95 protein-coding genes, 1 tRNA gene and 1 pseudogene (1 of these 97 running past the window's edge) are annotated in these 115,343 nt (G+C 41.2%); 52 read left to right on the top strand and 45 right to left on the bottom strand.

Features of this window, described 5'->3' with window-relative positions; translation table 11 throughout:
• Nucleotides 1–762 carry the 5' portion of a coniferyl aldehyde dehydrogenase gene (locus tag PJ15_RS08225; protein ID WP_047429710.1) on the bottom strand. It extends 699 nt beyond the left edge of the window, so 762 of the gene's 1,461 nt are visible here — the first part of the coding sequence; its start codon is at nucleotides 760–762; the stop codon falls past the left edge of the window.
• A gap of 810 nt (nucleotides 763–1,572) precedes the next feature.
• Between PJ15_RS08225 and PJ15_RS08220 the strand changes: the two genes are divergently transcribed.
• From PJ15_RS08220 to PJ15_RS08210, 3 genes and pseudogenes are all read left to right on the top strand, one after another.
• Nucleotides 1,573–2,910, top strand: coding sequence for a CitMHS family transporter (locus PJ15_RS08220; protein WP_047429693.1), 1,338 nt, complete (start codon nucleotides 1,573–1,575; stop codon nucleotides 2,908–2,910).
• Nucleotides 2,911–3,111: 201 nt separating this feature from the next.
• Nucleotides 3,112–3,687: pseudogene (locus PJ15_RS08215) on the top strand (porin); the annotation flags it as partial.
• Between the two features lie 238 nt (nucleotides 3,688–3,925).
• Nucleotides 3,926–4,486, top strand: coding sequence for a phosphatase PAP2 family protein (locus PJ15_RS08210; RefSeq protein ID WP_047429691.1), 561 nt, complete (start codon nucleotides 3,926–3,928; stop codon nucleotides 4,484–4,486).
• A 51-nt stretch (nucleotides 4,487–4,537) separates the two neighbouring features.
• Here PJ15_RS08210 and PJ15_RS08205 read toward each other — a convergent pair whose 3' ends face one another.
• Entirely contained in the window at nucleotides 4,538–5,764 is a 1,227-nt protein-coding gene (locus PJ15_RS08205; RefSeq protein WP_047429689.1) for an HmuY family protein, read from the bottom strand.
• Nucleotides 5,765–5,784: 20 nt separating this feature from the next.
• Nucleotides 5,785–7,842, bottom strand: a complete 2,058-nt coding sequence (locus tag PJ15_RS08200; RefSeq protein WP_155766456.1) for a TonB-dependent receptor plug domain-containing protein — start codon at nucleotides 7,840–7,842, stop codon at nucleotides 5,785–5,787.
• Nucleotides 7,843–7,994: 152 nt separating this feature from the next.
• Here PJ15_RS08200 and PJ15_RS08195 point away from each other — a divergent pair, with 152 nt between their 5' ends.
• Nucleotides 7,995–8,981, top strand: coding sequence for a DUF6607 family protein (locus tag PJ15_RS08195; protein WP_047429681.1), 987 nt, complete (start codon nucleotides 7,995–7,997; stop codon nucleotides 8,979–8,981).
• Nucleotides 8,982–8,989: 8 nt separating this feature from the next.
• Here PJ15_RS08195 and PJ15_RS08190 read toward each other — a convergent pair.
• Both PJ15_RS08190 and PJ15_RS08185 read right to left on the bottom strand, forming a co-directional pair.
• Nucleotides 8,990–9,062, bottom strand: a tRNA-Arg gene (locus PJ15_RS08190).
• 69 nt (nucleotides 9,063–9,131) lie between these two features.
• Nucleotides 9,132–10,490 (bottom strand): amino acid permease, encoded by a 1,359-nt coding sequence (locus PJ15_RS08185; RefSeq protein ID WP_047429678.1) that lies wholly within the window; start codon nucleotides 10,488–10,490, stop codon nucleotides 9,132–9,134.
• Between the two features lie 370 nt (nucleotides 10,491–10,860).
• Between PJ15_RS08185 and prpF the strand changes: the two genes are divergently transcribed.
• From prpF to PJ15_RS08170, 3 genes are all read left to right on the top strand, one after another.
• Nucleotides 10,861–12,048 (top strand): 2-methylaconitate cis-trans isomerase PrpF, encoded by a 1,188-nt coding sequence (gene prpF, locus PJ15_RS08180; RefSeq protein WP_047429675.1) that lies wholly within the window; start codon nucleotides 10,861–10,863, stop codon nucleotides 12,046–12,048.
• 160 nt (nucleotides 12,049–12,208) lie between these two features.
• A complete protein-coding gene (locus PJ15_RS08175) occupies nucleotides 12,209–13,126 on the top strand; it encodes a polyprenyl synthetase family protein (RefSeq protein WP_047429673.1) in 918 nt (305 codons plus the stop codon).
• A 148-nt stretch (nucleotides 13,127–13,274) separates the two neighbouring features.
• Nucleotides 13,275–13,643, top strand: a complete 369-nt coding sequence (locus tag PJ15_RS08170; protein WP_047429663.1) for an MmcQ/YjbR family DNA-binding protein — start codon at nucleotides 13,275–13,277, stop codon at nucleotides 13,641–13,643.
• 50 nt (nucleotides 13,644–13,693) lie between these two features.
• Here the strand turns inward: PJ15_RS08170 and PJ15_RS08165 are convergent, their stop codons facing one another.
• The 4 genes from PJ15_RS08165 to PJ15_RS08150 form a co-directional block, all read right to left on the bottom strand.
• Entirely contained in the window at nucleotides 13,694–14,545 is an 852-nt protein-coding gene (locus tag PJ15_RS08165) for an SPFH domain-containing protein (RefSeq protein WP_047429660.1), read from the bottom strand.
• A gap of 18 nt (nucleotides 14,546–14,563) precedes the next feature.
• Nucleotides 14,564–15,022: an NfeD family protein gene (locus PJ15_RS08160; protein WP_004775269.1), complete on the bottom strand. Its 459-nt coding sequence runs from the start codon at nucleotides 15,020–15,022 to the stop codon at nucleotides 14,564–14,566.
• A 180-nt stretch (nucleotides 15,023–15,202) separates the two neighbouring features.
• On the bottom strand, nucleotides 15,203–16,120 hold the full coding sequence (locus tag PJ15_RS08155; RefSeq protein WP_047429658.1) for a patatin-like phospholipase family protein: 918 nt from the start codon (nucleotides 16,118–16,120) through the stop codon (nucleotides 15,203–15,205).
• Between the two features lie 63 nt (nucleotides 16,121–16,183).
• Nucleotides 16,184–16,810, bottom strand: a complete 627-nt coding sequence (locus tag PJ15_RS08150; protein WP_047429656.1) for a lysophospholipid acyltransferase family protein — start codon at nucleotides 16,808–16,810, stop codon at nucleotides 16,184–16,186.
• A 143-nt stretch (nucleotides 16,811–16,953) separates the two neighbouring features.
• On the opposite strand from PJ15_RS08150, the gene PJ15_RS08145 reads away from it, so the two are divergent.
• From PJ15_RS08145 to PJ15_RS08120, 6 genes are all read left to right on the top strand, one after another.
• A complete protein-coding gene (locus tag PJ15_RS08145; RefSeq protein WP_047429653.1) occupies nucleotides 16,954–18,210 on the top strand; it encodes an MFS transporter in 1,257 nt (418 codons plus the stop codon).
• Nucleotides 18,211–18,283: 73 nt separating this feature from the next.
• Nucleotides 18,284–18,475 (top strand): hypothetical protein, encoded by a 192-nt coding sequence (locus PJ15_RS08140; RefSeq protein WP_047429650.1) that lies wholly within the window; start codon nucleotides 18,284–18,286, stop codon nucleotides 18,473–18,475.
• A gap of 273 nt (nucleotides 18,476–18,748) precedes the next feature.
• Nucleotides 18,749–20,035 (top strand): DcaP family trimeric outer membrane transporter, encoded by a 1,287-nt coding sequence (locus PJ15_RS08135; RefSeq protein WP_047429647.1) that lies wholly within the window; start codon nucleotides 18,749–18,751, stop codon nucleotides 20,033–20,035.
• Nucleotides 20,036–20,223: 188 nt separating this feature from the next.
• Nucleotides 20,224–21,861: a phosphoethanolamine transferase gene (locus tag PJ15_RS08130; protein ID WP_047429642.1), complete on the top strand. Its 1,638-nt coding sequence runs from the start codon at nucleotides 20,224–20,226 to the stop codon at nucleotides 21,859–21,861.
• A gap of 14 nt (nucleotides 21,862–21,875) precedes the next feature.
• Complete coding sequence (locus tag PJ15_RS08125) at nucleotides 21,876–22,553, top strand: DNA-binding response regulator PmrA (RefSeq protein ID WP_047429639.1); 678 nt, start codon at nucleotides 21,876–21,878, stop codon at nucleotides 22,551–22,553.
• A gap of 4 nt (nucleotides 22,554–22,557) precedes the next feature.
• Entirely contained in the window at nucleotides 22,558–23,910 is a 1,353-nt protein-coding gene (locus tag PJ15_RS08120) for an ATP-binding protein (protein ID WP_047429635.1), read from the top strand.
• 18 nt (nucleotides 23,911–23,928) lie between these two features.
• Here PJ15_RS08120 and PJ15_RS08115 read toward each other — a convergent pair whose 3' ends face one another.
• The 11 genes from PJ15_RS08115 to PJ15_RS08065 all read right to left on the bottom strand — a co-directional run bounded on the left by PJ15_RS08115 (nucleotide 23,929) and on the right by PJ15_RS08065 (nucleotide 34,877).
• Nucleotides 23,929–24,744, bottom strand: coding sequence for a serine/threonine protein kinase (locus PJ15_RS08115; RefSeq protein WP_047429634.1), 816 nt, complete (start codon nucleotides 24,742–24,744; stop codon nucleotides 23,929–23,931).
• An 82-nt stretch (nucleotides 24,745–24,826) separates the two neighbouring features.
• Nucleotides 24,827–25,522: a phosphatase PAP2 family protein gene (locus PJ15_RS08110; protein ID WP_047429633.1), complete on the bottom strand. Its 696-nt coding sequence runs from the start codon at nucleotides 25,520–25,522 to the stop codon at nucleotides 24,827–24,829.
• Between the two features lie 226 nt (nucleotides 25,523–25,748).
• Nucleotides 25,749–26,474, bottom strand: a complete 726-nt coding sequence (locus tag PJ15_RS08105) for an amino acid ABC transporter ATP-binding protein (RefSeq protein ID WP_171067072.1) — start codon at nucleotides 26,472–26,474, stop codon at nucleotides 25,749–25,751.
• Between the two features lie 14 nt (nucleotides 26,475–26,488).
• Nucleotides 26,489–27,172 (bottom strand): ABC transporter permease subunit, encoded by a 684-nt coding sequence (locus tag PJ15_RS08100; protein ID WP_004775251.1) that lies wholly within the window; start codon nucleotides 27,170–27,172, stop codon nucleotides 26,489–26,491.
• 1 nt (nucleotide 27,173) lies between these two features.
• Nucleotides 27,174–27,917, bottom strand: a complete 744-nt coding sequence (locus PJ15_RS08095) for an amino acid ABC transporter permease (RefSeq protein ID WP_004775249.1) — start codon at nucleotides 27,915–27,917, stop codon at nucleotides 27,174–27,176.
• Between the two features lie 76 nt (nucleotides 27,918–27,993).
• A complete protein-coding gene (locus PJ15_RS08090) occupies nucleotides 27,994–28,938 on the bottom strand; it encodes a transporter substrate-binding domain-containing protein (RefSeq protein ID WP_004775248.1) in 945 nt (314 codons plus the stop codon).
• A 447-nt stretch (nucleotides 28,939–29,385) separates the two neighbouring features.
• Nucleotides 29,386–30,573, bottom strand: coding sequence for an ammonium transporter (locus tag PJ15_RS08085; protein WP_004775246.1), 1,188 nt, complete (start codon nucleotides 30,571–30,573; stop codon nucleotides 29,386–29,388).
• A 351-nt stretch (nucleotides 30,574–30,924) separates the two neighbouring features.
• The gene (locus PJ15_RS08080; RefSeq protein ID WP_047429631.1) at nucleotides 30,925–32,334 is read right to left on the bottom strand and encodes a short-chain fatty acid transporter; all 1,410 of its coding nucleotides are present in this window, start codon (nucleotides 32,332–32,334) and stop codon (nucleotides 30,925–30,927) included.
• Nucleotides 32,335–32,465: 131 nt separating this feature from the next.
• Nucleotides 32,466–33,107 carry a CoA transferase subunit B gene (locus tag PJ15_RS08075; protein WP_004775243.1) on the bottom strand — a complete coding sequence of 214 codons (642 nt, stop codon included), beginning with the start codon at nucleotides 33,105–33,107 and terminating at the stop codon, nucleotides 32,466–32,468.
• On the bottom strand, nucleotides 33,091–33,813 hold the full coding sequence (locus PJ15_RS08070; protein WP_047429628.1) for a CoA transferase subunit A: 723 nt from the start codon (nucleotides 33,811–33,813) through the stop codon (nucleotides 33,091–33,093). Before PJ15_RS08070 ends, PJ15_RS08075 begins: the two co-directional genes overlap by 17 nt.
• Before the next feature lie 179 nt (nucleotides 33,814–33,992).
• Nucleotides 33,993–34,877, bottom strand: coding sequence for a LysR family transcriptional regulator (locus PJ15_RS08065; RefSeq protein ID WP_004775239.1), 885 nt, complete (start codon nucleotides 34,875–34,877; stop codon nucleotides 33,993–33,995).
• Between the two features lie 499 nt (nucleotides 34,878–35,376).
• On the opposite strand from PJ15_RS08065, the gene PJ15_RS08060 reads away from it, so the two are divergent.
• From PJ15_RS08060 to PJ15_RS08045, 4 genes are all read left to right on the top strand, one after another.
• Nucleotides 35,377–36,801, top strand: coding sequence for a GntP family permease (locus PJ15_RS08060; RefSeq protein WP_047429625.1), 1,425 nt, complete (start codon nucleotides 35,377–35,379; stop codon nucleotides 36,799–36,801).
• Nucleotides 36,802–36,873: 72 nt separating this feature from the next.
• Nucleotides 36,874–37,659 carry a 3-hydroxybutyrate dehydrogenase gene (locus PJ15_RS08055; protein ID WP_047429622.1) on the top strand — a complete coding sequence of 262 codons (786 nt, stop codon included), beginning with the start codon at nucleotides 36,874–36,876 and terminating at the stop codon, nucleotides 37,657–37,659.
• Between the two features lie 128 nt (nucleotides 37,660–37,787).
• Entirely contained in the window at nucleotides 37,788–38,807 is a 1,020-nt protein-coding gene (locus PJ15_RS08050; RefSeq protein WP_047429618.1) for a molecular chaperone DnaJ, read from the top strand.
• A gap of 250 nt (nucleotides 38,808–39,057) precedes the next feature.
• Nucleotides 39,058–41,022: an AAA family ATPase gene (locus PJ15_RS08045; protein ID WP_047429617.1), complete on the top strand. Its 1,965-nt coding sequence runs from the start codon at nucleotides 39,058–39,060 to the stop codon at nucleotides 41,020–41,022.
• 43 nt (nucleotides 41,023–41,065) lie between these two features.
• Here the strand turns inward: PJ15_RS08045 and PJ15_RS08040 are convergent, their stop codons facing one another.
• Complete coding sequence (locus PJ15_RS08040; RefSeq protein WP_004775233.1) at nucleotides 41,066–43,966, bottom strand: valine--tRNA ligase; 2,901 nt, start codon at nucleotides 43,964–43,966, stop codon at nucleotides 41,066–41,068.
• Nucleotides 43,967–44,337: 371 nt separating this feature from the next.
• On the opposite strand from PJ15_RS08040, the gene PJ15_RS08035 reads away from it, so the two are divergent.
• From PJ15_RS08035 to PJ15_RS08010, 6 genes are all read left to right on the top strand, one after another.
• On the top strand, nucleotides 44,338–45,018 hold the full coding sequence (locus PJ15_RS08035) for a hypothetical protein (protein ID WP_047429614.1): 681 nt from the start codon (nucleotides 44,338–44,340) through the stop codon (nucleotides 45,016–45,018).
• Nucleotides 45,019–45,130: 112 nt separating this feature from the next.
• Nucleotides 45,131–45,793: a hypothetical protein gene (locus PJ15_RS08030; RefSeq protein ID WP_004775229.1), complete on the top strand. Its 663-nt coding sequence runs from the start codon at nucleotides 45,131–45,133 to the stop codon at nucleotides 45,791–45,793.
• Nucleotides 45,794–45,806: 13 nt separating this feature from the next.
• Nucleotides 45,807–46,613, top strand: coding sequence for an SDR family NAD(P)-dependent oxidoreductase (locus PJ15_RS08025; protein WP_047429609.1), 807 nt, complete (start codon nucleotides 45,807–45,809; stop codon nucleotides 46,611–46,613).
• A gap of 33 nt (nucleotides 46,614–46,646) precedes the next feature.
• Entirely contained in the window at nucleotides 46,647–46,979 is a 333-nt protein-coding gene (locus PJ15_RS08020) for a hypothetical protein (protein WP_047429607.1), read from the top strand.
• A 56-nt stretch (nucleotides 46,980–47,035) separates the two neighbouring features.
• Nucleotides 47,036–47,743: a diphthine--ammonia ligase gene (locus tag PJ15_RS08015; RefSeq protein WP_047429606.1), complete on the top strand. Its 708-nt coding sequence runs from the start codon at nucleotides 47,036–47,038 to the stop codon at nucleotides 47,741–47,743.
• Nucleotides 47,744–47,978: 235 nt separating this feature from the next.
• Nucleotides 47,979–49,607 carry an OFA family MFS transporter gene (locus PJ15_RS08010; protein ID WP_047429604.1) on the top strand — a complete coding sequence of 543 codons (1,629 nt, stop codon included), beginning with the start codon at nucleotides 47,979–47,981 and terminating at the stop codon, nucleotides 49,605–49,607.
• A 113-nt stretch (nucleotides 49,608–49,720) separates the two neighbouring features.
• Here the strand turns inward: PJ15_RS08010 and PJ15_RS08005 are convergent, their stop codons facing one another.
• The 8 genes from PJ15_RS08005 to sdsA all read right to left on the bottom strand — a co-directional run bounded on the left by PJ15_RS08005 (nucleotide 49,721) and on the right by sdsA (nucleotide 60,702).
• On the bottom strand, nucleotides 49,721–50,155 hold the full coding sequence (locus PJ15_RS08005; RefSeq protein ID WP_047429603.1) for a YbjQ family protein: 435 nt from the start codon (nucleotides 50,153–50,155) through the stop codon (nucleotides 49,721–49,723).
• An 8-nt stretch (nucleotides 50,156–50,163) separates the two neighbouring features.
• Complete coding sequence (locus PJ15_RS08000) at nucleotides 50,164–50,514, bottom strand: YbjQ family protein (RefSeq protein ID WP_004775220.1); 351 nt, start codon at nucleotides 50,512–50,514, stop codon at nucleotides 50,164–50,166.
• 108 nt (nucleotides 50,515–50,622) lie between these two features.
• Nucleotides 50,623–52,083 carry a multidrug efflux RND transporter AdeIJK outer membrane channel subunit AdeK gene (gene adeK, locus PJ15_RS07995; protein ID WP_004775217.1) on the bottom strand — a complete coding sequence of 487 codons (1,461 nt, stop codon included), beginning with the start codon at nucleotides 52,081–52,083 and terminating at the stop codon, nucleotides 50,623–50,625.
• A 5-nt stretch (nucleotides 52,084–52,088) separates the two neighbouring features.
• On the bottom strand, nucleotides 52,089–55,262 hold the full coding sequence (locus PJ15_RS07990) for an efflux RND transporter permease subunit (protein WP_047429600.1): 3,174 nt from the start codon (nucleotides 55,260–55,262) through the stop codon (nucleotides 52,089–52,091).
• Nucleotides 55,263–55,274: 12 nt separating this feature from the next.
• The gene (locus PJ15_RS07985) at nucleotides 55,275–56,528 is read right to left on the bottom strand and encodes an efflux RND transporter periplasmic adaptor subunit (RefSeq protein ID WP_047429598.1); all 1,254 of its coding nucleotides are present in this window, start codon (nucleotides 56,526–56,528) and stop codon (nucleotides 55,275–55,277) included.
• Nucleotides 56,515–57,165, bottom strand: a complete 651-nt coding sequence (locus tag PJ15_RS07980) for a phosphatase PAP2 family protein (RefSeq protein WP_004775212.1) — start codon at nucleotides 57,163–57,165, stop codon at nucleotides 56,515–56,517. The genes PJ15_RS07985 and PJ15_RS07980 overlap by 14 nt, the downstream gene beginning before the upstream one ends.
• Nucleotides 57,166–57,661: 496 nt before the next feature.
• Nucleotides 57,662–59,710 (bottom strand): site-specific recombinase, encoded by a 2,049-nt coding sequence (locus PJ15_RS07975; protein WP_047429596.1) that lies wholly within the window; start codon nucleotides 59,708–59,710, stop codon nucleotides 57,662–57,664.
• A gap of 14 nt (nucleotides 59,711–59,724) precedes the next feature.
• On the bottom strand, nucleotides 59,725–60,702 hold the full coding sequence (sdsA, locus tag PJ15_RS07970) for an All-trans-nonaprenyl-diphosphate synthase (RefSeq protein ID WP_004775209.1): 978 nt from the start codon (nucleotides 60,700–60,702) through the stop codon (nucleotides 59,725–59,727).
• 448 nt (nucleotides 60,703–61,150) lie between these two features.
• Between sdsA and rplU the strand changes: the two genes are divergently transcribed.
• From rplU to PJ15_RS07935, 7 genes are all read left to right on the top strand, one after another.
• Entirely contained in the window at nucleotides 61,151–61,462 is a 312-nt protein-coding gene (rplU, locus tag PJ15_RS07965; RefSeq protein ID WP_004652230.1) for a 50S ribosomal protein L21, read from the top strand.
• 18 nt (nucleotides 61,463–61,480) lie between these two features.
• On the top strand, nucleotides 61,481–61,735 hold the full coding sequence (gene rpmA, locus PJ15_RS07960) for a 50S ribosomal protein L27 (RefSeq protein ID WP_004640422.1): 255 nt from the start codon (nucleotides 61,481–61,483) through the stop codon (nucleotides 61,733–61,735).
• A gap of 278 nt (nucleotides 61,736–62,013) precedes the next feature.
• Nucleotides 62,014–62,718 carry an outer membrane lipoprotein chaperone LolA gene (gene lolA, locus PJ15_RS07955; protein ID WP_004775207.1) on the top strand — a complete coding sequence of 235 codons (705 nt, stop codon included), beginning with the start codon at nucleotides 62,014–62,016 and terminating at the stop codon, nucleotides 62,716–62,718.
• Between the two features lie 123 nt (nucleotides 62,719–62,841).
• Entirely contained in the window at nucleotides 62,842–63,606 is a 765-nt protein-coding gene (locus PJ15_RS07950) for an RsiV family protein (protein ID WP_047429593.1), read from the top strand.
• A 108-nt stretch (nucleotides 63,607–63,714) separates the two neighbouring features.
• The gene (gene serS, locus PJ15_RS07945; RefSeq protein WP_004775204.1) at nucleotides 63,715–64,986 is read left to right on the top strand and encodes a serine--tRNA ligase; all 1,272 of its coding nucleotides are present in this window, start codon (nucleotides 63,715–63,717) and stop codon (nucleotides 64,984–64,986) included.
• A gap of 67 nt (nucleotides 64,987–65,053) precedes the next feature.
• Nucleotides 65,054–66,427 (top strand): siroheme synthase CysG, encoded by a 1,374-nt coding sequence (gene cysG / locus PJ15_RS07940; protein ID WP_047429591.1) that lies wholly within the window; start codon nucleotides 65,054–65,056, stop codon nucleotides 66,425–66,427.
• Between the two features lie 114 nt (nucleotides 66,428–66,541).
• A complete protein-coding gene (locus PJ15_RS07935) occupies nucleotides 66,542–67,012 on the top strand; it encodes a tRNA (cytidine(34)-2'-O)-methyltransferase (protein WP_004669235.1) in 471 nt (156 codons plus the stop codon).
• A 9-nt stretch (nucleotides 67,013–67,021) separates the two neighbouring features.
• Here the strand turns inward: PJ15_RS07935 and PJ15_RS07930 are convergent, their stop codons facing one another.
• Entirely contained in the window at nucleotides 67,022–67,402 is a 381-nt protein-coding gene (locus tag PJ15_RS07930) for a VOC family protein (protein ID WP_047429588.1), read from the bottom strand.
• A gap of 17 nt (nucleotides 67,403–67,419) precedes the next feature.
• Entirely contained in the window at nucleotides 67,420–67,803 is a 384-nt protein-coding gene (locus tag PJ15_RS07925; RefSeq protein ID WP_005259219.1) for a winged helix-turn-helix transcriptional regulator, read from the bottom strand.
• A gap of 117 nt (nucleotides 67,804–67,920) precedes the next feature.
• On the opposite strand from PJ15_RS07925, the gene PJ15_RS07920 reads away from it, so the two are divergent.
• On the top strand, nucleotides 67,921–68,475 hold the full coding sequence (locus PJ15_RS07920) for a flavodoxin family protein (RefSeq protein ID WP_047429585.1): 555 nt from the start codon (nucleotides 67,921–67,923) through the stop codon (nucleotides 68,473–68,475).
• Nucleotides 68,476–68,534: 59 nt separating this feature from the next.
• Here PJ15_RS07920 and PJ15_RS07915 read toward each other — a convergent pair whose 3' ends face one another.
• The 6 genes from PJ15_RS07915 to rpoD form a co-directional block, all read right to left on the bottom strand.
• Nucleotides 68,535–69,932: an APC family permease gene (locus PJ15_RS07915; RefSeq protein ID WP_004775199.1), complete on the bottom strand. Its 1,398-nt coding sequence runs from the start codon at nucleotides 69,930–69,932 to the stop codon at nucleotides 68,535–68,537.
• A gap of 256 nt (nucleotides 69,933–70,188) precedes the next feature.
• Nucleotides 70,189–71,373, bottom strand: a complete 1,185-nt coding sequence (locus PJ15_RS07910; RefSeq protein ID WP_005259214.1) for an iron-containing alcohol dehydrogenase — start codon at nucleotides 71,371–71,373, stop codon at nucleotides 70,189–70,191.
• A gap of 1 nt (nucleotide 71,374) precedes the next feature.
• A complete protein-coding gene (locus PJ15_RS07905) occupies nucleotides 71,375–71,908 on the bottom strand; it encodes a hypothetical protein (protein ID WP_047429569.1) in 534 nt (177 codons plus the stop codon).
• An 81-nt stretch (nucleotides 71,909–71,989) separates the two neighbouring features.
• Nucleotides 71,990–72,643: a lipoyl(octanoyl) transferase LipB gene (gene lipB, locus PJ15_RS07900; RefSeq protein ID WP_047429560.1), complete on the bottom strand. Its 654-nt coding sequence runs from the start codon at nucleotides 72,641–72,643 to the stop codon at nucleotides 71,990–71,992.
• A 148-nt stretch (nucleotides 72,644–72,791) separates the two neighbouring features.
• The gene (locus tag PJ15_RS07895; protein WP_004775193.1) at nucleotides 72,792–73,079 is read right to left on the bottom strand and encodes a YbeD family protein; all 288 of its coding nucleotides are present in this window, start codon (nucleotides 73,077–73,079) and stop codon (nucleotides 72,792–72,794) included.
• A 129-nt stretch (nucleotides 73,080–73,208) separates the two neighbouring features.
• Nucleotides 73,209–75,095 carry an RNA polymerase sigma factor RpoD gene (gene rpoD, locus PJ15_RS07890; RefSeq protein WP_004775191.1) on the bottom strand — a complete coding sequence of 629 codons (1,887 nt, stop codon included), beginning with the start codon at nucleotides 75,093–75,095 and terminating at the stop codon, nucleotides 73,209–73,211.
• 347 nt (nucleotides 75,096–75,442) lie between these two features.
• Here rpoD and PJ15_RS07885 point away from each other — a divergent pair, with 347 nt between their 5' ends.
• Together PJ15_RS07885 and PJ15_RS07880 are read left to right on the top strand one after the other, a co-directional pair.
• Nucleotides 75,443–75,649: a PA3496 family putative envelope integrity protein gene (locus PJ15_RS07885; RefSeq protein WP_004775189.1), complete on the top strand. Its 207-nt coding sequence runs from the start codon at nucleotides 75,443–75,445 to the stop codon at nucleotides 75,647–75,649.
• A gap of 76 nt (nucleotides 75,650–75,725) precedes the next feature.
• A complete protein-coding gene (locus tag PJ15_RS07880; RefSeq protein WP_004775188.1) occupies nucleotides 75,726–76,250 on the top strand; it encodes a YecA family protein in 525 nt (174 codons plus the stop codon).
• A gap of 143 nt (nucleotides 76,251–76,393) precedes the next feature.
• Here PJ15_RS07880 and PJ15_RS07875 read toward each other — a convergent pair whose 3' ends face one another.
• Nucleotides 76,394–76,999 (bottom strand): LysE family translocator, encoded by a 606-nt coding sequence (locus PJ15_RS07875; RefSeq protein WP_047429557.1) that lies wholly within the window; start codon nucleotides 76,997–76,999, stop codon nucleotides 76,394–76,396.
• 102 nt (nucleotides 77,000–77,101) lie between these two features.
• Here PJ15_RS07875 and PJ15_RS07870 point away from each other — a divergent pair, with 102 nt between their 5' ends.
• The gene (locus tag PJ15_RS07870) at nucleotides 77,102–77,980 is read left to right on the top strand and encodes a LysR family transcriptional regulator (protein ID WP_047429554.1); all 879 of its coding nucleotides are present in this window, start codon (nucleotides 77,102–77,104) and stop codon (nucleotides 77,978–77,980) included.
• Nucleotides 77,981–78,020: 40 nt separating this feature from the next.
• Here the strand turns inward: PJ15_RS07870 and PJ15_RS07865 are convergent, their stop codons facing one another.
• Both PJ15_RS07865 and PJ15_RS07860 read right to left on the bottom strand, forming a co-directional pair.
• The gene (locus PJ15_RS07865) at nucleotides 78,021–78,638 is read right to left on the bottom strand and encodes a DedA family protein (RefSeq protein ID WP_047429552.1); all 618 of its coding nucleotides are present in this window, start codon (nucleotides 78,636–78,638) and stop codon (nucleotides 78,021–78,023) included.
• Nucleotides 78,639–78,784: 146 nt separating this feature from the next.
• Entirely contained in the window at nucleotides 78,785–79,717 is a 933-nt protein-coding gene (locus PJ15_RS07860) for a rhodanese-related sulfurtransferase (protein WP_004775180.1), read from the bottom strand.
• Nucleotides 79,718–79,826: 109 nt separating this feature from the next.
• Here PJ15_RS07860 and PJ15_RS07855 point away from each other — a divergent pair, with 109 nt between their 5' ends.
• The gene (locus PJ15_RS07855; protein WP_047429549.1) at nucleotides 79,827–80,324 is read left to right on the top strand and encodes a DUF1289 domain-containing protein; all 498 of its coding nucleotides are present in this window, start codon (nucleotides 79,827–79,829) and stop codon (nucleotides 80,322–80,324) included.
• A gap of 58 nt (nucleotides 80,325–80,382) precedes the next feature.
• On the opposite strand, the gene PJ15_RS07850 is transcribed toward PJ15_RS07855, so the two are convergent.
• The gene (locus tag PJ15_RS07850; RefSeq protein ID WP_047429546.1) at nucleotides 80,383–82,146 is read right to left on the bottom strand and encodes a DKNYY domain-containing protein; all 1,764 of its coding nucleotides are present in this window, start codon (nucleotides 82,144–82,146) and stop codon (nucleotides 80,383–80,385) included.
• Between the two features lie 118 nt (nucleotides 82,147–82,264).
• Nucleotides 82,265–83,539 (bottom strand): citrate synthase, encoded by a 1,275-nt coding sequence (gltA, locus tag PJ15_RS07845; RefSeq protein ID WP_004775175.1) that lies wholly within the window; start codon nucleotides 83,537–83,539, stop codon nucleotides 82,265–82,267.
• 897 nt (nucleotides 83,540–84,436) lie between these two features.
• On the opposite strand from gltA, the gene sdhC reads away from it, so the two are divergent.
• The 13 genes from sdhC (at nucleotide 84,437) to PJ15_RS07775 (ending at nucleotide 101,834) form a co-directional block, all read left to right on the top strand.
• Nucleotides 84,437–84,838 carry a succinate dehydrogenase, cytochrome b556 subunit gene (gene sdhC / locus PJ15_RS07840; RefSeq protein WP_050560019.1) on the top strand — a complete coding sequence of 134 codons (402 nt, stop codon included), beginning with the start codon at nucleotides 84,437–84,439 and terminating at the stop codon, nucleotides 84,836–84,838.
• Nucleotides 84,838–85,203, top strand: coding sequence for a succinate dehydrogenase, hydrophobic membrane anchor protein (gene sdhD / locus PJ15_RS07835; RefSeq protein ID WP_004775170.1), 366 nt, complete (start codon nucleotides 84,838–84,840; stop codon nucleotides 85,201–85,203). Before sdhC ends, sdhD begins: the two co-directional genes overlap by 1 nt.
• 12 nt (nucleotides 85,204–85,215) lie before the next feature.
• Entirely contained in the window at nucleotides 85,216–87,111 is a 1,896-nt protein-coding gene (gene sdhA, locus PJ15_RS07830; protein ID WP_004775167.1) for a succinate dehydrogenase flavoprotein subunit, read from the top strand.
• Nucleotides 87,112–87,125: 14 nt separating this feature from the next.
• Entirely contained in the window at nucleotides 87,126–87,836 is a 711-nt protein-coding gene (locus PJ15_RS07825; RefSeq protein ID WP_004664446.1) for a succinate dehydrogenase iron-sulfur subunit, read from the top strand.
• Between the two features lie 743 nt (nucleotides 87,837–88,579).
• Nucleotides 88,580–91,420 (top strand): 2-oxoglutarate dehydrogenase E1 component, encoded by a 2,841-nt coding sequence (locus tag PJ15_RS07815; RefSeq protein ID WP_004775165.1) that lies wholly within the window; start codon nucleotides 88,580–88,582, stop codon nucleotides 91,418–91,420.
• Entirely contained in the window at nucleotides 91,420–92,610 is a 1,191-nt protein-coding gene (gene odhB / locus PJ15_RS07810) for a 2-oxoglutarate dehydrogenase complex dihydrolipoyllysine-residue succinyltransferase (protein ID WP_004775163.1), read from the top strand. The genes PJ15_RS07815 and odhB overlap by 1 nt, the downstream gene beginning before the upstream one ends.
• 132 nt (nucleotides 92,611–92,742) lie before the next feature.
• A complete protein-coding gene (gene lpdA, locus PJ15_RS07805; RefSeq protein WP_004775161.1) occupies nucleotides 92,743–94,176 on the top strand; it encodes a dihydrolipoyl dehydrogenase in 1,434 nt (477 codons plus the stop codon).
• A 134-nt stretch (nucleotides 94,177–94,310) separates the two neighbouring features.
• Entirely contained in the window at nucleotides 94,311–95,477 is a 1,167-nt protein-coding gene (gene sucC, locus PJ15_RS07800) for an ADP-forming succinate--CoA ligase subunit beta (RefSeq protein WP_004640348.1), read from the top strand.
• A gap of 12 nt (nucleotides 95,478–95,489) precedes the next feature.
• On the top strand, nucleotides 95,490–96,380 hold the full coding sequence (gene sucD / locus PJ15_RS07795) for a succinate--CoA ligase subunit alpha (RefSeq protein WP_003655479.1): 891 nt from the start codon (nucleotides 95,490–95,492) through the stop codon (nucleotides 96,378–96,380).
• 527 nt (nucleotides 96,381–96,907) lie between these two features.
• A complete protein-coding gene (locus PJ15_RS07790; RefSeq protein ID WP_047429523.1) occupies nucleotides 96,908–97,453 on the top strand; it encodes a fimbrial protein in 546 nt (181 codons plus the stop codon).
• Between the two features lie 41 nt (nucleotides 97,454–97,494).
• Nucleotides 97,495–98,223 carry a molecular chaperone gene (locus tag PJ15_RS07785; protein ID WP_047429522.1) on the top strand — a complete coding sequence of 243 codons (729 nt, stop codon included), beginning with the start codon at nucleotides 97,495–97,497 and terminating at the stop codon, nucleotides 98,221–98,223.
• Nucleotides 98,224–100,773 (top strand): fimbria/pilus outer membrane usher protein, encoded by a 2,550-nt coding sequence (locus PJ15_RS07780; RefSeq protein ID WP_047429521.1) that lies wholly within the window; start codon nucleotides 98,224–98,226, stop codon nucleotides 100,771–100,773.
• Between the two features lie 2 nt (nucleotides 100,774–100,775).
• A complete protein-coding gene (locus PJ15_RS07775) occupies nucleotides 100,776–101,834 on the top strand; it encodes a fimbrial protein (RefSeq protein ID WP_047429519.1) in 1,059 nt (352 codons plus the stop codon).
• Nucleotides 101,835–101,888: 54 nt separating this feature from the next.
• On the opposite strand, the gene PJ15_RS07770 is transcribed toward PJ15_RS07775, so the two are convergent.
• From PJ15_RS07770 to trpS, 3 genes are all read right to left on the bottom strand, one after another.
• On the bottom strand, nucleotides 101,889–103,601 hold the full coding sequence (locus PJ15_RS07770) for a flotillin family protein (protein ID WP_047429518.1): 1,713 nt from the start codon (nucleotides 103,599–103,601) through the stop codon (nucleotides 101,889–101,891).
• Between the two features lie 30 nt (nucleotides 103,602–103,631).
• The gene (locus tag PJ15_RS07765) at nucleotides 103,632–104,276 is read right to left on the bottom strand and encodes a YqiJ family protein (RefSeq protein ID WP_047429517.1); all 645 of its coding nucleotides are present in this window, start codon (nucleotides 104,274–104,276) and stop codon (nucleotides 103,632–103,634) included.
• A gap of 417 nt (nucleotides 104,277–104,693) precedes the next feature.
• On the bottom strand, nucleotides 104,694–105,707 hold the full coding sequence (gene trpS / locus PJ15_RS07760; protein ID WP_047429516.1) for a tryptophan--tRNA ligase: 1,014 nt from the start codon (nucleotides 105,705–105,707) through the stop codon (nucleotides 104,694–104,696).
• A gap of 165 nt (nucleotides 105,708–105,872) precedes the next feature.
• Between trpS and PJ15_RS07755 the strand changes: the two genes are divergently transcribed.
• From PJ15_RS07755 to PJ15_RS18330, 4 genes are all read left to right on the top strand, one after another.
• On the top strand, nucleotides 105,873–106,796 hold the full coding sequence (locus tag PJ15_RS07755; protein ID WP_004775147.1) for a DUF808 domain-containing protein: 924 nt from the start codon (nucleotides 105,873–105,875) through the stop codon (nucleotides 106,794–106,796).
• Nucleotides 106,797–106,833: 37 nt separating this feature from the next.
• Complete coding sequence (locus PJ15_RS07750; protein ID WP_047429515.1) at nucleotides 106,834–107,727, top strand: neutral zinc metallopeptidase; 894 nt, start codon at nucleotides 106,834–106,836, stop codon at nucleotides 107,725–107,727.
• 283 nt (nucleotides 107,728–108,010) lie between these two features.
• On the top strand, nucleotides 108,011–109,510 hold the full coding sequence (locus PJ15_RS07745; RefSeq protein WP_047429514.1) for a cation:proton antiporter: 1,500 nt from the start codon (nucleotides 108,011–108,013) through the stop codon (nucleotides 109,508–109,510).
• A 466-nt stretch (nucleotides 109,511–109,976) separates the two neighbouring features.
• A partial coding sequence (locus PJ15_RS18330; RefSeq protein ID WP_081402761.1) for an Ig-like domain-containing protein occupies nucleotides 109,977–115,343 on the top strand: 5,367 nt, incomplete at its 3' end.

Raw genomic sequence — 115,343 nt, 5'->3', positions numbered from 1 at the left:
GCAGTTGGTCGCTTTACCATGTAAAACCCGTTTTGCCGCATCAGCTAAAGGATAGTTCCGACTGATCAAAGCAGGTGATTTACCACCCAATTCAAGTGTTACAGGTGTCAGGTTGTCTGCTGCAGCACGCATCACCACTCGACCAATCGCAGGTGATCCAGTAAACACAATATGATTGAAAGGCAAAGATGTAAATTGTGCAGGATCGACAATTTCTTCACCAAAAACAGCAACTTCATCTTCAGTAAAAACCTCAGCTAGCATACGTTTAACCACTGCATTGGTTGCTGGGGTGACTTCAGGCAACTTGATCATCACGCGATTGCCCGCAGCAATGGCTGCAATCAAGGGGCCTAAGGCGAGATAAACAGGGAAGTTCCAAGGCACAATAACCCCGACCACACCTTTAGGCTGGTATTGCACGCGAAGACGATTAGATAAAAATAATAACTCGGTGCTACGTTTGCTCGGGCGCATCCAGCGTCTTAAATGACGAATTGCATGTTCTGCCTCTAGAACTGAGCCAAGTAAATCCAGCAGCTTGGATTCATCAACAGATCTGGAACTGAAATCTGTATTAATTGCCGTCGCAATCACATCTTGATAACGAATAATTTGTTTTTTAATTTGAAATATTTTGGTACGACGATGTTCTAAATCTGGATAAGGATTTGCGTCGAAAGCAGTACGCTGTTGACTAAAGATAGAATGCATATGTTCGGATGCAGCATCATTGAATTGTTGTATAGATGAAAGTGTCATTGTTGCTCCGTTCATGTTTATTAATAGAAGAGACTTAATGATGAATAAGATTGATGGTCGACCTTAAATGGGGTCAACAAAAAAATAATTTGCTGACATTATGCCTCAACATGCAAGGAATAAGGTGAAAAAAGCGTAAACATAAGGTTCATCTCTCGTTTTTGGCTTTTATTTTGCTGGATAACGGAGAGGGATGAACTGTTTTCGAAAGAGAGAGGGCGATCAATATGCATCTTTTTTGATTGTTTGGATTTTACATCTCAAATCATCAAAATTTAATGGATATTTCATTAAATGAATATTAAGTGAATAAAAGTGGAATTATCTGCTTTAAATATAGGGTTGTATTCTCAAAATATGAAAATTTATATATTGGCCTAAAATAATTATTGTTGTAATCTATCACGGAATTATAAGAAAAAGAGTTGAGTGTATTTTGTACTAAATGAGATTTTTAGAGAGATAAATGATATGTACTTCTATTCTCATTATTATAGATGTGTTATTTTTTGAACTTTTTTGCACCATAATGGAACATTATGTGTTAATATATAATGATTGCAATCTCCTGATATGATTTTATTTTACTCAGTTAAGTTGGGCTGGAAATATAAATAATTATTAATAATCAAAATATTATATCGCTATTGGTTTAAGCCGTAATTTAAATCATTTTTCATGTGAATGGGTAGGGTAGGTATATAATAAAATTAAATGAATTGCTTAAAGTTAAATCGCATAGAATCTGTCCTTAATTCGGGTAAGGTGTTTACCCATAAAAAAAACTTATCAGGCTAAGGATTGCTTTAAATGCTGACTTTTTTAGGTATCAGCATGATCATGTGTTTCATGTATTTGATCATGTCAAAACGTCTCAGTGCATTGGTTGCATTAATTTTAATCCCTTTCATCTTCGCTATTATTGCCTGGGGCTTAGGTTTCTATTTTGAAAGTCTGAGCCATATCCAGTTGGCTGAACTTGGCAATACCATGTTGGATGGTATTAAGAAGCTTGCTCCAACTGGCGTGATGTTACTTTTCGCCATTCTATATTTTGCTTTAATGATTGACTCCGGCTTATTTGACCCGTCGGTTAGATGGATTTTAAAGAAAGTTAAAGGTGATCCATTAAAGATTACGCTAGGCACTGTCTTTTTAACCCTGCTTGTTTCTCTGGATGGTGATGGTTCAACCACGTACATGATCTGTGTGGCTGCAATGATGCCGTTGTACAAACGTGTCGGGATGAATCCACTGATCATGACCTGTTTAATGTTGCTCTGTAGTGGTGTGATGAACCTTACGCCGTGGGGAGGCCCAACAGCGCGTGCAGCGAGTGCTCTTCAGGTCGACGCCAGTGAAGTCTTTATTCCAATGATTCCTTCGATGGTGATTGCTGCTGCATGGTTATTCTTCCTTGCTTATCTATACGGGAAATATGAGCGTAAACGTCTAGGCGTGATTGAACTGGTCGATATTAGCCATGCTGACGATATTTCTATTTCGAAAGATCCAGAAGCGCAACGTCCTCATTTACGCTGGTTTAACGGTATTCTTACGCTGGTATTAATGGCTTCTTTGGTGAAAGGGATTTTACCAATGTCGATCCTATTTATGCTGGGCTTCTGTATTGCATTGGTGGTGAACTATCCATGCGTCAATATGCAGAAAAAACGGATTGCCATGCATGCGGATAGCGTATTGGCTGTTGTGGGTGTAATCTTTGCTGCGGGTGTTTTCACAGGTATTCTATCGGGCACAGGCATGGTTGAAGCGATGTCTAAGGGGTTCGTTGCTGTTATTCCACCAAGCTTAGGGCCTTATCTCGCACCAATCACGGGTGTTCTGAGCATGCCTTTAACATTCTTCATGTCGAACGATGCCTTCTATTTCGGTGTTTTACCAATTTTGGCTGAAGCTGCATCACATTATGGGATTGCGCCTGTTGAAATTGCGCGCGCTTCGATTATTGGCCAGCCGATCCATTTATTATCACCATTGGTTCCTTCAACCTACTTACTCTGTGGTTTGGCTGCGGTAGAAATGGGTGATCACCAGAAATTTACCTTGAAATGGGCATTTATTACCTGTTGCGTACTCATGGGTAGTGCTTTGATATTTGGTGTTTTTCCATTTTATAATCTGTAATTCTGATTATTCATGTGCTTTTATATCGAAAATATAAAAGCACATCATTTGATTTAAATCCCTGTTTATTTATTTTTGCTTGGAATATAGCGAAATAGGTCTCTTTTTATTTTTTTGAGATGGTTAGGAAGATAACAATAAAGATGAAAATTTTATTCGTCACAATGATGAGTCTTGCAGCGCCAAAAAACCGAAATGTATGTATGCAAAGTGAACAGCAATAGTTCATTTGTGGGGATTAAAAGCGAATGAAAATTAATCGAACATTGAAGTGCTTTTTATTTAGCAGAATGGGCCTTTTATACGGATGGCGATAAAAGACTGGTCGCAGCGTAATCGTTTTATTGGTTTGAAAGATGACTGTTTAGGTACAGTGAAAGTAGGTAAACATAATACCCCGCTAAAAGATTTATCCAGTCCAGTCGATAGTTTTAATAACTATATCAGTAATAAAGCCGATATTACGGGAATCTGGCATTAAAAACCTTATATCAAACTTCTAAAGTGACTGATAAAAAAGGAAATGATGAGTCAGCAGTTGATATCGATGATTCGCAAGGCTGGTTAATTGGTGCTGAGTATAAGTTGCCAAATCAGTCAAAATGGGCAGTCAAGGCTCAATATAGCCAGAACTCAACCATTTTTAAAAATGGTGCGGCTGATTTCGATGCCAAGCAAATACTTGTTGGTACAGATTAATTGTTCAATAAACAAGTGAAAGTCTATGGTTATGGTGGATATTCAACTTTTGAGCAGGCAAATGCTAAAGATAAGTAACCTGTGGTAGGTAGTGGTTTAGAATTTAAATCCTAAAAAATCAAAAGTTAAGCTGAATAAATAGAGGTAATTGACTCTATTTGTTTAGTGAACTGGATGATCATTTTTAATCAAGACGTGGTTGAGTAGCGTTTGCAAATTTGTGCAGAATAAACAATAAAAATTCATAATTTTTACATTTTAGTCCTGTATGGTGGGGCTAGAAATCTGTCATGGATAGTATGGATAGCAACGGAAAATGATTTTTAAAGATACAAATATTGCTTTGTTTAACAGTATCAACACTTTTGCTAAGGATTATGCTGTTTTAGATAAGATCGCAGTTTTTCTAGCGGAAGATCTGAATACGGTTTTCATCAGTTTTCTGGTTCTATTAGTCGTGATCCAGTGGAAAACATACGGTCTTCTGTTTGCAAAAACCTTATTTATCGTTCTGTTTTCATTGGTTATAAGTGACCTCATCGAATTCTTTTATCATCATCCTCGACCATTCCAGTTGCATTTGGGCGACAAATTGATTGGTCATGGCGCTTCATCCTCTTTTCCAAGTCAGCATACCTTAACCATCGTGATTATTGCCTTTTCTTATTTATTGGCTGGATTTAAAAAGATTGGAATATTGGGCTTGGTACTGAGTTTGGTGGTGGGTGTATCCAGAGTTTTTGTGGGTGTACATTTTCCTTTCGATATCGTTGGTTCATTCATCATTGGATTTATATTGGTTGTTGCAACCAACTATGTTTTAAAAGAAATGACTTTAAGACTAAGAAGAATCCGACCAATCCGTGTGATCGACTAGTTTTGAGATATACCTAAAGAAAAACGGAGCAGATGCTCCGTTTTTTATGACTTATTTAGCTGGCTGGATATCCAGTTCAAAGGTCCATGTGGTGGCACTTGAGGCGTTGCTAGGGTCTGCATATTTGACATCTGTGAGATGTAGACGAGCGTAGCTGTTGCCTTTATTTCCTCGAATGATTGTTGCACCCTCAGGATTCGCTTTTAGCATATGGGCTGCTTGTAGACCATCTGCTTGAGCTGCACTTAAGGTTGGATAATAGTTATACCAGCCATAACTGAGTTTTTGAGGATATGTTCCCTTAAAGGTTGGATTCAAAATGGAGGTAATACTGTTAGAACCCCATTTGATATTGGTTGTAGAAGCAGCTGCTTTTAAATCAGCTTCTGTAGAGACATAAGTATTACTATCTTTAAACTTATCAATTATTGGTTTGCCGTCCGCAGAATAGAATCCAGCTGGTTGTGAGGCAACCATACTGCCTATACCTTGATTGAGTTGAACATTGTAGCGATTAAATGCGAGTTGCCATTGTCCAGTTGTATTTTTGCTGGTGGTGCCTGTGATCAGGTCAACATAGTTCCAGCCTTGAGTCGCATCAATTGTTAGGGTTTTTACGTCATGAGGAAGTTGCGTATTGATATAACGAATTGAAATATAACCTGAGGTGGTGCCTTGATAATAATTATAAATTTGCACTGCAAACACAGGTTTCTCATAGCTTCCAATTGCTGTTGCAGCGCTTGAATCGGTCGTGACCAAGAATGTTTTAAAGTTTGGTGACATACGATGATCACCGAAGAGATCATATTCAAAGAAGCTATTGCTGCCCGATGACGTGTCCATGAATGCATTGCTATAAGCATCTACGCTCCAGGCTTGAGCTGGTAAACTGCCGCCTTGTGTTGCATCCAGTTCTTTGGATAGATTTGCCCATGTTGCATCAAATGGTGAATAAAGTGCACCGCCATTGCCTGAACCGCTTACACCACTGTTGGTAAATAAGAGTGGGGTACGTGTGCCCATCGCAAATTTGAGATCCCAATCGGTTGTCGTACATGAAATTTCAGCTTGCGTGTCGATATCATAACAATAAGCGCTATTTGCACTAGGTGTAATGCTCCATTGTTTACCTTTTACTGTAAATAGATCCGTATTGGTCGCAGGCGGATTGCTGGTTCCACTGTTATCTGATGATCCACCACCACCGCCACAAGCGATCAGAAGGGTGCTTAAGGTGCTTAAAGCAAATAACTTGGCTAAATTAAGATGAGACATTGGTATTGATCCTATGAAGATTATTTCAGATTGCTGTTCCAGTTAAAGCGAAGCCCCATGTAGGTATATCGACCGGCAATCGGGCGATAATCTATTGCGCTAGAAAAATTACGTTGTTCATTGAAAATATTGTCGATACCCGCAAAAGCACTGATATATCTGTTGATGCGATAATCTACCTGCGAGTCGAAGGTCACCCAGCTAGGAGACTGTTGTTGATTGGCACTATCGCCGTATTCATCGCTTTGGTAACGGCCGCGTAAGGTCAAATCAAGTTGATCATTCAAGGCATAATCGGTACCTAAACGTGCAATATGTTTAGGGCGTCGTGTTAATAGGGTATTGGTGGTTTTATCTTTTGCTTCGGTATAGGTATACGCACCATTCACCGAGAAATAAGGTGTCAGCTTCCATTTGGCAGATGTTTCAATTCCTTTGGTCTCCGCCTTGGCGACGTTGCTGTAGCTGTATTGAGTGATGCCATTTACCGTCGTGGCATTATCAAAATCGGTTTGGATCAGGTCTTGAATATCATTCCAGAACAGGTTGATATCTGCATTCCAATGATCATTTTGAACCAGACTTAATCCAAGTTGATAACTGTCTGAAGACTCTGGTTTCAAGTTGGGATTGCCAATGACGATATAGCCTAAGTGACTATGATCAAAAGAATAAAAACGTTCTTTTAAGTTAGGTACGCGATAGCCTTGCCCATAACTCAGACGTAGATCGGCAAGCAGATCATTCTGGTCGTAAAAACGATATTTGCTACTGAGTTTAAAGGCATTGTGATCGCCAAAATCATCATCATTCTGGAAACGCCAGCCGATCACAGCATCAAGGTTTTGTACGAGATTAAAGTCATTTTGAACATAAAACTCATGACGATCCCGCTTTACCGAACCGCCTTGCATCTCAAATTTACCGTTATTGCTTTGCTCTAACTTTTCTTCATGCCAGTCATAGCCCAATTGCCAGTTTTGCTTATTCCATTTGGGTAACGTCAGTTGCGAGCTGAAATGATTATTTTCCTGATTCGAATTTCTTAAAGCAGAAAGATACCCATTTGTGGTTTGAGTCGATGTAGAGTCATAGGTTTCATGGACAGCTTTTAAATCGATTTTGCTGTTTTTGATAAAATTAAACTGTGAACCCGCACTGAAACGTTGGCGTTCAATATCTTCAAGTTTGTATTGTTTTAAATAAAACGGCGGAACGAAATTTAGACTTCGCTGGTGATCTTTTTCTTTATATTGATTGAAATCTGTCCACAGCATAAATTGGTCTGAAGGCTGCCATGCCCCATAAAATGCATACTGCTGACGCTTTTGCTCATCACCTTGCTGAGGATAATCATTCGGGTTAACGGCAAAGCCATCGCTACTAAACTGGTCTGCGATGATGCGACCTTTTAAAGTGGCATTTGCAGCTTCAATACTGATTTTCTGATGGTGATTATTGATCGATGTATTTTTACCGTCTGCATTTTGTTTGCCATAAGAGCCAATATCGACTTGTCCTGAAATGGCAACACCGTCTTGAACTTTTTTAGTGATGATATTGATCACACCACCCATGGCAGATGAGCCATATTGTGCCGAAGCTGCACCTTTAATAACTTCAATATGCTCAATACCACCAATTAAATATTGATCTAAATCAACTGTCGAACTGGTACTGGCAGCAAGCGGTAGGCCATCAATCAGAATCAGTACCTGATCGCTACTCAGACCTTGCAATGAAATTTCATAACCTGATTTGCCATGAATTTCTCTTAACAGAATGCCTGGAATATTTTCTAAAGCATCTTTTAAGGTAATGGCATTGGTTCTTTTTAATTCTTCCTCATCAATAATTTCAGTTCGAATCGGAGTATCAATTAATTTTTTTTCTGAACGTGTGCCTGTCACCACAATGGTATCGAGAACATGCAGAGGTGTTTTAGTAACTGCATAAGTTGATTGCTCGACTGCATACACAGAAGGAGAAATCAAACCTGCTGCTAAAAGAGAAGCAAATAAAACTTTAGGTTTAGAACAGAATTGAGGAGAGAGTATATTCACAATAGTTAATCGCAATGAAAATTATTCCATAAATTAAATGGTAATCATTCTCACAATAATTTACAATGCTTTACAGGTTTATTTCAAAAAGATACAAGCGACTGAACTAGGGAAAGTTGCTTTATTTAATTGATTCAGTAATTTAGCGTCGAGTTGAGATTTTTTATATGAAGCTTAAGTTGTCTTATGTTTTTGTAACTGCACTGATGATGGGGATCAGTAGTGTGAATGCTGCACAACAGCCAGTAAAATTGGCGGATGCTTTACAACAGCAATCTTTGCATGAAAATCTGACACAAGAACAAGCGCGTCAGGCCATCCTGAAAATGGCAGGGGAATACAAAGTAGATTTTCGCTTTGAAGAGCTTTATTCACTCAAACCAGACTATAAAGTTAAAAAAGATGACTTATCGAGTGGTTATGAAACTGTTGTGGTTTTAGAAAATACCCCGAATAAAGTGTCGTTACAGCATATTCTGGTTGCAGAGGGGCACGTGGTGAAGCACTGGCGTCAGGACTGGGAATATGAACCGACCAAGATGTGGAGTTATATTGGGGATTATCGCTGGAAAAGTATTGATTTAAAGCCAGAGCAGAGCAAAGGCAAATGGCTGCAAACGGTATGGCAAGTCGATGATTCCCCTCGTTATGCAGGCTTGGGTGCGTGGACTAAAGACAATGGTGCAGTGGAGTGGGTATCGAATGAAACCTATCGCCCGTTACCACGCCGTGAGCATACCACGCGTAATGATTATGATGTGATTATTGGGATCAATCGCCATGCCTTCACTGCAACAGGCTGGGTGCATGAGCAAGACAATATTAAATTTGATACCAAAACCAATACAGCACTTGCTCGTGAGCTAGGGGTTAACCAGTACAACAAAGTTGAAGGCTATGATTTCAAGGCTGCTTATGATTACTGGAAGAAGAATGCGACTTACTGGAGCGCAGTCAGAGATGCATGGGCGAATGCATTTAACCAGAATCAAATCGTGGCATTAAAATTTGCAGGAAAAAATGAGAAATCTCATTTTAGTTATTTTAATGATCAGGCAAAGTCAGTCGCTGGAAAAACCATAAAAGCAGAACAACTGCAAACTCAGGCAAAAACCTTACTTAACCAGCAGCTTGTGGAAGGCAAGATTAATTAAAAAGGCTATGCGCTCAGCGGGACTCGAACCCACGTCGGTCGCTTAGGAGGCAACTGCTCTATCCAGTTAAGCTATGAGCGCATAATTTTATGATTATAAACAAAAAAGTGATTGCAGAAGCAATCACTTTTTGAGGAAACCGATCAACTGTTAATTCTCAGTTTTACGATTTAAAAACTTATAAAAAATAAACATGGCGACGATCCAGATCGGAATCATAAGCACTGATTCTTTAAAGCCTTGCTGCCACATGATATATAGCACAACGCCAATAAATGCCAAAACCAGATAGTTACTAAATGGAGACCATAACGCTGGGTATGATGTTTTGATTTGCGCTGATTTGATATGTTGACGATATTTTAAATGCGTCAAGCTGATCATGGCCCAGTTTAAAACCAGCGCGCCAACAACAACATACATCAAATGACCTAAGGCATCTTCTGGTACAAAATAGTTGAGTAACACACAGCCAAAGATCAGGAATGCAGAGAGCAGTACCGCTGGAACAGGGACACCTTGCTTATTGGTTTTTGTAAAGATTTTCGGCGCATTACCTTGTTGAGCTAAACCAAATACCATACGACTATTGGCATACATACCGCTGTTATATACAGATAATGCCGCTGTCAGGATAATAAAGTTCAGTAAATGTGCTGCCCAACCAATTCCCATTTGACTGAAAATCATCACGAATGGACTTTTATCCAAGCCGCCAAGATCGAGCTGGTTCCAAGGGACAAGTGATAAGAGAATGGCAAGCGAACCGACATAGAACACCAAAATACGAATGACCACTTGGTTAATCGCTTTAGGAATGGTGGTCTTCGGATCCTTGGCTTCTGCTGCGGCCATACCAATCAGCTCAATTCCGCCAAAGGCAAACATCAAGAAAGCCAGCATATAGAACAAGCCTTCAAAGCCATGCGGAAAAAAGCCGCCCTGTGACCAAAGGTTGCTAAATGAAGCGGTTGAGTTTGCATCAGCAGTGAAGAGAAGGAATAAACCAAACAAGATCATGGCAACTACAGCCGTCACCTTGATGATCGCTAACCAGAACTCTGATTCACCATAGAATTTAACATTGGTCAGGTTGACTGCCGTAATCACGACAAAGAAGAATAATACAGACTGCCAAGCGGGAATTTGCGGCCACCAGTAATTAATATATTTACCTACTGCCGTTAGCTCAGTCATTGCCACAAGGATGTAGAGCACCCAATAGTTCCAACCCGTTATAAAGCCTGGAAATTTACCCCAATACTTATAAGCAAAATGGCTAAATGAACCTGCAACAGGTTCTTCAACAATCATTTCACCTAAATGACGCATGATTAGAAAAACAATCAAGCCGCCAATCGCATACCCCAAAATAATAGATGGTCCAGCAGACTGGATAATTTGCGCAGAACCTAAAAATAAGCCCGTACCAATAGCTCCACCCATCGCGATGAGTTGGATATGGCGGTTTTTTAGTCCACGCTGAAGTTGAGAAGAATCGTTGTTCAAAGGACTGAGCTCGACGAGGAATTAACTGGATTATTCTAATAGATTGATCGATTTTCGCCTAGTAAAAGTACAGCATTGCCATGACTGAAAAGTTGTTTTTAAAAGTTATTTAAAATCCTATATTTAAGTGAATATTTAAATGAAATTTGCTTTATATTTGTACAGCTAAATCATATTCTTGTTTTTCCCGACGGATGGATTCGCATTTTTGCCATTGTGTAAGTGATGAAAAATACTCAATATAATGCACAGATTTTATGCATGACGACTAACTCAGGCACCATTGGTCGTATGGTATTTTTGACTGCCGTGCAGTAGCTTTAGACGAATAACCCGCTGCACCAAGAACATGATAAAAGGAAGAATTGACATGAGCTCAGTACCGCAAATTAAAGTTGCTGCAACCTATATGCGTGGTGGCACAAGTAAAGGGGTATTTTTCAAACTGGATGATTTACCCGGAGCGGCACAAGTAGCAGGCAAGGCACGTGATCAACTTCTTTTACGCGTGATTGGAAGCCCAGATCCTTACGGTAAGCAGATTGACGGAATGGGCGGCGCAACCTCAAGTACCAGTAAAACTGTAATTCTGGCTAAAAGTTCAGAACCAGAACATGATGTAGATTATTTATTTGGACAAGTATCGATTGATCAACCATTTGTTGATTGGAGCGGCAACTGCGGAAATCTAACCGCAGCTGTAGGATCATTTGCGATTTCAAATGGATTGGTTGACGCTGAACGTATTCCTGAAAATGGAATTTGTACAGTACGAATCTGGCAGAAGAATATTCAAAAAACTATTATTGCACATGTCCCTGTGACTAACGGTCAAGTTCAGGAAACAGGTGATTTTGAGCTAGATGGAGTGACCTTTCCCGCAGCGGAAGTTCAGATTGAATTCTTAGATCCTGCTGATGATGGTGAAGAAGGCGGTGATATGTTCCCGACAGGAAATATTGTGGATCAATTGGTTGTTCCGGAGGTTGGTACTTTTGAGGCGACATTTATTAATGCAGGGATTCCAACGATTTTCCTGAATGCCGAAGACATCGGTTATCAAGGGACAGAATTACAAGAGCACATTAACAGCGATGCGGCTGCTTTAGCACGTTTTGAGAAAATCCGTGCGTATGGCGCGGTACACATGGGCTTGATCAAAGACTTTTCAGAAGCAGCAGCACGTCAACATACGCCTAAAATTGCTTTTGTATCCAAACCAAAAACTTATACCTCATCGAGTGGTAAATCGGTTGAGAGCAGTGATGTGGATTTATTGGTTCGTGCCTTGTCGATGGGCAAGTTACATCATGCTATGATGGGAACCGCTGCTGTGGCAATTGGTACTGCGGCAGCAATTCCGGGGACGCTTGTGAATTTGGCTGCTGGGGGCGGCGAACGTGAGGCCATTCGTTTTGGACATCCATCGGGCACATTGCGTGTGGGCGCTCAAGCTGAATTGATTGATGGCAAATGGTCCGTGAAAAAAGCCATTATGAGCCGTAGCGCACGTGTATTGATGGAAGGCTGGGTACGTGTACCTGGGGATACTTTCTAAGCATTGCTTGGAATGATGCGATAAAGCCTTCATTTGAAGGCTTTATTATTTGGAATGGATTAAAAATACAAATGCAATTTCTTCAAATAAATAGTGTTATGATGTCGCCATTCTGGCAAGTTTTGTCATTTTCCTTCCATTAAGATTTCCCGAGGCAATTGTGTCATCTATTTCTCAAGTTAATGCGGATGTTTTAAAACAAGCTCAACAACGTATTCAACAGGATTTATTGACAGCATTGGCTGCATTTTCTATTCCAGAACCTTTAAAAGCAGCTGTTCATCATGCGGTTATGCTCGGTGGAAAGCGTGTTCGTCCAGCATTATGTTATGCAGCAGCTTCATTACAACCGAATCAAAATTTTGCAGCAGCCCGCCGTGCAGCAGTTGCGGTTGAACTGATCCATTGTTATTCATTGGCCCATGATGATTTGCCTTGTATGGACAATGATTTACTGCGTCGTGGACAGCCGACTTGCCATGTGGCCTTTGGTGAAGATACAGCATTGCTGGCTGGTGATATTTTACAGTCGATGGCCTTTGAAATCTTGGGAAGTCGTTTATTCGACGAACAAGGACAGGGGAGTGAGGCTGCGATTGTGTTGAAGCAGGTACAAATCTTAGCAACCGCCAGTTCAAAAATGGTGTGCGGACAAGTTCTTGATTTACAAGCTGAAGGTGCGGGTAAGCAAGTTGATCAGGCAGAATTGGAAAATATTCACCGTAATAAAACGGGTGCATTGATTCAAGCGGCGATCATGATGGGGGCTGTAACCATCTTTACTGGCACGGATCAGGCGATTCCTAAATTACGTCAATTTGGTCAAAGCATTGGTTTGGCTTTTCAGGTGCAAGATGACATTCTGGATATTACCGCCAGCACAGAAACTTTGGGCAAAACAGCGGGTAAAGATGAGCAAGTGCAGAAGTCGACCTATCCTGCCTTAATGGGACTGCAACAGGCGCAAGCTTATGCGCAAAGCCTGCATGATCAAGCCTTTGAAGCCTTAGCGTATTTTGGTGAAGATGCTAAAGAACTCGTCGACATTTCAAAGTTCTTGCTGGCACGTAAAAGTTAAAAGCCAGACAGTTTTTCTTAGATAATTAATGTTATAAAAGACCATCTTGTATGGTCTTTATTTTTAGAGAATATAGATAATCATGATTTAAAAACAGTTTTAGAATAAAGCAAAACAATGATGAAGATCGCGTAAAAGGGATGATGTCATGAATCAGAACCAGCTCGAACAATGCGCCCTGCAATATGCACAAAATCTGGCATTTTCAATCCAGTCGCAACCTTTTGGCCCTGATTTTGAGGTGTTCAAAGTCTTCGATAAAATGTTTATGTATATTGGTTTTAATGCAGGAAAACTGGTTGTAACGGTGAAATGTAAGCCTGAGAAAAGTCTGGAATATCAGGAACTCTATTCTTCAATTTCAGCGGGCTATCACATGAATAAGAAACACTGGATTTCGATTGCCAGTAGTCCAGAGATCACGCCTGATCTGGTACAGGATCTCATTCAGGACTCCTATGATCTCATTATCAAGAAACTTCCAGTTAAGACCCGAAAGCTAATCGAGGAAGCTTAAAAAAATAAAGCAGCGAAAAAACGCTGCTTTATTCTTATTGGAAAGTGGGTTTAGTGTTTGCCCATAATTCCACGAATGGCATTGAGTACATCGGCAGGGAGAACCACTGTTTTTGCATTGCCAGATTTAGATAAATCCTGCATTGCTTTAACGTATTGTTCACCGAGTAAATAAGCCACAGGAATCTCTTTATCACCTACCGCACTTGTCACCATTTCAATGGCACGTTGTGAAGACTCGGCAAGAACAACCTGTGCTTCTGCATCACGACGAGATGCTTCCAGACGACCATCTGCTTCCAGAATTGCCGCCTGTTTTTCACCATCAGCTTTGGTTACAGTCGCACGACGTTGACGTTCAGCAGCTGCTTGCGCTTCCATAGCAGCCTGCATGGTATGTGAAGGTTGAATATCCTGAATTTCAACAGTTTTCAGGGTAATGCCCCAATCTGAAATATCATCAGAAATGGCAGCTTTTAATTTCGCCTTGATGTGGTCACGAGAAGAAAGCGCATCATCCAGATCCATTTCACCCACGATAGAACGAAGTGAAGTCTGAACAAGATTTTGAATTGCCCAAGTATAATTCTCAATCCCGTACACCGCCTTTTCTGGTGTAGTAAGATTGATATACGCTACGGCATTCATCACCAACACAGCATTGTCACGGGTAATTACTTCTTGTGAAGGAATATCCAAAACAATATCTTTGGTGGTAATTTTATAAGCCACTTCGTCCACATAAGGAATCACGAAGTTTAGACCTGGACTCAACGTGGTATGGTATTTACCTAAACGTTGCACAATCCATTTATAACCTTGAGGAACAATACGAACCCCTTTAAAAATGGTTATACCGATAAAAGCTAAAAAAGCTAAAACAACAATCGTACCGACAGACATTAGAAACCCTCTTTGTGTTTATGACGTATGAGGTTGAACGACTAAATCATTACCCAAAATATCAACCACTCGAACACGATCACCGACCTGTACTGGATTAGTACAACGGCAATGCCATTCATCAGAACCTAAAACAGGTATCGGAAAGCGCACAATAATTTGTCCATGTTCAAGACCAGTCTGGATCACCATACCAACTTGACCAATGGTTGCTTCGCGAGGGAGACCTGCTTTGGTTTTATCAATCGAAAGCGGTTTGATAAATTTGAACCAAAGAATCGTACATAAAATAGATAAAATACCCCAAGTAATCACTTGGGTGGTAAAACCCATCATCGGGAAAAGCCACAGTAAAATACACACCATGACTGCTGCTATGCCAAACCACAATGCAGCAAAAGCAGGCAAAATCAATTCTGAAAGAATCAGTAAAATCCCTAATACAAACCAGTGCCAAGGTTCAACTACAAATTCCATAGATTTGCTCGCATAACTAAACGGAGTAGAGGTGAAAAAATATTCACCTTAGCACTGTAACAGATGATTATCTTTATGAATATGAAAAGATTGTTTTTTTAGGCATTGCGGCTGTTGATGATTAAATATCTTGCACATATTGCAAGTTTAATAGCTTTCAACAGCCTTTTAGGTGGGGTTTTAGAATTTTGGTCGTGGTGCTGGTTTTAAGGCAGCAGGAGATTTTTTAAATGCGGTAATCGCATTTTGAATCGCCGTAATCTTGGCTTGAGCTGCCTTTTCACCTTCTAAAATAGCTTCATTACTCGATTTAAGGTCAAGCACGCCCAGATGACCCACTTTCGGTTGAATCACAATCGTTGCCTGATTCAGTTCTTCATTAATACTTTGTTGGCCCATGATATTGATGGTCTGGTCTAATAAGCCCCACATGCTGAGAGGCTTACCACCGACGGGACGTGCAGAAATATCCACGGCAATTACAATATCAGCACCCATATCCTTTGCGGTTTTTACAGGAATTGGGCTGACTAAACCACCATCCACATATTTGGTCTTGCCGATAACCGCAGGCACAAACACATTGGGAATACTGCAAGATGCACGTACTGCCTGACCAGCATTGCCTTTAATAAACTCGGCTTTTTTGCCACTGTCTAAACGGGTGGCGACTGCAGCAAAACGAATCGGGAATTGCTCAATCGGTTTATTGCCGACTTGGCTATTTACATAATTCTGTAATTTCTGACCGAGAATAATGCCTTGACTATTAATGGTGAGATCACGCAAATCAGATTCTTGCAGTTTTAAAGCAAGGTTTTGTATTTGATAAGGTGTTTGACCGCTGGCATAAATACTACCGACAAAGCTACCTGCACTGGTGCCAGTCACGATTTTAGGTTTGATGCCATGTGATTCTAAAACCTTAATGACACCAATGTGTGCAAAGCCTTTGGCACCACCGCCACCTAATGCAATGGCAACCACAGGTTCACGGGCTTGAATTGCTGATGTAGGCGGTGTTTTCTTTGTGATTTGATCACAACCAAATAAAGCAAGACCAAAAACAGCCAAGCAAGACAGTCGAGCAATGTTCATAACAAATGCAGATAAAATGTACAAAAAAGATGCGCACATCAGAGCAGATTTGCCCTTAATTTTCTAGTTTTTTTTCACAAGTTTTTGTAAGGGTTCAGCCAGCCAATCTGGATTTTTCGGCGAGAAGTGCCCAACGTAACGTTGCATGATCTGATCAAGGTCTTGCTGATAATGACCAGTCGGAGTAAATGCCCCCAAACAATAAATGGTTTTATGGTCATAATCAAAAGCAAACATTACGATTGGAATGCCTGCTGCATGTGCAATGTGATAAAAACCACTTTTCATTTTTTCGGCTTTTTTACGTGTCCCTTCAGGCGCCATACCGACCCAGATTTTTTCGTGCTGTTGAATGGTGGCAACTACTTGTTCCGTCAAGCCATGCGCACTGTCACGACGAACGGGAATCAGTCCCGCCCAGTTTAAGAGCGGCTGGAGCGGGGGCTTGAATAAGGTATCTTTACCCAGTACTGTAATTTTCAATCCCAACCCACCAATCGCCAGAAAGCCATACCAGCCGTCAATATTTGAGGTATGTGGAGAAATGATAGCCACCGCTTTAGGTAAGTTAGGAATTTCTCCTACTACAGTCCAGCCTTGTGCAAGGAACAGTTTTTTACACAATGCACGGCTATAGGCTGTTCCACGTTGTGGAACCAGTGGAGGTAAATCTGGAAAATGTTGTGGCATACATGAATATAAATAATGACAACTCTATTCATGTTAAACGCTGATGACAGCGACTGCATTGGCAAAAAATAAGATTTTATTGCCAGAAGAATGAAAGGATTGGATACTTAAGGCCCGTTATTGCCTCGCTCTGGAAACTCAAAATGCCTAATCTTCGACAGGTTTACATTTTATTGTTTTCTTTGTATTGGGCACAGGGCTTACCCGTGGGGTTTATGACTCATGCTTTGCCTGTCATTCTGAGAGCGCAAGGCGTATCGTTGGCACATATTGGCGGCTTTGGTTTACTGATGTTGCCGTGGTCGATTAAGATTTTTTGGGCTGCCTATGTTGATCGTTTGGCATTATCTCGATTAGGCCACTACCGTAGCTGGATTATTCCCACACAATTATTCAGTGTAATCATTCTGATTATTTTATCCTTTTTCCCGATTCAGGCACTGGATCAACCCAGTTATCTGTTGATTTTCTTTGTCTTACTTTTCTTAATGAACTTCACTGGCGCAACCCAAGACATCGCAACCGATGGCTTGGCGGTCAATTTGCTCAAAACAGATCAGCAGCATTGGGGCAATACTTTTCAGGTGATTGGTTCACGCTTAGGTTTTATTGTGGGTGGCGGGGCAGTGCTCTGGTGTCTGGACTGGTTACAGTGGCAAAAAACCTTTCTGGCTTTGGCCTTGTTGGTGTTTATCAATACTTTACCTGTGTTGCTCTATCGTGAGCCTATTCATGCAAACTTAACTACAAGAACGCAGACATCTTCTGTTCCATTGATGCAGGCAATTAAGGCCTATTTAAATTATTTTCAATCCACAAAAGAATTAAAAGCATGGTTACTGGTCTTGATCAGTTTCAAAGTTACAGACGGACTTTCAGGCCCTTTATTAAAGCCATTGATGGTAGATATGGGATTGAACTTCACCCAGATAGGCGTCTACATCACCATGCTTGGTGCGGTCGCAGCGCTTGTAGGCGCGGGGATTGCTGGATTGTTGCTCAAACATTTTTCCAGAACAGCGAGTTTGATTGTTTTCTCTATTTTAAAAATAACCAGTTTGATCGCTTATGCTGTGATTGCTCACGCTTATGAATCCCAAACTCAAATTGCACCGATCTGGTTATACACTGTCAATGCATTTGAAGATGCTTGCTCTGCCATGCTTTTGGTGGTGATGTTGACACTGGTGATGCAATATAGTCGTAAGCAATTTGCAGCAACCGATTTCACTTTTCAGGTCTCGATCATGGCGACTGTCAGTGGCTTGCTGTATTTAGTCAGTGGAATGATTGGAGATGTGTTCGGTTATTTCCATTATTTGATCGCTATTGTCATTATTGGCACGGTTACTTTGCTCCCTATTTCTCTCTGGAAACATGCAAAATTACAAGAAAAATAATGTTAACTAAATGAAATAAAGAAATTTAATATCGATTGAGGAGTGATCTAGTCATTATCTACTACCTTTGTCTATGTTTTTAAAAATGTATGTTTTTAGCTATTTAACTGCTCTATTAATTGTGCCATCTTGTTTGGGTAGCAAATGGAAGCTAACTGGAGTAAAAATGGATTGTGTTAACAAGAAAAATCATGTGAATCAATTAAAATGGGTAGAAAAATGTTCAAGTCGATTGGATATTAGCCTAAAGTCTAAAAAAGAATAATGAAATAACGATTTAATCATTCTATAAGATAAGAGAGTTGTGTAGGATTCGTTACAACATGAAGTTAAGGTAAAAATCTGTAAGTCAAAGTATGTTTTTATGTCTTTGGTTATTGGGTTTTGGTCTTGCATAACGTTGAAATTGGTTTTGGTTGCGGTAATAAAATTAATGTAACCAAAGTGGAGGAGAGTTGATTTTTTAGCCCCTTAATTTAATGGCGTAAATCAACTTGGCATGGATAGGCAACATAAAATATATTTTTTGGAGTTTTTGATGGATCTATTCCTTAATCGTAAATCTTTAGTTGTTAAAAGTTTAGCTCTTACAGTTACAGCTTTAATGATGAGTGGGGCACATGCTGCGACTTCCGACAAAGCGGAAATTCAACAGCTTCGTAAAGAAGTTGAGGCTTTAAAAGCTTTAATTCAACAACAAAGCCAAGTACAGCAACAACAACAGCAAGTACAGCAACAACAGCAAGTTCAACTCGCTGAAGTTAAGGCGCAACCAGTTGCTGCACCAGTTTCACCGTTAGCAGGATTTAAATCTAAAACTGGCGCTGATGTGAACCTATATGGTTTCGTTCGTGGTGATGCTAACTACATTATCGAAGGTGCAGATAACGACTTTGGTGATGTAAGTAAGTCAGACGGCAAAACGCATGATAAATTACGTGCGACTGCTAAAACGACACGCCTTGGTTTAGATTTTAATACGCCTGTAGGAGACGACAAAGTAGGTGGTAAAATCGAAGTTGACTTTGCGGGTACGAATGATGGATTACGTATTCGTCATGCTTATTTAACATATAACAACTGGTTATTTGGTCAAACAACTTCAAACTTCTTGTCTAATCATGCACCAGAAATGATCGACTTCTCGACAAACATTGGTGGTGGTACTAAACGTGTTCCGCAAGTACGCTATAACTACAAGTTAGGTCCGACTACGCAACTATTTGTTTCTGCTGAAAAAGGTGATAGTACTACTTCGCAAACAGGTGATAGTATTAAATATAGCCTACCTGCATTAACGGCTAAAATTACTCAAGGCTATGCAGAAGGTAAAGGTTCAGCTTCAGCGCGTGTTCTAGTCGAAAAGTATAAATCACAGCTTGCTAATGATGATAAAACTGGTTGGGGCGTGGCTGTTGGTACTGATTTTAAAGTATCTGATCCTTTAAAACTTTTTGCTGATGCATCATATGTTGTTGGTGATAATAGTTATTTATATGGCAGTAACACGCCTTACGCAGTAGATGGGAATTCTATCGAGCAAAATGAATTTGTAGCAGTACAAGTGGGCGGAACGTATAAGGTTCTACCTAACTTACGTTCTACTCTAGCATATGGTGCTCAATTCGCTGATGACGGTACTGACTTTGCAAAATTAAATACTTCTGCAAATGAAAAAGTTCAACAAGCGTGGATCAACTTTATTTATACACCAGCTAAACCAATTGATTTAGGTGTCGAATATGTCAATGGTAAGCGTGAAACGTTTGCTGGTCAGTCTTATAAAGATAACCGCGTTGGTCTAATGGCTAAATATAGCTTCTAATTTTTCAACGGTTTATGTTTTAATGAGTCGAGGTTTACATTAACCTCGACTTTTTATTTTTAAATTAACTAAATAAAATAAGACGATGAGGTGAGCTTTCCTCAGGACATTCTATTATTTAAGTCATTTTTAAGTTTTTATTTTTATCTTTACAACACTAAGAAATTTATTTTTAGAACAAGATGCCTATGTTGCTGCAAAGACTCAAAACCAAGCCGATTTCATTACTTACTTTTAATATATTACTTGCAATCTGGCTAGGTGTTTTCCTGAACATCGCATTTTATGAAAAGATGTTGGCCTTAACACCATATACAGGGATTAAGGCGGGACTTTTTGTAGCAGCTTCTGTTGGTGTGATTACTGCTTTATATGCTTTTATTTTCCAGCTATTGAGTTGGAAATGGACTGCAAAACCACTTGCTATCGCTTTGGTTTTTATTGGTGGTTTTGCTGCTTATGCTGTAGATACCCTGGGCGTCTGGATTACTTCAGATCAGATTCAAAATTTGATGCAAACCAACTTTGCTGAGGCTCGGGATACGTGGTCTTGGCGTTTGTTGATCTGGATGGTGGGGATGGTTCTAGTCCCGATCATTGTGATTTTGATGACCAAAATCAAATCTGAATCAGTTATCAGACAATTGTTCAAAAAGCTGGTTGCCTCTGTGGTTTCCCTGGCTTTAGTTGGCGGATTATTATTTGTTTTCTATGTGGATTTTGCAGCCATTTTTCGTGAAAACCGCGATATAAAAGGCATGATTTCGCCTCAAAATATGATTGCCTCGACAGTTTCATATTATAAAAAGAAATCACCTAAACAGAATTTACCTTTAGTTAAGTATGGTGAAGATGCGCAACGTACTCAGGTTGCAAGAGGTTTACCTAAACTGATGGTCTTGGTGGTGGGTGAAACGGCTCGTGCGGAAAACTTCTCTTTAAATGGTTATGCCAAAGAGACCAATCCGAAATTAGCCAAACAGAATATTATCAATTTCTCACAAGTCAGTTCATGTGGTACAGCAACTGCTGTATCAGTACCGTGTATGTTTTCGGGTATGCAACGCGAAGATTATGATGAACAGTTAGCCAGTCATCGTGAAGGTTTGCTCGATATTGCAAAACGTGCAGGTTATCAGGTGACATGGATTGATAATAATTCAGGTTGCAAGGGCGCATGTGACCGTGTTGAACAGTTTAAAATTCCTGAGCCGATTCAGCAGAAATGGTGTAAGGATGGTGAATGTCTGGATGATATTCTGATTGATAGCCTAAAAGCGTATATCGCAACGATTCCGAAAGATGATACCCAACCACGTTTGATCGTATTGCATCAAATGGGCAGTCATGGCCCTGCCTATTATAAACGTATTCCGCCAGCGTTCCGTGTATTTAAGCCAACGTGCGATACCAATGCGATTCAGGGATGTACTCAGGAAGCATTGATTAACAGTTATGATAATACTTTGCTTTATACCGATTATGTTCTAGATTCATTGATCGAAACCTTGAAAAATACAACCCAGTATCAAACAGGTTTATGGTATTTATCAGATCATGGTGAATCGACAGGTGAGAGCGGCATGTATCTGCATGGTGCGCCTTATGCAATTGCACCGACTCAGCAGACACATGTACCAATGTTGATGTGGTTCTCAACCGCATGGCAACAACAGGCGCATAAACAGATGAGCTGTCTGGCGCAACAAACTAAGAATAAACTGAGCCAAGATAATTTGTTCCCGACCTTGTTAAGTTTGCTTGATGTAAAAACCAAAGTAATTAATGCTAAAGATGACATGTTAGAAACATGTGCTAACCCATAAGGTGAAATGAAATCATGACCAAGATCTTGATGATAGAAGATGATTTTATGATTGCAGAGTCAACATTGACCTTACTGCGATATCATCAGTTTGACGTGGAATGGGTCAATAACGGGGTCGATGGATTGGCTTTGTTAGCCAAGCAATCTTTTGATCTGGTACTTTTGGATCTAGGTCTGCCCCTTATGGATGGGATGCAAATCCTGAAACAGATACGTCAACGCAGTTCATTGCCTGTCCTGATTATTTCAGCCAGAGATCAGCTACAAAACCGCGTGGATGGTTTGAATCAGGGTGCGGATGATTACTTGATTAAACCCTATGAATTTGATGAGCTGTTAGCCCGTATCAATGCTTTATTACGCCGTGGTAGTGTTGAAACAGCGCAACTGAAAAGTCAGTCGCAACTATTAAAAAGTGGTGAACTGATCTTGGATGTAGAACAGCATCTAGCAACCTTCAAAGGTCAGCAAATCGAGCTGTCTAATCGGGAATGGGCGATTCTGATTCCGATGGTATCCCACCCAAATAAAATTTTCTCTAAAGCAAATTTAGAAGATAAGTTGTATGATTTCGACAGCGAAGTTACCAGTAATACCATTGAAGTGTATGTCCATCACTTGCGGGCCAAACTGGGTAAGGACTTCATTCGAACCATTCGTGGTTTAGGTTATCGTTTGGGGCAGTCATAATACGATGCAAAAAAGCCAACATTATTCGCTAAAGAAAAGACTCATCTGGGGAACCTCCATCTTTAGCGTGGTGTTAGGTTGTTTTCTGATTTTGGCGGCTTATAAAATCTCATTGCATGAAGTTGATGAAATTTTAGATACGCAAATGCAATACATGGCTGAGCATTCTACCTCTCAGCCGTTAACCCCAGTTGCAAGTCGTGTCGAATTGCACCGTACTTATCATGAAGAAGATTTATTGATTGATATCTGGGCCTATAAAGATCAGACCCATTTATGGCATCAAACCCATTTACTGGTTCCACCCGTCAAACAGGCGGGTTTCTATACCCAGACGACGTCTCAAGGCAAGTGGCGTGTTTATGTGGTTCCTTTAAAAGATTACCAGATTCAGGTCAGCCAGCAAGAACAAGTGCGAAAGGTTTTTGCATGGGAATTGGCGGGCAGCATGTTTATTCCTTATATTCTGTTGCTCCCTGTGGCGATTATTGTACTGGCGTTTATCATCAGTCTCAGTCTGAAACCTCTGGATGAATTTAAGGAAGAACTGACTCAGCGGGATTCCGATGGCTTATCACCGATTGATGTCAAAGATTATCCACAAGAATTATTACCGACCATTGAAGAAATGAACCGCTTGTTTGAGCGGATTCAGCATGCTCAAACAGAACAGAAACAGTTCATCGCCGATGCTGCACATGAGCTTAGAACGCCCGTTACTGCCTTGAATCTACAAACCCGTATCTTGATTAGCCAGCTTCCTGAACATGAATCTTTGCAGAACCTGAGTAAAGGTCTGGCACGGATTCAACATCTGGTGACCCAGCTTCTGGCTTTGGCTAAACAGGATGTGGCACTGAGTCTGATTGAACCAAATACCAATTTTCGCCTGAATGATGTGGCGTTAAATTGTGTGGAGCAACTGGTGAATCTGGCCATGCAAAAAGAAATCGATCTCGGGTTTGAACGTAATGATTTAATTGAAATGCAAAGCCTTGAATCGACGGTACATTCGATTATTTTCAACCTGATTGACAATGCGATTAAGTACACGCCAGAACAAGGTATTATCAATATTTCGGTGTATAGCGATTCTGATGATTTTGCTTATATCCAGATCGAAGACAGCGGTGCAGGGATCGATCCTGAACAATATGACAAGGTCTTGAAGCGCTTCTACCGTGTGCATCATCATTTAGAAGTGGGCAGTGGACTAGGTTTGTCTATTGTCGATAAAGCGACCCAACGCTTAGGTGGGGTACTGACCTTATCGAGAAGTATTGAGCTGGGTGGATTGTCGGTATTGGTCAAATTACCGAAAAAGCTTGCGCATCATGAAGACAAGGCAAGCGGATAATATTGGACGTATAACGCATTAGTTCGCTGCGGTTGCTGTCTCAGCCTGTTCGCGCAAATAACGTAGAAACAGGACACATTTCTGGATACGCTTACCATCATTGCCGACTTTGCTGACATTAAAGCGTAGTACCCAGTTTAAGCGTTTGCCTACTTTACAAATGTCTTTATAGACTTGTGGTTCCGCCAGTAAGGCTTGATAAAGCTGCTGGCTGGCCTGTTCAAGCTGTTCAAATTCAAAGTGATAAGCTGTTGAAAAAATAAATAATAACCAGTCGCGCACAAAGCAGTCATGCAGACTGAGTACATCTCTCGGATCGGTTTCAAAGTCAATAAAGGTAAACTGGTTCTGTTGATCAACCAAAATATTGCGCGCAAAAGCTTCGCTTAAATAACCTTGTTGATGATGAATGTAACTGATGGCCTGAATGGCTTGATCAAATAATGCATATCTCGCTTCAGGATGACCTTTGAGGCTACCTAGTTTTTGATCCAACTGACTGACAGGGCTCTGGCGTTGTGAGCCAACATCTTCTAACAGAATGCCTTTTTTTGAAACTGCCAACACATTTGGAGTGGAAATACCCAAAGCCTTGAGCTGCTGAATGCGTTTGAACTCGCATTGAATAGCCTTAGAGCCACCTTGGTTTGGAACAGGAGTAATCGCACCCAGATTAAAGATTTTGGCAAGCCATTTCAGTGGCGTGTACAGCCATAGTCCGTGACGTTCAGAGGCCTTTTTTAACCATACTTTGCGTAAGCCTAGTTCATAAGATTGAATAGAGTCTTGTTGAGAAGCAAAAGTAGATTCTAAAAATATTTGAAAGTCAGACATACGACAGCAAAAATATCCTAATGTGGGCAAAATTCAGTGCTCGCTCTATGAGCACTGTCATTCACTTTACCACATCAGATACCTATAACGGTACTGAAACGCGCTTTGCTATTTGTTGATGACGTTTATAAGTGAATGTATAACATACTAAATTAATTGCAACGCAGACCCATGCTGTCCAAAGATTATGACTGAGGAAGTGTGCACCACGCATCATTTGTGCCCAGCCCATGGCGAAACCAATGAGCGTTCCAGCAAAAAGATAGAACCATGCTCTTTGTTTTTGATCAAGACGATAGACAAAGTAACCCGTTATTAGGGCAAAGCCCGTGCTGGCATGTCCACCAGGGAAACAATGTCCAGCAGTTGCAGAAAAATCCCAAATGAAACCCGTTGCAGTTTCATGGGTCATATACCAAGGGCAGGCTTGGGAAGAATGCGCTTTCAGCAACCCAACAATGCAGGTGCATAGCATACTGACCCAAAACATATAACCATATTGCCAGCGTTGGGGTTTCAGTTTTTCGACTTTAAACGATGCACACCATAAAAAGAAGAAAGCGACATACACAGCTGTTAAAAGTTGTTTGACGTAAGTATGGTTAAGCTTGTCGAGAAACCAGTCATTCTTATAAGGAAAGGTTCCATGTAGGCTGACCCAAGGCTGAATTAAGTGTAAGTCAATTGCTCCACCCACTGGGAATACAAACAGTAAAATAAAAAAACTGATAAAAAGTAAAAAGCTCGTCAAGATGAAAAAAGGTGTTCTCAAGATCATGGAGCAGGCTGTTACGGTGGAAATATGATCTTGGTATTTAATTCCTAAAAGCTTAATTTGCTCTTAAAGATATATAAAAAAATGTTGGGATAAATGTGAGAGAGGAAAGCAGTTTAAACCTTATATACAGGTTCATGTTTTGATCTTATTGTTCAAAGAAAATAGCGCTTTTATTTCAGCATAAAGCAGCCTTAAAGGCTGCTTTATATATCGTTTGATCAATCTGTTAATGTAAAATTTTATTGAGAAACTGCTGCGCACGTTCCCCACGTGGTGTACCAAAGAACTCATCTTTGGAGCAGTCTTCAACAATTTTACCTTGATCCATAAAGATAATCCGGTTCGCCACCTGACGGGCAAAGCCCATTTCATGGGTCACACACATCATGGTCATGCCTTCTTTGGCCAATCCGACCATGACATCCAGTACTTCATTGATCATTTCAGGATCAAGGGCAGAGGTGGGTTCATCAAACAGCATGGCAATCGGGTCCATACTCAACGCACGCGCAATCGCAACCCGTTGCTGTTGTCCACCTGAAAGCTGGGCCGGGTATTTATTGGCATGGGCACTCAGTCCAACACGATCCAGATAAGCCAGTCCTTTTTTATTGGCCTCCGCTTCTGAACGTCCTAATACCTTGATCTGGGCGATGGTCAGGTTCTCGGTAATGCTGAGATGAGGAAACAGTTCAAAATGCTGGAAAACCATGCCGACACGACTACGTAGTTTGGTCATATCAGTTTTAGGCTCATGAACAGGTACGCTATCGACAAAGATCTTACCTTGTTGAAATGGCTCTAATCCATTCACGGTTTTAATCAAGGTAGACTTTCCTGAACCTGATGGACCACAGACTACGACCACTTCACCTTGACTGATCTGGGTGGTGCAATCGGTCAGTACCTGAAACTGGTCGTACCACTTACTGACATTTTGGAGGTCTATCATTACTTTATTGTCGCTCATACACGTAACCTCCTTTGTAAACGTTTAACTGCGAATGTCGCAATGGCGCTGATGGTAAAGTACACAAGTCCTGCAAATAGAATATATTGAGTGAGCAAGGACATTAAATCTCCACGAACATAGTTTGTTCTGAAAAAGTCGAGCAGACCAATGGCATAGACCATTGTGGAATCCTGAAACAGGATGATGGTCTGCTGAAGTAATAGCGGCATCATTTTTCTGAACGCCTGCGGCAGAATAATCAATCGCATCGACTGCCCATAACTCATACCCAGCGCAGATGCAGCAGCAGCCTGACCCTTTGGAATAGACTGGATACCAGCACGCACAATTTCAGAAAAGTAAGCAGCTTCAAACAGCATAAACGCGACGATACTGGAAACCAGTGCGGTATCAATGGTCAGATATTGGCCTGTTGCTGCGGTATAAATAAACGGTACAGCAAAATAAAACCACATCAGAACCAGCAGCAGAGGAATGGAACGGAACAGGTTGACATAGGCCTGTGCAATCACATTCAGGACTCTGATCGAAGACAGACGCATCAAGGCGAGGAGGGTACCAATCGCAATTCCCCCGATTGTTGCTACAACCACGACCTTTAAGGTAATGCTGAAGCCATGCCAGAGCGCAGGCCCTGACTGCTGTAAATCACTGAGAAAAGAAGTTAACCATTCCATGCTATTTTCCTCCTGATATTAAACCAGGAATGCGCAGACGCTTTTCCAGCAGGTTCATGGCAAAGATGAGACAGATATTGATAACAATAAAAATCACAGTGACATAGGTGTAAATTTCGATCGTATTCTGGGTGTATTCACTGATGGTTTTCATCTGTGAAATGATTTCAGCAACGCCGACTAAAGATGCAACTGACGTGTTTTTCACGCAGTTGGTCAGTTCTGAACTCAACGGCGGTAAAATGGTACGAAAAGACTGTGGCAGAATGACATAACGATACAGTTGCACCGTGGAAAATCCCATGGCATAACCCGCATTAATTTGCCCGGTCGGTAAGGCTTCAATACCTGTACGTACCTGTTCACATACACGCGCTGCGGTAAAGAGTCCGAGTCCAATACTTGCCGAAATCAGCGCAGTGGTATTGGCGCCAAGATCATTCATCCACCAGTTTTTGATGGGTGCAGGGAGAAAGTTGGGAACCACATAAAACCAGATAAATAACTGAACCAGTAACGGTACATTCCGGAACAAGGTCACATAAGCTGTGCCAATGGCTCTGGCTGTTTTATTTGGAAGCGTGCGCATAATCCCGAGGATACTGCCCAGCAGCATGGCAATAGTCCATGCAACAATAGCAATCACGATCAGCCATCCTAGGCCCGTTATAATCCAGTTCAGGTAGGTGGTGTCTCCAATACCTGTCGATTGCCACAAAACTCCCCAGTTCCAGCTATAATTCATAATAACTCCTGAGAAGAAACGGGAGAACATCCTCTGTTCCCCGGTTCTGCAATAATATTCTTGTTATAGAGGGGAATTACTCATCCCGATCATGTGGATTGGCAATTAGAGCTTTGAGCTGATCAGACATCGCAAAGTCTAGGTTAATATTTTTGGGTGGAATCGGTTGCTGGAACCATTTCTTATACATGTTATTGATTTCACCAGAAGCATAAGTAGCTTTAATGGCATCATCAACGACTTGTTTAAAGCCAGTGTCACCTTTACGGAGCATACAACCATAGATTTCATGGATTGGCGCTGTGCCCACAATTTCCCACTGATTTGGATCTTTGGCTTTAGATTTTTCACCTGCAAGCAAAATATCATCCATCATAAATGCGGCAGCACGGCCATTTTGTAGCATAAGGAAGGACTCAGCATGGTCTTTGGCAGAAATGATTTCGCCAATACCGAGTTCTTGCTGATGTTGACGGATATAGCGTTCAGAGGTGGTTCCCGCCGTTGTGACCAGCTTTTTGCCTTTTAAATCTGAAAAATCTTTAACTCCAGAATTTTTGGCGGTCAGCAGTCTTGAACCAACTTCAAAGAAACCTACCGAGAAATCAACCTGTTGCTGACGTTCTTTATTGTTGGTGGTCGAACCACATTCCAGATCGACCGTACCATTCGATACCAGTGGAATACGGTTTTGGCTGGTCACAAGATTATAGCGGATTTTCAGGTCTGGCATGTTGAGCTTTTGCTTAACGGCCTCAACTACTTTTAGTTGCAGGTCATGCGCATAACCGACTGGCTGATTCGGATTGGAAGCAATGTAAGAAAAAGGAATCGAGGAATCACGATAACCAAGTACAATCGTACCAGAGCTCTTGATCTTGTTTAATGTGCCTGAAGATGAGGCATTACCATCAGCCGCTTTTTCACCAGCAGCAGGAGCCTTATTGTCACTACAGGCACTTAATCCCAACATCAGCGCGCTTGCACAAAGTAGGGAGGTCATGGTGCGTTTATGTTTCATATACAAAACTCCTTTTGTATCGTTATGATTGCATTCGTAATTGTTGCGGTTTAACCGTTCATTGTTATGAAAAATAATGTTTTCTTTCTAAACATAAAAAATACATTATTTTTCATCTTAATAAAATTTAATACGTTTGCTCAAGCGATATTCTTTACCGTTTTGTTAATGGTAACTGTTGATGAATTAAGCAATTTTTTAAAGGAAAAATCCGATTAAAAGTTGCAAGAAACATAAAGCATAATGTATGCCATGACTTTGACCCTTATTTTCCTAAGAGATTGAACAGAAGCAGTGATTTGAATGAATATCTTAAGCAAGTTGAATCATTGTTAAAGTGGTGGTATGGCTGGGCAAGAACAGAATAAGAGCAAGCAAACGGAAATGATATTGCTGAGTGCTCATAAAAAAAGCGGCTTGATCAGCCGCTTTGAAATAGATTAAAAATTAAAACATGGATTCTTCTGAGTTCGCTGAAATTTTATGAATTGAAAGATCTGCACCACGATATTCATCTTCCTGAGAAAGACGCAGCCCAAGTGTCGCTTTTAACAGGCCATAGACAAGGAAACCGCCAGCCAGAGCAACGATAATCCCCAAGCTGGTACCAATAATTTGTGAAATAATGGAAACGCCACCGAGACCGCCCAGCGCTTGTTGCCCAAAGATTCCCGCGGCAATGCCACCAAAGGCACCGCATACGCCGTGTAAAGGCCAGACACCCAGTACATCGTCTACTTTTAGTTTGTTTTGGGTATAGGTAAAAAGGTAAACAAATAGTGCACCAGCGGTTCCGCCAATCAATAACGCACCAATAGGGTGCACAATGTCAGAACCTGCACAAATTGCGACGAGGCCCGCCAATGGACCATTATGCAAGAAGCCAGGGTCATTTTTACCCATAAAGTTTGCTGCAAGCGTTCCACCTACCATTGCCATGAGCGAGTTAATCGCAACCAGACCTGAAATCGCCTCAACCCGTTGAGCGCTCATTACGTTAAAGCCAAACCAACCCACAATCAAAATCCATGAACCTAAAGCAAGGAATGGAATTGATGAAGGCGGGTGTGCACTGACACGACCATCATTTTTATAGCGACCATGACGCGCGCCCAGCAAAATCACGGCAGCCAAGGCAATCCAGCCACCCATGGCATGTACCACAACGGAACCAGCAAAATCATGGAAACTTGCACCAAATGAGTTCTCGAGCCACTTTTGCAAACCATAATTGCCATTCCAGATCATTCCTTCAAAGAAAGGATAGATCAGCGCCACCAAAAGCAAGGTTGCGATGGCTTGCGAGCGCATCTTGGCACGCTCCGCAATCCCGCCTGAGATAATCGCAGGAATCGCAGCAGCAAAGGTCAGCAAGAAGAAACAGCGCATCAGGTTATAGCCATGATCCGAGGCTAAAGTGCTGCCTGCATGGAAGAAGTTTTGACCATAGGCAATCCAGTAGCCGACAAAGAAATAGGCAATTGCTGAAATAGCGAAATCGGTTAGGATTTTACTTAAGGCATTGACCTGGTTTTTATGGCGTACTGTGCCTAGTTCCAGAAACGCAAAGCCAGCATGCATTGCCAATACCAGTACTGCACCGAGCAGTAAGAAAAATAGATCTACGTTTTGCATAGTGGTGCTCAAAAAAAGTGCTAAATTCGATTCTGGCGCATATATTTGATTCATTTTTTGCACCAAAAAGGATTTAGTAAATCTAAAAATTCAGGCTGTAGTGAAACAACCCAATTTGATGAAATAGATAATGCAAAAAGTGCACCAATTTAGAAATTAATTTGTAATTTTGGTGAATAGTGGTGCAATTTGCTTAAAAATAGCACAGTTTTTTGGCGTGGATTGAAACCACCATCAGAATTTAGCTTAGCTTTGTTTTAGAACAACGCGCGTTAGAAGGTTCATTAAAGTCGCTTCAGGTTTCATTCTGATCAAGGTGAATGAAACCTGAGGAAGAAAAAGATAGTGTGTTTACATTACCGGTGGGGTATAGGTTAAGGTTCTACCTAAAATCCATAATAAGAACAGAACCAGAGGTAGATGAACAATCAGTTGTGTGACGGTAAAACCAATCACATCTTTGGCCTTGAGTTTTAAAATCCCTAGCATTGGCAACATAAAGAATGGGTTGATGAGGTTGGGCAAAGCTTCCGCAGCATTATAGATCTGTACCGACCAACCTAAATGCACTTGTAGATCATTGGCCGCCTGCATCACATAAGGCGCTTCAATAATCCATTTACCACCGCCTGATGGGACAAAGAAACCCAGTACCGCAGAATAAATGCCCATCACAATGGCAAAAGTTTCTTTCGAGGCAATCGAGACAAAGAACTCTGCAATGTAGTGCGATAACGATAGGTCTTCACCGTTCAAGGCTTGCGTCATAATAAAGGCGATACTGCCGTAGAGCGGGAACTGAATCAGAATCCCCGACACAGCAGGAACAGCCTGACTGACGGCGTTCAGGAAGTTACGTGGTGTACGGTGTAAAGCAAGTCCCAGCATTAAAAATACAAAGTTATAGGTGTTGAGACTGGAAATGGCAATGATCGGATTGGTCTTGGAAAACTCGATAAACATCCAGATCAAGCCTAACGCCACTACAATAATGGTTAATAACGGTGAGTTCTCCAGCCAGTCGCCTGGTCGAGTCGATTTAACTTCAGTTTTTTCTTCTTCATCAAAACTTAGCTCAAAATCCTGCATGGTCTTCACATTGTTACCTTTGGGTGCAGACCAATAGGCAATCGCAATCGAGACAATTACCAAGATCAAGGTCATCACCAAAGACTGCCACAGGAAAATGGTTTCAGTAAATGGAATCACACCTGTCAGGTTATAGATTGATTCGGGTAGGCTGGCTTTATTGGCCTGTAATTGAGCGGCAGATGAACTGATTCCCAATGCCCACGTTGCACCCATGCCAATAATCGCAGCAGCGGCAGCAGCACGATAATCCATATTAAGTTCTTTACGCTTTGCTAGCGCGATCACCAATAAAGCGGTCAAAATGGTACTGACTGCCCAATTGACCAGTGAAATAAGTAGACTTGTGGTGGCAACTAGGACAATGGCACTACGTCCTGAATGTGGAATACGTGCCATCATCTGAATCAGTTTTTTCACAGGTGCAGAAACAGAAACCACATAACCGACAATGATTAACATGGTCATTTGCAAGGTAAAAGGAATTAGACTCCAGAAGCCATTTCCAAATGAACTGGCAACATCCTGTACGGGGGCACCGATACAGATCGCAGCAAATGAAACAATAATGACACCAAGTAAGGCAAAAATATAAGAGTCAGGAAACCATTTCTCTGACCAGTTACTGATACGTAACGCGAAACGTTCCAATAGGGCAGGTTGTTTACTCATCTTAAGCATCCATCTTCGATGTTGTGATATGAAATCCATTTGTCCTAAATGAATTTTTGCTGCCTAAAAACGGCTAAAAGTGATGCTCGGAAAAGCATCACTTCAATTAAAAATAAAAAGAGAGTGTGTGATTAGACTTTGGCTTCAATCAACAGCTCGACGCCCGTTGCATCCTGAATCTGTTGTTCAGTCACATCAGGTGCCAGTTCCACCAGTTTGATGCCTTCTGCAACAACATCCAGAACACCCAAGTCGGTAATAATACGATGCACCACTTTTTGGCCTGTTAATGGCAAGCTGCATTGTTTAACGATTTTGGCAGTCCCATCTTTGGCATTGTGTTCCATCAAGACCACCACGCGCTGTACGCCTGCGACCAGATCCATGGCACCGCCCATACCTTTTACTTTCTTGCCCGGAATCATCCAGTTAGCCAAGTCGCCCTGTTCAGAGACTTCCATTGCACCCAGAATCGCGATATTGACATGTCCACCACGAATCATGGCGAAGGATTCGCTGCTTGAGAAAAATGCAGCACCTGCACGAGCTGTAACGGTTTGTTTACCTGCATTAATTAAATCAGGATCAAGTTGCTGTTCTGTTGGAAATTCACCAATCCCAAGCAAACCGTTTTCTGATTGCAACCAGACATCGATATCCTCTGGAATGTAGTTGGCAACCAGTGTGGGAAGGCCAATGCCGAGATTGACGTAGAAACCATCTTGTAATTCTTGTGCGGCACGTTGTGCCATTTGTTCACGTGTCCATGCCATGATTATGCGTCCTGTGCTTTAGCGTTTTTTGTTCGATCCGTTTTTCTGGTGTGGCATTCAGCACCACACGATTAACATAGATCCCTGCTAAATGGATTTCATCTGGATCAAGTTCGCCGATTTCAACAATCTGTTCCACTTCGGCAATGGTGATCTTTCCTGCCATCGCACATTCAGGATTGAAGTTTTGTGCGGTTTTACGGAACACCAGATTGCCCGCTTTATCTGCCTTATAGGCTTTGACCAGTGCTACATCTGCGGTCAGTGATGGTTCAAGGATGTAAGTACGACCATTAAATTCGCGTTGTTCCTTACCTTCAGCCACTAAAGTGCCTGCACCTGTTGCGGTATAAAAGGCAGGAATACCTGCACCACCAGCACGTAATTTTTCGGCCAATGTCCCTTGTGGGGTGAGTTCAACTTCCAGTTCGCCGTTTAGATATTGGCGTTCGAATTCTTTATTTTCACCCACATAAGAAGAAATCATTTTTTTAATTTGTCGGGTCTTGAGCAATACACCTAAGCCAAAATCATCAATGCCTGCATTATTGGAAATACAGGTGAGACCTGTCACACCACTTTCTTTCAGGGCCTGAATCAAAGCCTCAGGAATACCGCATAAACCAAAACCGCCAACTGCAAAGGTCTGTTGATCTTTCACGACATCTTGTAATGCCAGTGCAGCCGTTGAATAGACTTTATTCATTTTTTCACCTGTAAATTCCCTGGTTTTTATTAGTTTTAGCATTCGGGACTTATTTACAGAAGTTTAAATTTTTAAAGGATTAATGAGGGAAACTCATTAATAAAACGAAATCGATCGATCTTGTTCAAAATCAAATGAGATACCGAGATTAAACTGTCTTCGCCAAGTTACAGAGAGGCTTAGCCAAAATCATGCTGTAAGAGGATTTCGAGAAACTCGGCTGAAATATTGGAAAGCTCGAAATCCTTTTTATAGACAATGCCGATTGCCTGAGGCAATTTTCCATCTTCAATCTCAATCAAGACATTATGTTCCTTGTCGATAAAGTTTTGAAAATGGCGCGGAATGGCACTAACCCCCATATCAAGTGCAACAAAGCTGGAGAGGGAACTGATCTGATGGCATTCGACTTTTAAATCCAAAGTCAGATGGTTTTTAAGACAGTTTTCTTCAATCAGGTGCCGCACAATCGAGGGGTGCTGTAAAGTTACAAAAGGATTGGCACACAGTTGTTTCCAACTGATTGAATCTGCACTTGCCAGTGGATGTGTTTTGGGGAGCAAGGCAAGAAAGTCTTCTTCAAATAACGGCTTAAATTCCAGTTGATCATTGCGTGGTGGTTCAAAGCAAATGCCAATTTCAAAAATACCATCCTGTACATTTTCTAGGACTTTTTCATTGGGAATATCATGAATGGAAAAGCTGATATTGGGATGTTTGGCTAAAAAGCTATGGATCACCTGCGGCAAAATCGCATGCGTGACAAAGGGCATCGAAGCAATATTGAGTGTGCCGCGATTCAGTTTAAAACGTTGTTTAACGTCCTTTTCCATATCTTCCCAATTTGCCAGTAATTTCTTGGCATAAGGAATCAGCGATTTGCCTTCCTGTGTCAGTTCAACGCGACGCGTGTTGCGTTTAAACAGTTTGCCACCCAGTTCTTCTTCCAGTGATTTGATACTCAAACTTAAAGCAGACTGGCTGAGATGCAATTCAGCAGAGGCATTTGCATAATTCAGAGTACGGGTCAAAGCCAGAAATGCCTTGAGTTGCTTTAAAGTCATGGTGGAAGACCTATGCGGAAAGTTTTTGATTTATATGGTGTAATTTATAAAAAAAACCGCACCTTGTGACTGGCATTTTTGTTAATTTGGTATTACATAGCAAGCTGTTTATTTAAAATAAGTCGTCGTCAGATTATTGCTTAATTCTCTCTAAATATCGAAAAATGAATTTTAAAATAAAGATCTAAATATACTTTTATGGGATTGATGAGTATTTTTGAATAGTTAATTTGTTTTATTAATCAATTAAATTTATTACAGTGTATTTTATTATATTATTGATTTTTAATCATAATTTAAATTATTTATTTTGTTTTAATGATGTTGTTTTTTATGATTTTAATGCTATTTTAAAATACGTTTTTAGTGTGCGTCTTTGTTGTGATTTATGTGCTGCAGTAGGCAGTATTAAAATTTTTATGGTTAGGATAACCACCACAGTATAAAAAAAATATTTGGTTGACCCTGACATATATTCTTGAAAATGGAGTAAAAGAATATGTGGGACTTATTTGTCATTCTGCTGTCTTTAGGCTTGTTGATGTACACCGCCTATCGTGGCTTTTCCGTGATTTTGATGGCGCCGTTGTGCGCGTTGTTGGCGGTTTTTCTGATTAACCCCGCCAATGTGCTGCCGTTTTATTCAGGCGTTTTTATGCCAAAAATGGTCAATTTTATCAAAGACTATTTCTTGGTGTTCTTACTGGGTGCGATCTTTGGCAAAGTGGTGGAAATGTCAGGTATTGCCGAGTCCATTGCCCGTACTATTGTGAACTGGATTGGCGCTAAAAAAGCCATTTTAACTGTGGTTTTGCTCGGTGCTATTCTGACGTATAGCGGTGTCAGCCTATTTGTGGCGGTATTTGCGATCTATCCATTTGCCAATCAGTTGTTCCAACAGGCCAATATTCCAAAACGTTTAATTCCGGGCACTATTGCCTTAGGCGCATTTACATTCACCATGGATGCACTGCCGGGTACACCACAAATTCAGAACGTGATTCCAACCACATTTTTTGGTACCAATATTTATGCCGCACCCTTTCTCGGTGTGATTGGAGCGATCTTCGTCTTGGGTATGGGGCTACTCTATCTGGAGTCACGTCGTAAAGCTGCGGCGCGTGCAGGCGAGGGTTATGCGGGATTTGCTGCTGAGGATAAAGTCACGCCAGCAACTGCCGATGTTGAGGCATCAACGCCGACTCATGGTTCAGCATTACGTCAATGTATGGCCTTTGTTCCGTTGATTCTGGTTGCAGTCATGAACCGTTATCTGTCTACGGCAATCAAAGAATGGTATCCGAATGGTTTTGATTTTAATGCAATTGGTTTAGCGAATTACAGCGTGGATGTGGCAAAAACAGGCGCAATCTGGGCTGTCGGCTTGGCCTTGATCGTCGGGATTATTGCCGCGATCTTGTTTGATTATCAGCGTGTGGTAACCAACTTTAAAGAAGGTGTGAATGCAAGTATTGGCGGTTCATTGCTGGCAGTGATGAATACTGCTTCTGAATATGGTTTTGGTGCGATCATTGCGGCATTGCCAGGCTTTGCTTTGATCAGTCATGCACTTGGTACAACCTTTACCAATCCGTTGGTGAATGGTGCGGTGACGACAACGGTATTAGCTGGGATTACGGGTTCGGCTTCAGGCGGGATGAGTATTGCCTTGAGTGCGATGGCAGAGACTTATAACGCTGCCATTGTGGCTGCGGGCATTCCACCCGAAGTGATGCATCGTGTGGTAGCGATGGCATCAGGTGGTATGGACACGCTTCCACATAATGGTGCCGTGATTACCTTACTCGCGGTGACAGGCTTGACCCATAAACAATCCTATAAAGATATTTTTGCAGTGACCGTGATTAAGACCTTAGCTGTATTTGTAGTGATTGCTGCATTTACATGGTTCGGTATTGTCTAAGACGAATTTTAATTTGAGCTTGCCCATATTGATTGGCGAGCGATACAGATCATTAAGAATAGGAGTAGTACCGTGACTCAACAACTCGAAGCCAAAGTGGCATTTATTACTGGTTCAGCCAGTGGCATTGGTTTAGAAATTGCGAAAAAATTTGCTCAGGAAGGCGCGAAAGTGGTGATTTCTGATGTCAATGCAGAGAAATGTCAGCAAGCGGTGGAGCAGTTAAAACAGCAAGGTTTTGAAGCCTTATCTGCGCCATGTGATGTGACCGATGAACAGGCGTATAAAGCGGCAATTGATTTGACCCTGCAAAGCTTCGGTCGTCTGGATATCCTGATCAATAATGCGGGTTTTCAGCATGTTGCGGCAATTGAAGATTTCTCAACGGATATTTATCAGAAACTGGTTCAGGTGATGCTGACAGGTTCATTTATCGGGATTAAGCATGCATTTCCGATTATGAAAGCACAAAAATATGGCCGGATTATCAATATGTCTTCGATCAATGGCTTGATTGGGTTTGCGGGTAAGGCGGGTTATAACAGCGCCAAGCATGGGGTGATTGGTTTGACTAAAGTGGCAGCTTTGGAATGTGCGCGTGACGGGATTACCGTAAATGCATTATGCCCAGGTTATGTCGATACACCGTTGGTACGTGGGCAAATTGCGGACTTAGCGAAAACCCGAAATGTGAGTCTGGAAAGTGCTTTGGAAGATGTAATTTTAGCGATGGTGCCACAGAAGCGTTTACTCAGCGTGGAGGAAATTGCTGATTATGCGATTTTCCTTGCCAGCAGCAAAGGCGCAGGAATTACAGGGCAGGCTGTAGTGATGGATGGTGGTTATACCGCACAGTAATCCGTTAATCTGATTGAATAAGCCGCTCCATTGAGCGGCTTTATTCTTTATAGAGCTGATTATGTTCGAGCGCGCTACTTTCGCCGTCTGATTATTGCTACACTTTTTCTATTTCAGGCGGAATTGTGATGTCTTTTGATCTTAAAGTCAGTTTAAAACAAAGGGCTGAACCTTCTGCACAGCAGAAAAAGCTAAATCGTCTGATTGATCAAATAGAACAGCAAAAAATCAGCCTTGCCACATGGCAAAATGCCCAAGCCGAGATTCAACAACACACATGGCAAAAGCTGATGCCTGTGTATAGTGAACTGCATGAAATCCTGTTTCAGCAGATGAATCAACTTTGGACGCTATTACAACAGCATGAGTTTTCCAAAGCCGATATGCTGCAACTCGATGAAAAAATTGCCCAGCTTGCTCAATACTTAAAACGTTCCAAGATGTTGAAGGATGAACAGTTAACGTTAGTCAAGCAGATTGATACTTTTTATCAGCAACATGCTCAGCAATCGGCTAAAAAGAATAAAAAAGTACATCCAATAAGATTTGAACAAGATGAAAATTCTGAGCAAAGTGAAGCATTAGAACAAGATGACTTTGAGCAGTACGCTGCCGAGCAGCAACAAGCCCGTGAACAAGCCAAACAACTTCGACAGCAGCAGAAACGTGAGCAAGCTGAGCAAATGGCAGCGCAATCGCTGAAAACGGTTTATTTAAAAATTGCTGCCATGATTCACCCCGACCGTGAGCAAGACGAGAGCAAGAAAGAAGAAAAAACCGAGTTGTTCCAACAGGCGAGTCAGGCCTATGAACAGCAGGATTTATTTTATTTGCTCAAGCTTCAATTACAGTTGGAACAGAACAAAGGTGTCGGGGCGAAAGAGTTATCAGCAGAGCAAGTGAAGTTTTATAAACTGGCTTTGGATGCACAAAGTCAGCAGCTTGAAAGTCAGATTGACGAGATTTTGGATTCTTTTCAGTTGGCGAAGAAAGTCAAAGCCGAGCATGTGCATATTGGTGATGTGTATAAAGCCATAGATGCGGATTGTGTTGAGTTAAAGCAGCAGTTGAAGTGGGAAAAAGAGCGTTTAAAACATATGAAAAGGGTGAGTGGAGTGGAAATGTTGTTGGGTCATGGGGCCATATAAGTGTTTTTACGATAAAAATGAAATTGCTGACTAGGTATTTTCCTTGTAAGTAAAAAAGGGGGGCAAAGATATGATTGTGGTAATAATAGATAGTAATTACATATCGTGCAGTGAAAAGCTTTATTTTGCTGGAGGCTTAGATTGGCATGAAAATAATTAATTTTAACTAAAGAAATTGGATTGGATATTTTAAAAAAATTTGATATAAATTATATAGTAACTATATTTTATTTTTAACGGTGGGGTTTTTGTGCTAGTAGGCGTTTTTTTAAGGCATTTTAAAATTTATAAAGGTGCTAGATATATTCCATTTGGTTTGAGTGATTTAGAGAATTTTAACTTATTCATTGGACAAAATGGCGCAGGGAAAAGTTCTATCTTAGAGTCGTTAGACTGTTTTTTTAATAGCGGAGAATTTATTGTACATTTTTCGGAAAAAAAGAGTGAAGCTTTTGTTGCACCTTCTTTTTTAATAAAGAAGGAAGATCTTAATAAATTTGATAAAAATGTTCAAAAAATAATTCCTATAATAAGTGATTTATTATTCACTCTTGATCAAACAAAATCGGCTAATTATAACTCTTACAATAGTTACTTTGATCAAAGAGACAGCTTTTTAAGATATAGAGAAAGTCATTATTTTGTTACGTATGCTTTTTTCCCGTTTCCTGAAAAAGATAGTAATAGTATTTTTTTTACATTCGATAATTATATTAAGAAGGGTCTTAAAGAAGCTCAGATTTTAAGTGATAGAGAATTAGCTAGAGCATTTTTGGCTCTAAAAGCAGATCTCATTAAAAATTATTCGTTTCAGTATATACCTGTGGAAACCTCATTGAATGATTTTTTACGACTTGAGTCGAAAGGTATGCAGGAGTTAATGAGTGAAAATGTAAAAAAAAGAATTGAACAGACTCTTACTTCTAAACTACAAATACAAGCCGAAAGAACAGTTAACAAAAGTATTTTAGATCTATTGAATTCAGATTTAGAAAAGTTTGTAGGAGAAGTTCAAGAAACAATTAAAAAAATTGATAATGATTATTCTTTTGCTCGAGAATATAAATCCAAGTCTAATCTTACTGCAAATCATTTGACAGATATTATTATTGAAACTTTTTTTGATAAGAGAAGGTTGAAAATAGATAGAAAGCCGATCGAACATTTATCAGCAGGGGAAAGAAAAAAAGCACTAATTGATATAGCATATGCTTTTCTGACGCAAGATAGAGATAAAACTCAAAATATAATTCTTGCGATTGATGAACCTGAAGCATCGTTGCATATTTCTATGTGTTATGGGCAATTTAGTAGATTGCATGAGTTAGCAAAAAAATTTAATGTGCAAATGCTGGTGAGTACTCATTGGTATGGAGCATTACCTATTTTAGATAAAGGTAATCTATTTCATATACATGAAAAAAATAATGCTGCTAATATCTCACAATATTCTTTCAAAAACTATTTTCAGGAAAATGGAAGTCATCCTGATGATATTCACTTTAAAAGTTTTTTTGATTTAGTTTCATCTATTGTCAGTTCATTAAGGCTTCATAAAAAAAATTGGTTGATTGTTGAAGGTGAGGAAGATAAAAAATATATTTTGAACTATCTTTCGGTAGATAAAGCTAAGGATTTAATTGTTCTGCCTGTAGGTGGGTGTGGAATTGTTCTGAATCTTTATAATTATTTATTTGCACCACTATCACAAAAAAATGAATTAAGAGAGATTAGCTCTAAAGTTATATGTTTGGTAGATACTGATTTTCAGGCATTACCTTTAGAGGATAATTTTGTATCTGAAACAAAGAAAAAAGATCTGGTTATTAGACGATTGCAATTTAATAGAAATAAAATAGAATTAAGTCGTTTAGAAAATCCTAACCGATCACCAACTGAAATTGAGGAATGCCTAAATGCTTCTACTTTTTATAAAGCATTGAGTCAAGCAGTTGAAATGGTTGGTGATGATAATATTAAAAAAATCTTCAATAACTTTGAGTTTGATGATCAGCAAAAATATAGTTTTATCAAGGGGGATACTTCCATAATTTATCCAAAAAGAGATTTTGAATTAGAGGGAAATCCTGCGAATTTTAAAAATGAAATATTTAATTTTGTTGATAAAAATAAAGAATTAGTTTGTGACTTATATTGTTCATACGAAAAAGTACATAAACCCGAGTGGCTTGAAGAGTTAGAGAGCTTTTTATAAAAAATCCCCTCAATTGAGGGGATTTTTTACATCAAACTAGTGCTTAAAGCGCAGCAATCTGTTCCATACTTTGCTTAATCTTCGCTAGCTGATCAGCAAACTCAGCCAATTTCACTTTTTCACCTTCAACAACCGCTGCTGGTGCTTTAGCAACAAAACCTTCATTTGAAAGCTTATTGGCAATTTGGTCATGCTGCTTTTGAACCTTATCCAAGTCCTTCTGCAAACGACCCAATTCAGCTTTAGGATCAATCAAGCCTTTCATTGGTACAAATACAGAGGCATGGCCTACAACACTTGAAGAAGAAAGCGGTGGTTCTTCGCCTTGTGCCAAGAAAGTAATACTTTCAACTTTCGCCAATGCTTTAAACAATGCTTCGATACGCGTGATTTGCTCACGTTCAGCATCAGAAGTGTTTTGCAGCAACACAGGCAATAAACGCGCATTACCTAAGCCCATTTCACCACGGATATTACGTACCGCACCAATCAGGCCTTGTAACCACTGCATATCTGCTTCAGCTTGATCATTCACTTTTGCTTGATCAGGAACAGGGTATTGCGCAGTCATAATCGTTGCACCGCCTTTGCCTAACATCGGCGCAAGCGTTTGCCAGATTTCTTCCGTCAAATACGGCATCAATGGATGTGCCAAACGTAAAGATGCTTCCATCACCGCAAGTAATACACGGCGAACTTCGGCTTTACGCTCTTCTGATACATTGGCATCGTTCAGAACTGGTTTAGTTAACTCAACGTACCAGTCACAGTATTCATTCCAGATAAAGTCATAGATCGCTTGCGCAGCAAGGTCTAAACGATAGGTCGCGAATGCTTGGTGTACCGCAGCTTCTGCTTTTTGCAGACGGCTCATGATCCATTGTTCAGGCAGTTCCCAAAGATCAGGACGTGCTTCTTGACCAACAGTTTGACCTTCAACATTCATCAACACGAAACGGGTCGCGTTCCAGATCTTGTTACAGAAGTTACGGTAACCTTCAACACGCTTCATATCGAATTTGATGTCACGACCCGTGTTAGCAAGCGCACAGAAGGTGAAACGAACTGCATCTGTACCGTAAGCCTGAATACCTTCCGGGAATTCTTTACGCGTTGATTTCTCAATCTTCGCTGCTTGTTTCGGATTCATCAAACCTGTTGTACGTTTTGCAACAAGGCTTTCAAGATCGATACCGTCAATCAGGTCGAGTGGGTCAAGCACGTTACCTTTAGACTTAGACATCTTCTGACCTTCACCATCACGTACCAAGCCGTGAACGTAAACAGTCTTGAATGGAATCTGTGATGAACCATCTTCATTTTTCATGAAGTGCAGGGTCATCATGATCATACGCGCAACCCAGAAGAAGATGATGTCAAAACCCGTCACCAAAACATCAGTCGGGTGGAAGGTTTTGAGGAAATCATTGGCAGCATCTTTCTCTGCATCACCCGTCCAACCTAAGGTTGAGAATGTCCAGAGCGCAGATGAGAACCATGTATCCAATACATCTTCATCTTGGTTCAGTGCAGTATCCGCTGGGATATTATTTTTGGCACGTACTTCTGCCTCGTCACGACCCACATATACATTGCCTTCAGCATCGTACCAAGCTGGAATACGGTGACCCCACCACAACTGACGTGAAATACACCAGTCCTGAATGTTGTTCATCCATGCCATGTACATGTTGCTGTATTGCTCTGGAACGAACTTGATACGACCATCTTTCACTGCTTCGATTGCAGGCTCTGCCAATGGCGCAATTTTCACATACCATTGGTCCGTTAATAATGGCTCAATGATTACACCAGAACGGTCACCGCGAGGTGGTTTCAAGGTATAAGGTTGGATCTGGTCTAACCAGCCTTCAGCTTCTGCTTGTTCAACCAGTTTCTTACGCGCTTCAAAACGTTCTAAACCGATATAGTCTGCTGGTGCAGCAATCGTTTTAGAAATCTGTTCGCCTGCTTTGGCAATGTATTCAAACTCAGCCAAAACTTCTGCATTTTTATTGAAGATATTGATGATTGGTAATTCACAACGCTTACCCACTTCATAGTCATTGAAGTCGTGTGCAGGCGTGATTTTTACACAGCCCGTACCAAACTCTTTATCAACATATTCATCTTTAACGATTGGAACGGCACGGCCTGTAATTGGCAGGATAATGTTCTGACCCACAAGATGTGAATAGCGTTCATCATCCAGTGCAACCGCAACGGCAGTATCACCCAATAATGTTTCAGGACGTGTAGTTGCCACAACGATGTGATCTTTACCATCGTGGGTACGGAGTGATTTGTCTTCAAAGAAATATTTGAAGTGCCACAACGAACCTGCTTCTTCTTTATCAGACTCAACTTCGAGGTCAGACAGGGCAGTTTGTAGTTTCGGATCCCAGTTAACCAGACGTTTACCACGGTAAATTAAGCCATCTTCATGCAGTTTTACGAAAACTTCTTTCACCGCATTCGATAAACCTTCGTCCATCGTGAAACGTTCGCGTGACCAGTCTACAGACGAGCCTAGACGACGAATCTGACGCGTAATCGTACCGCCTGATTGTTCTTTCCATTCCCAGATTTTTTCGATGAACTTTTCACGGCCCAAGTCATGACGGCTGATGTTTTGCGCACCCAACTGACGTTCTACCACCATCTGCGTTGCAATACCTGCGTGGTCAGTACCAGGTTGCCATAGGGTATTTTTACCCATCATACGGTTGTAGCGGGTGAGGGCATCCATGATGGCATTGTTAAAGCCATGACCCATGTGCAAGCTACCCGTGACGTTCGGCGGCGGAATCATGATACAGAATGATTCACCTTGACCTGATGGCTTGAAGTAACCTTGTTGTTCCCAGATTTGATACCACTTCTTTTCGATCTCGGTTGGATCGTAAGTGGTTGCAATATTTTGAGCAGATTGAGCGTCAGTCATAGTACAGAAGATTAAAATTGAATAAAAAATTGTATCTATTGTAGCAAAAAATCCTCGCTTCTGTAGGTCTTTCAACATGCCATCGCTGATTCAGTAAAGCCGCTCAAATAATGTATCAATTACGGTTTATTCCAGTTGTTATTTGAGGAGGAATTCGGCTTTTTTACGGATGATGCCCCTAATTGATGCAAGATGGGCTGAATCCTGATAAGGCACTTATAAGCTTTGATTTTTTCTTATAAAACCGATGAAAGGCGTTGGATTTTTAAACAAATAAGATTAAATTTATGTGTAATGCATCACATAACTAAAAGATATTGCTGCATAAAACAACAATATAAAAATGCGAAAACTAAAAAGGGATGATGGTCATGAGTTATTCAATTCTATTGAAGATTAATGAAGTTACGCATGGACAGTTTGAAACGATTCGCCAGCAACTGAATGCGGGGACAACGGAAAGTCAGGCACGAATGCTGGGTGAGGTCCTATCTGAAATTGCCTGTGATATTGTTGAGCAAGTTTTTTCAGTCTTACTCATCCAGAATCGCCAGCCGACACAGATCACGCAAAAATATACGGCTGAATCTGAAAAAGTCATCCAGCAGATCATTGGTGCTGTACGTAAATATATGCCTTGGTCGATTGCTTTATTTGGTAATGAACGCTTATGTCCCTTTGCTAATTATTTTTCCAATATGATCAAGTATCACGACGAGCAGGTTTATGTGTCTTATCCGATCGATCGGCATTTGGTACAACAGGCACATGCTTTGGTCACAAAACTCAAGAATAATGAAATTAGTGACATGGTGGATGTCTTCCAGACCCTGATCCAGATTGTCGATTTAGGCGTAACCAATCTGATCCGCGAACCGAAAAAATGCCTCAACTTTAATATGGTGGTGGATAAAACCCTGAATGGCGTGATTAATATGACCGCCCATCTCAGTTATAAACGTCTGGAAAAAATGAGCAATCAGGTTGATAGCAATGCTGCAACTGATTGTGTGAACCATTTTTTAGCATTTATGCATGTTGATACAGAATAGAGTGTGATAAATTCGGCGGGTACAACGCCAAAAATGATAGAAAAATAGATTTGATAAAAGGGCTTGTTTAACAAGCTCTTTTTTATGGAATCTAACAATTAGGGTTATTAGAATGAACACCGCCGTTTTTTTAAATATTCATGCGGACACTTACGCAAGGTTTGCGCATATTCGAACGCAATTATTACAAGGAAATAAAGAAAGTCAGGCTAGCGCTTTAGGGAGTGTCTTATCCGAAATGGCTTGTGAAGTCGTTGAACAGGTTTTTATCGTTCTATTACAAGAAAATAAACAATATTCGCAAACAGGTGAATCCGAAAAAGTGATTCAGCAAATTCTGGAAGCGATTCGTAAATATATGCCGTGGTCGATTTCATTTTTTGGCAATGATCGTTTAATTCCTCTGGTTGAATATCTTTCAAAAACCTTACAGATCGAAGATGAAACCATTTATATGACTTATCCTGTCAAGCAACCGTTGGCAGAACAGGTCAAGGCATCTAGCCAGAAACTGGCAAATGGCGATCACAATGAAATTTCAAATTCGCTTAAATTACTCACCGAAGTAATTGATACGGGTGTGGATCACTTGATTCGTGAACCGAAAAAATGTTTAAAGTTCAATTTTGTGGTGGATAAAACTTTAAATGGCGTGATCAATATGACCACGCATCTGGGATATAAACGTTTGGAAAAATTAAGTACCCAGATTGATCAGCAACTGGCTGCAACGTATGTGGATTACTTCCTCAAATTTATGCGCCATTCAGCATAGGCAGGATATAAAAATGGCAAAACTGAAAAGTCTTGAAAATAAAGTGGTCTGGATTACGGGTGCTTCTTCGGGTTTAGGCAAAGCACTGGCACGTGAATGTGCATTACAAGGTGCACAGGTGGTTTTGACTTCACGCCGTTACGATGAGCTGGAAGCGGTACGCGTGGGCTTACTCAAGCCAGAACAGCATCTTTCAATTGCTGCTGATATTACCGATGAAGCTCAGGTACGCCATGCGCATGAACAGGTTCTGGCAAGTAAAGGGCGGATTGACTGGCTGATCAATAATGCAGGATTGAGTCAACGCGCCTTGATTCAGGACACGACTATGCATACTGAACGCGCCATTATGGAAGTTGATTACTTTTCGCAAGTGTTCTTTACCAAGACGGTATTGCCGACTTTTCTGAAACAAAAATCAGGCCGTGTGGTGTTTGTATCCAGTGTTGCAGGCTTACTCGGTACTCAATATCGCGCGACCTATTCAGCAGCCAAAGCAGCTATTCACATGTGGGCGAATAGCTTACGTGCTGAAGTATCGAATGATGGTGTGGAAGTTTCAGTAGTCTTTCCGGGTTTTGTGAAAACCAACGTCTCATTCAATGCATTAAATGGCGAAGGTAAGCCGCAAGGCCATCAAGACGAAGCAATTGAAAATGGTTTAGATGCCGATGTATTTGCCGAGCGTGTGGTGGAGTCATTGATGGCAGGGGATCAGTACATCGTGGTTGGTGGAAAAAAAGAACAACTGGGCGTGCTGGTTTCTCGTTTATCGCCAAGTTTGCTCTATAAAATGATTCGTAAAATGAAAGTGAAATGAGTGTGAAAATGGCTGCTTTAAAAGGGAACTGCAATGCAGGATAGCCAAAATTTGTCCGATTCAGTATCTGGTTCTCGAGTATCCATTGCCTCTAGTGTTGGCTATGTGGTACTTGCGTTACCAGCCAGCATTGTTATGGGTGGAGGATTGAGCTGGTTATTCACGTTTAATATGGCGGATTTTGAAGGGGGGAGTGGCTATGCCGCAATCTTCATTTTTATGTTAACTGCACCGATCAGTTTTTTAGCTAGTCTGGTTGCCTTGCCAATTATGATTAAAAAGAAACCAAAAATTTTGCCTCATGTGATGTGGGTGTTTGCCAGCTTAACTTTATTGTTGCTTTTATATGTCGCAAGTATTATGTAGTTGCCTGAAATAATGAAGAACTGGGTCTGACTGATAGACGCGAAAGGTAGAGTGAAATGACAGAAGATCGCCGTAAAAAAGCTGTTTTTAACTGGAGCGGTGGTAAAGACTCTTCTTTGGCCTTGTATAAGGTCTTACAGCAAAATGAGTTTGAGGTCATCGCCTTATTGACCACCGTGAATGAAGAAACCGAGTTATCTTCGATGCATGCGATTCCACATCAGCTGCTAGAAAAGCAGGCTGAAAGTATTGGTATTCCGCTCTATCCTGTGTTTTTACCAAAGAACCTTCCTGTATATGAACAACGCATGCTGGATGCTGCCAATCACTTTAAAGGACAAGGAGTTGAACATTTTATCTTTGGCGATATTTACTTAAGCGATGTACGGCAATATCGTGAAGATCGTTTGCATCCTTTAGGTATTGAAGTGGTTGAGCCGATATGGAATCTTAATTCGGCTGAGGTGATGCAGGATTTTTTAGATTCAGGGATTAAAACCAAAATCATTGTGACGGATGCCAGCAAACTTGATGAATCCTTTATCGGGCAGGATATTGATGCAGCTTTGATTGAGCGTATGCCAGTGGGCGTGGATGTCTGTGGTGAAAATGGCGAATATCATAGCTTTGCTTATGCGGGCGGTTTATTCAAACATCCTGTTGAATTTGAAATTGCTGAAACGCGTCAGATGTCGTATGAATTTAAGCTAGAAAATGGCGAAGAAAAAACTTATCACTATTGGCAAGCAATTTTTGCAGAGTAGAGCAAAAAATCCTGTGCATGACACAGGATTTTTTAAAATTATTAAATTATTTCTTTATTTTTTATTGGTAAAAGCTGTTTGATCAAAGTCATAGATGTTATGCACAATCGGTAGGTTGATCTTTACTCAAACATAACGACATCGTACAGAGCTTAAGAATAAGCTTTAACCGCTGCCGGAACGAAAACGAAAAAAAGCTTGCCTCTCTTTAACCGTGAAGGCATGGAGACTGTACATGGAACGACAACTTTCACTTTTGGCCAAGGAGCGGACGATTGCCCACGCGGGCTATAATCGTTGGCTTCTTCCTCCTGCCGCACTGGCAATTCATCTCAGTATTGGTATGGCATATGGTTTTTCCGTATTCTGGTTACCCTTGTCCAAAGCTCTGGGAATAGATGCGCCGATTGAATGTAAAAATATAGGTTTGCTTGAACAACTGTTCACCACGACCTGTGACTGGAGCGTATCTACCCTAAGCATCATGTACACCTTATTTTTTGTATTTTTAGGTTCATCCGCATTTTTGTTTGGTGGCTGGCTTGAACATGCAGGACCGCGTAAGGCGGGTGTGGTTGCAGCATTTTGTTGGGCAGGTGGCTTGATCTTGGCTGCGCTAGGTGTATATACGCATCAGTTATGGCTATTGTGGCTGGGCGGTGGAATAGGAGGGATCGGGCTTGGGCTGGGTTATATTTCACCTGTATCTACTCTGATTAAGTGGTTCCCAGATCGTCGAGGTTTAGCAACAGGTCTTGCCATTATGGGCTTTGGTGGCGGCGCCATGATTGGTGCACCGCTCGCGGATCAGTTGATGAAGTTCTTCGCGACCGATATTTCTGTGGGGGTATGGCAAACCTTTCTGGTATTGGCTGCTGTTTATTTTGTTTTTATGATGGGAGGCGCATTCGGTTATCGGATTCCGCCTTCAAACTGGAAACCAAGTGGTTGGCAACCAGCAGCAACCCAGGCGAATGCTCTGGTCACCAGTCGTCATGTACATTTAAATAAGGCGTGGAAAACCAAGCAGTTTTGGCTGATTTGGGGCGTCCTATGCTTAAATGTTTCAGCAGGTATTGGCATTTTAGCGATGGCTTCTCCGTTGTTGCAGGAAGTGTTTGGTGGACGTCTGATCGGTTTAGAGATCGGTATCAATGAATTAAATACAGAACAAAAAATGCAGATTGCGACCTTTGCCGCGGGTTTCACTGGTTTACTGTCATTGTTTAATATTGGTGGGCGTTTCTTCTGGGCATCTGCATCGGATTTTATTGGTCGTAAAAATACCTATTTCATTTTTTTAGCCTTAGGCTTCTTATTATACGTTTCGATTCCACAACTGGCCCATGCGGAAAATCTACCTTTATTCGTTTTAGCTTTCTGCGTCATTCTGTCAATGTATGGCGGAGGATTTGCCACAGTACCTGCTTATCTGGCGGATATTTTTGGTACACAAATGGTCGGGGCAATTCATGGGCGTTTGCTAACAGCGTGGTCTGTGGCTGGTGTATTGGGAACTTTACTCATTACCAATATTCGAGATTATCAACTGGCCCATGGCGTAGCTCAAGCGCAATCGTATGATACGACGATGTATATTTTGGCGGCTATGCTAGCCATTGGATTTGTACTCAATTTAATGGTCAAACCAGTTGATGACGATAAATACATGACAGAGGCTGAATTGGCTGCTGAGAAGGCTTTGGCACATGAGAAATTACCGCAAGATTTAAGTCTGAATCATGATGTAGCGCATGCACCTTCCAAGACAATTACTGTGGTACTGGCTTGGCTGGTTGTTGGTCTACCTTTGCTGGCAGGCATTTGGTTTACTTTACAAAAGGCGATCGTTTTATTTCATTAACTTTAAAAATCTAAGTTATAAAAAATGCCTCATGATTCGAGGCATTTTTTATGCGTGGGTACTACGATAATTCTCAAATAGGCGACTGAAGTAAACCTCCAGAACAGCATGGTTTATTCTATGATGGCTGTTCCATAAGCAAACACTTCAACCATGCCACCTTGCATCCCTAATTCTGTGGTACTAAGGCGAACTCCCATAATTTTTTTGGCACCCATGGCATGTGCTTCCTGCTTGAGTCGGATTACCGCTTCACGGCGTGCGCGTTCAACGACGCTTTCATAGCTGACCAGACGACCCCCAAAGAAGTTTCGAATGGATGCCAGTACATATTTAAAATAATCGTGAGAGATCACCACATTACTGCTGATCATTTGCCCAGGGGCGTTGGTTTGTACAAAGCGATTGGTATCAATCCGAATATGGGCGAACTGTCGTTCTTTCTCATCCAGTTCACGTAAGTGTTTTTGCTCGATATGGCGACCAAAGCCCCAACCCACAGCAAAGAGAATCAGAAAAAGAACAATCTGAAAAATTAATCCTTCCATACGATTGCCTATGCACCGAATGGATCTGGGAGTTTAGGTGCAACAGGCTGAACCACGACCGCCGTTCCATAAACGAATAACTCAGATGCACCTTGGGCAATATTCGATGTCGAGAAACGAATTCCGACAATGGCATTGGCACCTAAAGCTTGTGCTTTATCAATCATACGTTGGGTCGCTTCTTGGCGTGATTCTTCTAGTAGCTCGGTATAGCCTGTCAGTTCACCACCGACGATATTTTTTAAACCTGCCATCAGGTCACGTCCGACATGCTTACTGCGAACGGTGCTGCCATAAACCACATCAAGTTGACGTAAAATTTCATGGCCAGGTACAGATTCTAAACTGCTCAGTAACATAGTATTTTTCTAAATCATCAATATTTCAGTCTTTGAAGATAAGAAATATTCGCAATTGTTGCAATAAAAAAGCTCACCTAAGTGAGCTTTTTTGTCTGCAAAATCAAATTATTTTGCGTAGTGCTGTTCTGAGCTTGAAGGTTGGTGCGTTACAGTCTCGCTGGTCGATGCTTTTAAGCCGCCACCAAGCGTTTTGTAAAGTTCAACCTGATTGTTCAGGTCAGCCTGTTGTAATAACAACAAACCTTGTTCCGCTGAGTAAGCAGAACGCTGAGCATCTAACACAGTCAGGTAACTATCAATACCAGCACGGAAGCGGGCATTTGAAAGTTTATAGGTCGTATTGGTCGCATCAACCAAACGGCGTTGAGCGGTTAAACGATCACCAATATTCGCACGTGTTGCCAATGCATCATTTACTTCACGGAAAGCTGACTGTACTGACTTCTCATAGTTAGACAGTGCAATTTTCTGATCTGTTTCAGAGATTTTGATATTGGCCTTACGTGTACCCCAGTCGAAGATCGGGATATTCAGACTTGGGCCAATTGACCATAGACCATTGGCTGATTTGAATAAATCACTCAAGTCAGTCGATGCATAACCCGCAGAACCAGTGAGGCTAATGGTTGGGAACAGTTGCGCTTTTGCAGCACCAATATTCGCACCCGCAGCACTTAACTGGTATTCAGATGCTTTGACATCTGGACGATTGTTCAGTAAGTCACTTGGTAAACCAGCGCTTAATACACCTTGTTTGGTGATACGTGCAACTTGCTGTTGCGGTAACAGATTCTGAGGAACCTGCTGGCCCACCAGTAAGTTCAACAAGTTTTGTGCCTGAGCAATCTGGGTTTTGTAGTTGGCAACATCATTACGTGCTGTTTCAACTGAAATCTGTGCCTGACGCACAGGAATTTCACTATCAATACCGACATCAAAACGTTTTTTGTTCAGGTTAAACGAATCTTGTTGTGCTTTTAGCGTCTGATCCGCAAGTTTAAGTTGTGCACTTGCAAATGAGTAAGTTAACCAAGCCTGAGTGACTTGACCAATTAAGCTGATTTGCGTTGCATCACGTGAACTTTGTGTCGCGAGATAGCTATCTAGTGCTGCATCTTTCAGGCTGCGTACACGACCCCAGAAGTCTAGCTCATAAGAAGTCAGACCTAAGCCAACCTGATAGGTTGAATACGGGTTGTTTGGATCACGGGTAGGGGTGACCTGACGAACGGCACTACCACTTGCCCCAATAGTTGGCAACTGGTTGTTTTCCGAGATCTGGTATTGCTGCTGAGCTTTTTGGATATTCAAAGTAGCAGTACGTAAATCACGGTTATTGGCAAGCGCCATATCAATCACTTGAAGTAAGCGCTGGTCAGCAAAGAAATCTTTGTAACCTTGTTCAGCGATTGATTTTCCAGAAGCATTGCCATAAGAGGCGAAGCTTTCAGGAACATCTGAGCTTACAACAGGCTCTGGCCCGCGCATGCTTTGGCAGGCAGCCAAAGATAGCGCGAGTGCAGAGATTGCAATGCCACGACTGGAAATAGACCATACAGTTTGCATCACGATCAATGCTCCTGAGTATTTAAAGTTTTAGGTTTGTACTTAAAGATACTACGAATCCACACGAAGAATACAGGGATGAAGAAGATACCTAAAAGTGTTGAAGAAATTACACCACCCAGTACACCATAACCAACCGAGTGTTGGCTACCAGCACCCGCACCGCTTGCAAGGGCTAATGGCAATACACCAAAACCGAAAGCAAGGGTCGTCATGATGATTGGACGTAAACGCATTTTCGCCGCATGTAAGGTTGCTTCAAACAGGTCTTCACCTTGTTCTTGCAATTCTTTGGCGAATTCTACGATCAAAATGGCATTCTTCGCTGAAAGACCAATTACCGCAACAATCGCAACCTGGAAGTAGATGTTAAAGGATAAGTTTGGATCTCCTTTAATAATCATACCTAACCAAGTCAATGTAAATGCACCGACAATACCTAATGGTACAACCAGTAACACAGACACAGGTACTGACCAGCTTTCATATAATGCAGCAAGACACAAGAATACGATCAATAATGAAAGAACCAATAATGGCGCTGTCTGGCTACCAGAATCACGTTCTTCTAAAGATAAACCACTCCATTCATAGTCGAAACCTGTTAAGCCCATTGACGGTAACTTACCAATAATTTCTTCCATGGCGATCATTGCATCACCAGAGCTGACGCCCGGTGCCGGTGTACCTTGAATATTCACAGATGATACGCCGTTATAACGCTCTAGACGAGGAGAACCATAGGTCCATTCACCTTTGGCAAAACCAGAGAATGGAACCATTTCGCCTTTGTTGTTACGTACATACCACTTGTTTAAATCTTCAGGCATCATGCGAGTATTCGCTTCACCCTGAACATAAACTTTCTTCACACGACCACGGTCAACGAAGTCATTGATATATGAACCACCCCAAGCCATGCTCATGGTCGTGTTAATATCTGCAAGGCTGATACCCATTGCACCAGCTTGTGCTTGATCAATCGTGATTTGGTACTGTGGTGTATCTTCTTGACCATTTGGACGCACACCTGCAAGACGTTTGTCTTGTGATGCCATACCTAATACTGCATTACGTGCAGCAATCAGTTTCTCATGACCTTGACCGCTTACATCCTTCAACTGGATATCGAAACCAGACGCGACACCCAATTCAGGCATTGCCGGTAACTGTAATGGCATGATGTACGATGCATCTTTCACAATCATGTTCAATGCCATACCACGTTGAATAATGGCACCGATCTGTGATTCAGGCGATGTACGCTCGCTCCAGTCTTTTAACTTAATGAAGGCAAGACCCGCGTTTTGACCCACTCCCGTGAATGAGAAACCAGCAACGGTAAAGATTGAATCTACACTGTCTTTTTCTTTATTCAGGAAGTAGCCCGTCATGGTATCAATGACTTTATCGGTACGTTCCAAGCTTGCGCTCGGTGGTAACTGAACTAAAGTCATGACCACACCTTGGTCTTCTTCTGGCAAGAATGAAGATGGCAACATTTTGTAGATGCCGACCAAAGCTGCGATCACCGCAATATAAAGTACCCCAGAGAATAACTTGTGGTGTGTCATGCGATTGACACCACCTTGGTATTTCTCTGCAACTTTTTCGAAGCTACGGTTAAACCAGCGGAAGAAACGCGCAAAAATGTTATTGCTTTCTTCTTTGTTTGGATCATGTTGCTTTAACAGGGTCGCACACAGGGCAGGGGTAAAGGTCAATGCTACGATCAAGGAAAGGATCATCGCCGTAACCAACGTGATAGAGAACTGACGGTAAATTACCCCAGTCGTACCACTAAAGAATGCCATTGGTACGAATACCGCTGTTAATACACTGGTAATACCCACCAGAGCACCAGAAATCTGACTCATTGACTTTTCAGTCGCAGGAATAGGTTCCAGATGTTCTTCTTGCATCACCCGTTCAACGTTCTCGACCACAACGATGGCATCATCCACCAGAAGACCGATGGCAAGTACCATGGCGAACATGGTCAAGGTGTTAATCGAGAAACCGAAAATATTAATGACTGCAAATGTACCGAGTACAACTACAGGTACAGCCAGTGTTGGAATAATCGTTGCGCGCCAGTTCTGCAAGAACAGGAACATGACGATGAATACCAAGACCACTGCTTCAATCAGTGTATGTACAACACTCTCAATTGACAGACGAATAAATGGTGTCGTGTCATAAGCAAGTTTGTCTTTTAGACCAGCTGGATAGTTATGACGTAACTCAGATAAACGTTTTTCAACAGCTGCTGCGGTATCAAGTGCGTTGGCACCTGTTGCAAGTTTGATTGCAACACCACCCGCAGGGCTACCGTTGAACTTCGAATCAAATTGATAGTTATCTGAACCAAGTTCTACACGCGCAACATCACCTAAACGAACCTGTGCACCATCTGATGCATTTTTCAGGAAGATGTTTTTGAATTGCTCAGGTGTTTGCAACATGCTTTGTGCATTCACTGTCGCATTCAGCACTTGACCAGCTGTTGATGGCGCACCACCGAGCTGACCGACTGCAACTTGCGAGTTTTGTGCACGAATTGCGGTTGCAACATCGGTTGGTGTCAGTTTGAAGCTCGTGAGTTTTGCTGGATCTAACCAGATACGCATCGCATATGAGCCACCAAAGACTTGAAGTTCACCCACACCTGCAACACGGCTAAGCGGTTCAGAAATGTTTGAGTTTACATAGTCTTTAATGTCAGAGGCAGAAAGCGTGTTATCTGGAGAATAGAATGCAATAACCTGTAAGAAGCTGGCACCAGACTTGGTCACTTTTACACCCTGACGTTGTACATCTTCAGGCAAAAGTGCTGTTGCAGATTGTAGTTTATTTTGAACCTGAACCTGTGCGATATCAGGATCGATACCTTGTTCGAAGTTCAAGTTAATTGATGCTTGACCATTACCCGCACTGTTCGATGAAATGTAACGTAAACCATCAAGACCATTCATTTGTTGTTCAATGATCTGGGTAACGGTATTTTCAACAGTTTGAGCAGAAGCCCCAGGATAAGTCGCAGAGATCGTTACCGTGGGGGGGGCAATTGTCGGATATTGTGCAACTGGCATTTTTGTAAGCGTGATAATACCCGCCAACATAATGACCAGTGCAATCACCCAAGCGAAAATTGGGCGATGGATAAAGAATTGAGCCATGCAATCTACCCCTTAAGCTTCTGAAGTTGCTTTTTGTTCAGCTTTTGGTGAGTTGGCTTGCTTTTGTTGTTCAGCTGCTTTTGGCGCTGCATTTTGACCTTCAGCTGCTTTTGGTTGATAAGGTTTTACAGACACTTCCTGTCCTTCTTTTACCTTAGCGACACCGTCAACAACAACTTTATCACCAGCCTGTAGGCCATTTGTCACAATCCAGTCTTGACCTTTCACACCAGCAGTTGTGATCGGACGGGTTTCAATCGCACCTTTAGCATTTACAACCATTGCAACTGCTTGTCCTGTTGGTAAACGAGATACCGCTGCTTGTGGAATCAGGTAAGCATTTGGCAAAATCCCTTGCGAAATCTTGGCAGTTGCATACATACCTGGTAATAACAAATGGTTTGGATTCGAGAAGACTGCACGTAAAGTCACAGTACCTGTATCTGGATTCACACTTGCATCAGAGAATGCCAACTGGCCTTCTACAGGGTATTCAGACCCATCTTCAAGCGTGATTTTGACACGGGTATTGTTACTGTTATTCAAGCTGCCTTTGCTCAGTTGTTGACGAAGACGCAATAACTCAGCACTTGATTGATTGATATCAACATAGATTGGATCAAGCTGTTGAATCGTTACCAATGGATCGGCCTGATTTGCAGTTACCAATGCACCTGGTGTCACCGAAGAACGGCTAGACTGACCAGAAATTGGTGCACGAACAGTTGAGTAGCCCAAAGTAATCTCAGCATTTTTCAATGCTGCCTGAGATGCTGCTACATCTGCTTCGGCCAATTTTACCTGAGCATTGATATCGTCGTATTCTTGTTTAGAAACTGCATTGGTTCCTACAAGTTGACGATAACGGCCTTCTTTTACGCGTAAAGCATTTAAATTCGCTTGTTGACGTAATAACGCCGCACGTGCATTGTCTGCAGTCGCACGGTTGGTGTTTGCATCAATTTGATAAAGTGCTTGACCAGCCTGAACGTAGCTACCTTCAGCAAATAATCGTTTTAAAATAACGCCGCCTGTTTGCGGACGAACTTCTGAAACTTGATAAGCAGAGGTTCGACCTGACAGTTCGACATTCTGTTCAACGCTTTGTGGTTGAGCAACAATGACACCAACTTCTGGAGGTGGCATTTTTTGAGCAGCAGCAGCTTGCTGTGCATCTTTAGGATCTTTGCTACAACCAACAAGCGCAATGCTTGTTGCTAATGCGCAAGCAGTTAGGGCAGGAGCCCAAAGCTTAGCCGACATCATTATTCCACCTCAATTTAGATTTTTTATCTAAAAACAAATTGTTGCTGAAAGTGCTTTGATACAGCCCAAACCAAAGCAACGCAGTCCAAATCAACCCAATTCCCCAACCGGCAAGAACGTCAGTTGGGTAGTGAACCCCCGCATAAACTCTAGATATCCCCATGAAAATAAACCACAAAGTAGATACTAAAATGACACTGGTGCGATATTTATGTTGTCGACATAACAACATGGCTAAACTCGCAAGGGTTGCAGCATAAACGCTATGGGCACTTGGGAAGGATGCGCCATAACTTTGAACCAAGTGATAAAACTCCATTGGTCTCGGCCGATCAATGCTCCATTTCAGAAGCCAACCAATCACAATACTGCCGCTCACACTTAAAGAGATGAATGTCACATTCCTATAATTTTTAATCCAGATTTGGTAAATACACAAAAATGTCGTTAAAAATAATAGAAAAGGCATGCCACCCAGACGGGAGAGCAGAATTGTCACATGGTTAAGCGTAAATGAACGGTGCTCAAAAAAAGCTTGAACACTAAAAAGGTCTAAAGTTGATGCGTTGGAATTCATTAGTCCAATCGCACCGAATCCTAAAAAAAAGCAACCAATACAAAGCAATAGGTACGGCATGCGCTACTCATTATTTGCTTAACCATTATTCAGGGTTGTTGAGTGTTGGAAAGTGTACTCGCGAGTACACTTTTGGTCAAGTCTTGAAATTTTATGATAATTTCATTTTGATGTTTTTTTAAGGTTCAGTAAAAAAACATAACAAAATTTGATGTATATCTCATTTTGGGTTTTAAGTGGTTATTCGGCATTTGACAGTCCTTTCTCTATTTTTTGACCATATCAAAACCCATAAATTCTGACATTACATCTTTAAAAAATAGGTCATAAAAGGGCAGTTTTCTTTCTACCAAACTTAAGTTAATCTAAAAAATCCAGTTCAGATCCGCATCATCTCATCCAGAAGAAACAGTGATATTGGAGCTGAGCAATAATCTCTTGTTTAGCAATCAAGGTTGGAGGAAATCAGCCCATTAAAACTATTTTTGGCGGCTTGATTATATCCAAAAATAGTTCAAATGTTAGACTTGTAGTTTGCTTACTTTTCTGTACAAAGTTAATGGGATGATGAGGTATTTTTAGGCTGTTCTGCCACTTCAACCGGTTGCTTCGGCGGCCAGAAAAAATCACTTGGTCGGGTCAGGAAGTGAGTCAACACTAATTTAGCCAGTGGTGTCCATTGCGCAAAACGAACACGGCGTGCGCGCAACGCAACAATAATGGTTAAGGTAAAGCTGACAAATAAGTTGGTTAAACCAATCAACATGACGCCGAGGAATGACACGATAATCAGACCTATATCTGGATTGCCAATGGTCATCAAACCTTGAATAAAGTTCGCCGAAGCAAAGGCAATATGGCGGATATCCAAAGGTAAGCCGAGGATAAACCCGATTGTTCCCATACTTCCCAGCATGATCCCGAATAAGAAATTACCCGCCAAGGCGCCTAAATTGGTTTCAATATAGCTGGCAAATTTATCTAAGCGTTTTTGTCCCATCCAGCGTTTTAGACGTGGGTGCTGTCGTAGACGTGGCCCTACTTTACGGTAGACTGCCAGATTATCAAAATAGCCTGCGATCAGACCTGATAAAAATAGACATACACCTGCAATCGCCGCATGAGGCACTGCTAAAGAAGTGAAGGGGTTGAGACTGTGCAAAAGCTTTGCCGATTTGGCGTGGTTAAGTAACGGCTCACCCAGATTGTATTGCCATAAAAAGGTAATCAGTGCAGCCGTTGGAATCGCAATTGAAATATTCCCCAAGATCGCAATGAACTGGGTTCGGATAATATTAATAATCAATGCCGCCAACTCAGCAATTTGAGCGGTTTTACTGCCTTTTTGTTGCTGTACCGTGGTGGCAAGTGCGGCAGCCGTCATGGCTGGCTGTTTGGTTGCAACCGTAAAGTGCAACACATGAATCAGTAAAAAGCCCAGTGAGTAATTCATACTGAACAGGAAGGCTTGCATTAAAGGTGCAAGAACCAAGCGAGCAGTCAAAATTTTAAGCGTTGCCATCGTGGCGATAATCACGCCAGCCCCAGCCGCTGCTTTGTACATGCCAAAGAAACCTGCTTTGTCCGTACTTACATAATGCTCACCGGTTTTACTAGCATTTTCAGTTACCTGTAAGGCAATGAGTTCACTGGTAGAGCTTAATAAATGACGGACACTTTTGCCTTCATAGTGGGCTTTGGTCAAATCGATAATCAATTCGCCAAGTGCGGTATAACGTGCTTCAGTTTTGCTGGCCAACAGGGTCAGCAGAAGTTCAATCCGATCGAGCGACTGTTCAAGTAAGGACAGGAGATAGGTCAAACTGATACTGACCCCAATTCGCTTGGTCGCACGACGTATTTTTAACACCACCTCACGACATTGGTCCAGCATGACAAAGGCTTGTGATGCATCGGGTGGCGGTAAAACCACAACTGCATCCTGATCTTCGATCTGTTTTTTATATTTTTCAATAAACTCAATGATATCGCGGTTTTGTACCAGAAAAGGCGATTCATATTCGATAATATCGGGCTGAGCATTAATAAACTCAGGATATAGGCCAATTCCACTAATTCGATAAGACAAAACAGTAATGGCTTTGATCAGCTCATTTTTGGAAATTTGCTTTGCAATGGTATTGCTTTGACTTTCCGCCAGTAGATTAAATAAAGTAATCCAGTCCTGATCATTGATCAGGTCAAGCCATTCACTATCATTTTCCTGATGGAAGACTTTACCCACCAAGGTTTTGAGTTGTTGTCCATCTTCAACTAAGGGAAGGAAATGCGCGCCTAAACGTTGACCTAACTGATTCCAGAAACCATCAAGTGAAAGAATGCCGCTATCGGCATATAAACTGATCTGTTTGTACTGGCTAATCAGTTTGAGTAAAAAGTTTTGTAGCAGAATTGCTGAAGTCGGAGTGAGTAATAATATTTTGATCAGTGCATGAATACGTTGTTTGACTTCATCCGCATCATTGGGATTTTCTGGGCGGATACGATTGACCAGTTCAATCAGGAGATTTTCGTCAAGAACCGCTTGAGGTTGGTCAAGCTGTTCCTGCATTTTTAAAAAAAGATCAGATAAAGTTAAATGCATAAGCAGTCAGAAAATTATTGTAGTCGATGTAAAGCCATGAGCGTCAAATTGATCAGTGCTTGGCGATATTCATTATCAGGTAGCGCCTTCAATGCCTCTAAAGCAGCATCTGTTTCTTGCTGAGCACGTTTTTGACAATATTCCAGGCCACCAGAGTGATGAACAATCTCAATCACTTTGTCCAGTTGCTCAACACCACCCGTTGCGATACTGCGACGAATAATCGCATGATCATCACCTGTTGAATGAGCTAATGCTGAAATTAACGGTAAAGTCGGTTTACCTTCCATTAAATCATCACCGATATTTTTACCTAATGTTTCTGCATCAGAGGTGTAATCCAGAATATCATCGATGATTTGAAAGGCATTGCCAAAATGACCTGCGAAGCGGCGTAATGGTTCACGGTATTCTTCAGTACCTGCCAAAATTGCTGCACCTTCGGTCGCAAGTTCGAACAAACGTGATGTTTTTCCGTGAATAATTCTTAAATAAGTTTCTTCAGTGGTCTCTGGTTGATGCTGGGATTGAAGTTGTAGCACTTCACCTTCAGCAATTTCGCAAGTACCTGTTGAGAAATCTTTGAGTAGGGTAATGTTGTTGAGATCGACCAGTAGATCAAACGCACGTGCAATCAGGAAATCACCCACTAAAACGGCAGTCTGATTATTCCAGGTCGCGTTAGCAGTTGGGCGGCCACGGCGCAGGCTTGACTCATCTACCACATCATCATGCACTAAAGTTGCGGTATGTAGCATTTCGATTACCGCAGCCAGATGCTGTGCTTGTTGCATATTGGCTAAACCACAGGCGCGAGCTGCAAGTAAACACATAATTGGACGCATGCGTTTGCCGCCAGCTTCAACAACATGTTTACTGACTGACATGACCAATCCGACTTTAGAGCTAATTCCTTCATTGATCAGGTGATCCATCGCAGCAAAATCTGTCGCAACAGGGGAGAGAATGTCTTGCTTAAAATCGATAACCATATGAAGAAAAACCTCGTATAGATGGGTAATGCTGCCAAGTGTAGCAATTAATCTATGACTAAACTGTTATATAGACTGTGTAATCCGCTATTTAAAACACGATCATGAACTCTTTGATCTTAAATTAGACAGAAATAGGGCTGTTCCCACCAAGTGTCATTACTTTACTCACGACGGTACAAAACACAGTTTGTTATTGTCATAATTTGTTTTAAAAAATGTATTTCAAATTTTGACGGGAATCAATCAAAAAAGTCCGCCATCAATCTAATTGATTTTACTTAAAAATCCAAGCAAGTTATCAATATGTGGGCATTTATGCAAAATAACTTGTTGTTTGAGCAATTTTCACTTAAAATTTGTCCCCTTGTATAACCCCAGTGGCGTTCGTCTTAAGATCGATATGTCCCTTTATCGGCACGACGACACGGGCAAGTTGGAGTACATTATGTACGCAGTAATCCAAAGCGGTGGTAAACAGCACCGTGTTGTTGAGGGTGAAACCCTTAAAGTAGAATTATTGAAAGCTGAAACTGGCGCGACTATTACGTTTGATGACGTATTAATGGTTGTTAACGGTGACAACATTCAAATCGGTGCTCCAGTTGTAGCTGGCGCAAAAGTAACTGCAGAAGTAGTTGGCCATGGTCGTCACGACAAAATCCGCATCATCAAAATGCGTCGTCGTAAACACTACCGTAAGCAACAAGGTCACCGTCAATGGTTTACCGAGTTGAAAATTACTGGTATCGCAGGCTAACACGAGGAGTAAATAGACATGGCAACTAAAAAAGCCGGTGGATCGACGAAGAACGGTCGTGATTCGAATCCTAAGATGTTGGGTGTTAAAGTTTACGGTGGTCAAACTGTAACTGCTGGTAACATCATCGTTCGTCAACGTGGTACTGAGTTCCACGCTGGTGCAAATGTTGGTATGGGCCGTGACCATACTTTATTTGCTACTGCTGACGGCGTAGTAAAATTTGAAGTGAAAGGTCAATTTGGCCGTCGCTATGTAACTGTTGAAGCTTAAGTTTTAATAGTTCAGAAGAACCCGCTTTTAGCGGGTTTTTTTATGGGCGATTTATGGGAAATATTAAAGTTCAGTTAGGCTGGGGGCTGAAACAAGAAAATAAGTAAAAAAGTTGCTTTTTGATCCTTACAATCTCTACATAAAGGTCGCAACTTCATACATAATGCAGAACTTTGCGACACGAACTACACAAAACCCGTGCTTTTCTTCATTTTTTTAATGATCAAAAACAGTAAGATGTCGGCATAACAGTAGAAATCTGATAGAAGGTTCTTTTTATGAATTTCGTAAAAAAAATGGCTTATGCTGCAACGTTAAGTGCAATCACACTTGCTCCTGTTGTGAGTAGTCAGGTATTTGCTGCACCTGTCGCGGCATCAGCTCAGCAAGCAACAAACAGTCTGGTTCAACAGTTATCTGGCTTGCAACGTTTCACCGCAGATTTTGAACAAAATACAAAAGTTGCAAACAGCAACGGTAATAAAGCCACACAGAAAAAAGGCTTGACCGCTCAGCATATGAATCAGACCTTTAAAGGAACGATGAAAGTTGAACGCCCAGGAAAGTTTTATTGGGAAACCACAAGTCCTGCCAAACAAACCATTGTGACCACAGGTAAAGTGGTGTGGATTTACGATCCTGATTTACAGCAAGCTGTACGTCAAAGTCTGGATGACCAAATTGCAAACACACCTGCATTGTTGTTATCGGGCAATACCAACCAGATTATGCAGTCTTATCGTGTGACTCAGCCTGATCGTAGCAAACTGTATTACACCTTATATCCAAAACAGGAAGATGGTGCATTCCAGAGCTTAACGATTAGTTTTGGTGCCAATAAAGCGCCGAACTTAATGGTATTGCAAGACTCTTTAGGTCAAACGACTTATGTGCGTTTCAGTAATATTAAAGTGAATCAGTCGATTCCAGCCTCGGTGTTTAATTTCACACCGCCTAAGGGCACCGACATTATTGATCAGTAATCATTGAGACCGAGAAAAGCCGCACATGTTGCGGCTTTTTTATGCATGGAAAAGCTGGATACATTTCTTAATTTCATCTCATAGCAAGGCTTTGTATAGTGAAGGAAAACATCTGAGACATGCATAACGATGAATACTTCACAATTATCAAAACTTGTTCCAATTCTCCCTATTCTGGCTGTTGTTGTTTTAGCTGGCTGTCAACCTAAACAAGAGCAGAAAGCGACGACACAAAAAGTGGATATTCCATTGATTCATGCAAAAGTAGTACCAGTCAAACTTCCAAAGCAAAAAGTCTGTCTGGAAGATGGCTGTACCAGTTATGACTTGCAAACGGTTGAAACCAATCAGAAATGGATTGATGAATATTTTGTAAATCGCATGAAAAAAGCTGAACCGAATGCATTTGCAAACCTGACGGATCAACCTGTTAAGGCGCCTGCGGATGGGACGGCACAGAATGAGAGCAGTACTTATGTACGTTTTGTAAGTCAGAACTATAATCTGGCGACATTTGCGATTCAAAGCTACTCTTATTCAGCAGGAGCAGCACATGGCATGTCACATCAGGAGTTTGTGAACTTTGATCTGACCAATAAAAAACATATCACGGTGAGTGAACTGCTTAAACCTGATATGAATACCAAGCTGCGTGATGAACTGTATGCCGCAAATCAGAACTGGCTAGAAGAACATAACATCAAGAAAGAACAATTGCAGGTTAGTGATAACTATTACTATGGCGTGAACGGGATTGTCTTTGTTTACCCGTTGTATGAGCTAGCTTCTTATGCTGAGGGAATGAGTGAATTGACCTTGCCATATTATGCTGCCAAAGAGTTTGTGAAAGCAGAATACTTGCCGAGCTTGCCAAAAGATGCGGGCTAGTTTGAGTGCAGCCTCTACATATCGTGTCTAGAGGCTGCACAAGCGCTGTATTTTTTTAGGTTTAAGCCTTACACTATAGCCAGTTTTTTCCTCTATTCATGATTGATTATGATCGACCCAAAATTACTTAGAAATAATATCGAAGCAGTCAATGCTGCTTTGGCAAAACGTGGTATTCAGTTAAATGTGCAAGAATGGGCTGATTTAGAAGCTCGCCGTAAAGATTTGCAATCCAAAGCTGAAAACTTACAAGCAGAGCGTAATGCTGGTGCTAAACAGGTTGGTCAAATCAAAAAATCGGGTGGGGATGCTTCTGAAATTATGGCGCGTATGGCTGCCATTGGTGATGAAATCAAAGCTGCTGAAGTTGCTTTGGCTGAGTTACAAGCTGAACTTGAGCAAAAATCTCTCGCAATTCCAAACTTGCCAGATGAGTCTGTTCCATTTGGTAAAGATGAGAGCGATAACCTTGAAATCTTGAAGTGGGGCACACCACGTCAATTTGATTTCGAGATCAAAGACCATACCGATCTTGGTGAAATGATGGGTGGTCTTGAGTTTGAAACAGCGACCAAATTGACAGGTTCACGTTTTAGCGTATTGAAAGGGCCTTTGGCGCGTTTACAACGTGCTTTGACTCAGTTCATGCTCGATACACATACCCTTAAAAATGGTTATACCGAAGCCTATGTACCGTATTTAGTTAACGCTGATACGCTACGTGGTACAGGTCAATTACCAAAGTTTGAAGAAGACTTATTTAAGCTTCAGGGTGAAAAAGAGTATTACCTGATTCCGACTGCGGAAGTACCAATCACCAACTTTGTACGTGATGAAATTATCGATGCAGATCGTTTGCCACTGAAATATTCTGCACATACGCCATGTTTCCGTAGTGAAGCGGGTTCTTATGGCCGTGATACGCGTGGTTTAATTCGTCAACACCAATTCGACAAAGTTGAAATGGTGCAAATCGTAAAACCAGAGCACTCTATGCAGGCACTTGAAGACTTAACTGCACATGCAGAGGGCATTTTACAGGCACTCGGCTTACCGTATCGCAAGATTTTACTCTGTGGTGGTGACATGGGCTTCGGCGCGGTTAAAACGTATGACCTAGAAGTATGGGTACCGAGCCAAAATACCTATCGTGAAATCTCAAGCTGCTCAAATACGGGTGATTTCCAAGCACGTCGTATGAAAGCACGCTACCGTGTTGATCAGAAGAAGATCGAATTGGTGCATACTTTAAATGGTTCTGGCCTGGCAGTCGGTCGTACCTTGCTTGCAGTGATGGAAAACTATCAACGTGCTGATGGTTCAATCGAGATTCCAGAAGTTTTACGTCCATATATGGGCGGTGTTAGCTACATCGACTAAACTTTGCATCGATTTTGTGCATAGTTTTTGCTTTAGCTCAATCAGATTGAAAATATAGAGGCGTCGCGTGGAAATTTTCCCAATCTCTTTAAAGTTGCAACAGCAACGTTGTCTGATTGTGGGTGGTGGGCATATTGCCTACCGCAAAGCAAACTTGTTGGTCAAAGCAGGTGCAATTGTTGATGTCATTGCACCTGATATCATTCCTGAATTACATCAGCTTATTGAGCAATCGACAGGGCAATATATTCAATCGCCTTTCTCTGAAAATGTTCTGGCAACAGCTTATCGCTTGGTGATTGCGGCAACAGACCAGCCTGACGTTAATAAAAGCGTATTTGAACAGTGTGAACAGCGTAATCTGCTGGTGAATAGTGTGGATGATATTCCACATTGTCGTTTCATGGTGCCAGCGATTATTGATCGTTCGCCCTTGGTGATTTCGGTCGCTTCCAATGGCGCATCGCCTGTTTTATCCAGACAATTACGCACCCAGATCGAAACCCTTGTGCCGCATGGCATGGGCAAATTGGCTGAGTTTTCTGGTCAATGGCGCAAGCAAGTCAAAGCCAAAATTGCCAATCCTGATGAACGCCGTATTTTTTGGGAAAATCTGTACGCCAGCCCACTGAAAGAGCAGGTCTTTAATGACAATCTTGATGTTGCCAATGATCTGATTCAGCAAGCTTTGACTGAATGGACGGCACCGAAAGGTGAGGTGTATTTGGTCGGCGCGGGGCCGGGCGATCCTGAGCTTTTGACTTTAAAAGCATTGCGTTTAATGCAACAAGCGGATGTGGTGATTTACGACCGTCTCGTATCTGCGCCCATTTTGGACTTATGCCGCCGCGATGCTGAAAAGATTTATGTCGGTAAAGCTCGCTCTAATCATTCGGTTCCACAAGATGGAATCAATGCTTTATTGGTGGAATATGCGCAGCAAGGTAAACGTGTTTGTCGTTTAAAAGGTGGTGATCCGTTTATTTTTGGTCGTGGTGGTGAAGAGATTCAGGAACTGGTTGAAGCCAATGTGACTTTTCAGGTCGTTCCCGGTATTACAGCAGCTTCAGGTTGTTCGGCGTATGCAGGCATTCCACTCACCCATCGTGATTATGCGCAAAGTGTACGTTTCTTGACGGGGCATTTAAAAGAAGGCTCGCCTGAGCTGCCGTGGAATGAATTGGTCTATGAAAACCAAACGCTCGTTCTATATATGGGTTTAGTCGGTTTGGAGCGCATTTGTGAGCAATTAATTGCACATGGTCAGCGTCCAACTATGCCAGTGGCTTTAATTTCAAAAGGCACCACACCTGATCAAAAAGTAGTGGTGGGTACATTGGCGGATATCGCAACTAAGGTATCTGAACATCAGATCGTAGCACCAACTTTAACCATTATTGGTGAAGTGGTGAGTCTACGTGAACAGTTAAAATGGCAATAAAATCTCTCCTTGCGGAGCTATAACCGCTTCTCATCTCTTTAAAAAAAAAGAGGGGGGAGTTCCTCCCTTTTCCAAAGGGAGGTTAGGAGGGATTATGAAAAGTAGAGAAAATTTGTGATTCATGTCGTCCTATACGAGCCTGAGATTCCAGCGAATACAGGTAATATCATTCGTCTATGTGCCAATACTGGTGCGCAACTACATTTGGTCAAACCTTTGGGTTTTGAGCTGGATGATAAAAAGTTGAAGCGTGCAGGTTTGGACTACCACGAATGGGCAAGAATGCAAATTTGGGATAATATCGAGCTTTGCCTTGCTGATTTAAAAGCGAAGGGGGTGGAGCATGTCTTTCCATTGACGACTAAAGGCAGTGCGACGCCACATACCGTCGATCTGAATCGTCCAGTTGCCTTATTGATGGGGCCTGAAACCCGTGGTTTACCTGAACAGGTACGCCTGATGTTTCCGCAAGAGCAGTGGATTCGTTTGCCAATGGCGGAAAACTCAAGAAGCTTGAATCTTTCCAATGCGACAGCCGTGATTGTCTATGAGGCATGGAGACAACAAGGTTTTAAACAACTTTAAGTTCGCAGCTTAGAGATCACCATAAGGGCTTGCAACCACCAGCGTGTAACCATTGAGATCTCTAAACCAGATCTCCCGATGATGTGCATTGGGATTGTATTTAGGGCCTTCCAAAATTTCGACTTGATGGGTTTGTAGTTTTTGTACAATCTCATCAAATCGATTGCTTTCAAACCATAATAAAACGCCGTTGCCAATCAGTCGCTTGGGATCACCAATATGTGGATGCTCATGTGCTTGCCATTGATGCAACTGCAACACCATACATTGTTTAAACAGTAACTGTTCATATTCTTTGCCGCCATGACCACTTTCTAAGCCAAGTACTGTTTGGTACCACTGACTGGTTTTCTCAACATCTGCAACTGCAATTAAAGGTTGTGGATACATATTCGTACCTCATTGTGTTATTCGATCTCTTGTTCTTGTATCGAATCAAAATGTTGTTGAGCGTAGATGACCTGTTCGATATTACTTTCAGCCCAATCTTTTAATTGATACGCCATTTCTGCAACTTCTAAGCCGAGTGGAGTGAGTGAGTAATCAACCCGAATCGGTGCGGTATTCTGGACTTGTCGTTGAATAAAGCCATCACGTTCAAGCATTTTGAGCTTTTGAGACAATACTTTCGGTGAAATACCTTGAATACTTTTTTTCAGTAAATTGAAGTGCTGAGTCTCTCGGGCAAGCACATTGATAATCATTAAAACCCATTTATCTGCAATTTTTTCAAAAAATAAACGTGCAGGACAATGTTGTTGATAAATATCATATTTTAATGCCTGATTCATTTTAAAACCCTTAATTTTTTCAACTGACTATCCCTAGTTACCAAATGGTAACTAATTGACACCTAGTTTCTAAAATATATCATTAAATCGAACTTTTTAAAAATTCTGGATAAATCCATGACAAAAATTGCGGTTGTATATTTCTCTGGCTATGGTCATACCAAAGTGATTGCTGAAACCTTTGCGGGTGCAATTGACGCCTCTCTGATTGAAATTGATCAGAATGGTGAGATTACTGAGCAGGACTGGCAAACGCTTAATGACGCACAAGGTATTGTTTTTGGTGCACCAACTTATATGGCAGCAACGCCGTGGCAGTTTAAGAAATTTGCTGATGCTTCTTCTAAAATCTGGTTTACCCGCGGCTGGCAAGATAAGGTATTTGCTGGCTTTACCAACAGTGCGAGTTTAAATGGTGATAAGCAAGTTACCTTAATCCAGTTGCAAACCTTGGCGTCACAGCACGGTGGAATTTGGGTGAGCTTGGGCTTGTTGCCAGCCAATACCAAAGCGGCTAAACGTGAAGATATCAATAATTTGGGTGGTTCAGTTGGTCTGTTGGTTCAGTCACCGTCAGATGCGAGTACCGATGAAATTCCCACAGGTGATTTAGAGACTGCGAAGCTTTACGCTCAACGTGTGAAAGCAATTGTTGAAAAGTTGCATGGCTAAAATGAAAGATAATAAAAAAGGCGCATTCAACGCCTTTTTTATTTTAAATCGGATGAAGATTAGTGCTTGTCATCAAATTCATTATGTTGTGGTGCGTTGTATTTAAAGCCTTTGGTTTTATAACCCAAGTATAAAATACCAAACATTGCCCACCATAAACCGAACTTCAATGCCGACTCTTCAATTTCAAGCCACATTGCAAAGATGCTGATAAAGCCGAGCAAAGGAATAATTACAAAGCTGATAATGTCTTTCAGGTTTTTAGTTCGGCCATCTCGTAATGCATATCGAGAAATAACAGACAGGTTTACAAAGGTAAATGCTGTCAGTGCACCAAAGCTAATCATTGAAATAACAATATCCAGATCCATAAAGCCCGCAGTCAATGCGACTAAACCGACAATGATAATGTTATACGACGGTGTAAAAGTCTTCGGGCTAATATGACCGAAAATCTTCTTGTTGATCACGCCGTCTCGACCCATCACGTACATTAAGCGAGAAACGCCTGCATGTGCAGAAATCCCTGATGCCATGACCGTTACAATTGCAAAAGCAAGTACGTAAGACTGGAATAATGAACCGCCGACCAAAAGCAGAATCTCAGGTTGAGTTTCAGCAATATTGGTGAAATACGACTTAGGATCATTCGGGAAGTAAATCTGCATAAAGTAGGTGCTAATAATGAAAATAACACCAGCAAATAATGCAGTCAGGAAAATCGCTTTCGGTAAGGTTTTTTCTGTATCTTTGGTTTCTTCTGCCAAAGAGCTGAGAGAGTCAAAACCTGTAAATGAGAAGCAGAGTAGGGTTGCACCTGTAATTAATGCACCAACCGACGTCAGTTCATTCCAGAATGGTTCCATACTCCATAACTGATAGCGGGTTTCAGCCGTAATCGCACCATCCGCATTGATCCCCATTTGCAGTTTGTCATAAACCAGATAGGTAAATGTCGCAATCACAATCAACTGTACCAGTACAATCCAGCTATTAAAGTTGGCGACAAAACGGGCACCACGTAAGTTGATCCCTGTCATAAATGCCGTGAGCACAACTACCCAGACCCAATGATTCACCGTTGGGAACAAGGCTTCTAGATAAATTACCGCCAAGATAATATTGACCATCGGCGAAAGTAAATAATCCAGCCAAGATGACCAACCCACCATGAAACCTACATTGGGATGAATTGATTTTTGTGCATAGGTATAAGCCGATCCTGATGATGGGTATCGACGAATCATGTGACCATAACTGATTGAAGTAAATAAGATTGCAATCAGGGCAACAATATAGGAGGTCGGAACATGGTGATGACTTTCTTCCGAAACCAATCCGAAAGTGTCAAACAAAGTCATGGGTTGGATGTAAGCTAAACCAATAATGATAATGTGCCAAAGACCGAGTGTCTTTTGCAGCTTAGCTACCGATGGAGTCCCAGAGATATTTGTCAACGGCGTTATCCTCATAATCGTTGATCAAGGATCAGCTATGGTTTAAGGATCATTTGAGACGAAATGATCCCCCCTACAGAAAAAACGAAGTGCGCCAATCTATCGTAAAACGCTATAAATTGGCAGTACTTTTACACTTTTTTTAGCAACTTTTTTGCCAAAAGGGTAAACAAAAAGATGAATAAAGATTCACTGAAATAAAATAAAGCCTCAAAATTGAGGCTTTATTCCAATTAAAATTATTTAATTCAATGTATTACCATGCTTTTTGCAGGATTGCACGAATATCCTGCAGGTTTGCTTCTTTTGGATTGTAAATGATTGAGCCATCATTCAATGCCTTTTCAGCCACTTCATCCAGTTGTGCTTCGGTGACTTTACCAGTTTCACGTAAGGTACGTGGTAACTTGGTTAGACTAAATAAGCGGTCACGCATGGCAAGCACTGTGGCAATGGCTTTATCTGCACGGAGATTTGCAGGTGTTTGTGCGTAAATATCCGCACCTGCAAGTGGAAGCAGTAATTCGCCAATCTTGTCGCCATTGATCTCTTTGTTATATTCGAGCACGTATGGCAAGAATAGGTTCATGCACAATCCATGCGGCAGATGAGCAACGGCACCAAGCGCATGACCCAGTGAATGGACTAAGCCAACCATTGAGTTTGAGAAAGCGATCCCAGCCATTGTTGATGCTTGAGCAAGTTCTAGACGACCTTGTGCATCACTAGGATTGTCTAAAACTTTAAACAGGTTTTCGCTGATCTTTTTAATCCCTGCGCTTGCATAGGCATCACTAAGCGGATTGGCTGCCAAACAGGTATAGGCTTCGACACAGTGCGTCAGTGCATCCATACCTGTCATAGCTGTCAAATGCGGTGGCAAGGTTTGGGTCATGCGTGGATCCAGAATCGCAGCATGTGGCATCAAATAGTAAGAGGCAAAAGCCAGTTTTACATTGCGTTGCGTATCAGAAACCACAGCCACCATGGTCACTTCTGAACCTGTACCAGAAGTGGTTGGAATCACGAAGAATGGTTTTAGTGGTTTTGGTAGATTGTGCGCACCTGAATATTGCAATAGGTCATCGCCACCTTCAGACACCAAGATGTTGGTTGCTTTAGAGGTATCAATGACTGAACCTCCACCAATCGCAATGATCGCATCACATTTTTGCTTGCGATATAGTTCAGCAGCTAGGCGAACCACTTCCAGACTTGAATCGGGTGGCACATCATCAAAAATCGCACCAATGACTGCATCAGTTGTGCTGAAAGCAGCTTCGATTGGGCTGAGTAAACCATTGGCACGTACGCCTTTATCGGTAATGATCATTGGGCGTTTTGCGCCTAAAGTCGCTAATTCAAAAGGGATGTGCTCTAACGCAGCGTTACCAGCAATGACTTTTACAGGACAGAAAAACTCGTAATAAGGCTTAGCCATGTTATGCGCTCCGTTTCAGATATGATTTTGCGACTTTAAGATAAATATTTTTTGCACCTGCGAATTTTTCTTTTAATGTCAATTCAGCAGGGTAGCGTTTTACAGCAAGTGAAGCGATCAATTTTGGTAGGATCAAGGCTTCCATTTTATTCAGGCAACGCACTAGACGAATGGCGCTGGAGACATCACCATCAGCGATCATACGGTCATTGGCAAAGGCTTGAGCTGTACTTTCCTGAAATGAAAATACCAGAAAGGCATGGGTCAGATGTTTGAAAGTAATGGTTAAATCTGGCTTGCCTTTGTAGTTTGGCAGAAGCTCTAATTGTCTTTCTTCGGTCACTCGAGCAATGAATGCAGGCCCATTTGGAAAAACATTCATTGAAAGGATAAAACCAACAGGAAACTTGGACACTTCCTCTTGTACTTCACGATCCACTTGGCTTGCCATCACGAGGCCACGACCCACGACATCCATCATGAGTTTGACATAGGCAAATTGCAAAGTGGGCTTCACTGCTTTGGTTGAAATCACTTGCTCATCCCTTATTAAAATTATGCAAAAGCTAATTTAGAGCTTTTACTCTAATTTATTTTGTCGGGATTGAAAAGTAAATTATTCAGATTTGACTACAAGGTCATTAAACAAATCGGTATTTTTTAAATAAGCAATGAAAGTATCACAGAGCTGTTCAAAGCTTGGATAATCTTCAAGTAAGTCTTGCAGGCGCACCATTTCTAAACCTGCATAGCCACATGGGTTAATGGTTTGAAAGCCTGTTAAGTCACAATCAATATTGAGCGCAAGACCATGATAGCTACGACCACGACGAATCTTAAAGCCTAATGAACCGATTTTTCGTCCATCCACATACACCCCAGGGGCATCTGGTTTGGCGTAGGCATCGATATTGTACTGTTTGAGCAAGTCAATCATGGCTTGCTCGGCAAAGCTCACCAAAGTACGGACATGCCATTTCAAGCGATTGAGATCTAATAGGAAATAAGCAACCAGTTGGCCTTTGCCATGCCAAGTGACTTGACCACCACGATCTGTATGAACAATTGGCAGATTACTGTGCATGAGGATGTGTTCGGCTTTACCTGCTTGACCTTGGGTCAAAACATCCTGATGTTGTAATAACCAGACTTCATCAGGGGTGTTTTCATCACGATGGGTTGTGAAGTCCTTCATGGCTTCAAAACGAGTCGTGTAATCTTGTAGATCATTGAAACAACGAATAATTAAGCTTGGTTTTACAGCACTCATTACAACAGAATTTCCTTTGCAACTTTTAATGGGTTAGTGGCGTAATTATGTAATGATTTTGAGAAGATAAATAGCGATTTATCAACAGGAAGGATATTATTTTTACGCAAAAAAAATCCAAAACACTTTCGTATTTTGGATTTCTCTATTAAAGCGCTGTCTTGATTAAAGGACAGGCTGCAAGATCAGCATATAACGCATGAACTTGTTCCAGCTCTTCAAAGCGTAATTGGGCTGTTAAAGAGTGGTATTTACCTGTACGTGAAGGCTGAACTTTTACTGAGTTGCCATCAAATTCAGGGAAGTGCTTCTGCAAAATATCAACAACAGCGACTCGAAGTTCATCCCCTGCATTACCAATCAATTTGATTGGATAGTCCATTGGGAAGACCCAAAGATGTTCTTGTAATTCACGAGAAGGAGTGCGGTCTAACATGAGCAACCTCTTAATTTGAAACGCCTGCATCAGTGCAGGCGCTTTTGATCTAATACATAGATGGGGATGAAGTATTGAACTTCAAGTCTTGAGCAAGGGCTTTAACCCTCACTCAAGATGTCCCAAAGATTAGTCGTTTTCCAGGAATGAACGTAAGTGTTCAGAACGAGAAGGATGACGAAGCTTACGTAATGCTTTCGCTTCAATCTGACGAATACGTTCACGTGTAACGTCAAACTGTTTACCTACTTCTTCTAAAGTATGATCGGTTGGCATGTCGATACCAAAACGCATTTTCAATACTTTTGCTTCACGTTCAGTCAGGTTTTCAAGCACTTCACGCGTCGCTTCTTTCAAGCCTTCCGAGGTCGCAGCATCTACTGGAGAAGTGATGTTTGAGTCCTCAATGAAGTCACCAAGATGCGAATCTTCATCATCACCGATCGGTGTTTCCATCGAAATCGGTTCTTTTGCGATTTTAAGTACTTTACGAACCTTAACTTCGTCCATTTCCAGACGTTCACCTAATTCTTCAGGTGTAGGCTCACGGCCCATTTCTTGAAGTAGCTGACGTGACACACGGTTAATCTTGTTGATCGTTTCAATCATGTGTACTGGAATACGAATGGTACGTGCCTGATCCGCAATCGAACGGGTAATCGCCTGACGAATCCACCAAGTTGCATAAGTCGAGAATTTATAACCACGACGATATTCAAACTTGTCTACGGCTTTCATCAAACCGATGTTACCTTCCTGAATAAGATCGAGGAACTGTAAGCCACGGTTGGTGTATTTTTTCGCAATCGAAATTACCAAACGCAAGTTGGCCTCAACCATTTCTTTTTTGGCACGGCGTGCTTTCGCTTCGCCCACAGCCATACGTTTAGAAATCTCTTTGATGTCTTTAACGTTTAAGCCAAGGTCTTTCTCGATATCGGCAATCTTTTGCTGGAATGCCAATACGTCTGGACGTACTTTTTCCAAATGTGCTTTGGTTTCAGCAGGTGCTTTTGCAATCTGTTCGTCTAACCATGCAGGATTTGATTCTTGCTCTGGGAAGGTGGTACGGAACTGGTTACGGTCCATACGACCACGACGCACTGCATAACGCATGATTTCACGTTCATTTGAACGGATTTGTTCATGTGTACCACGAATCATTTCTGAAATGATTTCAAACAGACGTGGCGTAAATTTGAACATCATGAACACAGCAGCAAGCGCTTCGAGTGCCGCTTTCGCTTCTTCACTGTTACGACCGTGTTTTGCCACAACTGTTTTTGTTTCGTTCCAAGCCGCTTCTAATTCTGAGAAACGAACTTTAGCAACTTCTGGGTCTGGACCTGAATCACCTTCAGAGTCATCATCACCTTCAGATTCTTCTTCTTCGTCATCATCATCAAGTTTGACGTCTTTGGCTTTAGAAGAATCTTTCTCTTCATCTTCTTCTTCAATCTCAGCTTCTTCCAGAACTTCTGGAATTTCTTCGTCAGTTTCCGGATCTAAATAGCCAGAAAGAATATCGGCAAGACGACGTTCGCCAGTTAAAAAATCATTATATTCTTGTAAAACAACTTCAACAGCATTTGGCCAGTAAGCAATCGAATGTAAAACGTCACGAATACCTTCTTCGATGCGTTTTGCAATGCTAATTTCGCCTTCACGTGTAAGAAGTTCAACTGTACCCATTTCACGCATATACATACGTACAGGGTCAGTGGTACGACCAGGCTCACTTTCAACCGATGCTAATACGGCAGCAGCTTCTTCTTCGGCAACTTCGTCAGCAGCTTCAGTTGATTCACCAAACATGGTGTCATCAGTTTCTGGCGCACGTTCATGCACTGGAATACCAACGTCTTGAAGCATCTGGATGATGTCTTCAATCTGCTCACTTTCCGTAATTGAGTCTGGTAGATGATCGTTAACCTCAGCGTAAGTTAAATAACCTTGCTCTTTGCCTCGGCTAATCAGAGCCGCTACTTGCGAAGTAGGGGAATTCATATCGCTCATCTTTGCTTACTCTTTTGTTGAATCTGTGGCGGTGAAAAACCGTGCATGATAGCACAATTCACGATGAATGTTTTGGATTTGATCCGTTTGCTCTAAATAAAAAATAGATTTGATTTCACGTTTGTTCATTGAATATGGGGTTAAGTCATAATTTTTCAAGCGTAATTCCTGTTTAAAGAACTTTTTTCATTGTTAATGTCTCTGGATTATAAATACACAAAAAAACTGCCGAAAAAAACTACAAAACACGGTTTTATGGTAAAAAAAACAAATAAAACTTGACAAGGTGGGCCAAGACCGATAAATAGCGGCTAGACCCATTAACATTTTTTCATTAGAGGTACTTAGTGTCTTCTACAGATTTTGAACTAGATGATGATAACTACGGTGAAGATGATGTTGGTTTTGATGAGTCATCAGGAAAAATCAGCGCTAAAGAATCATTAGAAAAGCGCCGTTTAATTGATGACCTTTTAGCTCAACGTCGTTTAGAACGAGAATTAAAAGATTTTGACTATGATTTCGACGATGATGACCTTGACGACGAAGACTAAGCGAAATTGCTAAGACTTCACGCCCGAAAATGTTATGCTGTTGCCGATGTATTTTTAAAATTGGATTAAACAAAGAATGAGCACGTTAGATTTAGACTTATTGAGTAATTATCTTGACGGTGATCAAAACGAATACGGTCTAGATTTTGCAGCGACTCATGGCTTTTTGTGTGCAATTGCCGTTGGTCCACAATTTGATCGTTGGTTAGATGAACTTTTCGAAGGTAACCAGAAAAAACTTCCTGCTGAAGTACTTGAGCAGGTGAAGCTTTGGTTGGAATCTATTCGTCAGGATTTAGCCAATGAAAATGGAATCGAGTTTCCATTTGAAATCGAAGAAGCTGATGTTGAGTCTAGCTTAGGCGATTGGAGTGTTGGTTTTGTGGATGCAATGTTCCTCAATGAAGATGCATGGTTTGCGCCTGAGTTTGAAGAACAGTTGATTGACTTAACCCTACCGATCATGGTCTTTAGCGGAATTGATGAAGAAGATCCACAAATGGAATCTTTCCGCCGTAATGGTCAGCTAATGGATGAATTGGCAGAAGAAATTCCTGAAAACTTGAATGAACTCTATTTGATGTATCATACGCCAGCGTAATGCTACATCTGGAGCAGCTTAAAAAAGTTGCCCTAGAAAAAATAAATATGAAAACGTCCCTAGAGGACGTTTTTTTATCGGTGGATTTTTATGATTAAAATCAGATCAGGGTATTTATATTACAATGATTATTATTTTAAACCTTAAAATGTGGCAAAAAATAAACTAAGCCCTAAACCACTGAGTACAGCACCAATCACACGATTAATGATTATTTGCTTGGATAAAATCTTATTTCGAATCATTGGGGTAGCACAAAAAATGGCAATGATGCAAAACCATGCGAGGTGACTTGCAGAAATAAAAAGCCCATAGCCGAGAAGTGTTATATTACTATTTTCGGTGTCGATGAGTTGAGAATAAATACTCATGACAAATAATGTGGTTTTAGGATTTAGACTATTGGTGAAAAAGCCATGTTTAAATGCTTGCCAGCGGGTCAGATCAATATTTTTTTCATTCAATCTAACTGGCGCTTGAGTGAATATCTTATAGCCAATATAAATCAGGTAGGTCGCTCCAATATATTGGATGATATGAATTAAGCTGGGAATGTGATGCTGTAAAAACGTTAATCCAATTACGCTATATGCAACATGTACCCAGACACCACAAGCAATACCATAAGCAGTGCAGAGCCCCAAAGATCGACCATAAAGATAACTATTTCGGCTCACGAGGGCAAAATCTGCACCTGGACTAATAACGGCTAATAAGGTGACCAGGCCTACCGTAATTATTTCATTCACTCATCTATTCCTAAGCTAATCATTTTAACAATTTCTATATTTTTCATATTCTTGTTATATTTAAAAACGAAATTAATTCCTGTCTATGCATGAGTTTTTGGAATGATTGAGCGTTTATCTTTGAATTCTCTTAAGTTTTTTTATTATGTTGCTCGTTATGAAAGCATGACGATTGCCGCAGAACGCTTATTTGTGACACAAGGTGCAGTGAGTAAGCAGCTTAAAAGTCTGGAAGAGATGCTCGGTTTTGCTTTATTTATTCGGGAAGCACGAAAATTACGATTAACCCAACAAGGTGAGATTTTATTTGATTGTTGCCAGCAAGTGTTCCAGCAGCTTGATCAATGCTTATTACAATTACAACAACAGACGGACATAAAAAAGAATCTAGTGTTGTCTTGCGAGCCAACGATTGCAATGAAATGGCTGATTCCTCGTTTAGCGCAATTTAAACAGCTTTATCCTGAGTTTGAGGTCAGTCTGTTAACTGCGGGAGGAGAGGTCGATTTCAGGGCGCAAAATATTGACTTGGCTCTACGGAGAGATGATTTTGATTGGGGCACTGCGGTCTACAGCGAAAAAATTGCAGATGAGCAAATGCTCTATGTAAAAGCTCAGCATGCACAGTCTACGGGAAATCAGGTATTTATTTCCAAGTCTAGGCCTCAATTGTGGCAACAATTTAAGCGTCATCATCAAGCGCAACTCAAGGAGATGAAAGCTGTTTCTCTTGAGCATTTTTATTTATGTATTGAAGCTTGTCTGGCAGGGTTGGGAACAACTGTTGTTTCGGCTTATATGGTTGAAAGAGAACTTAAATATCATTTGCTGCAACAGGTGGCCTCTGGCTATGCCGATGGTTCATCTTACTATCTTTTATCGGCACAACCGTTTGAAGAGGATGTTCGAAAGCTATTGTTGAGAGATTGGCTAAGAGATCAGATGCAGCAAAGCCAGTTATGGTTGGCTACTTTAAATTAGTGATCTTGAGAATTGTCGATTGAATACCGTAGGGTTTGGGTTATTGATTGGATTTGTTGAGATAAAATTTCTTAATCGCCCACCACAAGAGATATAGAATAACGATCACTAAAATGATGGTGCTGATACGTTGCATTATCAGGCTCATCAATGCCTGATTCTGACTAAAATGAAAACCTAAATAAGCCAGAAAGCTGGTCCAGATTAAGGTGCCTGCAATGCTATAAAACATAAACTTTGCAAAAGGCATTTTACTCATGCCAGCAGGGATACTAATCAAAGATCGTACCGCAGGAATCATTCTGCCAAAAAAGACAATACGATGCCCATGCTTGTTGAACCAGTCTAGTGCTTTTTCTAAATCAGACACTTGAATACGTAAATACTTGCCGTAGCGTTCGGTTAGATTAAACAAACGTTGCTGAGGAACCTTCCGTCCTATCCAATACAACAGCATCGCTGCGAGAATAGAACCGGCACTGCCTGCCATAATCACACCGATGAGAGTGAGTTCACCTTTCGATGCTGTGTAGCCCGCTGAGGGCATAATAATTTCTGAAGGAATAGGCGGGAAAACGTTATCCAGAAACATTAAAAATGCGATACCTAAATATCCCAGTTTCTCCATGATAGATAGAACCCATTGTTCCAGTCCCATAACGCCCTTATATGATTCATTTGATTGTTGTTTTTAGCATAGTTGTGCTTGTTGTAATGCTCAAGCAGCGAATCGTTACATCATTTTATCATTGTCATAAAAAAGCCATAGTTTAACTATGGCTTGAATACAGTTTGTTTGGCGTTTTACAGACGTTTGCGTTTAGCAGCCGCAATTTGTGACTGGCGCATACGGAAGCCTGCTTTTTGCTTGTCTGAGGTTTTATCAATACAGTAAACACAAGACACGCCATGTTCATAGCTTGGAAGCTCAGCTTCAACTTTAGTGAGTGGCCAGCCACACGCGTGACACTTGATATTTTCACCTTCTTCAACGCCGTGAGTAACCGCAGTGCGCCCGTCAAAAACGAAGCATTCACCTTCCCACATACTTTCTTCAGCAGGAGTTTCTTCTAGGTATTTAAGAATACCGCCTTTCAGGTGATAGACTTCATTAAAACCTTCTTGAAGAAGGAGAGAGGTCGATTTTTCACAACGGATACCGCCAGTACAGAACATCGCAATTTTCTTGTCTTTATGCTGTTCAAGGTTCTGTTTTACGTATTCAGGAAATTCACGGAAAGTTTCTGTTTTAGGATCAATCGCACCCTTGAAGGTACCCGCTTTATATTCATAGTCATTACGGGTATCAATCAGAATCACATCATCACGGCTAATTAGCTCGTTCCATTCTTTAGGATCAAGATAGTGGCCAACCAAATCACGTGGCTTCACTTCTACACCTAAAGTTACAATTTCTTTTTTGAGCTTGATTTTCATTTTACGGAATGGTTTGTCAGAGCTTTCAGACTCTTTATATTCCATTGCGTTAAAACCTTCGTTCAAAAGGAATTGATGAAGCGTATCAATGGCAGCACGGTCACCCGCAACCGTACCGTTAATTCCTTCAGAAGCGACAATCAGAGTTCCACATAAATTGATGCTATTCACTAAATCCAAAAGACGTTGTTGCAGATCAGCTGCATCTGAAACTTCTTTAAATTGATATAGTGCTGCAACAACCCAATTATTGGTCGCTTGCTGTTCTACAGGTGCAAGCTGTTCTACAGTAGCGTTCATGGATAACTCCAAATGTATTAAGATAGGAAAATAAGGCGCATATCTTAGCGCGAAATCTGAAAATAAGCGAGAAAACCATAAAATAAATATGGTTTTATAGGAGTTGGTTTTGAGTAATGATCGTCGAATTCCATCATTGACCCCATGTGCAGGGCGCTGTTCAACGGTATTTGGTGATCTGGTCTGTCGTGGTTGTCGTCGCTTTAATCACGAGGTGATTCAGTGGAATACCTATACTGCCGAGCAACGTTTGATGGTGTGGAAGCGTTTAGATGCACAGCTCGATCAAATTCTTGTGCCTTTATTGCCACATGCGAACTTGCAACATATTGAAGGCTTTATTCAGAATAAGCGGATCAGGGTGTTAGAGAGCGCTAGTAAAGGTCGTAAGCTCTATCATGCCTTAAAGATTTGTGAGAAGAATAAACATTTGTCTCATGAGAGTGGTCTTGGGATTGGTGATGCTCAGGTTAAACCGATCTGGGATGAGTTTGAACGTCGTGTATTGGCTTTGGCGAAAGCGAGCTATGAGCTGGCATGGTTACGTGCAGATGGCATCAGTAACACCTTATTGCGTGCATTAGAATTAGAAGAAGACGAGATTTAACAAAGATTTTAGCTGTAAAGATTCACTTTGATGAGGGTGAATAGATTTAATCCATGTGCTACCTAGTATGGTTAAGTTGAAACAGGTTAGATAGTTTTAATGAGCTTGGGTTGCGGGCAAAATATCTGGCTAAGTGCTGCTGATCTGACTCACGAATTAAACTGATGCGAAAACCATGAGAGGTCGATCCAGAAGATCGGCCCTTAGTGCGGTACAGTTTTTCATGAATGGTATAAATATGCTTACCATCACTAAAACGGCGATCAGCTAAAACCTTTAAGTGGACAGGCTGCGGAAAGCGATAGAGCACTTTTAAGCTTTGATAAAATTCATCATAAACATAAATGTGTTGCTGATCTGCAAAAATATAGCTGAAATTTCCTGGGTAAGGTTCACTACTTTGATGGCCAATCAGTTGTAAGTGTGAAGCATCGACAGCGGCGGTTCCCCAAAACTTATGTTCAGCCACATGAGGGAGAGGATGCTCATTTAAATAAAAAGATTGACCATCCGTAGCTAGGCTCAGGTTTTGACTAAAACGGTTGCTGCTACTAAAAATCTGGGTGTGTTGCGCATTGAGCTTGTCCAACTTTTTATCTTGAAAATAGACAAATTGCTGATCGTGAATATATTCATTGCTGTTGGGAAAAGCCGTGCTCTGTTGTGGATTTAAGTCGGTTAAAGCATGTGTTTTATAATAGACCTGTCGATCATCTTTTGCATAGAAATAGCCGAGTGCATTAAATTGTGGATGTAATATCGCAGTAAAACTAGCTGCATTTGCATTGGCTAGGGGCTTATTCTGAAAGTAAACGTGTTGTTGATCTTTGGTGTAATCATTCCCTAAATAATGCGTGTGGGCTGGATCTAGCTGAGTGAGCACATGATCTTGCCAGTAAACCTGTTGCGGTGTTTTGCCGACATTACTATAGAGTTCATCGGCACGATCAGGGAGATTGTTTAAAGCTAAGCCTGTAAATTGATTGGCACTCGCAGCGGGAAGTAAAAATGTGCCTTGGCCTTGTTTAAAAATATAGACCTGATTTTGAAAAGTTTCAAAATTTGTCCCAGAGATCGACTGTGTTTGTTGAGCAGGTAATTTGACGCTACCATCATCAAATTCATGCCAGAGTAATAAAGCGATAAACGTACTGAAACTTGCTAAAATCCCAAGAATAAAAGCTGTGGAAATCCACTTTTGTTTACGCTGAAATGCAGTATGTGCCTGTGGATCAGCGATCAAGGTCATGATGTCAACATGGGTTTTCTTGTTGATACTGGCATTGCTGGTACGTTGGAATTGTTGCTGTTTAGCCAGAGATTCCAGTTTTTTCCAAAACTGTAAAAACTCACTGTGTTGTTGGGTTAAAGTGGCAGGCCACATCCATGAATTAAAATAAAAATATTGCCGATAAGGTACTGTTTTGGTCAGTAGGTTTAAGCTATGGATCTGGGCATGATGTTGTCGGAGTTGAATATGAATCAAATCTTGCCAAGGATAAAAAGAAGTTTGCGCTGATTTTTCCAGACCGAGACCTTGCCGATAGAGTTTAAGCGTAATTGTTTGCTTAAAACATTTTTGATAAAGCTGGTTATAAAGATAAAGAACAGGTATCAATAGACCCAACATCAACGCAATATTAAGCAGTTGAGTAAAGAGGGGAAGAATTTGATAAAAATAGTAAAGGCTAAAATCGTAGAGGCAATAAACCAAAAATAACCAGCTGAGTACGATCAGTGCCAAAAATAGCACAAATGACGGAATCTTCATTTCGTATGCTGTGATTGTTGTTTCGCATAAAACAGCGGGCTTTTTATTCATTGCTTCAATATTTTAGTGGGGCATATATAAGGGTATGTAGGTGTTATTTTTCTCAAGCATAACGGATAAAACAAAAAAAGGATGCATAAGCATCCTTTTTTATCAACGCTAATATGAATTAACGTTTGATGTCGCGTTGAGTCGAGCCTGTGTAAAGCTGACGTGGACGACCGATTTTGTATGGACCGCTGTGCATTTCTAACCAGTGGCTGATCCAGCCTACTGTACGTGCAAGCGCGAAGATTACCGTAAACATTTCTGTTGGGATACCAATCGCTTTTAAGATGATACCTGAGTAGAAATCTACGTTCGGGTAAAGCTTACGCTCTACAAAGTACGGATCGCTAAGCGCAATACGCTCAAGCTCCATTGCAAGTTGCAATTGTGGATCGTTGATGCCTAAAGCTTCAAGAACTTCGTCACAAGTCTGTTTCATGACTTTCGCACGTGGGTCGAAGTTTTTGTAAACACGGTGACCGAAGCCCATGAGTTTAACTTCTTTACGCTTCACTTTTTCCATGAATTCAGCAACGTTTTCTACGCTACCAATTTCATCAAGCATCTTAAGTACAGCTTCGTTTGCACCACCGTGAGCAGGTCCCCAAAGTGCTGAGATACCAGCAGAGATACATGCATACGGATTCGCACCAGTAGAACCAGCAAGACGAACTGTAGAAGTAGACGCATTTTGTTCGTGGTCAGCATGAAGCGTGAAGATACGATCCATTGCGCGAGCAAGAACTGGATTTACTTTGTAATCACGGTCAGCAGGCGTAGCAAACATCATGTGTAAGAAGTTTTCTGCATAACCAAGGTCATTACGTGGGTAAATGAATGGTTGACCTACAGTGTATTTGTAGCTCCACGCTGCAAGCGTAGGGATTTTTGCGATTAAGCGAATCGCAGTGATTTCACGGTGATTAACATCTTCGATGTCTAACGCATTGTGATAGAACGCAGATAACGCACCAACAACACCAACCATTATCGCCATCGGGTGAGCATCACGACGGAAACCATTGAAGAAACGGCTTACTTGATCGTGAACCATCGTGTGGTTACGTACTTTAGCGTCAAATTCTGCTTTTTGTTCAGCATTTGGAAGCTCGCCATTTAATAATAAGTAGCAAGTTTCTAAGTAGTCTGCTTGAGTCGCTAATTGATCAATCGGATAGCCACGGTGTAATAACACACCTTTGTCACCATCAATGAATGTGATCTTAGATTCGCAAGCCGCTGTCGCCATAAAACCAGGATCGAAAGTAAAGTGACCTGATGCTAATACATCTTTAACGTCAATTACATCTGGGCCCAATGTGCCGCTGTAAATTGGTAATTCAATTTCTTTGCCATCAAGCTGTAATACGGCTTTTTTGCCAGTTGCTGCAGACATTCAATAGATCTCCTGTCCTGGTGAATGATTATCTGACTCGAAATACTAATCTTGTCATGTGCGAATCAGACGGTGTCAAAATTTGCTATAAGATTAGTGGCTACTAAAATTTTGTCAATTATACTTAGGGATAAAAAATGACGTTGCTACAGTCAATTAGTCATTCAGTATCGAAGAAAAAACTGAGTAAAATCACAGCACCGGTCGAGTATAATATGTCAAATCAAGTTTTAGGTGCATAAAAAAAATGAAGCATCAGTACAATTGTAAGTAAATTTTTAGATTGCCTATATTTTGATGCTTATAAAATAAATACTTATCACTTTTCAAAAGCCTGTAGTTCTCTAGGTTTAGCCTTTACTGGTCATTAAAAAATGGTTAAAAACTTTACATGTAAACTAATATTTGATTCATTTTGGTGCAATTGATCGTATAAAAAATGACTCATTGGCTTTGAATGTTGAAATATAAAAATAGATTATTAATTGAATATATTTAATATATAAATGAGAAGTATTATTTTAAAGCATGCGTAAAGTGTGATTATTTGGACAAATAAAAACTTAAAAACGCATTATTTTGAGAAAATATAAGAAAAGAATTTATTAAATTGGAAAGTATCTATAAAAAATAGTATCTTAATTTTATCATTACAAAACAAATAGATAGTATTTTTTGGCTGAACTTGGTGGATTTTTGGTCGTTATTATGCATGTGAATGATTCTTATTTAAAGTTTTTTTCGACTAAAGCGAAAGCTGATTGTTTGTATTTTGATATTTCACGTTTTATAATTCGATGTCGTTTATAGGTTAGGCATGTGCTGTGCTTGCCTAACAATGCCAGCTTTCCTTTGAATTAATTCAAACAAACTCCGGATGGAGTTTCTACCTACAGGATGCCCGCTGTGAAAAGCAACAGACCTGTCAATTTGTCCATGGGTCAGGTGTTAGCGGTAAATTTACGCTCACCCGTGGCTATTGCATCAATTCTACACCGTCTATCAGGTGTAATCGTTTTCTTATTAGTCGCTGTTCTTTTATGGATTTTGGATAAATCTTTATCTTCACCAGAAGGATTTGACTACGTTAAAAATGTCGTTTTCGGAAATATCATTGTACGTTTCGTCGTATGGGTATTTGTAGCAGGATTAATTTTCCACCTTATCGCAGGGATCAAGCACTTGCTTGCTGACCTCGGTTTTGCTGAAGAATTACAAAGCGGTCGTATCGCAGCTACAGTTTCATTGATCTTGTCTGCGGTTGGTATTGTCGCAGCATTCGTATGGATTATGTTCTGATGAAAAGTGCTACAGGTTTAACAGGTTCAGGTTCTCGCGATTGGTATATCCAGCGTGTTAGTGCTGTGGTGTTGGCTGCATACACTATTGTTTTATTAGGCTGGATCCTTTGCAATAGCGGATTTGGTTATGAACAGTGGGCTGGCTTTATGCTGACTTTGCCAATGAAGATTTTTTCTTTATTAGCAGTGTTATCGCTAGTTGCACACGCTTGGATTGGTATGTGGCAAGTCTTTACTGATTATGTAACGACTCGTCAAATGGGTCCTTCAGCTTCAGGTTTACGCCTTGTACTGACTTCTGCTGTCATTATTTCAGTGATCGTGTACGCAATCTGGGGTATCCAGATTTTCTGGGCAAATTGATAGGAAGAGATCATGGGCGCAATTAACCCTAAAGAAGATTATTCAAATATTCAAAACCTCACTTTCGACGCGGTTATCGTCGGTGGTGGTGGTTCTGGTATGCGCGCTGCTTACCAACTTGCTCAAGCTGGTTTAAAAGTTGCGGTATTGACCAAAGTATTCCCGACACGTTCGCATACAGTTGCTGCTCAAGGTGGTATTGGTGCGTCGTTAGGTAACATGCAAGAAGATAACTGGCACTATCACTTCTATGACACGGTTAAAGGTTCTGACTGGTTAGGCGATCAGGATGCAATCGAGTTCATGACCCGTGAAGCGCCAAAAGTTGTTTACGAGCTTGAACACTTGGGTATGCCTTTTGACCGTAACGAAGACGGTACGATCTATCAGCGTCCATTCGGTGGTCACTCTGCAAACTACGGCGAAAAAGCTGTTCCACGTGCGTGTGCTGCTGCTGACCGTACAGGTCACGCGTTATTACATACCTTATATCAAAGCAACGTAAAAATGGGCACCCAGTTCTACGTTGAGTGGATTGCATTAGACTTGATCCGTAACGAAGCGGGTGATGTTCTTGGTGTGACAGCGATCGATCAGGAAACTGGTAACATCGCTGTATTCCAAGCGAAAGCGACTTTATTCGCTACAGGTGGTGCTGGTCGTGTTTACCGTGCATCAACCAATGCTTATATCAATACTGGTGACGGTCTTGGTATGGCTGCTCGTGCAGGTATTCCATTACAAGATATGGAATTCTGGCAATTCCACCCAACGGGTGTTGCGGGCGCAGGCGTATTGTTAACTGAAGGTTGTCGTGGTGAAGGTGGTATCCTTCGTAACAAAGACGGCGAACCATTCATGGAACGTTATGCACCAACTTTGAAAGACTTGGCGCCACGTGACTTCGTATCACGTTCAATGGACCAGGAAATTAAAGAAGGTCGTGGTTGTGGTCCTAAAGCGGATTATATCTTACTTGATATGACTCACTTGGGTGCTGAAACGATTATGAAACGTCTTCCATCTGTATTTGAGATTGGTAAGAAGTTCGCAAACGTTGACTGTACGAAAGAGCCAATTCCAGTTGTACCAACAATCCATTACCAAATGGGTGGTATTCCAACGAATATTCATGGTCAAGTGGTTGTGCCGCATGGTGTGGAAGAGGGTGAATTCTCTGCTCACTATGATAAAGATACTAAAGAGTATTCTTATAAAGGTACGCGTGACTATGTGAAGCCTGTAAAAGGTTTCTACGCGATTGGTGAATGTTCTTGCGTATCTGTACATGGTGCAAACCGTTTAGGTACTAACTCATTGCTTGACCTTGTAGTATTTGGTAAAGCAGCGGGCGAGCACATCATTGATTATGTAACCAAGCATCATGGCGATGATTATGCACCGCTTCCAACAGATGTATTGGTAAATACTCTAGAACGTGTACGTAAACTAGACGAATCAACTGCTGGCGAAAATGCACAAGAAGTTGCTGATGCGATCCGTGACATCGTACAAGATCACGCGGGTGTATTCCGTACTCAGGCATTACTTGACAAAGGCGTAAAAGAAATCCTTGCGATCGAATCACGTGTTCGTAACATTCATTTGAAAGACAAATCTCGCGTATTTAACACAGCACGTGTTGAAGCGTTAGAAGTTGAAAACTTGTATGAAGTAGCGAAGGCGACTCTGATTTCTGCTGCTGCACGTAAAGAATGTCGTGGTGCGCATACCGTTGTTGACTATGAGTTAGCACCGGATCACCCAACTTATTCTTACGGTCGCCGTGATGATGAGTGGATGAAGCATACATTATGGTATTCAGCAGACAACCGTCTTGAATATAAGCCAGTGCGTTTCAGCCCGTTAACGGTTGAAGCAATTGAACCTAAACCACGTACATTCTAATCGGGAGAACAAAGATGAGTAGAGGCACTCGTACATTCGAAATCTACCGCTATGATCCTGATAAGGATAAAGCGCCGTACATGCAAACTTTCAAACTTGAGTTAACCGATAAGCACCGTATGTTGCTTGATGCGTTACTTGCGTTGAAAGTGCAGGATGAATCATTAACATTCCGTCGCTCTTGCCGTGAAGGTATTTGTGGTTCGGATGGTGTGAACATCAATGGTAAAAATGGTTTAGCGTGCTTGTGGAACCTGAACGATTTACCAGAGAAGATTGTGATCCGTCCTTTACCTGGTTTACCAGTTGTAAAAGACTTGGTTGTAGACATGAACCAGTTCTATGATCAATATGACAAGATTCAACCGTTCTTGATCAACAATCAGCCAGCACCAGCGAAAGAGCGTTTACAGTCTCAAGCAGAACGTGAACACTTAGATGGTTTGTATGAATGTATTCTTTGTGCATGTTGTTCAACTTCATGCCCATCATTCTGGTGGAACCCTGATAAGTTCCTTGGACCATCAGCATTGTTAAATGCATACCGCTTTATCATTGACTCTCGTGATACAGCAACACAAGAGCGTTTGGCTCGTTTAGACGACCCATTCTCTTTGTTCCGTTGTAAAGGGATCATGAACTGTGTATCTGTATGTCCTAAAGGTTTGAACCCGACAAAGGCAATTGGTCACATTCGTAACATGTTGTTAGATCAAGCAGGCTAATCTGTTTTTTCTAGGCAAGAAAGGAGCCCCGAGAGGGGCTTCTTTTTTATTTTGCGAAATCATCAAAATTGGTTGAAAAATGTTTGTTTGAATAAAGTGAGGCTTGAATTTTAAAAAATTGACCTTAAATATTTATGGGTTTTGTTGTTAATTAAAATCATCAAAATCGATATGGTAAATGGGTTGATTTATTTTTAATCAAACTGAGCGCGCTTTGTGCAATATTTGTAGAGAATGTTTATTTTTGATCGATTGGAGTGCAACTTTTATCAAAAGGGCGGTATATTAGAATATAATTTGATATGTGTATTTCGCTGCTTTATAGATGGTATGTGTCAAAAAAATCAATCCAAGCTTGAGAACATGTTAGGATTTCTGCCACAACTGGAATCAAAAAATAAGCAGATTCTTGAGCTTATCGTTAAAGAAAGCCTTCAAGATTTGTACAGATTTCATTGAAAAAGTCAATTTAGAAAAGTTAAAAATTTAGTTAATTTTTCTAAAATGATTTGCAAAAAATTGCTCGATTTCATCGAGTATGAAAAATGAGTTATGTGTCTTGAATTGAAGGTGCATGGCTCATTTGTTACATCAAAGGGAAATACTCCTGATGTGTAGTAATAATGTCTCAAGGTTGGATTACCTTGGGTAGTAGTGTCGTGTTACCAATTTGGCACTATGAATCATGGGTGTGCTTAAAAGGCAGCCTGTATTATTTTTTGCAATAGGAAATGGGTCCAAAAATGCAAGAAGTTGCTGACGCATTGCGTCTTGACACTGAACTTTCCGCTGATAGTGCAGCGTATATTGAAGAGCTATACGAACAGTACCTAACTTCTCCAACCTCAGTGTCAGAGGATTGGCGTGAATATTTCGATAAATACCCTAAAGGTGATCAACCACACGGCAGTGTGCGCGAGCAATTCCTCCTTCTGGGTCGTAATGCAAGCCGAGTTCAACCTGTTGTTCAAAGCACTGTAAGTACAGAACATGAGCGTCGTCAAATTGGTGTATTACAATTAATCGCTGCTTACCGTAACCGTGGTCATCAAAAAGCTAAACTCGATCCATTAGGTCTTGCGAAACGCGAAGAAGTTCCTGACCTCGATTTATCTGCTCACGGTTTAACTAAATCAGATCTCGATACTGTATTCAATACAGGCAACCTCGCAATTGGAAAAGCAGAAGCAACATTGTCTGAAATGGTTGAAGCCATGGAAGCAACTTACTGCGGTTCAATTGGTGCAGAATACATGCATATCGTTGACACTAAAGAAAAGCGTTGGATTCAACAGCGTTTAGAAGGTGTTCGCGGCAAATTCAATTATACCAATGATCAGAAAAAAGGCTTCCTTGAGCGTTTGACCGCTGCTGAAGGCCTGGAAAAGTATCTTGGTAATAAGTTCGTTGGTGCTAAACGTTTTGGTGTAGAAGGCGGTGAGTCTTTTATTCCAATGATGAACGAAATCATTCAACGTGCGGGTAGCGTAGGTTGTAAAGAAGTTGTGATTGGTATGCCACACCGTGGTCGTCTCAACCTTCTTGTCAACATCATGGGCAAAAACCCAGCTGACCTTTTTGGTGAATTCGAAGGCAAGAGCCTGCATAAAAAAGGTTCTGGTGACGTTAAGTATCACCAAGGCTTCTCTTCAAACGTAATGACTCCAGGTGGCGAAGTTCACTTGGCATTAGCGTTTAACCCATCTCACTTAGAAATTGTTGGTCCAGTAGTTGAAGGTTCGGTTCGTGCGCGTCAAGTACGTCGTAAAGATATTGGCGGTGATGACGTTCTTCCTGTAATCGTTCATGGTGATGCTGCATTTGCAGGTCAAGGTGTGAACCAGGAAACCTTCCAGATGTCACAAACTCGTGGTTACACGGTAGGTGGTACTGTTCATATCGTGATTAACAACCAAGTTGGTTTCACGACTTCTGACCCACGTGACACGCGTTCTACAGAATACTGTACTGACGTTGCTAAAATGATTCAGTCACCAATTTTCCATGTGAATGGTGATGATCCTGAAGCTGTTATTTTTGCGACTCAAATCGCGCATGATTTCCGTCATGAATTCCGTAAAGACGTTATCCTAGACTTGTTCTGCTACCGCCGTCGCGGTCATAACGAAGCGGATGAGCCGTCTGCAACACAACCATTGATGTATCAAGTCATCAGCAAGAAAGCGACAACACGTACTTTATATGCTGATCAACTGGTTCAAGAAAAAATTCTTGATCGTGCAAGTGCCGATGCAATGGTTGAAGGCTATCGTTCTGATCTAGAAGCGGGTAACCACGTTGCCAATGCGCTTGTTCGTGAACCGAACAAAAAAATGTTTGTTGATTGGACTCCATATTTGGGTCATGAATATACAGACATTTGGGATACTTCATTCAGCATCGATCGTTTGAAAGAGCTTGGTCAGAAGATGAATACATTACCAGAAGGTTTTGTATTACAGCGTCAAGTTCAAAAAGTAATTGATGACCGTGCGAAAATGCAAACAGGTGAAATGCCACTTAACTGGGGTGCTGCTGAAACCTTAGCTTATGCAACTTTGCTTGATGATGGCTTCCTTGTGCGTATCACAGGTGAAGACGTTGGTCGTGGTACATTCTCACACCGTCATGCGAAATTACATAACCAAACTGATGGTTCTGTTTATATTCCGCTTTGCCACATTAAAGAAAATCAACCGCGTACTGCGATTTATGATTCTTTATTGTCTGAAGAAGCTGTTCTTGCATTTGAATATGGCTACTCAACCACTTTACCGAAAAGCTTGATCGTTTGGGAAGCTCAATTCGGTGACTTCGCAAACTGTGCACAAGTTGTAATTGACCAGTTTATCGCTTCGGGTGAAACCAAGTGGGAGCGTGTTTGTGGTCTAACAATGTTGTTACCACACGGTTATGAAGGTCAAGGTCCAGAGCATTCGTCTGCACGTTTAGAACGTTTCTTACAGCTATGTGCTGAAGACAACATGCAAGTGATGACACCAACGACACCAGCGCAAATTTTCCATGCGTTACGTCGTCAGGCAGTTCGTCCGATTCGTAAGCCAATGATCGTAATGTCACCAAAATCGTTATTACGTCATAAACTTGCGACTTCAACACTTGATGAATTGGCAAACGGTTCATTCCAAACTGTGATCGATGAAATTGATCAAATCAACAAGGCTGACGTAACTCGTCTAGTGCTTTGTGGTGGTAAGGTTTATTACGATTTACTCGAAAAACGTCGTGAGCTTGGTTTAAACCATGTTGCGATCGTTCGTATCGAACAATTGTATCCATACCCAGAGCAACGCCTAGCTGAAGTTATGGCTGCTTATCCAAACATTCAAGAACTTGTTTGGGCACAAGAAGAGCCGAAGAACCAAGGCGCTTGGTTATTCATCGTTCCTCGGTTGTATGAAGACGTTCTTAAATCTGGTAAACAAATCCGTATTAGCTATGCTGGTCGTGAAGCATCTGCCGCACCTGCTTGTGGCTCGCCATACTTGCATGCAAAACAACAAGCTCAGCTCATCAATGACGCACTTGCTATTGAAGTTGAACAATCAGGAGATTCTAAATAATGGCAACCGAAATTAAAGCACCGGTATTTCCAGAGTCAGTTGCTGACGGTACGATCGCAACTTGGCACAAGAAAGTAGGTGAACCTGTATCACGTGATGAAGTGATCTGTGACATTGAAACCGATAAAGTTGTTTTAGAAGTGGTTGCTCCAGCTGATGGTAGCTTAGTTGCAATCATCAAAGATGAAGGCGACACAGTTCTTTCTGACGAAGTGATTGCTCAATTCGAAGCTGGTGCTGTTTCTGCGGCTGCTCCTGAAGCTGCTGCACCAGCAGAAGCGGCGCCTGCTGCGTCTGCACCTGCGGCTGCTGCGTCAACTCAACCTGTTGATCAAAACCAAGCACCTGCAGTACGTAAAGCATTGTCTGAAACTGGTATCAATGCTGCTGACGTTCAAGGTACAGGCCGTGGTGGTCGCATCACTAAAGAAGATGTTGTGAACCATAAGCCAGGTACATCAGTTCAACCATTAAGCGTTGCTGTAGGCGAGCGTATCGAGAAACGTGTTCCAATGACACGTTTACGTAAGCGTGTTGCTGAGCGTTTATTAGCGGCTACACAACAAACTGCAATGTTAACAACATTCAACGAAGTTAACATGAAGCCAATCATGGAAATGCGTAAGCAATATAAAGATGCTTTCGAAAAACGTCATGGTGCTCGTTTAGGCTTTATGTCTTTCTTCGTTAAAGCAGCAACTGAAGCGCTAAAACGCTACCCAGCTGTAAATGCATCTATTGATGGCGACGATATCGTTTATCACGGTTTCTATGACATCGGTGTAGCAGTTTCTTCTGACCGTGGTCTGGTTGTTCCTGTACTTCGTGATACTGACCGTATGAACTATGCTGAAGTTGAAAACGGTATCCGTGATTATGCTTTCAAAGCACGTGACGGTAAGTTAGGCATCGAAGACATGACTGGCGGTACGTTCACAATCACGAACGGCGGTACTTTCGGTTCATTGCTTTCAACTCCTATTTTAAACCAGCCACAAACTGCAATCTTGGGTATGCACAAAATCCAAGAGCGTCCTATGGCGGTGAATGGTCAAGTTGAAATCTTGCCAATGATGTACTTAGCGCTTTCTTATGACCACCGTTTAATCGATGGTAAAGAAGCTGTAGGTTTCTTGGTAACAATCAAAGAATTGTTAGAAGAGCCAGCTAAACTCATTCTTGACCTATAATTTTTTATTTAAAAATCCCCCTAAGTCTCTCTTGAATTACAAGAGGGACTTTCACAAGACTGATCAGTTTCAAGGTTTGTGAAAATTTCTTCTCTGATAAAAGAAGATAGGGGAGATTCATTGGAGATAAAGATGTCTCAACAGTTTGATCTTGTTGTCATTGGCGGTGGACCTGGTGGTTATGAAGCGGCGATTCGTGCAGCTCAACTTGGTTTCAAAGTCGCTTGTATCGAAAAACGTATTCACAACGGGAAGCCATCTTTAGGTGGTACATGCTTAAACGTAGGTTGTATCCCTTCTAAAGCATTGCTTGACTCTTCACATCGTTATGAAGATACAGTGCATCATTTAGCTGATCACGGTATTACGACTGGTGAAGTGAATTTTGATCTTGCTAAGCTTCTTGCTCGTAAAGACAAAATTGTTGACCAATTAACGGGTGGTATCGATCAATTGCTTAAAGGCAATGGTATTGAGTGGTTAAAAGGTACTGGTAAATTACTTGCTGGTAAAAAAGTTGAGTTTGTTTCACATGAAGGTGAGACTCAAGTTTTAGAACCTAAATACGTAATTCTTGCGTCTGGTTCTGTACCTGTAAATATTCCAGTAGCTCCTGTAGATCAAGATATTATTGTTGATTCAACTGGCGCATTAAACTTCCCAGAAGTACCTAAACGTTTAGGTGTTATTGGTGCTGGTGTAATTGGTTTAGAACTTGGTTCTGTTTGGCGTCGTCTTGGTGCTGAAGTTGTTGTATTTGAAGCAATGGATGCATTTTTACCAATGGCTGATAAAGCTTTGGCAAAAGACTACCAAAAACTTTTAACTAAGCAAGGTCTTGATATTCGTATTGGCGCTAAAGTTGCTGGTACAGAAGTTAATGGTCGTGAAGTGACTGTTAAATACACTCAAGGTGGCGAAGAAAAAACTCAGACTTTTGATAAGTTAATCGTTTGTGTAGGTCGTAAAGCTTATGCAGAAGGTTTATTGGCTGATGATTCAGGCATTAAACTAACTGAACGTGGTCTAGTTGAAGTAAATGATCACTGTGCAACTTCTGTAGAAGGTGTATATGCGATTGGTGACTTAGTTCGTGGTCCAATGCTTGCTCATAAAGCAATGGAAGAAGGTGTAATGGCTGTTGAACGTATCCACGGTCATGCAGCTCAAGTGAACTACGACACAATCATTTCTGTTATCTATACACATCCGGAAGCGGCATGGGTTGGTTTAACTGAAGAACAAGCTAAAGAAAAAGGTCATGAAGTTAAAACTGGTCAATTCGGTTTTGCTGTAAATGGTCGTGCTTTAGCGGCGGGTGAAGGTGCTGGTTTTGTTAAGTTTGTTGCTGATGCAAAAACTGACCGTTTATTAGGTATGCATGTCATTGGGCCTGCTGCATCTGATATCGTACACCAAGGTATGATCGCTCTTGAATTTGTATCTTCTGTTGAAGATCTTCAGTTAATGACATTTGGTCATCCAACATTCTCTGAAGTTGTTCATGAAGCTGCACTTGCTGTAGATGGTCGTGCAATCCACGCGATTCAACGCAAGCGTAAATAAATATAAAGTGTGGTTCGCCACACTTTTTTGAATGATGATGATTGTCTGGTTCGGGCAATCATTTATTCAATATGTAGCAGCCTGATTTTAAGAAGATCTAGCTGTATCACACAAACAACATAGTAGGTAACTAAATGAACTTACATGAGTATCAAGCTAAAGCATTATTGAAAGAATATGGCATGCCAGTACAAGAAGGTATCTTGGCAACAAATGCAGACGAAGCAGTTGCTGCATTTGAACAGCTTGGTGGTAAATTCGCTGTAATGAAAGCGCAAGTTCATGCTGGTGGTCGTGGTAAGGCTGGCGGCGTTAAAGTTGCAAAATCTAAAGAAGATGTCATCGAATTTGCTAACAACATCATTGGTACTCGTCTTGTAACGTATCAAACTGATGCAAATGGTCAACCAGTTAACAGCATCATCGTTGCTGAAGACGTTTACCCAGTTGAGCGTGAGCTTTACTTAGGCGCGGTTGTAGACCGTTCTAGCCGTCGTATTACTTTCATGGCTTCTACCGAAGGTGGTGTAGAAATCGAGAAAGTTGCGGAAGAAACTCCAGAAAAAATTATCAAAGTTGAAGTTGATCCATTAGTTGGCTTACAACCATTCCAAGCACGTGAAGTTGCGTTTGCTTTAGGTTTGAAAGACAAGCAAGTTAGCCAATTTGTAAAAATTATGGGCGCTGCTTATCAAGCATTTGTAGAAAATGACTTTGCATTATTTGAAATTAACCCACTTTCAGTTCGTGAAAATGGCGATATTTTATGTGTTGATGCGAAAGTAGGTATCGACTCTAACGCGCTTTACCGTTTACCTAAAGTTGCTGCTTTACGTGACAAATCTCAAGAGAATGAGCGTGAATTAAAAGCATCTGAATTTGACCTTAACTATGTTGCTTTAGAAGGTAACATCGGTTGTATGGTTAACGGTGCTGGTCTTGCAATGGCAACAATGGACATCATTAAACTTTATGGTGGTCAGCCTGCAAACTTCCTTGACGTTGGTGGCGGTGCAACTAAAGAGCGCGTAATCGAAGCGTTCAAAATCATCCTTGCTGATACTTCTGTACAAGGTGTTTTAATCAACATCTTCGGTGGTATCGTACGTTGTGACATGATTGCTGAAGCAATTATTGCAGCGGTTCAAGAAGTAAACGTAACTGTTCCAGTTGTTGTTCGTTTAGAAGGTAACAACGCTGAGTTAGGTGCTAAATTACTTGATGAATCTGGTTTGAAATTAATTTCTGCGAACGGTTTATCTGATGCCGCAGAAAAAGTTGTAGCTGCAGTTAAAGCGTAAGGAGTATCAATCATGAGCGTATTAATTAATAAAGACACTAAAGTATTGGTACAAGGTTTTACTGGCAAAAACGGTACTTTCCACTCTGCACAAGCTTTAGACTACGGTACAAAAGTTGTTGGTGGTGTTACTCCAGGTAAAGGTGGTACAACTCACCTTGACCTACCAGTATTCAACACAATGAAAGAAGCTGTACGTGAAACAAATGCTGATGCATCTGTAATCTATGTACCAGCTCCATTCGTTTTAGATTCAATCGTTGAAGCGGTTGATTCAGGTGTTGGCCTAATCGTTGTGATCACTGAAGGTGTTCCAACAATCGACATGCTTAAAGCAAAACGCTACTTGGAAACTAACGGTAACGGTACTCGTTTAGTTGGTCCTAACTGCCCAGGCGTGATCACTCCAGGCGAATGTAAGATTGGTATTATGCCTGGTCACATTCACCAACCAGGTCGTATTGGTATCATCTCACGTTCAGGTACATTGACTTATGAAGCTGTTGCTCAAACAACTAAGCTTGGTTTAGGTCAGTCTACTTGTATCGGTATTGGTGGTGACCCAATCCCAGGTATGAACCAAATCGAAGCGCTTCAATTGTTCCAAGACGATCCAGATACTGATGCAATCATCATGATCGGTGAGATCGGTGGTACAGCGGAAGAAGAAGCTGCTGAATTCATCAAATCTAACGTGACTAAACCTGTAGTCGGTTACATCGCTGGTGTAACTGCGCCTAAAGGTAAGCGTATGGGTCACGCTGGTGCGATCATTTCTGGTGGTCAAGGTACTGCTGAAGAGAAATTCGCTGCATTTGAACGTGCGGGAATGGCTTACACTCGTAGCCCAGCTGAGCTTGGTTCAACGATGTTGCAAGTTTTAAAAGAGAAAGGTTTAGCGTAATACGTTAGATTTTTAATCTTTAAAAAGCCCCAATGGAGACATTGGGGTTTTTTTTATTGTCTGAAAAATTTGGATGAGACCTAAAAATATAAGTGGATTTTGACGAAAGAAACCATTCATAAGTAAAAATTAAAATTAAGCGAATAAGTTAAAAAGAAGAATAAAACATCATGTGTTTGTCTATTTTTTATACATTTTTAAAATTTAGATGAGTTGTTTAAATTTCAATAACTTGTACCAAAGTGACAAAAATATTCACCTTCTGACCAAAAAGGAAAAGCATAAAAAAGAGTGATTTTAATCTCTGGTATTTTTAAGTTTATGTTTTAAATCATGAAAAATACAAAACTCGTATTATTGTGTATTAATCTGTGAAAGTGTGATTTGGTTTGCAAATTTTTATTGAAAATGTTGTTTTTGTGTATATTATTGTTTCTGAATTGCATAGCTTTTTTACAAAGATTTTAAACAATTTGGGGTGAAGCTAAGTAATGAAAAATCAATCAAATTTTTATGGATACTCTCAAATGAAAAAATTAAGTTTAGGGCTTGCTCTCCTAGCTGTATGTGCAACATCTACGACTTTTGCTGCAACTGGCGTGATCACTTTTACTGGTCAGCTTGTTGCTGGAACTTGTAGTGCTAACGTTGCTGGAAGTGGCAATGCATCTGCATCTGTAACTTTACCAACTGTGAATACGGCTGCTTTGGGCGCTGCGAATGCAACGGCGGGTACTACTGCATTTAAAATCAACTTATCGGGTGCTGGTTGTACAGCAAGCAGCTTAAATGCAACGCCTTACTTCGAATCAGAAGTTGCTAAAGTTAATGCAGCAGGTCGTTTAATTAATACAGCTACAAGCGGGGCAACACTGGTAGATATCCAGTTGTTGACGAATAACCAGTCTGTTATTGATGTAAATGCGCCAGCACCAGCTCAGTTGAGCAGTGTAGGTGTTTCTGCTGGTACAAATAGCAATGACTTCAATTACTTTGCTCGTTATTTCGCAACAGGTGCGACAACTGCTGGTGCAGTAACGTCATCAGTAAGCTACAGCATTATTTATAAGTAATTGTAGTTTCATTTTGGTTGGTTCAGGGGAAATATAAGAATATGCGTATCTCATCGATTGCCTTTCGTATTGCAATGCTCAGTTCAATCTCTACTGCAACATTTGCAGGAGTGACGATTACAGGGACGCGTATTATTTTTCCTTCCAACCAAAATACGGTCACTGTTCAATTGAACAATCCTGATGATCGTCCTGCATTAATTCAGGCATGGTTAGACAATGGTGACCCGCATCAGATCCCAGAGGCGGATAAGATTCCGTTTATCTTAACGCCTCCTTTGGCCCAAATTGCTTCAAACAAAGGTCAAATGCTTCGCTTAATTGCGAAAGATACCTCAGCTTTGCCTCAGGATAGAGAAAGCTTATATTGGTTTAATATTTTGGATATGCCTGCATCTGAACAGGTAGAGACAGCAGAAAAAAATAAATTACAGGTGTCGATTCGTTCACGTATTAAACTATTTTATCGTCCTGTCAATTTAAAAATCTCACAGGAAAAAGCATTTTCAAGTGTTACCTTTAAATATAATGAAACTAATAAAAGCGTGACGGTGAATAACCCATCTCCTTATTATGTAAATTTTTATAATGTCAGTTTGAATCCGGAAAAAGAGAATTTTGTTTATGCTGATCCTTTAATGATTGCACCTTATTCTACGGAGAGTTTTAAACCGGCAATTCAATTTAAGCCTCAAAAAATTAGCTATTTACTGATTAATGATTATGGTGGAAATCAGGCTTATCAAGCCGTCATAAATGGCGAAGAATAAATGAAATATGCATTAAGATATAGCATTATTATTTTATGCATGCAGGGTACTTACGCAGCAGAAAATATAAATCATAAATTACAAGCGAGAGATGAATCAAATAATCGAATTTATACCTTTGATGCACGTGCATTGTTTGGCGGACGCAATCAGGACATTGATCTAACTTCATTCCGCCAGACCAATGGCGTTGCTGCGGGTGTGTACTCACTCAATACCAGTATTAATAATCATCGCTCATTGGGTCAGCTTACGCTTAAATTCGATCATTTAAATGCCGAGCTGACGGCGGTGCTATGTATTGATGAACAACTGTTGAAACGACTGGATTTACGTCCAGAAGTCTTGGAAAAACTACCTAAAAAACCATGTCTCACAATTAAAGAGCTCAATCCAGATGCCTACTATGATCTGGATATGTCGGCATTAAGTCTGGATATTTCTTTACCTTTAGCAATTATTAATCAACGGCCAGAAGGATATATTGCACCTGAACGATTTGATCAGGGGGTTACTGCTGCTTATATCGGTTACGATTTTAATCGTTACACCAGTAAATTGAACCAGCAAGAACAAGTTAGCAGCAATTATCTGAATTTAACCGGTGGATTCAATTTCAGTCGTTTTAACTTTCGTCATGCGGGAAGTTTTGACTCAGATGGAACGCAACTCGGCGGTTATCAATCTTATCTGAATGTATTGTCTACAGATATTCCTGCTCTGAAAGCACGGCTGGAAATGGGTGACTTTAATACCCAGACTTATGCGATTGATTCGGCGCAAATACGAGGCTTACAGCTTGCTTCCGATATTAGTATGCTTCCGATGTCGCAACGCAGCTATGCACCTTTGATTCGTGGTTTGGCCAACACCAATGCTTTGGTTTCTGTATTTCAGAATGGCCGAAAAATTTACGAACGTACAGTACCTGCTGGTGAGTTTGAGTTTAATGATCTCACAGCGGTCAATAACAATGGTGATTTAACTGTTCAGGTCACTGAAAATGGCGGGGAAAAACATAGCTTTATTGTACCGATGCAAGGGAATATGAACCTTGTTCGAATGGGGCAATTAAATTACAACATTGCTTCTGGGCAATACAAAATCAACAATAAAACATCAGATGATTATATTGGTCAGCTCAGCGCTGAATATGGCTTGAGCAACTATTCCAGCTTATATCTTGGCAGCAATCTCAGTCATGTTTTTCAGAGTTATTTATTCGGTTTTGGACAAAATACTCGACTGGGTGGACTAAGGTTTGATGCGGAAAAATCAAATGCGACCTTAGCAAAAAATGACTATGCAGGTTGGCGGTATAAAGCTGCTTATCAATATAGCTATAGTCCGCTTAATACTTTTTTGAACGTTTCAGCACAATATCAAGATCGTGAATACATGACATTAAGTAATACTATGTCTTTACGAAATTTTAATGATTTGAATCAAGCTGAAATCGATAGTCTTTTCCTCACCTATTTATTAAAACAGCAATTTAATATTTCGCTTTATCAGAACTTTAAAGAGGGTTTTGGCTCTGTTTATTTAAATGCAACTCAAAATAAATACTGGAATACAGATAAAGATTATGTGCAGTATAGTATTAACTATAGCAATCGCTGGAATAGATTGAGCTATTCTATCGGTTATAGTCAAAATAATAATCAGTTAAATGATTTTGGAAAAGAAAATAAGGTATATCTGAGCTTCTCTTTACCTTTAGAGTGGCGTAAAAAGCAGGCAAATTTATATTCGAATATTCAATATGCAGATAACGTCGGTCATCCAACCACAGCAAATGTAGGTCTCACGGGAACATTAGGGGAAAATAATCAATTCAATTATGGGTTAACCACGACTCAGAACTGGAACAATGGAAAAAATAATTCTGCTGTTTCAGCCAATATGAATTATAGCTTACCTCAAATACAACTGGGTGCTGTGACGGGCTGGAGTGATGATCAGACCCAATATGGTTTCAGTGCCAAAGGAGCCATTGTTGCTCATCCTTATGGAATTACTGCGACCAATAATTTATCGGACACTTTTACCATTGTTCATGCAAAGGGTGCGCATGGCGCTGATGTTGTTAATGCATGGGGAAGTAAAATCGATTATTGGGGCAATGCGATTTATGCCAATGTTTCTCCTTATGAAGCCAATACCATCCGTTTAGATACCAAGCATTTGCCTCTGGATGTGAATTTAACTGCGAATCAGGCTGACGTGATTCCACGTCGTTATAGTTCAACCTTAATCAAATTTGACGTCGAGCAAAGCTCAAATATTTTATTAAATGTACAGGTTAAGGGTGAACATCAGCAGATCCCGATTGGTGCGCAAGCGGTGAATCAGGCAGGACAAGTCGCAGGCATGTTTGGTCAGTCAAATCAGCTATTTATAGAAAAAGCACAATTATTAAAACAAGATCTATATGTGCAATGGGGAATGAGTGAATCTTACACTTGCCATATTGATGCACCAGAAAAACTGCTTCCGAAAAGTAAGCAACCGAATCGTATACAGATGATCGATGTGGAGTGTAAATAATCATGCTAAAAAAATATGGATTTACGCTCTTATTTACTGTTTTAGGCATGGCTCTGGGACAACATGCTTATGCTACGGATAATGGTGTGTGTACTTCGAACCCAACTCAGCCTTTGGCGACCAATACCAGTAGTATTACCAACTCAACTTCAAACTGGGCACTTGTTAGCAACTTTGCCACATCGATTGCGGCTTATTCTTTGGTAAATTGTTCAAACAAAATCACGGATAATTTCCCTGACCGAAAAACTACATCTTTCACTACAGTGGGAAGTAACGTCAACTTTGATCAAACGATCACTTATGCAGGTTCGACTTATTACAAAATCGTCAACAGCAGTAGTCCTTACTTTAATCAATATGCGTATGTCACCTTTCAAATACAGGATACCAAGTCTGGAAAACCCGTTGTTAATTTAGCCAAGACCGTGAGCTTGTATAACAATGCGACAGGAGAGTCTGCGACTCAAGGCGTCAATATTGTTAATTTAAAATTTTATTTCACTTCTGGATTGACCGAAACTACGCCAGCAGTACTGCTGGATTTAGGCAAGGTCACTGTGGATATGACCGAAGGGACGAACCGTTATATCGATAGTCAATCGGGCTTTGTGCAATTAACACTGAATCCAGAAAATACCAAAACCTGTAGCTTAAACAATCCGATTGTGACTTTACCTACGATTGCAACCAGCGCTTTAGCAACAGCTGGTACGGAAGCTGGCGGGAAAACGCCTTTTTCAATCACGGCGACTTGTAGCAATGGCTTAGCTAATACCTTGTTGTACTTTACGATGAGTGATAATGCCAATGTCGCGAATAGCACTAATGTATTGAGCAATAGCAATGCTGCAACCAGTAATGTCGGCATTCGAGTGTATGATGTATCTAATAATTCAGCGATTAACTATGGCACAGAATATTCGTTTGGTCGGTTGGGCACAGGATCAAATCCAGCTTTAACTAAAAACTTCTATGCAAAATATTATAAGAAAGATAATGTTGCCGCCGTCGCGGGGAGTGTCAATGCGCAGGCGACCGTCATGGTGAACTACAAATAAAAGTGCAATAAAAAAGAGCCTTACAATGAAGACTCTTTTTTATTTATATCGGACTTATTCTGCTTTTGGCTTATTTAGACTTTGAGTCAAGCCATTGATATCACCACCTTGCAGACCGAGTTCATTCATTAGGCTATCAATTAAAGGTGCTTGTGAACGGTAGCGTAAGGCGCTATTCACCACTTGATCAGACAATGAGGTTGAACCGTTTTCAACGGCTTCACCTGAAGTTGCAGAACCACCAGCAAAGCCATTTAAGCCATTAACTTGCAAGATTTTGATGTCATCAATATTTTCCATCGGTTTCACGCTTTCACGGATAATCTCTGGTAAATGCTTCAATAACGCCAAGCGAATCTGCATTTCAACCTGCTCAGCAGAAAGGGTGTTGGCTGCCTCATTGACTGCACGCGCACCTTCTGCATCGACTTGATATTGTTTTTCTAGGGCCTGAGCCAGCAGCACTTTCGCATCTGCTTCACCTTTGGCCTTTAAGCGTATTTTCTCAGCGTCAGCTTCTGCCGCAATGCGCACAGCTTCTGCTTCATCGGCAGCGGCTTTTTTACCTGCATCCGCAGCAACGGTAATCGCAATCGCTTCTTTCTCAGCAGTCTGTTTTGCTGCAACCAGTTCAACTGCTTTTTGACGTTCAGCGCGTTGGGTTTCACGTACGGTCACAACTTCTTCTTCTGCTTTTACCGCTTCGGCACGGGCCTTGTCAGCTTGCGCTTTGGCTTCTGATTCAGCACGCGATTTTTCAGCAATGGCAATGGCACGGTCTTGCTCTGCCAGCTCAATGGTTTTCTTCTGTTCAACCTGTGCTTTCTGAATCAATTGTGCTTTTTGAATATTTTCGTTTTCAACATCACGAGCAGAAGCAATTCGTTTTAGTTCTACTTCACGCTCAGCAGCAATCTGGGCTTCTTCAGCCTCACGTTTTTTACCTGCTTCTTGAGAGGCGATTTCTGCGGTTTGTTCAGCTTTACGAATCGAGATTTCACGCTCTTGCTGTAACTTTGCATATTCTTCTTCACGTGAAATTTCTAAACGAGCACGTTCAGCTTCAAGATTTTTTGCACGGATCGCCAAGTCAGCATCTTGTTCAATGTCGTTACGCTTTTTACGACGATCTTCAATCGTTTCAGTTAGTTTGGTTAAACCTTCTGCATCGAACGCATTTTGCGGGTTAAAAAATTTAAAGCTGGTTTGATCGAGACCCGTTAAAGAAACGGTTTCAAGCTCCAAGCCATTCTTGGATAAATCTTCCGAGACCACTTGCTGAACTTTCTGTACGAAATCGACACGCTTCTCATGCAGTTCTTCCATCGCCATTTCAGCGGCAACGGCACGTAGAGAGTCGACGAATTTACCTTCAACCAGATCTTTTAACTCTGGTGGAGACATGGTTTTACGACCTAAGGTTTGTGCCGCCGTTGCAATTGATTCTGCAATCGGTTTAACACGCACATAGAATTCTGCCATCACATCGACACGCATACGATCGCGGGTAATCAGGGCCTGATCCGCGGCACGCTTCACTTCCAGACGCAATGTATTCATGTTGACCGGGATAATTTCATGTAAAACAGGCAGCACGATTGCACCCCCATTTAAAATGACTTTTTCACCACCAAAACCAGTACGTACGAAAGAGACTTCTTTGCTTGAGCGCGTATATAGACGAGCGATAACAATACCGATGAAAACCAGTGCCGCAAAAATAACACCTGTAATAATTAGAATTTCAGTCAATGCTGAACTCAACATTTAAACACCCTCATGTAATAAATATAAAAACTAGGAAACAATCGCTTGGAATCCAATTTTGGTTCTTTGCGTTAAAATAACGTCTTGGCCTTGATGGAAAACCGTATCAATTTCGGGTTCAACCAAGACGTAATGGGTTTGACCAAATTGATCTTTGACTTTGGCCTGTGCAGGGGAGTTTGGTTTGGCTTCCCCTAAGATAATGTGAGCGGTACGACCAATTAGATCATCATGCTGAATTGCTGTGGTTTCATCTTTAGGAATAATCTTGGCAATCAGCGCTGCACTATAACGTACCAATGGCATGGCCAAAAACAGGCTGGCAGGTGCAATGATCCATGCCGAAACATATTGTTCTGTAAATTGGAAAAAAAGATCCTGAATAATCAAGCCTGTTAATGCATAAAGAGTTAAGAAAATAATTAACCAGATTAGTAAAGGGACTTTGCCCAGATAGAGCCATTCTAAAAGCTGGGTGAACAGATTTTCCGACTGTTCAAGTGAAACATAGGCATGGTCAATATCGGTCAGGCTATCAGGGAGAAACTGTTCCAGAAAACTTGAACTACCACCGAATAACAGCAAGATAAATTCAAGTACACCGATAAATAGACATAGCATTAAAGCAATGCTAAAAATAAGATTAGAAGGGTGTGTTAATAGATCCCAGATCATCAGTGTTTCTCTTATTTCTTTTAGAGATAATTAATAAATTTTTTATAAAAATAAAACAGTTATAAGAATAAATCTAACGCGATTGAATTTCAACCTAAATCGTTCACATTCTTACAGACGAAAAAAAAACGCAATGATTGGGGTTGTCATTGCGTTGAACAACGAATCTGTTTAAAACAGTTTCGGTTGAAAGGAGAAATGTCATGAGATTAGTGTTTGCTAATCTACAACGCAATAATATTTAAAATCCCGACTAAGTTCATAGGTATTCATGTTAATAACTGTTAATACATGTTAATAAGTGACAAAAAGTGTTAGTTTTATATTTTATGGGGAAGTTCTAAAATTAAACTTAAATCAATTGCTTATATTAAAAAAAGCCCGAGATCGGGCTTTTTATGTGAAAAATAACATAAATTAGAATTTAAATAATCCTAAGCCATCTTTCACTTCGTCTAAGGTCTGTTGAGTGATGATACGACATTTTTCAGTACCTTGTTTGAGTACATCCATGATGTAATCAGGATCTTTTTCTAACTCGGCACGACGTTCACGGATTGGCGTGATCAGCTCTTTCAATACACCTTCCAGACGTTTTTTCACTATACCGTCACCTAAACCACCACGACGATAATGCGCTTTTAATTCTTCCACTTCTTCTTTATTTGGGTCAAAAGCATCTAAATAGGTAAATACGATGTTGCCTTCAACCTGACCTGGATCTTCAATACGCAAGTGATTTGGATCGGTATACATTGCATTGACGGCTTTCTTGATGTCTTTGTCAGAAGCATTCAGCACGATGGTATTGCCTAATGATTTAGACATTTTTGCTTTACCGTCAAAACCTGGTAAACGCGCCATGTTAGATAAGAGTGCTTTACATTCTGGTAATAGGTCATGACCGATTTGACGGTTGACACGACGAACCACTTCGTTAGTTTGCTCGATCATTGGAATCTGATCTTCGCCCACAGGCACAACAGTTGCTTTAAATGCAGTGATGTCTGCCGCTTGCGCAATCGGGTAGCACAGGAAGCCCGCTGGAATATCACGCTCAAAACCACGCATCTGGATCTCAGATTTGATGGTTGGGTTACGCTCTAAACGTGCAACAGTCACGTAGTTGAGGTAAAGCATGGTCAATTCATTCAGTGCAGGTAAGCAAGATTGCACACAAATTGTGGTTTTGGTTGGGTCAATGCCGACTGCCAAATAATCTAGTGCAACTTGAAGAATGTTGTTGCGGACTTTATCTGGATTATCGGCATTGTCTGTCATTGCCTGAGCATCAGCCAATAATAGGTGTTGATGATGACTGTCTTGTAGACCTACACGAGATCGTAATGAACCGACAAAGTGTCCAAGATGAAGTTGTCCAGTTGGACGGTCGCCTGTCAAAATGATTGGACGTTGATCAATATTACTCATGATATGTTCCAAGATTCAGTTATTTCATAGATATAAGATTGATATTATTGTACGAGAAATAAATTTTTTTCGTCAGCGATAATTTTAACTTTTTCTGAAAAATAATATTGTGAATATACTGAGGGAATCTACAATAGCGACATAAATACAAATTAGGAAATAAAAATGGCGAGTGGTTTATTATTATTACTGGATGATATCGCGACGATTCTGGATGACGTTGCTGTAATGAGCAAAATGGCAGCCAAAAAAACTGCGGGTGTATTGGGCGATGACTTGGCGCTGAATGCACAACAGGTCAGTGGTGTGCGTGCAGATCGTGAGTTGCCTGTTGTCTGGAGTGTTGCAAAAGGGTCATTTGTTAATAAGTTAATTCTGGTGCCATTAGCCTTGCTCATTAGTGTGGTTGCGCCGTGGCTCATTAATCCCTTACTGATGATCGGTGGTCTGTTTCTATGTTATGAAGGTGTCGAAAAGGTCGTTCATACCTTGAAGCATAAAAAAGCCAAAACCACAGAAGAGGCAAGTGAAGATTTACAGGAAGTCGAAGTTGATCTGGCGAAATTTGAGAAGGAAAAAGTAAAAGGTGCGATTCGTACCGACTTTATCTTATCTGCTGAAATTGTGGTGATTTCGTTAGGTACAGTTGCAACAGCAGCGTTTACGACTAAAGTGACAGTATTAAGTATTATTGCAATTGTCATGACGGTCGGGGTGTATGGTCTGGTTGCAATGATCGTTAAAATTGACGATTTAGGTTTATATTTAACCCAGCAGGCTTCTGAGTTTAAGAATAAAATAGGACGTGGTTTACTTGGTTTTGCTCCAATTTTGATGAAAACACTTTCAATTGTTGGAACAATTGCCATGTTTTTAGTCGGTGGCGGTATTATCTCGCATACCATTCCATTACTGCATCATTTTACAGAAGAAACAGTTGATCATTTAGAGCTGATTCCAAGTGTAGGTTCAATCATTGGTGCATTGACGCCAACATTAATCAATCTTGGAATTGGTCTGGTAGCTGGAGCAATTGTATTGCTTATTGTCAGCTTGATTCAGAAAGTTTGGCCAAAGGCATCAACTTAAACCCAAATCGTCATCATCAAAATTATGTGAGGTCGTTATGCGCTGGAAAGGTCGTCGAGTCAGTACCAATGTTGAAGACCGTCGTGGTGGTGGCGGAGCAAAAGCAGGTGGTATCAGTATATTGGGTCTGGTAGTGGCGTTTGTTGCCTGGAAATTCTTTGGCGTCGATCCGCAACAGGCTTATCAGGCTACGCAAGCTGTGACGGCACAATCTTCTCAGCAAGGCAGTGCACCGCAAAGCTTAACGGCTGAGCAGAAAGAAGCGAGTGATTTTGTTGGTACGGTGCTGGCTGATACAGAAGATACCTGGACACCGATTTTCCAGCAATTGGGAATGACTTATAAGCCACCTCGTTTAGTACTCTTTAGTGGCGTGGTCAGATCAGGTTGTGGAACCGCACAAGCTGCAATGGGACCATTCTATTGTCCAGCAGACCAAAAGGTTTATATTGATACTTCTTTCTTTAAAGATATGCGCCAGCAGATGGGCATTTCAGGTGAGCAGAATCAAACTGAGCTTTCCCGTCAGGATCAGGCTGGTGATTTTGCCCAAGCTTATGTGATAGCACATGAAGTGGGACATCATATCCAGAATCTGTTAGGTATTTCCGATCAGGTACAGCAAGCCCGTGCTCAGGCGAGCCAAGCGCAGGGGAATCAACTTTCTGTGCGTCTGGAATTACAAGCTGACTGTTTTGCGGGTATCTGGGCGCATCAAAATCAGCAGCGTACTCAATTCCTTGAGCAAGGGGATATTGAAGAGGCGATGGATGCGGCAGAAAAAATTGGTGATGACTATCTACAGCGCCGTGCAACAGGACAGGTTGTGCCTGATAGTTTTACTCATGGTACCAGTGAGCAGCGCATGCAGTGGTTCCAGATTGGTTTAAAATCAGGTGATGTCAACCAATGCAACACGTTTAAGTCATAAGTATGGATGTTTTTTGTCCTTGATTTTTATACGGAAGATATACGAAGCCCAAGAAGAATTAACGTAAAATAACATGTCTATGCTGAATTGAGGATGATTGGTTTATTACTGCATCTAAATCACTTGTGTATAAAAAATAAATAATCGGTGAGTAAAACTGCAGCATAGACCTTTCTTCTTTATTCAATTGCAAAAACAAAGAACTTTAAACTTTATGTTTCATTGAGTTTTAAAGTTTAAATAAATGATATGTGTTGAAAATTGAAATAAATAAAGAGGTTGTATGGGTAATTTTTTTCTTTTACAAGCATTAACGGTAATTTTTGCATTATCCATTGCCACGACCATTTTTAATAAGCGAATACTTGGGTTTCCTCAAGCGATTGGTGTTCCTATTGTTTCAGCAATTTTTGTCTTTATTTTACAGTGGGGTGCAAGCCTATTAAATGGTAATCAGTTTATTACCATTAATATTCATAATATTGAAGCAGCTGTAAGAAATATTGATTTTTATGATTTTTTAATTAATGGTGTTATCTGCTTTATTTTAACCTCTTCCGCACTCAAATTTAAAATTTCAGATTTAAGAAATTACTGGAAACCTATTGGTATTTTAGCCACCATTGCACTGGTGTTATGTGCAGGATTTTATGCAGGTTTATTGTATTTATTTCAATGGTTGGTTGGCTATCCAGTCCCGATTGGCGTTTTATTGTTATTAGGCGCAGCACTTGGGGCGACAGATCCAATTGGGGTTAAAGGGGTACTCAGTTCAATTCGAGCACCACATCATCTCATGGTAAAGCTGGAAGGTGAGTCTTTATTTAATGATGCCATGTGTATTGCATTATTTATGACGCTATTAAAAGTTTTACAAGGTGAACATTTTTCCTTACTGGCAACTATTGAAACCTTACTTTATGAAATTTTTGTGGCGGTGATTATCGGTTTTGGATTCGGTTTTGCAATCTTGCGTTTATTACGCGGTAAACATGAGATGGAATCGCTAATCCTAACCACAGCCTTGCTGGCCAGTGGTTCTTATCTGGTTGCGCTATTTGCCCATGCGTCAGCGCCAATTGCCTGCGTCATTGGTGGTTTGATTGTCGGTAATAAATGGCAAGAAATTCGTGAACAGCGTGAAATACGTGAGGTGAATCACTTCTGGCATACGGTTGAAGGGATTATTAACTCTTTCCTGTTCACATTAATTGGTTTAGAGCTGTTTATTCTTGATCTTAGCGCTAACTTGATTATTGGTGGGATTATTGCCTTTATTATCCTGCATCTTTCCCGTTTTGCTGCCAACTTTGCTGCTTTTGCTCTATTCCCATCGTTCCGTAATAAAAGCTATAACGGTAGCTTGGCGATTTTATCTTGGGGAGGGGTGCGTGGTGGTATTTCACTTGCCTTGATCCTTGCTGTTGCAAATATTCCTGAGCTGAGCCAGTACAGTAGTATTCTGATTGGTTATACCTTTATTAGTGTATTGCTGTCTGGTGTGGTGTGTGGGCTCGGTTTGCCTGCAGTGATGAATGCTTTCTACTACAATCCAAATGAAGAGAAGGACGGTTTAAAAGGCTTCTATCAACGCATGTGTAACAAGATGAACCGTCGTGGCTTTAAATATATTATTGGCGAGGATGCTTTAGGGCGAGAAACGATTACCATCTATAACCCTGAGATTCTATTGGATCAGAAAACCGATGATGGGGTGGCTACGATGCATCATCCAAGTAAACGAGAAGAAGTTAAACGTTTAGAAAATCCTGATAACTTTTAATTGTATATTTTTTTCATTTGTTCAAAAAAGCCTTTTTATTTTAAAAGGCTTTTTTGTTTTTAAATTAATAATATCGTTAAATGGTGTGTTTAATTTAATTAAAGTATTGGAAGTGGTTTTTATTTTAATTTAAATAATATATTTAAAAAGTTTGTTTAATTTAATTAAAATACTTTTTAGGAACTCATTATTTCTTTGTAAATTTATTTGTTTAAAAGTGTAACTTTTTTATTTTGTAAAGTAATTTTTATTTTTTTTGTTGTTGTAAAACATAATGTTGTGTAAGTGTCATAAATTATTTCAATGTAAGTTTATTTTCTTTGTTTTGTGAGCTATTTAACATTTATTCGGTTTGATTTAAAGTAATGTCGTGAACTCTATCACTTGAAAAAATAATTTTAACTTCAGTAATAACGTAATTAGAAATTGATTTGAAATTAATAATATATAATTGAGGAATATAATCATGTCTGAAATACAAATTATTTCCAAGGAAAGCCATAAAACCCTTGCAAATACGACGGGAAAAACAGCGTCCTTACCATCTGAGGCCACAGTCGTTTTGGTGAAAATACCAGTAAACGACATCTCAGCAGTAAAAAGAGATGGTTCTAATGCCGTTATTTTACTGAAAAATGGCGAGCAGATTGTTATTCAAAACTTCTTTAATGAAGGAGCGAATTTAGATAATAGCCTTGTTTTTCAGGGCGAAGATGGTCAACTCATTTGGGCACGTTTCAAAGATGCTGAAAATGATGCGGATGCAGATAGTGACGCGGATGCAGATGCAGATGCAGACACTGAAGGGGCTGTATACTTAGAAGAGACTCCAGCTGTTGTGCCAGAGGCTGCTCCAGAAGTTCCAGTTTCAGATGTTGTCTATCAGCCAATTCAATCTGTAGAACCTTTGCTTTACCATGATGGTGGAATGAATCCATGGTTATGGGCTGTTCCTTTAGTCGCTGGCGGTATCATTGCGGCAGCAAGCGGAGGCAGCGATGGTCATGGGCGTGATAATGGGGGAAATAATAATCCAGACACCACACCTCCAGATACGAGTGCAGTTAAATTTAATGTAGATCCTGTCACAGCGGATAATGTTCTTAATGCAGCAGAATCAACTTCGACAGTTAAAGTTACAGGCACATTAACTGGTATTCCAGCCGATGCGGCAAGCACGGTTGTGACACTCGTTATTAATGGTAAGACTTATACTGCAACTGTAGATCCAGCAACAGGCAAATGGACTGCTGATGTCGCAGGTAGTGATTTACTGGCTGATAGTGATAAAACTATCGATGCAACAGTGACCTTTAAAGATGCTGCGGGTAATAGCAGTACAGTTACCGATTCCCAAAGCTATACCGTTGATGTGACTGCACCAGCGGTGCCAGAAATTGATCCGATCAATGGTACTGATCCAATTACAGGTACAGCAGAGCCAGGTTCGACGGTGACTGTAACATTCCCGGATGGCAGCACCGTTCAGGTTCCTACCGATCCAACCACAGGGGAATGGACCGTACCTAACCCAGGCGGTTTAAAAGATGGCGATACCATCAAAGTTATTGCCACAGACCCAGCAGGTAACCCATCAGCACCTGGTACGGAAACAGTTGTTATTGACAAAACACCTCCAGATACGGATGGAGTTCAATTTAATATAGATCCAGTCACAGCGGATAATGTTCTTAATGCTGCAGAATCAACTTCGACAGTCAAAGTTACAGGTACATTAACTGGTATTCCAGCCGATGCGGCGAGCACGGTTGTGACACTCGTTATTAATGGTAAGACTTATACTGCGACTGTAGATCCAGCAACAGGTAAATGGACTGCTGATGTCGCAGGAAGTGATTTAAAGGCTGACAGTGATACAACTATTGATGCAACAGTCACCTTTAAAGATGCGGCAGGTAACAGCAGCACAGTCACCGATACCCAAAGTTATACTGTTGATGTGACTGCACCAGCAGTGCCAGAAATTGATCCAATCAATGGTACTGACCCAATTACTGGTACTGCAGAACCAGGTTCAACGGTCACAGTCACTTTTCCTGACGGGTCAACTGTTGAGGTTGATACAGATCCAACTACAGGTGAATGGACAGTACAAAATCCAGGCGGTTTAAAAGATGGCGATACAGTTACAGCAATTGCCACAGACCCAGCAGGTAACCCATCTGCACCAGGTTCAGAAACTGTAGACCTCACTCCACCGAATACGGATAACGTTGAATTTAGCGTTGATCCAGTCACAGCAGATAATGTTCTTAATGCAGCAGAATCGACTTCGACTGTCACAATTACAGGTAAATTAACAGGTGTACCAGCCGATGCTGCGAGCACGGTGGTGACACTTGTGATTAATGGCGTGACTTACACAGCGACTGTCGATGCCGCAACAGGTAACTGGACTGCAGATGTTGCAGGTAGTGATTTAAAGGCTGACAGTGATACAACTATTGATGCAACAGTGACCTTTAAAGATGCGGCGGGTAACAGCAGCACAGTCACCGATACACAAAGCTATACTGTTGACGTGACTGCACCAGCGGTGCCAGAAATTGATCCGATTAATGGTACTGACCCAATTAAGGGTACAGCAGAACCAGGTTCAACTGTTACAGTCACTTTCCCTGATGGTAGCACTGTTCAGGTTCCTACTGACCCAACTACAGGTGAGTGGACAGTAGAAAATCCAGGCGGTTTAAAAGATGGTGATACAGTTACAGCAATTGCCACAGACCCAGCGGGTAACCCATCTGCACCAGGCTCGGAAACGGTGGTTATTGATACCACACCTCCAAATACGGATAACGTTGAATTTAGCGTTGATCCAGTCACAGCAGATAATGTCCTAAATGCAGCAGAATCAACTTCGACAGTTAAGGTTACAGGTACATTAACTGGTATTCCAGCCGATGCTGCGAGCACGGTTGTGACACTCGTCATTAATGGTAAGACTTATACTGCAACTGTAGATCCAGCCACAGGAAAATGGACTGCAGATGTTGCAGGTAGTGATTTACTGGCTGACAGTGATACGACTATTGATGCAACAGTCACCTTTAAAGATGCGGCTGGGAACAGTAGCACAGTCACCGATACCCAAAGCTATACTGTTGACGTGACTGCGCCAGCGGTGCCAGAAATTGATCCGATCAACGGCACTGACCCAATTAAGGGTACTGCAGAACCAGGTTCAACGGTCACAGTCACTTTCCCTGATGGTAGCACTGTTCAGGTTCCTACTGACCCAACCACAGGTGAATGGACAGTACCTAATCCGGGCGGTTTAAAAGATGGCGATACAGTTACAGCAATTGCTACAGATCCAGCAGGTAACCCATCTGCACCAGGCTCAGAAACTGTAGATACAACTCCACCAAATAACAGCACGACTACAATTACAATTGACCCAATTGCGGGTGACAATGTTGTTGATTCAACAGAAGCAGGTGCTAATCAGATCATCAGTGGTAAAGTCACAGGAGAGTATCGTGTTGGTGATGTAGTCACTGTTAATGTGAATGGCATCAACATTACGACAACTGTTCAGACGGGTGGTTTATGGAGTATCACAGTTGCCGGTGGTCAACTGGTTCTTGATGCTGATAAAACCATTAATGTGACTATTCAGGCAACAGACGCAGCAGGTAATGTCGGTAATGTAACTGCTGATGCAACATATACTGTCGATATCACCACACCTGTTGTTGTCATCAATCCAATTGCAGGTGATAACGTTCTGAATGCAGCAGAAGCTGGTGTCAATCAAACCATCAGTGGTTCAGTGGTTGGTAGCTTTACTGTCGGAGATCAGGTCACTGTCAATGTCAATGGCACAGACTACACCACTACTCTAGATAACAACGGAAACTGGAGTATTGAGGTTACTGGCGCTGAGCTTACATTGGACGCAGATAAAACCATTAATGTAACTGTAAATGTAACAGGCGTTGGTACTGTTACTGCAGATCATACTTATACGGTTGATACAACAGCACCTGACAACAGTACAACAACGATTACGATTAATCCTGTTGCTGGTGACAATATTCTGGACTCAACAGAAGCTGGTACAGATCAAACGATTAGTGGTAGCGTAACAGGCGAATATAAAGTTGGTGATGTCGTTATTGTCAATATCAATGGCGTAGATATTACTACAACAGTTCAGACTGGTGGGGTATGGAGTATTACAGTTGACGGTGGTCAACTGGCGCTTGATGCAGATAAAACTATTAATGTAACTATTCAGGCAACAGATGCAGCAGGTAACGTTGGTAATGTTACAGCAGACCTTACTTACACGGTAGATATCACCACACCAGTTGTCGTGATTAATCCGATTGCTGGGGATAATGTCGTCAATGCAGCTGAAGCTGGTGTTGATCAAACCATCAGTGGTTCAGTAGTTGGAAGCTTTACTGTTGGAGATAAAGTCACTGTCAATGTTAATGGCACAGATTACACGACTACCTTACAAACAGGTGGTGTCTGGAGTGTGACTGTTCCAGGTAGTGAATTAACAGCAGATACAGACAGTAAAATCAATGTAACAGTTGAAGTTACTGGTGTTGGACCAATCAATGCTGATCAAAGCTATACAGTAGATACGGATGCACCAGATACGACAGGTTCGGTATTAAGCATTAATGACGTAACTGCCGATAATGTATTGAATGCAGCAGAATCAGCAAGCACTGTGACCATCACAGGTACTTTAACGAATATCCCAGCCGATGCAGCAACCACAGTTGTTACACTCCTTATCAATGGTGTGACTTACACTGCGACTGTCGATGCAGCAACTGGTAACTGGACAGCAGATGTCGCAGGTAGTGACCTGTTGGCCGATGGCGATAAAACCATTGATGCGACTGCAACCTTCACGGATGCAGCAGGTAACAGCAGCACAATAACAGACACACAAACCTATACTGTCGATACCACAGCACCAGATAATACAGGTGCCACCTTAACAATTGATGAGGTGACTGCAGACAACGTGTTGAATGCCGCAGAATCAACTGGCACTGTGACCATCACAGGTACTTTGACAGGTATCCCAGCTGATGCAGCAACAACAGTTGTTACACTCGTTATTAATGGTGTGACTTATACGGCAACTGTCGATGCAGCGACAGGTAACTGGACAGCAGATGTTGCAGGTAGTGATTTAGTAGCTGATGGTGACAAGACCATTGATGCGACTGCAACCTTCACCGATGCAGCAGGTAACAGCAGCACAGTCACTGATACACAGGTCTATACAGTCGATACCACAGCACCAGATAATACAGGTGCAACCTTAACCATTGATGATGTGACTGCAGACAACGTGTTGAATGCCGCAGAATCAACCACAACCATCACGGTAACAGGTACCTTAACCGGTATCCCAGCGGATGCAGCAACCACGGTGGTTACACTCGTTATTAATGGTGTGACATACACAGCGACTGTTGATGCAGCAGCGGGTACATGGACTGCAGATGTGGCAGGTAGTGACTTACTTGCAGATACCGATGCGACCATCGATGCAACAGCAACCTTCACCGATGCCGCAGGCAACAGCAGCACAGTGACTGATACTCAGGTCTATACAGTCGATACCACTGGCCCAGACAACAGCACCACCACGATTACCATTAACCCGATTGCAGGCGATGGCATTGTTGATTCAAGCGAAGCAGCAACAGACCAGACCATTAGCGGTACGGTTACCGGTGAATACAGCGTGGGTGATGTGGTCACAGTCAATGTCAATGGCGTGGACATCACCACGACCGTACAAACTGGTGGCTTATGGAGCGTTACAGTTGAT

Origin of the sequence: Acinetobacter sp. neg1 (genome assembly GCF_000788125.1) — a bacterium.
GTDB classification, from domain to species: Bacteria; Pseudomonadota; Gammaproteobacteria; order Pseudomonadales; family Moraxellaceae; genus Acinetobacter; species Acinetobacter vivianii.
The sequence above is the reverse complement of the archived record's forward strand: the minus strand, read 5'-3'. Positions and strand labels throughout refer to the sequence as shown.

What these genes read in the sequence shown, in the direction of transcription:
- PJ15_RS08220 (WP_047429693.1), top strand. Translation starts at nt 1,573, where the DNA reads ATGCTGACTTTTTTAGGTATCAGCATGATCATGTGTTTCATGTATTTG.
- PJ15_RS08210 (WP_047429691.1), top strand. Translation starts at nt 3,926, where the DNA reads ATGATTTTTAAAGATACAAATATTGCTTTGTTTAACAGTATCAACACT.
- PJ15_RS08205 (WP_047429689.1), bottom strand. Translation starts at nt 5,764, where the DNA reads ATGTCTCATCTTAATTTAGCCAAGTTATTTGCTTTAAGCACCTTAAGC.
- PJ15_RS08195 (WP_047429681.1), top strand. Translation starts at nt 7,995, where the DNA reads ATGAAGCTTAAGTTGTCTTATGTTTTTGTAACTGCACTGATGATGGGG.
- prpF (WP_047429675.1), top strand. Translation starts at nt 10,861, where the DNA reads ATGAGCTCAGTACCGCAAATTAAAGTTGCTGCAACCTATATGCGTGGT.
- PJ15_RS08170 (WP_047429663.1), top strand. Translation starts at nt 13,275, where the DNA reads ATGAATCAGAACCAGCTCGAACAATGCGCCCTGCAATATGCACAAAAT.
- PJ15_RS08165 (WP_047429660.1), bottom strand. Translation starts at nt 14,545, where the DNA reads ATGTCTGTCGGTACGATTGTTGTTTTAGCTTTTTTAGCTTTTATCGGT.
- PJ15_RS08160 (WP_004775269.1), bottom strand. Translation starts at nt 15,022, where the DNA reads ATGGAATTTGTAGTTGAACCTTGGCACTGGTTTGTATTAGGGATTTTA.
- PJ15_RS08155 (WP_047429658.1), bottom strand. Translation starts at nt 16,120, where the DNA reads ATGAACATTGCTCGACTGTCTTGCTTGGCTGTTTTTGGTCTTGCTTTA.
- PJ15_RS08150 (WP_047429656.1), bottom strand. Translation starts at nt 16,810, where the DNA reads ATGCCACAACATTTTCCAGATTTACCTCCACTGGTTCCACAACGTGGA.
- PJ15_RS08145 (WP_047429653.1), top strand. Translation starts at nt 16,954, where the DNA reads ATGCCTAATCTTCGACAGGTTTACATTTTATTGTTTTCTTTGTATTGG.
- PJ15_RS08140 (WP_047429650.1), top strand. Translation starts at nt 18,284, where the DNA reads ATGTTTTTAAAAATGTATGTTTTTAGCTATTTAACTGCTCTATTAATT.
- PJ15_RS08135 (WP_047429647.1), top strand. Translation starts at nt 18,749, where the DNA reads ATGGATCTATTCCTTAATCGTAAATCTTTAGTTGTTAAAAGTTTAGCT.
- PJ15_RS08130 (WP_047429642.1), top strand. Translation starts at nt 20,224, where the DNA reads ATGTTGCTGCAAAGACTCAAAACCAAGCCGATTTCATTACTTACTTTT.
- PJ15_RS08125 (WP_047429639.1), top strand. Translation starts at nt 21,876, where the DNA reads ATGACCAAGATCTTGATGATAGAAGATGATTTTATGATTGCAGAGTCA.
- PJ15_RS08120 (WP_047429635.1), top strand. Translation starts at nt 22,558, where the DNA reads ATGCAAAAAAGCCAACATTATTCGCTAAAGAAAAGACTCATCTGGGGA.
- PJ15_RS08115 (WP_047429634.1), bottom strand. Translation starts at nt 24,744, where the DNA reads ATGTCTGACTTTCAAATATTTTTAGAATCTACTTTTGCTTCTCAACAA.
- PJ15_RS08110 (WP_047429633.1), bottom strand. Translation starts at nt 25,522, where the DNA reads ATGATCTTGAGAACACCTTTTTTCATCTTGACGAGCTTTTTACTTTTT.
- PJ15_RS08105 (WP_171067072.1), bottom strand. Translation starts at nt 26,474, where the DNA reads ATGATAGACCTCCAAAATGTCAGTAAGTGGTACGACCAGTTTCAGGTA.
- PJ15_RS08100 (WP_004775251.1), bottom strand. Translation starts at nt 27,172, where the DNA reads ATGGAATGGTTAACTTCTTTTCTCAGTGATTTACAGCAGTCAGGGCCT.
- PJ15_RS08095 (WP_004775249.1), bottom strand. Translation starts at nt 27,917, where the DNA reads ATGAATTATAGCTGGAACTGGGGAGTTTTGTGGCAATCGACAGGTATT.
- PJ15_RS08090 (WP_004775248.1), bottom strand. Translation starts at nt 28,938, where the DNA reads ATGAAACATAAACGCACCATGACCTCCCTACTTTGTGCAAGCGCGCTG.
- PJ15_RS08085 (WP_004775246.1), bottom strand. Translation starts at nt 30,573, where the DNA reads ATGCAAAACGTAGATCTATTTTTCTTACTGCTCGGTGCAGTACTGGTA.
- PJ15_RS08080 (WP_047429631.1), bottom strand. Translation starts at nt 32,334, where the DNA reads ATGAGTAAACAACCTGCCCTATTGGAACGTTTCGCGTTACGTATCAGT.
- PJ15_RS08075 (WP_004775243.1), bottom strand. Translation starts at nt 33,107, where the DNA reads ATGGCATGGACACGTGAACAAATGGCACAACGTGCCGCACAAGAATTA.
- PJ15_RS08070 (WP_047429628.1), bottom strand. Translation starts at nt 33,813, where the DNA reads ATGAATAAAGTCTATTCAACGGCTGCACTGGCATTACAAGATGTCGTG.
- PJ15_RS08065 (WP_004775239.1), bottom strand. Translation starts at nt 34,877, where the DNA reads ATGACTTTAAAGCAACTCAAGGCATTTCTGGCTTTGACCCGTACTCTG.
- PJ15_RS08060 (WP_047429625.1), top strand. Translation starts at nt 35,377, where the DNA reads ATGTGGGACTTATTTGTCATTCTGCTGTCTTTAGGCTTGTTGATGTAC.
- PJ15_RS08050 (WP_047429618.1), top strand. Translation starts at nt 37,788, where the DNA reads ATGTCTTTTGATCTTAAAGTCAGTTTAAAACAAAGGGCTGAACCTTCT.
- PJ15_RS08040 (WP_004775233.1), bottom strand. Translation starts at nt 43,966, where the DNA reads ATGACTGACGCTCAATCTGCTCAAAATATTGCAACCACTTACGATCCA.
- PJ15_RS08035 (WP_047429614.1), top strand. Translation starts at nt 44,338, where the DNA reads ATGAGTTATTCAATTCTATTGAAGATTAATGAAGTTACGCATGGACAG.
- PJ15_RS08030 (WP_004775229.1), top strand. Translation starts at nt 45,131, where the DNA reads ATGAACACCGCCGTTTTTTTAAATATTCATGCGGACACTTACGCAAGG.
- PJ15_RS08025 (WP_047429609.1), top strand. Translation starts at nt 45,807, where the DNA reads ATGGCAAAACTGAAAAGTCTTGAAAATAAAGTGGTCTGGATTACGGGT.
- PJ15_RS08020 (WP_047429607.1), top strand. Translation starts at nt 46,647, where the DNA reads ATGCAGGATAGCCAAAATTTGTCCGATTCAGTATCTGGTTCTCGAGTA.
- PJ15_RS08015 (WP_047429606.1), top strand. Translation starts at nt 47,036, where the DNA reads ATGACAGAAGATCGCCGTAAAAAAGCTGTTTTTAACTGGAGCGGTGGT.
- PJ15_RS08010 (WP_047429604.1), top strand. Translation starts at nt 47,979, where the DNA reads ATGGAACGACAACTTTCACTTTTGGCCAAGGAGCGGACGATTGCCCAC.
- PJ15_RS08005 (WP_047429603.1), bottom strand. Translation starts at nt 50,155, where the DNA reads ATGGAAGGATTAATTTTTCAGATTGTTCTTTTTCTGATTCTCTTTGCT.
- PJ15_RS08000 (WP_004775220.1), bottom strand. Translation starts at nt 50,514, where the DNA reads ATGTTACTGAGCAGTTTAGAATCTGTACCTGGCCATGAAATTTTACGT.
- adeK (WP_004775217.1), bottom strand. Translation starts at nt 52,083, where the DNA reads ATGCAAACTGTATGGTCTATTTCCAGTCGTGGCATTGCAATCTCTGCA.
- PJ15_RS07990 (WP_047429600.1), bottom strand. Translation starts at nt 55,262, where the DNA reads ATGGCTCAATTCTTTATCCATCGCCCAATTTTCGCTTGGGTGATTGCA.
- PJ15_RS07985 (WP_047429598.1), bottom strand. Translation starts at nt 56,528, where the DNA reads ATGATGTCGGCTAAGCTTTGGGCTCCTGCCCTAACTGCTTGCGCATTA.
- PJ15_RS07980 (WP_004775212.1), bottom strand. Translation starts at nt 57,165, where the DNA reads ATGCCGTACCTATTGCTTTGTATTGGTTGCTTTTTTTTAGGATTCGGT.
- PJ15_RS07975 (WP_047429596.1), bottom strand. Translation starts at nt 59,710, where the DNA reads ATGCATTTAACTTTATCTGATCTTTTTTTAAAAATGCAGGAACAGCTT.
- sdsA (WP_004775209.1), bottom strand. Translation starts at nt 60,702, where the DNA reads ATGGTTATCGATTTTAAGCAAGACATTCTCTCCCCTGTTGCGACAGAT.
- rplU (WP_004652230.1), top strand. Translation starts at nt 61,151, where the DNA reads ATGTACGCAGTAATCCAAAGCGGTGGTAAACAGCACCGTGTTGTTGAG.
- rpmA (WP_004640422.1), top strand. Translation starts at nt 61,481, where the DNA reads ATGGCAACTAAAAAAGCCGGTGGATCGACGAAGAACGGTCGTGATTCG.
- lolA (WP_004775207.1), top strand. Translation starts at nt 62,014, where the DNA reads ATGAATTTCGTAAAAAAAATGGCTTATGCTGCAACGTTAAGTGCAATC.
- serS (WP_004775204.1), top strand. Translation starts at nt 63,715, where the DNA reads ATGATCGACCCAAAATTACTTAGAAATAATATCGAAGCAGTCAATGCT.
- PJ15_RS07930 (WP_047429588.1), bottom strand. Translation starts at nt 67,402, where the DNA reads ATGTATCCACAACCTTTAATTGCAGTTGCAGATGTTGAGAAAACCAGT.
- PJ15_RS07925 (WP_005259219.1), bottom strand. Translation starts at nt 67,803, where the DNA reads ATGAATCAGGCATTAAAATATGATATTTATCAACAACATTGTCCTGCA.
- PJ15_RS07920 (WP_047429585.1), top strand. Translation starts at nt 67,921, where the DNA reads ATGACAAAAATTGCGGTTGTATATTTCTCTGGCTATGGTCATACCAAA.
- PJ15_RS07910 (WP_005259214.1), bottom strand. Translation starts at nt 71,373, where the DNA reads ATGGCTAAGCCTTATTACGAGTTTTTCTGTCCTGTAAAAGTCATTGCT.
- lipB (WP_047429560.1), bottom strand. Translation starts at nt 72,643, where the DNA reads ATGAGTGCTGTAAAACCAAGCTTAATTATTCGTTGTTTCAATGATCTA.
- PJ15_RS07895 (WP_004775193.1), bottom strand. Translation starts at nt 73,079, where the DNA reads ATGTTAGACCGCACTCCTTCTCGTGAATTACAAGAACATCTTTGGGTC.
- rpoD (WP_004775191.1), bottom strand. Translation starts at nt 75,095, where the DNA reads ATGAGCGATATGAATTCCCCTACTTCGCAAGTAGCGGCTCTGATTAGC.
- PJ15_RS07880 (WP_004775188.1), top strand. Translation starts at nt 75,726, where the DNA reads ATGAGCACGTTAGATTTAGACTTATTGAGTAATTATCTTGACGGTGAT.
- PJ15_RS07870 (WP_047429554.1), top strand. Translation starts at nt 77,102, where the DNA reads ATGATTGAGCGTTTATCTTTGAATTCTCTTAAGTTTTTTTATTATGTT.
- PJ15_RS07865 (WP_047429552.1), bottom strand. Translation starts at nt 78,638, where the DNA reads ATGGGACTGGAACAATGGGTTCTATCTATCATGGAGAAACTGGGATAT.
- PJ15_RS07860 (WP_004775180.1), bottom strand. Translation starts at nt 79,717, where the DNA reads ATGAACGCTACTGTAGAACAGCTTGCACCTGTAGAACAGCAAGCGACC.
- PJ15_RS07850 (WP_047429546.1), bottom strand. Translation starts at nt 82,146, where the DNA reads ATGAATAAAAAGCCCGCTGTTTTATGCGAAACAACAATCACAGCATAC.
- gltA (WP_004775175.1), bottom strand. Translation starts at nt 83,539, where the DNA reads ATGTCTGCAGCAACTGGCAAAAAAGCCGTATTACAGCTTGATGGCAAA.
- sdhC (WP_050560019.1), top strand. Translation starts at nt 84,437, where the DNA reads ATGCCCGCTGTGAAAAGCAACAGACCTGTCAATTTGTCCATGGGTCAG.
- sdhD (WP_004775170.1), top strand. Translation starts at nt 84,838, where the DNA reads ATGAAAAGTGCTACAGGTTTAACAGGTTCAGGTTCTCGCGATTGGTAT.
- sdhA (WP_004775167.1), top strand. Translation starts at nt 85,216, where the DNA reads ATGGGCGCAATTAACCCTAAAGAAGATTATTCAAATATTCAAAACCTC.
- PJ15_RS07825 (WP_004664446.1), top strand. Translation starts at nt 87,126, where the DNA reads ATGAGTAGAGGCACTCGTACATTCGAAATCTACCGCTATGATCCTGAT.
- PJ15_RS07815 (WP_004775165.1), top strand. Translation starts at nt 88,580, where the DNA reads ATGCAAGAAGTTGCTGACGCATTGCGTCTTGACACTGAACTTTCCGCT.
- odhB (WP_004775163.1), top strand. Translation starts at nt 91,420, where the DNA reads ATGGCAACCGAAATTAAAGCACCGGTATTTCCAGAGTCAGTTGCTGAC.
- lpdA (WP_004775161.1), top strand. Translation starts at nt 92,743, where the DNA reads ATGTCTCAACAGTTTGATCTTGTTGTCATTGGCGGTGGACCTGGTGGT.
- sucC (WP_004640348.1), top strand. Translation starts at nt 94,311, where the DNA reads ATGAACTTACATGAGTATCAAGCTAAAGCATTATTGAAAGAATATGGC.
- sucD (WP_003655479.1), top strand. Translation starts at nt 95,490, where the DNA reads ATGAGCGTATTAATTAATAAAGACACTAAAGTATTGGTACAAGGTTTT.
- PJ15_RS07790 (WP_047429523.1), top strand. Translation starts at nt 96,908, where the DNA reads ATGAAAAAATTAAGTTTAGGGCTTGCTCTCCTAGCTGTATGTGCAACA.
- PJ15_RS07785 (WP_047429522.1), top strand. Translation starts at nt 97,495, where the DNA reads ATGCGTATCTCATCGATTGCCTTTCGTATTGCAATGCTCAGTTCAATC.
- PJ15_RS07780 (WP_047429521.1), top strand. Translation starts at nt 98,224, where the DNA reads ATGAAATATGCATTAAGATATAGCATTATTATTTTATGCATGCAGGGT.
- PJ15_RS07775 (WP_047429519.1), top strand. Translation starts at nt 100,776, where the DNA reads ATGCTAAAAAAATATGGATTTACGCTCTTATTTACTGTTTTAGGCATG.
- PJ15_RS07770 (WP_047429518.1), bottom strand. Translation starts at nt 103,601, where the DNA reads ATGTTGAGTTCAGCATTGACTGAAATTCTAATTATTACAGGTGTTATT.
- PJ15_RS07765 (WP_047429517.1), bottom strand. Translation starts at nt 104,276, where the DNA reads ATGATCTGGGATCTATTAACACACCCTTCTAATCTTATTTTTAGCATT.
- trpS (WP_047429516.1), bottom strand. Translation starts at nt 105,707, where the DNA reads ATGAGTAATATTGATCAACGTCCAATCATTTTGACAGGCGACCGTCCA.
- PJ15_RS07755 (WP_004775147.1), top strand. Translation starts at nt 105,873, where the DNA reads ATGGCGAGTGGTTTATTATTATTACTGGATGATATCGCGACGATTCTG.
- PJ15_RS07750 (WP_047429515.1), top strand. Translation starts at nt 106,834, where the DNA reads ATGCGCTGGAAAGGTCGTCGAGTCAGTACCAATGTTGAAGACCGTCGT.
- PJ15_RS07745 (WP_047429514.1), top strand. Translation starts at nt 108,011, where the DNA reads ATGGGTAATTTTTTTCTTTTACAAGCATTAACGGTAATTTTTGCATTA.